The 115,343-nt window shown below is 67.3% G+C and carries 109 protein-coding genes (1 of these 109 only partly in view); 81 read left to right on the plus strand and 28 right to left on the minus strand.

Features of this window, described 5'->3' with window-relative positions:
- On the minus strand, positions 1–227 hold the 5' portion of the coding sequence (locus tag ABIB54_RS06575) for an RsmD family RNA methyltransferase (RefSeq protein ID WP_354574720.1). It extends 343 nt beyond the left edge of the window; 227 of the gene's 570 nt are visible here — the first part of the coding sequence; it begins with the start codon at positions 225–227; its stop codon lies off the left edge, out of view.
- Between the two features lie 59 nt (positions 228–286).
- On the opposite strand from ABIB54_RS06575, the gene ABIB54_RS06580 reads away from it, so the two are divergent.
- The 3 genes from ABIB54_RS06580 (at position 287) to coaD (ending at position 4,176) form a co-directional block, all read left to right on the plus strand.
- Entirely contained in the window at positions 287–1,408 is a 1,122-nt protein-coding gene (locus ABIB54_RS06580; protein ID WP_354574721.1) for a magnesium and cobalt transport protein CorA, read from the plus strand.
- A 38-nt stretch (positions 1,409–1,446) separates the two neighbouring features.
- Positions 1,447–3,630, plus strand: a complete 2,184-nt coding sequence (locus ABIB54_RS06585; protein WP_354574722.1) for an ATP-dependent DNA helicase RecG — start codon at positions 1,447–1,449, stop codon at positions 3,628–3,630.
- 63 nt (positions 3,631–3,693) lie between these two features.
- Positions 3,694–4,176, plus strand: coding sequence for a pantetheine-phosphate adenylyltransferase (gene coaD / locus ABIB54_RS06590; RefSeq protein WP_354574723.1), 483 nt, complete (start codon positions 3,694–3,696; stop codon positions 4,174–4,176).
- An 88-nt stretch (positions 4,177–4,264) separates the two neighbouring features.
- Here the strand turns inward: coaD and ABIB54_RS06595 are convergent, their stop codons facing one another.
- The gene (locus ABIB54_RS06595) at positions 4,265–4,540 is read right to left on the minus strand and encodes a hypothetical protein (RefSeq protein ID WP_354574724.1); all 276 of its coding nucleotides are present in this window, start codon (positions 4,538–4,540) and stop codon (positions 4,265–4,267) included.
- Between the two features lie 397 nt (positions 4,541–4,937).
- Between ABIB54_RS06595 and ABIB54_RS06600 the strand changes: the two genes are divergently transcribed.
- From ABIB54_RS06600 to cofC, 4 genes are read left to right on the plus strand one after another with little or no spacing between them, the layout of a single operon-like run.
- Complete coding sequence (locus ABIB54_RS06600) at positions 4,938–5,309, plus strand: PLDc N-terminal domain-containing protein (RefSeq protein WP_354574725.1); 372 nt, start codon at positions 4,938–4,940, stop codon at positions 5,307–5,309.
- Between the two features lie 56 nt (positions 5,310–5,365).
- The gene (locus ABIB54_RS06605; RefSeq protein WP_354574726.1) at positions 5,366–6,367 is read left to right on the plus strand and encodes a TIGR03557 family F420-dependent LLM class oxidoreductase; all 1,002 of its coding nucleotides are present in this window, start codon (positions 5,366–5,368) and stop codon (positions 6,365–6,367) included.
- Positions 6,367–7,119: a coenzyme F420-0:L-glutamate ligase gene (locus tag ABIB54_RS06610; protein ID WP_354574727.1), complete on the plus strand. Its 753-nt coding sequence runs from the start codon at positions 6,367–6,369 to the stop codon at positions 7,117–7,119. The genes ABIB54_RS06605 and ABIB54_RS06610 overlap by 1 nt, the downstream gene beginning before the upstream one ends.
- Complete coding sequence (gene cofC, locus ABIB54_RS06615; protein WP_354574728.1) at positions 7,112–7,813, plus strand: 2-phospho-L-lactate guanylyltransferase; 702 nt, start codon at positions 7,112–7,114, stop codon at positions 7,811–7,813. Before ABIB54_RS06610 ends, cofC begins: the two co-directional genes overlap by 8 nt.
- A 9-nt stretch (positions 7,814–7,822) precedes the next feature.
- Here cofC and cofD read toward each other — a convergent pair whose 3' ends face one another.
- Entirely contained in the window at positions 7,823–8,800 is a 978-nt protein-coding gene (gene cofD, locus ABIB54_RS06620; protein WP_354574729.1) for a 2-phospho-L-lactate transferase, read from the minus strand.
- Between the two features lie 194 nt (positions 8,801–8,994).
- Between cofD and ABIB54_RS06625 the strand changes: the two genes are divergently transcribed.
- From ABIB54_RS06625 to ABIB54_RS06640, 4 genes are all read left to right on the plus strand, one after another.
- Positions 8,995–9,969 (plus strand): AAA family ATPase, encoded by a 975-nt coding sequence (locus tag ABIB54_RS06625; protein ID WP_354575051.1) that lies wholly within the window; start codon positions 8,995–8,997, stop codon positions 9,967–9,969.
- Positions 9,970–10,055: 86 nt separating this feature from the next.
- Entirely contained in the window at positions 10,056–11,402 is a 1,347-nt protein-coding gene (locus ABIB54_RS06630; protein WP_354574730.1) for a DUF58 domain-containing protein, read from the plus strand.
- Complete coding sequence (locus ABIB54_RS06635; RefSeq protein ID WP_354574731.1) at positions 11,389–13,725, plus strand: transglutaminase TgpA family protein; 2,337 nt, start codon at positions 11,389–11,391, stop codon at positions 13,723–13,725. Before ABIB54_RS06630 ends, ABIB54_RS06635 begins: the two co-directional genes overlap by 14 nt.
- Before the next feature lie 212 nt (positions 13,726–13,937).
- Positions 13,938–15,437: an APC family permease gene (locus tag ABIB54_RS06640; protein WP_354574732.1), complete on the plus strand. Its 1,500-nt coding sequence runs from the start codon at positions 13,938–13,940 to the stop codon at positions 15,435–15,437.
- Between the two features lie 116 nt (positions 15,438–15,553).
- Here ABIB54_RS06640 and ABIB54_RS06645 read toward each other — a convergent pair whose 3' ends face one another.
- On the minus strand, positions 15,554–16,879 hold the full coding sequence (locus tag ABIB54_RS06645; protein ID WP_354574733.1) for an aminotransferase class I/II-fold pyridoxal phosphate-dependent enzyme: 1,326 nt from the start codon (positions 16,877–16,879) through the stop codon (positions 15,554–15,556).
- Positions 16,880–17,023: 144 nt separating this feature from the next.
- Between ABIB54_RS06645 and ABIB54_RS06650 the strand changes: the two genes are divergently transcribed.
- The 14 genes from ABIB54_RS06650 to mutM all read left to right on the plus strand — a co-directional run bounded on the left by ABIB54_RS06650 (position 17,024) and on the right by mutM (position 30,300).
- Complete coding sequence (locus tag ABIB54_RS06650; RefSeq protein ID WP_354574734.1) at positions 17,024–17,872, plus strand: nitrilase-related carbon-nitrogen hydrolase; 849 nt, start codon at positions 17,024–17,026, stop codon at positions 17,870–17,872.
- A 10-nt stretch (positions 17,873–17,882) separates the two neighbouring features.
- Positions 17,883–19,322: a dihydropyrimidinase gene (gene hydA, locus ABIB54_RS06655; RefSeq protein WP_354574735.1), complete on the plus strand. Its 1,440-nt coding sequence runs from the start codon at positions 17,883–17,885 to the stop codon at positions 19,320–19,322.
- 133 nt (positions 19,323–19,455) lie between these two features.
- Positions 19,456–20,472, plus strand: coding sequence for a TIGR03842 family LLM class F420-dependent oxidoreductase (locus ABIB54_RS06660; protein ID WP_354574736.1), 1,017 nt, complete (start codon positions 19,456–19,458; stop codon positions 20,470–20,472).
- On the plus strand, positions 20,469–21,338 hold the full coding sequence (locus ABIB54_RS06665) for an ABC transporter permease (RefSeq protein ID WP_354574737.1): 870 nt from the start codon (positions 20,469–20,471) through the stop codon (positions 21,336–21,338). The genes ABIB54_RS06660 and ABIB54_RS06665 overlap by 4 nt, the downstream gene beginning before the upstream one ends.
- Positions 21,335–22,141 (plus strand): ABC transporter ATP-binding protein, encoded by an 807-nt coding sequence (locus tag ABIB54_RS06670; RefSeq protein ID WP_354574738.1) that lies wholly within the window; start codon positions 21,335–21,337, stop codon positions 22,139–22,141. The genes ABIB54_RS06665 and ABIB54_RS06670 overlap by 4 nt, the downstream gene beginning before the upstream one ends.
- Complete coding sequence (locus tag ABIB54_RS06675; RefSeq protein WP_354574739.1) at positions 22,138–22,908, plus strand: ABC transporter permease; 771 nt, start codon at positions 22,138–22,140, stop codon at positions 22,906–22,908. The genes ABIB54_RS06670 and ABIB54_RS06675 overlap by 4 nt, the downstream gene beginning before the upstream one ends.
- A gap of 65 nt (positions 22,909–22,973) precedes the next feature.
- The gene (locus ABIB54_RS06680; RefSeq protein WP_354574740.1) at positions 22,974–24,119 is read left to right on the plus strand and encodes an ABC transporter substrate-binding protein; all 1,146 of its coding nucleotides are present in this window, start codon (positions 22,974–22,976) and stop codon (positions 24,117–24,119) included.
- Between the two features lie 64 nt (positions 24,120–24,183).
- Entirely contained in the window at positions 24,184–25,548 is a 1,365-nt protein-coding gene (locus ABIB54_RS06685; RefSeq protein ID WP_354574741.1) for an aspartate aminotransferase family protein, read from the plus strand.
- Positions 25,549–25,608: 60 nt separating this feature from the next.
- On the plus strand, positions 25,609–26,790 hold the full coding sequence (locus ABIB54_RS06690) for a lycopene cyclase family protein (protein WP_354574742.1): 1,182 nt from the start codon (positions 25,609–25,611) through the stop codon (positions 26,788–26,790).
- Positions 26,787–27,743 carry a Brp/Blh family beta-carotene 15,15'-dioxygenase gene (locus tag ABIB54_RS06695; RefSeq protein ID WP_354574743.1) on the plus strand — a complete coding sequence of 319 codons (957 nt, stop codon included), beginning with the start codon at positions 26,787–26,789 and terminating at the stop codon, positions 27,741–27,743. Before ABIB54_RS06690 ends, ABIB54_RS06695 begins: the two co-directional genes overlap by 4 nt.
- Positions 27,744–27,752: 9 nt before the next feature.
- Complete coding sequence (locus tag ABIB54_RS06700; RefSeq protein ID WP_502917088.1) at positions 27,753–28,331, plus strand: YceD family protein; 579 nt, start codon at positions 27,753–27,755, stop codon at positions 28,329–28,331.
- 15 nt (positions 28,332–28,346) lie between these two features.
- Positions 28,347–28,550, plus strand: coding sequence for a 50S ribosomal protein L32 (gene rpmF / locus ABIB54_RS06705; RefSeq protein WP_185201195.1), 204 nt, complete (start codon positions 28,347–28,349; stop codon positions 28,548–28,550).
- A 35-nt stretch (positions 28,551–28,585) separates the two neighbouring features.
- Positions 28,586–29,293, plus strand: a complete 708-nt coding sequence (gene rnc / locus ABIB54_RS06710) for a ribonuclease III (protein ID WP_354574744.1) — start codon at positions 28,586–28,588, stop codon at positions 29,291–29,293.
- Positions 29,294–29,295: 2 nt separating this feature from the next.
- Positions 29,296–30,300, plus strand: a complete 1,005-nt coding sequence (gene mutM / locus ABIB54_RS06715; RefSeq protein ID WP_354574745.1) for a bifunctional DNA-formamidopyrimidine glycosylase/DNA-(apurinic or apyrimidinic site) lyase — start codon at positions 29,296–29,298, stop codon at positions 30,298–30,300.
- A 111-nt stretch (positions 30,301–30,411) separates the two neighbouring features.
- Here mutM and ABIB54_RS06720 read toward each other — a convergent pair whose 3' ends face one another.
- Both ABIB54_RS06720 and ABIB54_RS06725 read right to left on the minus strand, forming a co-directional pair.
- Positions 30,412–31,764, minus strand: a complete 1,353-nt coding sequence (locus tag ABIB54_RS06720; protein ID WP_354574746.1) for an ATP-binding protein — start codon at positions 31,762–31,764, stop codon at positions 30,412–30,414.
- The gene (locus ABIB54_RS06725) at positions 31,761–32,435 is read right to left on the minus strand and encodes a response regulator (RefSeq protein ID WP_354574747.1); all 675 of its coding nucleotides are present in this window, start codon (positions 32,433–32,435) and stop codon (positions 31,761–31,763) included. Before ABIB54_RS06725 ends, ABIB54_RS06720 begins: the two co-directional genes overlap by 4 nt.
- Positions 32,436–32,581: 146 nt before the next feature.
- Between ABIB54_RS06725 and ABIB54_RS06730 the strand changes: the two genes are divergently transcribed.
- Complete coding sequence (locus tag ABIB54_RS06730; protein ID WP_354574748.1) at positions 32,582–33,118, plus strand: hypothetical protein; 537 nt, start codon at positions 32,582–32,584, stop codon at positions 33,116–33,118.
- A gap of 3 nt (positions 33,119–33,121) precedes the next feature.
- On the opposite strand, the gene ABIB54_RS06735 is transcribed toward ABIB54_RS06730, so the two are convergent.
- The 5 genes from ABIB54_RS06735 to ABIB54_RS06755 all read right to left on the minus strand — a co-directional run bounded on the left by ABIB54_RS06735 (position 33,122) and on the right by ABIB54_RS06755 (position 37,757).
- Positions 33,122–34,204, minus strand: coding sequence for a GNAT family N-acetyltransferase (locus ABIB54_RS06735; RefSeq protein WP_354574749.1), 1,083 nt, complete (start codon positions 34,202–34,204; stop codon positions 33,122–33,124).
- 90 nt (positions 34,205–34,294) lie between these two features.
- Positions 34,295–34,915, minus strand: a complete 621-nt coding sequence (locus tag ABIB54_RS06740) for a response regulator (protein ID WP_354574750.1) — start codon at positions 34,913–34,915, stop codon at positions 34,295–34,297.
- Positions 34,912–36,015: a sensor histidine kinase gene (locus ABIB54_RS06745; RefSeq protein ID WP_354574751.1), complete on the minus strand. Its 1,104-nt coding sequence runs from the start codon at positions 36,013–36,015 to the stop codon at positions 34,912–34,914. Before ABIB54_RS06745 ends, ABIB54_RS06740 begins: the two co-directional genes overlap by 4 nt.
- 57 nt (positions 36,016–36,072) lie before the next feature.
- Entirely contained in the window at positions 36,073–36,816 is a 744-nt protein-coding gene (locus ABIB54_RS06750) for an ABC transporter permease (RefSeq protein ID WP_354574752.1), read from the minus strand.
- Positions 36,817–36,818: 2 nt separating this feature from the next.
- Positions 36,819–37,757: an ABC transporter ATP-binding protein gene (locus tag ABIB54_RS06755; protein ID WP_354574753.1), complete on the minus strand. Its 939-nt coding sequence runs from the start codon at positions 37,755–37,757 to the stop codon at positions 36,819–36,821.
- Between the two features lie 459 nt (positions 37,758–38,216).
- On the opposite strand from ABIB54_RS06755, the gene smc reads away from it, so the two are divergent.
- The 3 genes from smc to lipA all read left to right on the plus strand — a co-directional run bounded on the left by smc (position 38,217) and on the right by lipA (position 43,798).
- The gene (smc, locus tag ABIB54_RS06760) at positions 38,217–41,849 is read left to right on the plus strand and encodes a chromosome segregation protein SMC (RefSeq protein ID WP_354574754.1); all 3,633 of its coding nucleotides are present in this window, start codon (positions 38,217–38,219) and stop codon (positions 41,847–41,849) included.
- Positions 41,850–42,167: 318 nt separating this feature from the next.
- Positions 42,168–42,815 (plus strand): lipoyl(octanoyl) transferase LipB, encoded by a 648-nt coding sequence (lipB, locus tag ABIB54_RS06765; RefSeq protein WP_354574755.1) that lies wholly within the window; start codon positions 42,168–42,170, stop codon positions 42,813–42,815.
- Positions 42,812–43,798 (plus strand): lipoyl synthase, encoded by a 987-nt coding sequence (gene lipA / locus ABIB54_RS06770; RefSeq protein ID WP_354574756.1) that lies wholly within the window; start codon positions 42,812–42,814, stop codon positions 43,796–43,798. The genes lipB and lipA overlap by 4 nt, the downstream gene beginning before the upstream one ends.
- 8 nt (positions 43,799–43,806) lie before the next feature.
- Here the strand turns inward: lipA and ABIB54_RS06775 are convergent, their stop codons facing one another.
- Together ABIB54_RS06775 and ABIB54_RS06780 are read right to left on the minus strand one after the other, a co-directional pair.
- Positions 43,807–44,367, minus strand: coding sequence for a histidine phosphatase family protein (locus tag ABIB54_RS06775; protein WP_354574757.1), 561 nt, complete (start codon positions 44,365–44,367; stop codon positions 43,807–43,809).
- A 4-nt stretch (positions 44,368–44,371) separates the two neighbouring features.
- Positions 44,372–45,382, minus strand: a complete 1,011-nt coding sequence (locus ABIB54_RS06780; RefSeq protein WP_354574758.1) for a ketopantoate reductase family protein — start codon at positions 45,380–45,382, stop codon at positions 44,372–44,374.
- 103 nt (positions 45,383–45,485) lie between these two features.
- Between ABIB54_RS06780 and ftsY the strand changes: the two genes are divergently transcribed.
- From ftsY to ABIB54_RS06795, 3 genes are read left to right on the plus strand one after another with little or no spacing between them, the layout of a single operon-like run.
- Entirely contained in the window at positions 45,486–46,358 is an 873-nt protein-coding gene (ftsY, locus tag ABIB54_RS06785) for a signal recognition particle-docking protein FtsY (protein ID WP_185201180.1), read from the plus strand.
- The gene (locus tag ABIB54_RS06790) at positions 46,355–46,678 is read left to right on the plus strand and encodes a hypothetical protein (protein ID WP_354574759.1); all 324 of its coding nucleotides are present in this window, start codon (positions 46,355–46,357) and stop codon (positions 46,676–46,678) included. Before ftsY ends, ABIB54_RS06790 begins: the two co-directional genes overlap by 4 nt.
- A 10-nt stretch (positions 46,679–46,688) precedes the next feature.
- On the plus strand, positions 46,689–46,997 hold the full coding sequence (locus ABIB54_RS06795) for a cold shock domain-containing protein (protein WP_354574760.1): 309 nt from the start codon (positions 46,689–46,691) through the stop codon (positions 46,995–46,997).
- Positions 46,998–47,149: 152 nt separating this feature from the next.
- Here ABIB54_RS06795 and ABIB54_RS06800 read toward each other — a convergent pair whose 3' ends face one another.
- The 3 genes from ABIB54_RS06800 to ABIB54_RS06810 form a co-directional block, all read right to left on the minus strand.
- Entirely contained in the window at positions 47,150–47,662 is a 513-nt protein-coding gene (locus ABIB54_RS06800) for a gamma carbonic anhydrase family protein (protein WP_354574761.1), read from the minus strand.
- Between the two features lie 199 nt (positions 47,663–47,861).
- Positions 47,862–48,854, minus strand: a complete 993-nt coding sequence (locus ABIB54_RS06805) for an aldo/keto reductase (RefSeq protein ID WP_354574762.1) — start codon at positions 48,852–48,854, stop codon at positions 47,862–47,864.
- A gap of 145 nt (positions 48,855–48,999) precedes the next feature.
- Positions 49,000–49,881, minus strand: a complete 882-nt coding sequence (locus ABIB54_RS06810; protein ID WP_354574763.1) for an LLM class flavin-dependent oxidoreductase — start codon at positions 49,879–49,881, stop codon at positions 49,000–49,002.
- 685 nt (positions 49,882–50,566) lie between these two features.
- Between ABIB54_RS06810 and ffh the strand changes: the two genes are divergently transcribed.
- Positions 50,567–52,165: a signal recognition particle protein gene (gene ffh / locus ABIB54_RS06815; RefSeq protein ID WP_354574764.1), complete on the plus strand. Its 1,599-nt coding sequence runs from the start codon at positions 50,567–50,569 to the stop codon at positions 52,163–52,165.
- Between the two features lie 184 nt (positions 52,166–52,349).
- Here the strand turns inward: ffh and ABIB54_RS06820 are convergent, their stop codons facing one another.
- Positions 52,350–53,030 carry an SGNH/GDSL hydrolase family protein gene (locus tag ABIB54_RS06820; protein WP_354574765.1) on the minus strand — a complete coding sequence of 227 codons (681 nt, stop codon included), beginning with the start codon at positions 53,028–53,030 and terminating at the stop codon, positions 52,350–52,352.
- Between the two features lie 62 nt (positions 53,031–53,092).
- Between ABIB54_RS06820 and ABIB54_RS06825 the strand changes: the two genes are divergently transcribed.
- The 8 genes from ABIB54_RS06825 to ABIB54_RS06860 all read left to right on the plus strand — a co-directional run bounded on the left by ABIB54_RS06825 (position 53,093) and on the right by ABIB54_RS06860 (position 59,244).
- Positions 53,093–53,896: an LLM class F420-dependent oxidoreductase gene (locus ABIB54_RS06825; RefSeq protein ID WP_354574766.1), complete on the plus strand. Its 804-nt coding sequence runs from the start codon at positions 53,093–53,095 to the stop codon at positions 53,894–53,896.
- Between the two features lie 35 nt (positions 53,897–53,931).
- The gene (locus tag ABIB54_RS06830) at positions 53,932–55,290 is read left to right on the plus strand and encodes an amidase (protein ID WP_354574767.1); all 1,359 of its coding nucleotides are present in this window, start codon (positions 53,932–53,934) and stop codon (positions 55,288–55,290) included.
- Between the two features lie 130 nt (positions 55,291–55,420).
- Complete coding sequence (locus ABIB54_RS06835) at positions 55,421–56,365, plus strand: DMT family transporter (RefSeq protein WP_354574768.1); 945 nt, start codon at positions 55,421–55,423, stop codon at positions 56,363–56,365.
- A gap of 152 nt (positions 56,366–56,517) precedes the next feature.
- A complete protein-coding gene (gene rpsP / locus ABIB54_RS06840) occupies positions 56,518–57,048 on the plus strand; it encodes a 30S ribosomal protein S16 (RefSeq protein WP_354574769.1) in 531 nt (176 codons plus the stop codon).
- Positions 57,049–57,051: 3 nt separating this feature from the next.
- Complete coding sequence (locus ABIB54_RS06845) at positions 57,052–57,288, plus strand: RNA-binding protein (protein WP_185201169.1); 237 nt, start codon at positions 57,052–57,054, stop codon at positions 57,286–57,288.
- The gene (gene rimM / locus ABIB54_RS06850) at positions 57,281–57,919 is read left to right on the plus strand and encodes a ribosome maturation factor RimM (protein ID WP_502917106.1); all 639 of its coding nucleotides are present in this window, start codon (positions 57,281–57,283) and stop codon (positions 57,917–57,919) included. Before ABIB54_RS06845 ends, rimM begins: the two co-directional genes overlap by 8 nt.
- Before the next feature lie 15 nt (positions 57,920–57,934).
- On the plus strand, positions 57,935–58,672 hold the full coding sequence (gene trmD, locus ABIB54_RS06855) for a tRNA (guanosine(37)-N1)-methyltransferase TrmD (RefSeq protein ID WP_354574771.1): 738 nt from the start codon (positions 57,935–57,937) through the stop codon (positions 58,670–58,672).
- Positions 58,669–59,244 carry a GNAT family N-acetyltransferase gene (locus ABIB54_RS06860; RefSeq protein WP_354574772.1) on the plus strand — a complete coding sequence of 192 codons (576 nt, stop codon included), beginning with the start codon at positions 58,669–58,671 and terminating at the stop codon, positions 59,242–59,244. Before trmD ends, ABIB54_RS06860 begins: the two co-directional genes overlap by 4 nt.
- 58 nt (positions 59,245–59,302) lie before the next feature.
- On the opposite strand, the gene map is transcribed toward ABIB54_RS06860, so the two are convergent.
- Positions 59,303–60,067 carry a type I methionyl aminopeptidase gene (gene map, locus ABIB54_RS06865; protein ID WP_354574773.1) on the minus strand — a complete coding sequence of 255 codons (765 nt, stop codon included), beginning with the start codon at positions 60,065–60,067 and terminating at the stop codon, positions 59,303–59,305.
- 67 nt (positions 60,068–60,134) lie between these two features.
- Between map and ABIB54_RS06870 the strand changes: the two genes are divergently transcribed.
- From ABIB54_RS06870 to dprA, 10 genes are all read left to right on the plus strand, one after another.
- Positions 60,135–60,701 (plus strand): hypothetical protein, encoded by a 567-nt coding sequence (locus ABIB54_RS06870; protein WP_354574774.1) that lies wholly within the window; start codon positions 60,135–60,137, stop codon positions 60,699–60,701.
- Positions 60,702–60,823: 122 nt separating this feature from the next.
- Positions 60,824–61,174, plus strand: a complete 351-nt coding sequence (gene rplS, locus ABIB54_RS06875; RefSeq protein WP_185201164.1) for a 50S ribosomal protein L19 — start codon at positions 60,824–60,826, stop codon at positions 61,172–61,174.
- Between the two features lie 69 nt (positions 61,175–61,243).
- Positions 61,244–61,996, plus strand: a complete 753-nt coding sequence (gene lepB, locus ABIB54_RS06880; RefSeq protein ID WP_354574775.1) for a signal peptidase I — start codon at positions 61,244–61,246, stop codon at positions 61,994–61,996.
- A gap of 108 nt (positions 61,997–62,104) precedes the next feature.
- Complete coding sequence (gene lepB / locus ABIB54_RS06885) at positions 62,105–62,863, plus strand: signal peptidase I (protein ID WP_354574776.1); 759 nt, start codon at positions 62,105–62,107, stop codon at positions 62,861–62,863.
- On the plus strand, positions 62,864–63,523 hold the full coding sequence (gene rnhB, locus ABIB54_RS06890) for a ribonuclease HII (RefSeq protein ID WP_354574777.1): 660 nt from the start codon (positions 62,864–62,866) through the stop codon (positions 63,521–63,523).
- Positions 63,524–63,540: 17 nt separating this feature from the next.
- Positions 63,541–63,864 carry a DUF2469 family protein gene (locus ABIB54_RS06895; protein ID WP_097061390.1) on the plus strand — a complete coding sequence of 108 codons (324 nt, stop codon included), beginning with the start codon at positions 63,541–63,543 and terminating at the stop codon, positions 63,862–63,864.
- A 55-nt stretch (positions 63,865–63,919) separates the two neighbouring features.
- Positions 63,920–65,947 carry a prolyl oligopeptidase family serine peptidase gene (locus ABIB54_RS06900; protein ID WP_354574778.1) on the plus strand — a complete coding sequence of 676 codons (2,028 nt, stop codon included), beginning with the start codon at positions 63,920–63,922 and terminating at the stop codon, positions 65,945–65,947.
- A 211-nt stretch (positions 65,948–66,158) separates the two neighbouring features.
- Positions 66,159–66,515, plus strand: a complete 357-nt coding sequence (locus tag ABIB54_RS06905) for a YraN family protein (RefSeq protein WP_354574779.1) — start codon at positions 66,159–66,161, stop codon at positions 66,513–66,515.
- Positions 66,515–68,044: a YifB family Mg chelatase-like AAA ATPase gene (locus ABIB54_RS06910; protein WP_354574780.1), complete on the plus strand. Its 1,530-nt coding sequence runs from the start codon at positions 66,515–66,517 to the stop codon at positions 68,042–68,044. Before ABIB54_RS06905 ends, ABIB54_RS06910 begins: the two co-directional genes overlap by 1 nt.
- Positions 68,041–69,306, plus strand: a complete 1,266-nt coding sequence (dprA, locus tag ABIB54_RS06915; protein WP_354574781.1) for a DNA-processing protein DprA — start codon at positions 68,041–68,043, stop codon at positions 69,304–69,306. The genes ABIB54_RS06910 and dprA overlap by 4 nt, the downstream gene beginning before the upstream one ends.
- Before the next feature lie 49 nt (positions 69,307–69,355).
- Here dprA and ABIB54_RS06920 read toward each other — a convergent pair whose 3' ends face one another.
- Entirely contained in the window at positions 69,356–69,595 is a 240-nt protein-coding gene (locus tag ABIB54_RS06920) for a hypothetical protein (protein ID WP_354574782.1), read from the minus strand.
- A gap of 161 nt (positions 69,596–69,756) precedes the next feature.
- Here ABIB54_RS06920 and ABIB54_RS06925 point away from each other — a divergent pair, with 161 nt between their 5' ends.
- Both ABIB54_RS06925 and ABIB54_RS06930 read left to right on the plus strand, forming a co-directional pair.
- Positions 69,757–70,716 carry a metallophosphoesterase gene (locus tag ABIB54_RS06925; protein WP_354574783.1) on the plus strand — a complete coding sequence of 320 codons (960 nt, stop codon included), beginning with the start codon at positions 69,757–69,759 and terminating at the stop codon, positions 70,714–70,716.
- Positions 70,717–70,844: 128 nt separating this feature from the next.
- Entirely contained in the window at positions 70,845–71,807 is a 963-nt protein-coding gene (locus ABIB54_RS06930; RefSeq protein ID WP_502917092.1) for a tyrosine recombinase XerC, read from the plus strand.
- A gap of 88 nt (positions 71,808–71,895) precedes the next feature.
- Here ABIB54_RS06930 and ABIB54_RS06935 read toward each other — a convergent pair whose 3' ends face one another.
- Both ABIB54_RS06935 and ABIB54_RS06940 read right to left on the minus strand, forming a co-directional pair.
- Positions 71,896–72,252, minus strand: a complete 357-nt coding sequence (locus tag ABIB54_RS06935) for a hypothetical protein (protein WP_354574784.1) — start codon at positions 72,250–72,252, stop codon at positions 71,896–71,898.
- Between the two features lie 29 nt (positions 72,253–72,281).
- Positions 72,282–72,779 (minus strand): M23 family metallopeptidase, encoded by a 498-nt coding sequence (locus ABIB54_RS06940; RefSeq protein WP_354574785.1) that lies wholly within the window; start codon positions 72,777–72,779, stop codon positions 72,282–72,284.
- 376 nt (positions 72,780–73,155) lie between these two features.
- Here ABIB54_RS06940 and rpsB point away from each other — a divergent pair, with 376 nt between their 5' ends.
- From rpsB to ABIB54_RS06990, 10 genes are all read left to right on the plus strand, one after another.
- Positions 73,156–74,271 (plus strand): 30S ribosomal protein S2, encoded by a 1,116-nt coding sequence (rpsB, locus tag ABIB54_RS06945; RefSeq protein ID WP_354574786.1) that lies wholly within the window; start codon positions 73,156–73,158, stop codon positions 74,269–74,271.
- 11 nt (positions 74,272–74,282) lie between these two features.
- On the plus strand, positions 74,283–75,110 hold the full coding sequence (gene tsf, locus ABIB54_RS06950) for a translation elongation factor Ts (RefSeq protein WP_354574787.1): 828 nt from the start codon (positions 74,283–74,285) through the stop codon (positions 75,108–75,110).
- Between the two features lie 821 nt (positions 75,111–75,931).
- Positions 75,932–76,645, plus strand: coding sequence for a UMP kinase (gene pyrH, locus ABIB54_RS06955; RefSeq protein ID WP_354574788.1), 714 nt, complete (start codon positions 75,932–75,934; stop codon positions 76,643–76,645).
- Between the two features lie 68 nt (positions 76,646–76,713).
- A complete protein-coding gene (frr, locus tag ABIB54_RS06960; protein ID WP_354574789.1) occupies positions 76,714–77,268 on the plus strand; it encodes a ribosome recycling factor in 555 nt (184 codons plus the stop codon).
- On the plus strand, positions 77,269–78,249 hold the full coding sequence (locus ABIB54_RS06965; RefSeq protein ID WP_354574790.1) for a phosphatidate cytidylyltransferase: 981 nt from the start codon (positions 77,269–77,271) through the stop codon (positions 78,247–78,249).
- A gap of 35 nt (positions 78,250–78,284) precedes the next feature.
- On the plus strand, positions 78,285–78,836 hold the full coding sequence (locus ABIB54_RS06970) for a DivIVA domain-containing protein (RefSeq protein WP_354574791.1): 552 nt from the start codon (positions 78,285–78,287) through the stop codon (positions 78,834–78,836).
- Between the two features lie 121 nt (positions 78,837–78,957).
- Positions 78,958–79,515: an aggregation-promoting factor C-terminal-like domain-containing protein gene (locus tag ABIB54_RS06975; protein ID WP_354574792.1), complete on the plus strand. Its 558-nt coding sequence runs from the start codon at positions 78,958–78,960 to the stop codon at positions 79,513–79,515.
- Between the two features lie 41 nt (positions 79,516–79,556).
- Positions 79,557–81,341, plus strand: coding sequence for a cation:proton antiporter (locus tag ABIB54_RS06980; RefSeq protein WP_354574793.1), 1,785 nt, complete (start codon positions 79,557–79,559; stop codon positions 81,339–81,341).
- A 38-nt stretch (positions 81,342–81,379) separates the two neighbouring features.
- Positions 81,380–81,679, plus strand: coding sequence for an Rv1322 family protein (locus ABIB54_RS06985; RefSeq protein WP_354574794.1), 300 nt, complete (start codon positions 81,380–81,382; stop codon positions 81,677–81,679).
- Positions 81,676–82,401 carry an alpha/beta hydrolase gene (locus tag ABIB54_RS06990; RefSeq protein ID WP_354574795.1) on the plus strand — a complete coding sequence of 242 codons (726 nt, stop codon included), beginning with the start codon at positions 81,676–81,678 and terminating at the stop codon, positions 82,399–82,401. Before ABIB54_RS06985 ends, ABIB54_RS06990 begins: the two co-directional genes overlap by 4 nt.
- Before the next feature lie 17 nt (positions 82,402–82,418).
- On the opposite strand, the gene ABIB54_RS06995 is transcribed toward ABIB54_RS06990, so the two are convergent.
- Positions 82,419–83,471 carry an AI-2E family transporter gene (locus ABIB54_RS06995; protein WP_354574796.1) on the minus strand — a complete coding sequence of 351 codons (1,053 nt, stop codon included), beginning with the start codon at positions 83,469–83,471 and terminating at the stop codon, positions 82,419–82,421.
- Between the two features lie 41 nt (positions 83,472–83,512).
- Entirely contained in the window at positions 83,513–85,465 is a 1,953-nt protein-coding gene (locus tag ABIB54_RS07000) for a DivIVA domain-containing protein (protein WP_354574797.1), read from the minus strand.
- 333 nt (positions 85,466–85,798) lie between these two features.
- Between ABIB54_RS07000 and ABIB54_RS07005 the strand changes: the two genes are divergently transcribed.
- The gene (locus ABIB54_RS07005) at positions 85,799–87,559 is read left to right on the plus strand and encodes a DUF8094 domain-containing protein (protein WP_354574798.1); all 1,761 of its coding nucleotides are present in this window, start codon (positions 85,799–85,801) and stop codon (positions 87,557–87,559) included.
- Entirely contained in the window at positions 87,556–88,476 is a 921-nt protein-coding gene (locus ABIB54_RS07010; RefSeq protein WP_354574799.1) for a co-chaperone YbbN, read from the plus strand. Before ABIB54_RS07005 ends, ABIB54_RS07010 begins: the two co-directional genes overlap by 4 nt.
- Before the next feature lie 162 nt (positions 88,477–88,638).
- On the opposite strand, the gene glgB is transcribed toward ABIB54_RS07010, so the two are convergent.
- Both glgB and ABIB54_RS07020 read right to left on the minus strand, forming a co-directional pair.
- The gene (gene glgB, locus ABIB54_RS07015) at positions 88,639–90,951 is read right to left on the minus strand and encodes a 1,4-alpha-glucan branching protein GlgB (RefSeq protein ID WP_354574800.1); all 2,313 of its coding nucleotides are present in this window, start codon (positions 90,949–90,951) and stop codon (positions 88,639–88,641) included.
- Positions 90,952–92,928 (minus strand): alpha-1,4-glucan--maltose-1-phosphate maltosyltransferase, encoded by a 1,977-nt coding sequence (locus tag ABIB54_RS07020; protein ID WP_354575054.1) that lies wholly within the window; start codon positions 92,926–92,928, stop codon positions 90,952–90,954.
- Between the two features lie 151 nt (positions 92,929–93,079).
- Here ABIB54_RS07020 and glgP point away from each other — a divergent pair, with 151 nt between their 5' ends.
- From glgP to ABIB54_RS07050, 6 genes are all read left to right on the plus strand, one after another.
- The gene (glgP, locus tag ABIB54_RS07025) at positions 93,080–95,638 is read left to right on the plus strand and encodes an alpha-glucan family phosphorylase (RefSeq protein ID WP_354574801.1); all 2,559 of its coding nucleotides are present in this window, start codon (positions 93,080–93,082) and stop codon (positions 95,636–95,638) included.
- A gap of 524 nt (positions 95,639–96,162) precedes the next feature.
- On the plus strand, positions 96,163–96,729 hold the full coding sequence (locus ABIB54_RS07030; RefSeq protein ID WP_354574802.1) for an alternate-type signal peptide domain-containing protein: 567 nt from the start codon (positions 96,163–96,165) through the stop codon (positions 96,727–96,729).
- 106 nt (positions 96,730–96,835) lie between these two features.
- Positions 96,836–97,450, plus strand: coding sequence for a hypothetical protein (locus ABIB54_RS07035; RefSeq protein ID WP_354574803.1), 615 nt, complete (start codon positions 96,836–96,838; stop codon positions 97,448–97,450).
- Positions 97,447–98,757, plus strand: coding sequence for an RICIN domain-containing protein (locus tag ABIB54_RS07040; protein ID WP_354574804.1), 1,311 nt, complete (start codon positions 97,447–97,449; stop codon positions 98,755–98,757). The genes ABIB54_RS07035 and ABIB54_RS07040 overlap by 4 nt, the downstream gene beginning before the upstream one ends.
- On the plus strand, positions 98,757–99,455 hold the full coding sequence (locus ABIB54_RS07045; RefSeq protein WP_354574805.1) for an LAVTG motif-containing sortase-dependent surface protein: 699 nt from the start codon (positions 98,757–98,759) through the stop codon (positions 99,453–99,455). The genes ABIB54_RS07040 and ABIB54_RS07045 overlap by 1 nt, the downstream gene beginning before the upstream one ends.
- Entirely contained in the window at positions 99,448–100,104 is a 657-nt protein-coding gene (locus tag ABIB54_RS07050; RefSeq protein WP_354574806.1) for a signal peptidase I, read from the plus strand. The genes ABIB54_RS07045 and ABIB54_RS07050 overlap by 8 nt, the downstream gene beginning before the upstream one ends.
- 1 nt (position 100,105) lies before the next feature.
- Here ABIB54_RS07050 and ybaK read toward each other — a convergent pair whose 3' ends face one another.
- Positions 100,106–100,579 (minus strand): Cys-tRNA(Pro) deacylase, encoded by a 474-nt coding sequence (ybaK, locus tag ABIB54_RS07055; RefSeq protein ID WP_354574807.1) that lies wholly within the window; start codon positions 100,577–100,579, stop codon positions 100,106–100,108.
- Complete coding sequence (glgX, locus tag ABIB54_RS07060; protein WP_354574808.1) at positions 100,576–102,666, minus strand: glycogen debranching protein GlgX; 2,091 nt, start codon at positions 102,664–102,666, stop codon at positions 100,576–100,578. Before glgX ends, ybaK begins: the two co-directional genes overlap by 4 nt.
- Before the next feature lie 67 nt (positions 102,667–102,733).
- Between glgX and ABIB54_RS07065 the strand changes: the two genes are divergently transcribed.
- From ABIB54_RS07065 to gatA, 7 genes are all read left to right on the plus strand, one after another.
- Positions 102,734–103,918 carry a cysteine desulfurase family protein gene (locus ABIB54_RS07065; protein WP_354574809.1) on the plus strand — a complete coding sequence of 395 codons (1,185 nt, stop codon included), beginning with the start codon at positions 102,734–102,736 and terminating at the stop codon, positions 103,916–103,918.
- The gene (locus tag ABIB54_RS07070) at positions 103,911–104,453 is read left to right on the plus strand and encodes a hypothetical protein (RefSeq protein WP_354574810.1); all 543 of its coding nucleotides are present in this window, start codon (positions 103,911–103,913) and stop codon (positions 104,451–104,453) included. The genes ABIB54_RS07065 and ABIB54_RS07070 overlap by 8 nt, the downstream gene beginning before the upstream one ends.
- 139 nt (positions 104,454–104,592) lie before the next feature.
- Positions 104,593–105,702, plus strand: a complete 1,110-nt coding sequence (gene mnmA / locus ABIB54_RS07075) for a tRNA 2-thiouridine(34) synthase MnmA (protein ID WP_354574811.1) — start codon at positions 104,593–104,595, stop codon at positions 105,700–105,702.
- 209 nt (positions 105,703–105,911) lie between these two features.
- Positions 105,912–108,191, plus strand: a complete 2,280-nt coding sequence (gene ligA, locus ABIB54_RS07080) for an NAD-dependent DNA ligase LigA (RefSeq protein WP_502917095.1) — start codon at positions 105,912–105,914, stop codon at positions 108,189–108,191.
- A 149-nt stretch (positions 108,192–108,340) separates the two neighbouring features.
- Positions 108,341–109,798, plus strand: coding sequence for an alpha/beta hydrolase (locus ABIB54_RS07085; protein ID WP_354574812.1), 1,458 nt, complete (start codon positions 108,341–108,343; stop codon positions 109,796–109,798).
- Positions 109,799–109,887: 89 nt separating this feature from the next.
- Positions 109,888–110,211, plus strand: a complete 324-nt coding sequence (gene gatC / locus ABIB54_RS07090; protein WP_354574813.1) for an Asp-tRNA(Asn)/Glu-tRNA(Gln) amidotransferase subunit GatC — start codon at positions 109,888–109,890, stop codon at positions 110,209–110,211.
- A complete protein-coding gene (gene gatA, locus ABIB54_RS07095) occupies positions 110,211–111,740 on the plus strand; it encodes an Asp-tRNA(Asn)/Glu-tRNA(Gln) amidotransferase subunit GatA (RefSeq protein WP_354574814.1) in 1,530 nt (509 codons plus the stop codon). The genes gatC and gatA overlap by 1 nt, the downstream gene beginning before the upstream one ends.
- Positions 111,741–111,767: 27 nt before the next feature.
- On the opposite strand, the gene ABIB54_RS07100 is transcribed toward gatA, so the two are convergent.
- Complete coding sequence (locus ABIB54_RS07100; RefSeq protein ID WP_354574815.1) at positions 111,768–112,394, minus strand: CGNR zinc finger domain-containing protein; 627 nt, start codon at positions 112,392–112,394, stop codon at positions 111,768–111,770.
- A 38-nt stretch (positions 112,395–112,432) separates the two neighbouring features.
- Between ABIB54_RS07100 and ABIB54_RS07105 the strand changes: the two genes are divergently transcribed.
- The 3 genes from ABIB54_RS07105 to ABIB54_RS07115 are packed head-to-tail and all read left to right on the plus strand — an operon-like array spanning position 112,433 to position 115,290.
- Positions 112,433–113,467, plus strand: a complete 1,035-nt coding sequence (locus ABIB54_RS07105) for an EamA family transporter (protein ID WP_354574816.1) — start codon at positions 112,433–112,435, stop codon at positions 113,465–113,467.
- Positions 113,460–114,959: an Asp-tRNA(Asn)/Glu-tRNA(Gln) amidotransferase subunit GatB gene (gatB, locus tag ABIB54_RS07110; RefSeq protein ID WP_354574817.1), complete on the plus strand. Its 1,500-nt coding sequence runs from the start codon at positions 113,460–113,462 to the stop codon at positions 114,957–114,959. Before ABIB54_RS07105 ends, gatB begins: the two co-directional genes overlap by 8 nt.
- Before the next feature lie 43 nt (positions 114,960–115,002).
- On the plus strand, positions 115,003–115,290 hold the full coding sequence (locus ABIB54_RS07115) for a putative quinol monooxygenase (protein ID WP_354574818.1): 288 nt from the start codon (positions 115,003–115,005) through the stop codon (positions 115,288–115,290).
- Positions 115,291–115,343 lie beyond the last annotated feature (53 nt).

Here is a 115,343-nt window from a genome sequence, read left to right on the forward strand (position 1 = left end):
CCGCCGCGTTCGACCAGTCGCACGAAGGCGGCGCCCCGGCTCGCGGCTTCGAGTCCGAGCGCGCCGGATCCGGCGTAGAGATCGAGCACCCGGGCGCCGTCGATCACGCCCCGGGATTCGAGCGCGGAGAAGATCGCCTCCCGTACCCGGTCGCTGGTGGGGCGGGTGCCGCTCCCGGGCGTCTTCAGCGCTATGGATCCGGCGAATCCGGAGATTATTCGAGTCATCGAAACCGACCCTATCGGGCTACATGAATTGTTCACTCGACGGGACTACCGTTTTGAGCATGGCCCCCGATTTCCGCAAGCCCTTTCGCGCTCTGTCGCTGCGACCGCGCACGCCAGAGATTCCCGCGCGAGTGGAGCCCCCGGAGCCCGGGCAGGTGCGCTCGAGCCTCATCAACAACGCGATCTACGAGAACGGACACCGCGTAGAGACTCCCGCATCGCTCAGCGACACCTACGACGCGCTCGACGCGCGTCCCGGTGCCATGGCCTGGATCGGGCTGTACCGCCCCACCACCGAGGAGCTCACGTCACTCGCCGGCCAATTCGGCCTCCACGAACTCGCCGTTGAGGATGCGATCGTCGCCCACCAGCGACCCAAGATCGAGCGCTACGGATCCACCCTCTTCGTCGTGCTGCGGGCCGCGCGCTACCTCGATGCGAAGGAGGAGGTGGAGTTCGGTGAACTGCACGTCTTCATGGGCAGCAACTTCGTCATCACGGTGCGACACAGCGAATCCCCCGACCTCTCCCTCGTTCGCGGTCGGCTGGAGAGTACGCCTGACCTGCTCGCGCGCGGAACGGAAGCCGTGCTCTATGCCATCCTCGACGCCGTCGTCGACGGCTATGTGCCGGTGGTCGCGGGTCTCGCCAACGACATCGACGAGATCGAGACCCAGGTGTTCGGGGGAGACCCGGGCGTCTCCCGCCGGATCTACGAGTTGACCCGCGAGGTGATCGACTTCCAGCGCGCCTCGGTGCCGCTGGTCGGCATGCTCGACCAGATCTCCAACGGTTTCGACAAGTACGGCATCGGGGAAGACCTGCAGCAGTACCTGCGGGATGTCGCCGACCATGTCGCGCACGCGACCGAGCGAGTGGACGAATTCCGCATCCTGCTTCGCGACATCCTCACCGTCAACGCGACCCTCGTGGCCCAGCGGCAGAACGAGGAGATGCAGGAGACCACCGAAGCGAACAACCGGCAGACGGAGGAGACCCGCAAGATCTCCGCCTGGGCGGCCATCCTCTTCGCGCCGTCGATCATCAGCGGCATCTACGGGATGAACTTCCGGGTGATGCCGGAACTGCACTGGTTGTTCGGGTACCCCTTCGCCATCGGACTGATGCTCGTCGTCGGCATCGGGCTGTATGTGATCTTCCGCAAACTGCGCTGGCTGTAACGCGAGGAAGTGCCGGAGGGGGCGGCTACCCTCGAGAGGTGGACTCCCCGCTCGACGCCAAGCTCAGCACAGCCCTCGGCGGGCGCACCGCGGCAGCCCTCGAGAAGGGTCTCGGCCTCGCCACCGTCGGCGACCTGCTCACGCACTATCCCCGTCGCTACGCGCTGCGCGGGGAACTGACCGCACTCGCGCAGCTCTCCGTGGACGAGAACGTCACGATCGTCGCCGAGGTGCTCGCCGTGCAGGAGCGCACGATGCGGGCCCGCAAGGGGTCGATCCTCGAGGTGACGATCAGCGATGGCAGCGACATCCTCTCCCTCACCTTCTTCAACCAGGCCTGGCGCAAGGCCGATCTGAAGCCGGGGGTGGGCGGTATCTTCGCGGGCAAGGTGGGCGACTATCGCGGCACCATCCAGCTGGCCCACCCCGACTATGAACTGTTCGAGACTGATGACACGGGGGGCGACTCCGAGGCCGCAGCGGAGCGCGCCCGCAGGTGGGCCGAGCAGCCGGTGCCGATCTACGCGGCGACGGCGGCGGTGGCCTCCTGGCAGCTCGGCAAGGCGATCGGGGTGCTGCTCGATACGCTTCCGCCGCTCGATGATCCCGTGCCGGGAGCGGTACGCGGCGATCGCGGACTGATGGCCTATTCGCGGGCCCTCGAGCTCATCCATCGGCCGGAGAAGGACATCGAGTGGCGTGCGGCACAGAAGTCCCTGCGCTTTCAGGAGGCCCTCGTGCTGCAGGCCGCACTGCTCGAGCAGCGGGCGCTGGTGAAGCTGCAGTCCGCGACCCCGCGCGTGCCGAAGCCGGGTGGGTTGCTCGAGCGCTTCGATGCGCAACTGCCGTTCGTGCTCACCGGCGACCAGACGACCGTCGGGACCGAGATCGCGGGCGATATCGCGGCATCCGCTCCCATGAATCGCCTGGTGCAGGGCGAGGTGGGTTCGGGAAAGACGCTTGTGGCACTGCGCGCGATGCTCGCGGTGGCCGACAGCGGCGGACAGTCCGCCCTGCTCGCGCCGACCGAGGTGCTGGCCGGCCAGCACCTGCGCTCCATCGTGAAGACTCTCGGCCCCGACCTCGCCGCGACCCTGCGGCCCACCCTGATCACCGGACAGCTCCCGGTGGCGGATCGGCGCAAGGCCACCCTCGCCACCGTCAGCGGGCAGGCGCAGATCGTGGTCGGCACGCACGCTCTGCTGAGCGAGAGCGTCGGCTTCTACGACCTCGGACTCGTCGTCGTCGACGAGCAGCACCGGTTCGGCGTCGAACAGCGCGAGGCGCTGCGGCGCAAGGGCACGGTGCCACCGCACGTGCTCGTGCTCACCGCGACGCCAATCCCGCGCACGGTGGCGATGACCGTCTTCGGAGACCTGGATGTCTCGACGATCGCCGAGCTGCCCAGTGGTCGGGTGCCGATCCAGAGTTTCGTCGTGCCGCTCGCCGACAAACCGGGCTGGGTCAACCGCGTCTGGGAACGCCTCGCCGAGGAACTGGCCAAGGGACGCCAGGGGTTCGTGGTGTGTCCGGCGATCGACAGCACTCTCGTCGAGAGTCCGCTGGTCGAGGATTCCGTTGCCGTCGGCCCGGCGCCCGCGGCCACCGAGATCGCCAATGTCACCGATACCCTCGCCCGGGTGCGGGCGAATCCGCTGTTTGAGGGAAGGCGCATCGAAGGGCTCCACGGTCGCCTCCCGAGCGAGGAGAAGGATGCCCTGATGCGCGCCTTCGCTGCCGGGGATATCGACGTGCTCGTCGCCACCACCGTCATCGAGGTGGGCGTGGACGTGCCCAACGCCTCCACGATGATCATCCTCGATGCCGATCGCTTCGGCGTATCGCAGCTTCACCAGTTGCGGGGCCGGGTCGGGCGCGGGGGAGTCCCCGGGCTCTGCCTCATGGTGACCGGCGCGGAGGAGGAGACGCTGGCGCGGGAACGGGTCGAGGTCGTGGCATCCACTCTCGATGGTTTCGAACTCGCGCAGAAGGACCTCGAGCTTCGACAGGAGGGCGATGTATTGGGCAGCACCCAGTCGGGCGGTCGATCGTCCCTGCGACTGCTGCGGGTCGCGAAAGACGGAGTGCTCATCACGGAGGCTCGGGCTATCGCCCAGGCGGTGCTCGCGGAGGATCCATCGCTGAGCGGGCATCCGGCGCTGCGCCTGGCTCTCGAGCGTCGTCTCGACGAGGCGAGCCGCGATTTTCTGGCGAAGAACTGAGCGGCACCGTCACACACCCCTGGAGTTCATCGACCCGTAACACCGGTGCCGTAGGCTCGCCATATGAGCAGGATCGCCGTCGTCCCTGGTTCCTTCGATCCGGTGACTCTCGGTCACCTGGACGTGATCGAACGGGCGGCGAAGATCTTCGACCGGATTCACGTACTCGTCGTGCACAATCCGGCGAAGACCGCCCTTCTTCCCGTGGCCCAGCGAGTAGCCCTCATCGAGAGAGCGATCCTCGACGCCGGTTTCGATGGCGACATCATCGTGACCTCGTGGAGCGTCGGCCTGCTCGTTGACTACTGCACGGAGGTCGGTGCGAGCGTGATCGTGAAGGGCATCCGTTCGCAGGTCGATGTGGCCTACGAGACGCCGATGGCGATCGTCAACCGCAATCTCGCGGGCGTCGAGACGATCTTCATGCTGCCGGACCCCGCGCACGCTCACGTTTCGAGCTCTCTCGTGCGCCAGGTTGCTGGCCTCGGTGGGGATGTCGCACCCTATGTGCCGAAGGCCGTCGCGGACTTCCTGCAGAACGGCTGAGTCGGACGCGGGACGACGCCGCGGGCGACTCCGCGGCATCCCGAGGATCGGGACGCGGCGAGGTCGACCCCGCGGCGCCGGCGGCGCATCAGCGCGGCGGCAGGTTAAGGCCCTGCCACCGCAGCGCAAGCCGTTCTCGTTCGAGCCTGGCGAGATACTGCTCGGCATGGCGGGCACGCCTCTCGCGGGATTCGAGTTCGAGCGGTCGGCGACCCCAGGTGATCAGGGCGAGCCCCAGGCGGAGCGCGGCACGATCGATGAGGCTCACCCGGCGCACGTGCCGCGGCGCGGCGAGCTGGGGCGAGGGGGGCGGATGGACGGATGGGCCGGAGCGACCGGGCGCGGTCGACACAGCGGTTTTCATGATGGTGGTACCTCACTGCTGGAATGCCGCGTGGGGCGGCGAGATCGATGGGGGAAGGCCGAAGAGTTCGCACGCTGCACGAGACGCGAGCGTGCGGAACCTCGAGGGTCGGGCTTCGAAGACGTCATCACCGACTGCATCGGTGGTGACTCCGGCTCTCAGGAGGCGAGGGTGCCGATCAGGCGGTGATGGTGCCGACGAAGCCGGCGGTAATGCGATTGCGGGTCATTCCCGAAACATCTGTAAAAATCACGCTGGCTCCTTTCGTCAATGGCGCTGGGCCAACCTACCGGCATCGCAGCGGATCATGCAAGCACTTTTTTCGGACGCCACCCTTGGCGTGTCGGGGACGCGACGGGGTCTCGCCTTTTTGGTCCCTGATCCCTAAGCTCTGCTCATGTACATCATCCCCGCCCTTGACCTGCTGGTGATGGTCTTCGCGCTCGTCGACATCATCCGGGCGGACCGATGGAGCATCCGGCACCTCGACAAGTCGATCTGGATCATCATCGTCATCCTGCTGCCTGTGATCGGCGCGGTGCTCTGGTTCGTCCTCGGGCGGGACTACGGACAGGCGGTCGACCGGGGGAGCTTCGGCGACCCTCGGCGGCGGGAGGCGGTGGTGCAGCCCGAGAGCTCCACCGAGCGCGAGCTCGCCGCCCTCGAACGGGAGATCGCCCAGCACGAGCAGGATGACCGCATCCGCCGTCTCGAGGCGAAACTGCGGGAACGGCAGGGTGAGAGCACACCGGAGAATTCCGAGAGCTGAGAGCGATCCGGGGCCGACGCGCTCCGGAGCACTGCGGTGTCCGAGACAATAGAGTCATGCCCAGTTCACCCCCGCACGTCGGCTACGCCGCCATGCTCGAACAGTTCCACCCCACCGAGGTGCTGGGGCTCGCCGCCCACGCCGAGCAGAGTGGATTCCGCGGTGTGATGGCTGCCGATCGTTTCCAGCCCTGGGTGCCGCGCCAGGGGCAGGCCAGTTTCGTCTGGAATGTGCTCGGCGCGCTGGGCCAGGCGACCTCAGGCGACCTCGGGACCGGAATGACGGTGCCGACGTTCCGGTGGCATCCCGCCATGGTGGCCCAGGCCAGTGCGACGCTCGCCGCCATGTATCCGGGACGACACTGGCTCGGCATCGGTTCGGGCGAAGCCATCGACGAGCACGTCACCGGGGCGTATTGGCCGGAGACCGCCGAGCGGATCAACCGCATGTTCGAGGCGATCGAGATCATCAAGAAGCTGTTCGTCGCCTCGCTCGCCGGGCGCGACACCAAGCACAGCGGCCCACACTTCTCGCTGGAGTCCACCCGACTGTGGACGATGCCGGAGGTGGCCCCCGAGATTCTGGTGGCCACGTCCGGTCCCGTCACCGCGAAACGCGCCGGTCGCACGGTAGACGGCATCATCATCGACGGGGCTCCGGTGGACAAGATCGCCGGACTGTTCGCGAGGTTCGACGAGGGAGCGCGCGAATCCGGGCGCGCCGGCGGCACGAAGGTGCTTCGGCTTCATCTCAGCTGGGCGTCGACCCACGAGGCGGCGATGGCGAACGCCATGACCGAGTGGCCGAACGGCGGGATGCGATTCCCGCGATCCGACATCCGCTCGCCCTTCGAATTCGAGCAGCTCGCCCGGTTGGTTCGCCCGGAGGACTTCGAGGGGCGGATGCTCGTGTCGGAGGATCCGGACGCGCATCGGGCCACCATCCAGTCGTACCTGGACCTCGGTTTCGACCGCATCTATCTCCACAACGTCGGGCGCAACCAGCGCGAATGGATCGACGTCTTCGCGCGCGACGTGCTGCCGAAACTGGTGCGCTGATGCTCACGGTCTGGGCGATCGAGGGGATCCCGGAGATCGGGGCGGGGGACGACCTCGCGGCGATCATCGGGGGTCTCGCCGGCACGCTCGAGGAGGGCGACATCCTCGCCGTGACCTCGAAGATCGTGTCGAAAGCGGAGGGTCGCTTCGTGCGCGCGGCCGACCGTGAACAGGCGATCACCGATGAGACGGTGCGCGTTGTGGCGACTCGGAGCCATCCCGGCGGCGTCACGCGCATCGTCGAGAACCGCCTCGGCATCGTCGCCGCGGCGGCGGGCGTCGACGCCTCGAACACGCCGGAGGGCACCGTTCTGCTGCTGCCCGTCGACCCGGATGCCTCGGCCCATCGCCTGCGTGTCGCTCTCGAGAGCCGCTTCGCTGTGCGCCTCGGGGTGATCATCACCGACACGCTCGGCCGCGCCTGGCGCGAAGGCCAGACCGATGTGGCCATCGGCGCGAGCGGTGTTCGGGTGCTCGACGACCTCCGCGGCACGGTCGACGCTCAGGGGCGACGGCTCGATGTGACGCTGCCGGCTACCGGGGATGAGATCGCTTCCGCTGCCGACCTCGTCAAGCGCAAGAGCGGCGGCTTGCCGGTCGCGGTGGTCAGAGGGCTCTTTCACCTGCTGGCGGAGGATGCCGAAGGGGCGCGCTCCCTGGTGCGTCCGGCCGCGAACGACATGTTCCGGCTCGGTACCGACGAGGCGTGGAGCCAGGGTTTCGAAGCCGGAAGGGCGACGACGGGTGAATAGCGCGCCGGGACCGGCGGGTGGACGTCGCCCGACGACCACGGGCATCCGCAAATCCGGGTCGGCCGGATCAGCCGGTCGGCCGACCACCGAGTGGGTCGTCGTCGTGCCGGTGAAGGGCACGAGCCAGGCCAAGTCCCGATTCGGGCCCGGCGATCATTCGGCGCTCGCCCTGGCCATGGCCGCCGATACCGTCGCGGCGGCGATGGACGCGGACGGTGTGGCAGGGGTGCTCGTCGTCACCACCGTCGAGGCGTCGGCTGTGTTCGACGATCTCGGGGCCTTCGTGATCGTGCAGGAGCCCGACGGGCTCGCCTCCGCCATCGACCTCGGGATATCGATCGCGACGGAGATGACCGAACCGGGCCGGGGGATCGCGGTGCTTCTCGGAGACCTGCCCGCCCTCACCCCGGCCGAACTGTCAGCGGCTCTCACGGCTGCCCGTGCCCATCCGCTCGCGACGGTGCAGGATGCCGCCGGCGAGGGGACGGCGCTCATCACGGCCGTCTACGGTGCCACCCATGCTCCGGCCTTCGGGCCAGGATCGAGCGCGGCGCACCGCGCGCTGGGATATATGCCGCTCGAGGTATCTTCCTCATCCGGGTTGCGGAACGACGTAGATTCCGCCGCAGCCCTCGCGCTGCTCGAGGGTCGACTTGGCGCTCGCACCGCCGGCGTGCTCGGCTCGAACCTCTAGAGCGGACGGTCAGCGCGGGGCCGCGGCCAGGGCATCGGCGGCGACCTGCGCGCTCGAGTCGAGGTCGCGCATCCAGAGCGGTACCGCGGTCGTGGCGATGCCGGATGCGGAGAGCGCTGCTGCCGACGCGGCGTCCGTCTCGTCGACGAGCCACGCGTCGAGGAGCCCCCCGGAGTCGCGCGCTCCGTAATGCAGCGCGACCGCCTCCGCGGAGGTCTGCACCCCGATCGCGGTGAGGCAGGCATCCGCCATTCCCCGCACGACGGAGCCGGCGATGATTGGCGACACACCGACGATGGGGGCGGATGTCTCGACCAGCGCGGCACGGATGCCCGGGATGCCCAGGATGGTGCCGATCGACACGACCGGGTTCGACGGGGCGACGAGGATGACATCGGCGTGTGCGATCGCCTTGAGCACACCGGGGGCGGGGGTCGCGGTGCCCACGTCCTGTTGCTCGAACCGGCGCGCGGTCAGCGACGCGCGGTGACGCGTCCACCACTCCTGGAAGTGCATCGTGCCGTCGTCGGTCACCACCTGGGTTTCGACCTCGTCGTCCGTCACCGGAAGAAGGGTGACCCCCAGGTTCCAGCGGGTGGTGATGCGCGCCGTCGCCTCGCTGAGGGGCAGGCCGGTGCGCAGGTAGTGGGTCCTCGTGATGTGGGTGCCGAGGTCCAGATCGCCGAGGGTGAACCACGGCCATCCGATCCCGTACGCGGTGAGCTCGGCGCTCACGCGCTCGGTCTCACCGATGCGGCCCCACCCGCGCACCTCGTCGTTCGCGCCCGCAAGGGTATACATAATGGAGTCGAGGTCGGGGGCGATGCGCAAGCTGTTGAGCCACATGTCGTCGCCGGTGTTGACGACGGCGGTGACCTCTGCGGTCGTTCCCCCCGATCCGTCGGGAAGGGTCTCGCGCAGGTGGTGACGCAGGCCGCGAAGAAAGCGGGCGCCGCCGACGCCTCCGGAGAGTACGGTAATTTTCACGGTGTCAACGCTAGCCCGACCGGACGAGCCGAAGCGCCTGCGCGCCAGGTCGATGGTGCCTGAGTATTCGCTAGACAATTGACTGAGTGTCAGCACGGGTCTGGCAGACTCGCGAAAGATATGGCGAAGAGTGGGCGGGACCAGCGAAGCACATGACGACCAACGACGTGAGCAGCAACAGCACCGACAGCACGATGCGGCTGGACGACTTCTCGCGCAACTCGACCGAGATCATCCGCAGCATCGAAACGGTCATCGATGGCAAGCGCGATGCCGTGCAGACGGCCCTCACCGTGCTGCTCGCCGAGGGGCACCTGCTGATCGAGGATGTGCCCGGAGTCGGTAAGACGATGCTGGCGCGAGCTCTCGCGAAATCCGTCGACTGCACGGTCAACCGCATCCAGTTCACCCCCGACCTGCTCCCCTCGGACATCACCGGTGTGTCGATCTACAACCAGGTCGAGCGGGAGTTCGAGTTCAAGCCCGGGCCGATCTTCGCCAACATCGTCATCGGTGACGAGATCAACCGCGCGAGCCCGAAGACCCAGAGTGCACTGCTGGAGAGCATGGAAGAGGGCCAGGTGACCGTGGACGGATCCACCAGCATCCTCGCCTCACCGTTCACCGTGATCGCCACCCAGAACCCCGTGGAGATGGAGGGGACCTACCCGCTCCCCGAGGCACAGCGCGACCGCTTCATGGCGCGCATCTCCATGGGCTACCCGGATGAGGCGGCCGAGCTCAAGATGCTGCGAACCCGGGAGTCCGCGAGCCCGCTCGGCGACCTCCAGCCCGTCGTCTCCACAGTGCAGTTGATCGCCATGATCGCGACGGTGCGCAACGTCTTCGTCTCGACGGCCGTGGAGCAGTACGCGGTGAGCATCGCGCAGGCGACACGGCACGACCGCGACCTCCGGCTCGGCGCGAGCCCCCGGGCGACACTTCAGCTGGTGCGGGCGGCCAAGGCGCGCGCGGCCCTCGATGGACGGGAATTCGTGCTTCCGGATGACATCGATGCCCTCGCCGTCGCGGTGATGGGTCATCGGCTCATTCCGACGAATCGAGTCTCCGGCAACGGAAATCCCTTCGCCACGGGAGCTGTCGCCGACATCATCTCGCGCATCGTCGCCGCCACTCCGGTGCCCCTCGGTGCCGTTGGCCCGGCCTGACCAGCCCCATGCCGGGTCGCAGCAACAGCCCAAGTGCGGGGGCGAGGTCGGTTCCCGCGTCGAGAGCTGCCGCACGAGCCCTCACCATGATCGGCGCCTCGCGCGGACCTGCGGTGGCCCGACGCATCGCCCGCCTCACCCGTCGCGGCTGGGTGCTGCTGGTGTGCGGCGGGCTCGCCATCCCCGCCTCCTACTGGGCGGGTCGTCGCGAACTCCTGTACCTGGGCTGCTTCCTCGCGCTGCTTCCCCTTCTCGCGCTCGCCTTCGTGCGCTTCCGACGCATGCGGCTCTCGGTGCGTCGCTCCTTCTCTCCCGCTGTGGTGAGCGCCGGGCACCCCACCATGGCGGATCTGAGGGTCGGCAACCAGTCCGCCTCCGCCTCGACTGAGGCGAACTGGCGTGACTCCTGGCCGTGGTCGCCCTATGCGACCGAGCCGGCGCGACTGCCGGCCCTTCTGCCAAGCGGCCCCCGGTTCGCCGGGCGCGGATCCAGCGTGTTGTTCCGCTACGAAGTCACCCCGCCCAGCCGCGGGGTGTTCGAGCTCGGTCCGATGCTGGTGGACTTCGCGGACCCCTTCGGCCTTGCCGACGGAGCCCTCGTGGCGGGGGCAGCTGAAACTCTCACGGTGACTCCGGCTCTCGTGCCGCTCGCGGACGGGGTCGTCTCCATCTCGGCCGATGAGGGCCCCACCCGGATGCTGCAGCGGCGCGCGCTCGGTGGTGAGGACGACCTGATGACCCGCGAATACCGACGCGGCGACGCCCTGCGGCGCGTGCACTGGCGTGCCTCTGCGCACTCCGGGCAGCTGATGGTGCGCCAGGAGGAACAGCGCAGCCATGCCGAGGCGCGCATCCTGCTCGACACGAGGCTCACGCACTATCGCGACACCGAGCGCGTGGAGGACACCGACACACCGCGTAGCGACGCCTTCGAGTGGGCGGTGACCTTCACGGCCTCGCTCGGGGTGCATCTCGCGCGCACCGGGTTTCTCGTGCAGGTGATCGAGACTGCCCCGGCGCAACTGGCCTCCCCGGAGCACACGGACGAATTCCTGGAGAGTCTCGCGTCGGTCTCGCTGAGTAACGAAGCCCCCGAGGAGCTCTCGCTACTGCGTGGAGTGCAACGACCGGATCGCTCACAGGGCTCCGTATTCGCCATCGTGTCGGATATCGACTCGGCGACGGTCGAGCGGCTCGCGGCTCAGCGCCATGCCTTCGATCTCGCCGTCGCCTTCCTCGTCGCGCCCCGGCAGCTCGCCCTCGAGCGCACCCTCACCGAGGCCGGGTGGCTGTGCGTGACCGTGCAGCCCGACGACTCGATCGAGAGCGCCTGGTTGGCGCTCGGCGCGCACCAGGACGCGCCCGCCCGCTCCGATCGCGACCCGAACAGCTCGATTCTCTTCGAACGGGAGGCCCGCGATGAGCGGCCCTGACCTGGCCACTCGCCCCGCGCGCAGTGCACCTCCCGGGCCACCCCGACCCACCGCGGCACAGTCGACGGCGACCGCGGTCGCGCGATCCGCGGAGCTGCGCACGAGTGGCGCGCTCCTGCTCGCACTGCTGGTGACCCTCGCGGGACTGCACGTGATTCTCGACGGGGTCGCCTGGTGGTTCGAACTCGCGCTTCTCTGCATGGTGCTGCTCGCCAGCGCGGCACTCGTGCGGCGCCTGGTGCCGGCGGCATCCACCGTCGCCGGCGCGACCGACTTTCGCCGCATACTCCCCCCGGTGGTATCCGCCGTCGTGATGCTGCTCGCCGTCACCGCGGTCTTCGTGCCCTCCACGGCGATCCTGGGTATCGTCCCGACCGGCGCGTCGTGGACGGCGTTCCAGCAGCTCATCGAGGCAGGCAACTTCTCGATCGCCCGGCAGTCCCTGCCGGCGACGGCGGTCACCTCCATCATGTTCCTGCTCTGTCTCGGCGTCGGTGCCCTCACCATCCTCGCCGACGTGCTGGCGAACACCCTCCGCGCGCCCGCACTCGCGGGGGCCCCGCTGCTCGTGCTCCTCGCGGTGCCGAGCGCCGTCTCCATCGACATCACCGATCCGATCGTCTTCGTGCTCGCGGCGCTCGCCTACCTCCTGCTGCTTCGAGCCTCCGCCGGGCGACGGCAGACCGCGCTCACCATCGGACTCGCGGCGACAGTGGTGGTCGCCTCGCTCGTGGCGCCGCTGCTGCTGCCGGAGTTGAGCCCGGCGCAGAACACCAATGGCACCGGCTTCAGCTCCGGGGTCAATCCGGTGCTCTCGCTCGGACAGAACCTGCGGCAGGACGTCGAGCGCACGGTCCTCGGCTACTCCACCGAATCGGGTAACGCGCAGTACCTGCGACTGGTCAGCCTGCAGGACTTCAGCGGCTCCGACTGGGCACCGGATGCGTTCCGCCAGCGCTCCGCGAACACGACGGATGCGATCGGCGCCCCGCCCGGACTCTCGCCCGATGTCTCCACCACCGAGGACCAGGTGTTCGTGGACGTTGGCAGTCTCACCAGCCCGTGGTTGCCGCTGCCCTACCCCACCTCGAGCATCGGCGGACTCGACGGAAAGTGGTTCTGGGACTCCGACGGGCTCGCGGTGAAAAGCCCCAATCGCGACTCCGCCTACGAGAACTATCGCGCGACCAGCCTCGTCATCGCGCCCACGCCGGCCCAGCTCGCGAGCGCCGGAACTACCGTGCCCGCCGGCTTCGAGCGGTTCCTCGCCCTCCCTTCCGGCATGCCGAAGGTCATCGCGGATACCGCGAACGAGGTGGCCGGTGGGGCCACAAGCAACTACGAGAAGGCACTGCTCCTGCAGGGGTTCTTCCGTGACGGAGACTTCCAGTACTCCGAGACCGCGCCGGTCGACCAGGGCTACGACGGCACCGGGATGACCGTGATCGCGGCGTTCCTCAAGGCGAAGGAGGGGTATTGCATCCACTTCGCCTCGGCGATGGCGGTGATGGCCCGCAGCCTCGGCATCCCGTCCCGCATCGCCGTCGGCTTCCTCCCCGGTGCCGAACTCCCCGAGCGGCAGAACGGCCGCACGGCCTTCACGGTCACCACTCACGACCTCCACGCCTGGCCGGAACTCTACTTCGAGGGCATCGGCTGGACCCGGTTCGAGCCGACCGTCGGTCGGGGTGAAGTGCCCGCGTATGCGGACACCGCGTCACCGGATGTCCCGACACCGGTGAACACGGCTACTCCGGCGCCCTCGGCGAGCGCAACAGCCCGCCCGTCCTCTTCGGCCGCACCCCTCGCTCCGGAGCAGACCGCGCAGGCGAGCCCCGCGGCGGCCCGGGCCGCCGCGGTGGGCACCTGGTTGTGGCTGGTGCTTGCCCTCGTGGTCGTCCTGGCCCTGGGACTGGTGCCCGCCGCGCTCCGCGCGATGGTGCGTCGACGCCGCCTCCGGGGCCTCGCCGCGGGCAGTGCGACCGCGCTGACGGCCTGGCACGAGATGTTCGACACGGCCGCCGACCTCGGTATCGACATCCCCGAAACGGCGACCCCGCGCGACGCGGCCGAACTGTTCGCCCTGTCCATCGGCGGTGCATCCCGCGACCCCATCGACCGGGTGAGGGCCGCCGTGGAGAGCGAGAGCTACGGACAGGCGAGGAGCACGGTGCTCACCGCCTCAGCGTCACTGGCGGGCGACCTGCGGAGGGTCATCGGCGATCTCCGGTCCTCCGCCGACCGCGGGCGTCGCCTTCGTGCCACGCTGGTGCCGGCATCCGCCTGGGATCGGATTCGCCGAGCCGCTCGCATCGGGGACTGACCGGGCGCCGCGGCCCTCACGGTCGCCCGTCCTGACTCTCGACCAGCGTCTCGGTTCACTGTCGAACGGTGATTCGCCGAGCGGGAGGGGAGAATCGCCGCGTCGGACGGTCGATGGCGAGGCAGCCGTCCCGCTAGATTGTGTCTCACGCTGTGAGGATGCTGCGATCACTGCCGATCGTGGTGCTTCACAAAGAAGGCTGGAAGGTAACAATGCCCGCTGATTCTTCCCCCACCTCCGAGAGATCCGACAGCGAGCATCTCGCTGTTCTCGGCTACGAGGACACGTTCGACCGATCGATGACCCTGTGGGCCAATTTCGCCCTCGGCTTCACCTATCTCTCCCCGCTCGTCGGGGTGTATTCGCTCTTCGCACTCGCCGTCTCCACGGGCGGACCGCCCTCGATCTTCTGGTTGCTGATCGTGGGTGGCGGGCAGATGCTCGTGGCTCTCGTCTTCGGCGAGGTCGTGTCCCAGTACCCCATCCACGGGGGGATCTACCCTTGGACCCGTCGCCTCTGGGGGCGCCGATACGCGTGGATGGCGGCCTGGGTCTACATCTGGGCCATGATCGTCACCATCACCGCCGTCGCCGAATTCGGCAGCGGATTCCTGGCGAGCCTCCTCGGTCTTCCGGTGACCAAAGCGGTCACCCTCGGTCTCACGGTCGTCTTCCTGATCGTGGCGCTCGGCCTCAACTTCACCGGCACGAAGACGCTCGGACGTGTCGCCCGAATCGGGCTCGCGGCCGAGCTCATCGGGGTGATCGCGGTCGGACTGTACCTGCTGATCTTCCAGCGCCACCAGGAATTCAGCGTGTTCTTCAACTCCATGGGCGTAGAAGGCAAGGGCTCCTACGGGGTCGCATTCCTCGGTGCTGCGCTCGCCGGACTGTTTCTCTTCTACGGTTTCGAAGCCTGCGGCGACGTCGCAGAGGAGGTCGCTGACCCGGCCCGTCGCATCCCGCGCGCCATGATCCTCACCATCCTGGTCGGCGGGGTGTCGTCGCTCTTCGCGTTCGGAGGCTACGTGATGGCCGCCCCCGACCTGCAGTCGATCGTGGATGGCAAGGATGCCGACCCGATCCCCGCGATCCTCCAGGCCTCCCTCGGAGACGTCGGCGCGAAGATCTTCCTCCTGGTCGCTCTCACCGCGTTCCTCTCCTGCGTTCTGAGCCTCCAGGCGGCGGCCAGCCGGCTGCTCTTCTCGTTCGCGCGGGATGGGATGATCCCCGGTCACCGGTGGCTCGCAAAGGTCTCGCCGCGAAGCAAGGTGCCCACCAACGCCCTGATCGTGGCGTGCAGCATCCCGGTCATCCTCTGCCTGATCATCTTCGTTGGGCCCGACGGCCTGCTGACGCAGATCACCTCGTTCGCCGTCCTCGGCATCTACGTGGCGTTCCAGGCGGTCGTGCTCGCGTCCCTGCGCCAGCGGATCAAGGGATGGCGCCCGGCGGGACCCTTCAGCCTGGGGCGCGCGGGCTTCGTGATCAACATCGCGGCTCTCGCCTACGGAGTCTTCGCCATGGTGCTGCTCGCCGTTCCCGGACGCTCCGGAGTGTTCCTCAATGACTGGATCGTGCTCATCGGCCTGGTGATCGTGATGGGTGTCGGGCTGCTGTACCTGTTCATCGCCAGGCCAGACCGCAAGTCCGACGCGCCGGAGGGTGATGCGATCCGCGTCGCGGAACTCCTGCGGTCCAAGGGACGCTAGCTGCGAGGCTTCGCGCCCGGCCGCCGCGGGATCCGAGATCCCGCGGCGGCCTCAGGGTCGTCTGAGGTCAGCGCCGTGTTCTCGCGGCCCGAACCTAGCGACCGACGTCGCCGCCCTCAGGCGCGCGCGGCCGTGGCGAGCTGCTCGGCGATCGTGTCGAAGTCTCGACTCACGAGCCCGGCGGTGACCCGCACGAAATGACCGCCGGCGCTCGCCTCGAAGGGCGTCCCGGCCGCGACGCGGATGCCGGCCGCCGCCAGTTGCACGATGGCGGAGCGCTCATCCGCAACCTCGAGCCAGGTGTTGATGCCATCCGAGGGGGCAAGCGTCACGCCGTGACCGGCGAGCGCCTCCGAGAGGCGCCTCTGCCGGGAGCGGTAGATGCGCCGGGCGTCGTTGACCTCCGAGATCGAGGTCGAGTCGGTGAGCAGGTCATGCAGGATCGTCTGCAGCATGCGCGAAGTCCATCCCGGACCGAGGATGCGTCGGGCCACGAGCCGGTCGATGATCTCGGTCGGCCCGCCGATGGCCGCGATGCGCAGGTCGGGACCGTGCGACTTGGAGAAGCTGCGAATGTGCAGCACCTGCCCCGGCAGCCAGCTACCGAGGCTCACATCGCGCGAGACCGCGATCTCGCCGGAATGGTCGTCCTCGATCACGATGGCATCGCTCGCGTGCCGGCTGAGACGGATGACGCGCGCAAGCTCCTCCGCCCGCGCCTTCGTGAGCGAGCGGCCGGTGGGGTTCTGCGCGCGGGGCTGCAGCAGGATCGCGGTCGGTCGCAGCGTCAGCGCCTCCGCGAGCAGGTCGGGACGCATGCCGTCTTCGTCGAGGCGCACCGGCACGCGCACCGCCCCGAAGTGGTCGAGGAGGTCGAACATCGGGGGGAACCCGGGATCTTCGACCACTACCCGGTCGCCGAACCGGATGACGGTCTCCATGGCGCGGGACAGCGCATCGAGAGCGCCGTCGACCACGGTGATCGCCTGCACCTCGTAGGGCCAGCTCGATCTCAACACGGTCTCGAGTTCCGGGATCACGGGCTGATCGAGATAGCTCGCCGTGCCCGCGCGTTCCGCCACCCGCGAGAGCGCCGGACCGAGCGCGGGAAGCAGCTGCGGGTCGGGCGTGCCGCTCGACAGATCGAGGCGCGTCGCCTCGAGTTGACCGGCGAGGCCCTGGAATCGAGGGGGGAGCCACTTGCGCGGGGCGGCCATCACGAAGCTTCCGCTTCGCCCCCGAGACACGATGAGTCCGACTCCCGAGAGCGCCTGCCAGGCATGGCTCACCGTCGCCGGACTCACTCCGAGGTCGAGCGCGAGCTCCCTCACGGTGGGAAGGCGGTCGCCCGGCGCGAGATCACCCGAGGTGATCATGCGCGCGACCGTCGCCGCGATCCCATGCGGTGTCGCCTCTTCGACGGCGGTGGCGATGGGCTTCACATCCGGCCTCCGCTGTCAATGATTGATCTGGATTCGAATCGGCCCTATGTTTACGCCAACGTCATAGACAGAAACATAAGGGAAATGTTTACGGCGCACAATAACAAAAACCGTGAGATATACAGCTCGGCGAAAGAGGCCCCATTGACTGTCGTACGCGCAGCGATCACCCAGACCACATGGACCGGCGACAAGGAGTCCATGATCGCCAAACACGAGCAGTTCGCTCGTGATGCGACTGCGGACGGCGCCCAGGTCATCTGCTTCCAGGAGCTGTTCTACGGGCCATACTTCGGCATCACCGAAGATGCCAAGTACTACGCCTACGCCGAGCCGGCCGACGGCCCGATCGTGCAGCGGTTCGCCGCCCTCGCGAAGGAACTGAACCTCGTGATGGTGCTTCCGATCTACGAGGAGGACATGCCCGGCGTCTACTACAACACCGCGGTGGTGGTGGATGCCGACGGAACGATCCTCGGCAAGTACCGCAAGCACCACATCCCCCACCTCGACAAGTTCTGGGAGAAGTTCTACTTCCGCCCCGGCAACCTCGGCTACCCGGTGTTCAACACGGCGGTCGGTCCGATTGGCGTCTACATCTGTTACGATCGCCACTTCCCCGAGGGATGGCGCGAGCTCGGCCTCAATGGAGCGCAGATCGTGTTCAACCCCAACGCCACCAAGCCGGGCCTGTCGAACCGCCTCTGGGAGATCGAGCAGCCCGCCGCCGCGGGAGCGAACGGGTACTTCGTCGCCGCGCCCAACCGGGTGGGACGCGAGGACAACGAATACGGGGATCTCGCGGTCACCTTCTACGGCAACAGCCAGTTCGTCGACCCCCAGGGCAACATCATCGGCGGCTACGGCAGCGGAGAGCACGAGGAGATCGTGATCCGCGACCTCGACATGGACATGATCCGGCAGGTGCGCGACAACTGGCAGTTCTACCGTGACCGCCGTCCGGAGTCCTACACGAGCATCCCGAAGCCGTAGGGGAGTCGCCGTGAAGACCCTCATCACCAACGGCACGGTCGTCAACTCGACCGGCACCGCGCTCGCCGACGTGCTGATCGACGGCGAGACGATCGCAGCGGTACTGGCGCCCGGATCCCAGCTGCTGGGTTTCGATGTCGCCGCCAACGTGGACACGGTGATCGATGCCGCCGGCAAATACGTGATCCCCGGCGGCATCGATGCTCACACGCACATGGAGATGCCCTTCGGCGGCACCAGTGCGAGCGACACCTTCGAGACCGGCACCCGGGCTGCGGCCTGGGGCGGCACGACCTCCATCGTGGATTTCGTCGTTCAATACGCCGGCGAGAACATCATCGACCAGTACAACCTCTGGCAGGCCAAGGCGGCCGGACAGTGCGCGATCGACTACGGCTTCCACCAGATCCTCAGCGACGTGCAGGACTCCTCGCTCGTGGCGATGGACGAGCTGCTCGCCGAGGGAGTCTCGAGCTTCAAGCTCTTCATGGCCTACAAGGGCGTCTTCCTCTCGGACGATGGACAGATCACCAAGGCCATGCAGAAAGCCGCCACCAACGGCTCGATGATCATGATGCACGCGGAGAACGGCAGCGTGATCGACCTGCTCGTGCAGCAGGCCGTCGCGGCCGGAAACACTTCGCCCTACTTCCACGGCACCACCCGCCCGTGGCAGGCAGAGGAAGAGGCCACGCACCGCGCCATCATGCTCGCCAACCTCACCGGAGCACCGCTGTACGTGGTGCATGTGAGTGCGAAGCAGGCCGTGGAGCAGATCGCCACGGCCCGCGATCGCGGCCAGAACGTGTTCGGCGAGACCTGCCCGCAGTACCTGTACCTCTCGCTCGAGGAGCAGCTCGGCGCGTCGAGCGAAGAGTGGGGCAGCTTCGAGGGGGCGAAGTGGGTCTGTTCCACCCCGCTGCGGTCACGCGAGGAGGGTCACCAGCACCACATGTGGCAATCCCTGCGCACCAACGACATCCAGATGGTCTCCACCGACCACTGCCCCTTCTGCATGAAGGGGCAAAAGGACATGGGCCTGAACGACTTCTCGAAGATCCCGAACGGCATCGGCTCGGTTGAACACCGCATGGACCTGCTCTACCAGGGTGTCGTCGACAAGCAGATCTCGCTCGAGCGCTGGGTCGAAGTGACCTCGACGACGCCGGCCCGCATGTTCGGCATGTACGGCAGGAAGGGCGTCATCCAGCCGGGCGCGGACGGGGATGTCGTGATCTACGACCCGAACGGCCACACCTCGATCGGCATCGCAGAGGGGCGATCGCACCACATGAACATGGATTACAGCGCCTGGGAGGGCTTCGAGATCGACGGTCACGTCGACACCGTGATCTCCCGCGGGAAGGTGATCGTGGACGACAACCAGTACCTCGGCACGAAGGGCGACGGCAAGTATGTCAAGCGCGGTCTCTCGCAGTACCTGATCTGACCCGTTGCTGGTCGAGTAGCGAGCGCCAGCGAGCGTGTCGAGACCGGGTAAGAGGTCTCGACACGGCCGCAGGCGGCCTACTCGACCAGCAGAGGCGGCCCACTCGACCAGCGGCATTGACAGAAAGAGCCACATGGAATTCGGAGCAGTACTCCAGACCAACCCCCCGGCCTCGCGCACGGTATATCTCGCCAAGCTCGCCGAGCAGCACGGGTTCGACTACGCCTGGACCTTCGACTCCCACCTGCTCTGGCAGGAGCCCTACGTGATCTACAGCCAGATCCTCGCGGAGACGCACCGGATCAAGGTCGGCCCGATGGTCACCAACCCGGCCACGCGCGACTGGACCGTCACGGCATCCATCTACGCCACCCTCAACGAGATGTATGGAAACCGCACCATCTGCGGCATCGGTCGCGGGGACTCCGCGGTGCGCGTGACCAACGGCGCGCCGACCACCCTCAAGACCCTGCGGGAATCGATCCACGTCATCCGCGAACTCGCGAACTCCCGCTCGGTGGAATACAACGGCGCTCAACTGCGGTTCCCCTGGAGCGTCGGCAGCGAACTCGAGGTCTGGGTCGCGGCCTACGGCCCGCTCGCCCTCAAGCTGACCGGCGAGGTCGGCGACGGGTTCATCCTGCAGATGGCGGACCTGGATGTCGCGGAGTGGATGATCGCGACGGTGCGGGCCGCCGCAGAGAACGTGGGCCGCGATCCACTGTCGATCAAGTTCTGCGTTGCCGCGCCGATGTACATCGGCGAGGACTGGGATCACATGCGCAACCAGAACCGGTGGTTCGGCGGCATGGTGGGCAACCACGTGGCCGATATCGTGGCGAAGTACGGCGAGGGCTCTGCGGTGCCGAAGGCTCTCACCGACTACATCAAGGGCCGCGAGGGCTACGACTACAACGAGCACGGCCGGGCGGGCAACTCGCACGCCGAGTTCGTGCCCGACGAGATCGTCGACCGGTTCTGCCTGCTGGGCAGTGCCGACCAGCACATCGAGAAACTCAAGGCGCTCAGGGAGCTCGGGGTCGACCAGTTCGCCGGGTACCTGCAGCACGACAACAAAGAGGAAACCCTCCGGGTCTACGGCGAGACCGTGATCCCCGCACTGCGCGACCAGATCACGGCGAAGGTATGACCCGCACCCGCGGCATCCTGCTCGGCGTGGTGGGTGTCGTGCTGCTCGGCGTGCTGTGGGAGGCCTACAAGGCCCTCGGTCCGGCAAACGGGTTCGTGATCAACGGACTCACCGTCCTGCCGCGCACGAATGACCTCGCGATGCCACACCTCGTGACCATGTTCACTCGCCTGTTCGAGCCGGTCACTTCGGCACCCGGCTCGCCCGCACTCTGGAGCGCCGTGGTGCAGGCGGCCGGCTTCAGCCTCGGCATCGCCGCGGTCGGTTGGATCATCGGGGTGGTCGTCGGCATGCTTCTCGCTGTGCTCATGCAGCGCTTCCGCACCGCAGAGTCCGCGTTGCTTCCCTGGGTGGTGCTGAGCCAGACCGTTCCCCTGATCGCGCTCGCGCCCCTCGTCGCGGGAATCGGCGCACAGCTGAGGTTCGGCGAGGCCCGCTGGCAGGACTGGATGTCCGTGGCACTGATCGCCTCGTACCTCGCCTTCTTCCCCGTGTCAGTGGGTGCGCTCCGCGGCCTCGAATCGCCGGACAGGGCGCACGTGGAACTGATGCGCACCTATGCGGTCGGATGGTGGAAGACGCTCATCACATTGCGGATCCCCGCGAGCATCCCCTATCTGCTCCCGGCCCTGCGGCTCGCCGCCGCCAATGCGGTGATCGGCACCGTTGTCGCGGAGGTCTCGATCGGCCTCCGCGGCGGGGTCGGACGAATGATGATCGAATACGCGTCGGCTTCGAGCGGCGACCCGGGCAAGCCCTGGGCACCGATCTTCGGTGCGGTGGTGATCGGTCTGATCGCCGCGGGTCTCGTGGCCGCCATTGGGCTCGGTCTTCGTAAATATCGTCAGGGAGAGGTCCCAGCATGAGCAACGCAGTCACGGTGAACGCGGCGTCCAAGATCTTTCCGCTCGCTCGCGGCAAATCGGTCGTCGCCCTCGAGGAGATCGACCTCGCGGTGGCACCCGGGGAGTTCGTCTCTCTCATCGGACCGAGCGGATGCGGCAAATCGACGCTGCTTCGCCTGATCGCCGACCTCGACCAGCCGACGAGCGGCAGCATCGAGGTCTTCGGCAAGACGGCGCGGCAGGCTCGCATCGACCAGGACTACGGCATCGCCTTCCAGCAGGCCGGACTCCTGCCGTGGCGATCCGTCACGGGCAATATCGAGCTGCCCCTCGAGCTGCACGGGGTCGGCAAGACCGCGAGACGGGCACGGGCCGCCGAACTGCTCGCTCTCGTCGGGCTGTCCGACTTCGCTGATCGCTACCCGGACCAGCTCTCCGGCGGAATGCAGCAGCGCGTCGCCATCGCCCGCTCGCTGGCCGAGAGTCCAGAGCTGCTGCTCATGGATGAGCCTTTCGGTGCCCTCGATGAGATGACCCGCGAGCGGATGCAGGACGAGCTCGTGCGCCTGTGCGCCGAGACCGGCGCCGCGGTGGTGTTCGTGACGCACTCGATCCCCGAGGCGGTGTTCCTCTCCGACCGCGTCGTGGTGATATCTCCCCGGCCCGGCCGCATCCGCGAGATCGTGCCGGTCGGGCTCGGCAGCGCGGGCAATCGCGAGGAGGGCTTGCGCGAGGCTTCCGGATTCTTCGCCGCGGTGAGTGCGGTGCGCGAGGCGCTGCACGGCGCGCCCACCGCCGAGGTCCGCGGAGGAGAAACGCGATGAGGGAGACCACCGCGGGGCGCGCTCGGATGATCATGGCACCGGTCATCCTCGGAGTCGTCGTGATCGTGCTCTGGCAGCTTGTCGTCGTCGGATTCGCGATAAAGCCCTACGTCTTGCCGAGCCCTTTGTCGATCTGGGACCAGTTCACACGCGCGTTCGGAACGATCTGGTCTGGCACAAAGGTCACCGGTTTCAATGCTCTGGTCGGTCTGTTGCTCGGTGCAGTGCTCGGCATACTCTTCGCTGTCTTCTCCGCACTCCTTCGAGTGTTCGATGAACTGTCGCTTCCCGTGGTTCTCGCTCTCGCAGTCGTGCCGATCGTTGCCCTCGCCCCGGTGCTGTACACCATGTTCGGAGCCGGAGAAGAGACCGCCCGCCAGTTGGTCGCGGCGCTCGCCGTCTTCATCCCGGTGTATGTCAACACTCTGCGAGGGCTCCGCCAGGTGAGACCGGTGCACCGCGATCTGATGCGCGCCTACGCCGCGAGCGCATGGCAGGCGACTCGCACGGTAACGCTACCTGGCGCGACACCGTTCCTCTTCACCGGATTGCGGATCGCCTCGTCCCTTGCCGTAATCTCCGCACTCATTGCGGAGTACTTCGGCGGCCCGGTTGACGGACTGGGCCGATCGATCACCTCGGCAGCCTCGTACAGTAACTATCCCCTCGCCTATGCCTTCGTGCTCGGCTCTATCGTGCTCGGACTCGTGTTCTATCTGCTCACCCTCGCCCTCGAGAAGTTCGCAACCCGGCATTCTCCCCCCTGATGTTCGGCGGCCTCGGCCGCCAGCTCAATCACCACCCCACAGTGACCCCCAAGGAGGAAGTAACAGTGAAGCACAGCAGAAGGATTATTCTCGGAGTCATCAGCGTCGCAGCAGCGAGCACATTGGCCTTGAGCGGATGCAGCAGCACCCCCAAGGCCGCAAGCAAAGCCGGCGAGCTCACTCCGGTCACGTTGCAACTGCAGTGGGTGGCCGACGCGCAGTTCGCCGGGTACTACGCCGCCCTGGCCCAGGGCTATTACAAAGACGAGGGCCTCGATGTGACGATCAAGGAGTCGGGCACCGACACAGTGCCCATCAAGACAGTCGCTGCAGGGGAGGCCGACTACGCGATCTCCTGGGTTCCGAAGGTGCTCGGCTCGATCGAGCAGGGTGTCAACGTCACCGATGTCGCCCAGATCTTCGAGCGCAGCGGCACGACGCAGATCTCCTTCAAGGACAAGGGCATCACGAAGCCGGCCGACCTCAAGGGCAAGAAGGTGGGCAGCTGGGGCTACGGCAACGAGTGGGAACTCTTCGCCGGCATGCAGAAAGCCGGCATCAACACGGCCTCGGGCATCAGCCTCGTGCAACAGGCCTTCGACATGAAGGGGTTTCTCGCCGGTGACATCGACGCGGCCCAGGCGATGACCTACAACGAGTACGCCCAGGTGCTCGAGACAGTCAATCCCGCCACCGGAAAGCTCTACACGCCCGACGATCTCAATGTGATCAACTGGAACGACGCCGGTACGGCGATGCTGCAGGACGCGATCTGGGCGGATGCCGGCAAGCTGGCCGACGACAAGGCGTACCAGTCCGAGACCGTCAAGTTCATCAAGGCCTCGATCAAGGGCTGGATCTATGCCCGCGACAACGCACAGAAAGCGGCGGACATCGTGACGGCCGCGGGATCCACCCTCGGCACCAGCCACCAGCTCTGGATGACCAACGAAGTCAACAAGCTGATCTGGCCGTCGAAGGACGGCGGAATCGGCACCATCGACACGAAGTCGTGGGACACCACCGTGAAGATCGCCAAGGGCACCAAGAACGACACCGGCTCGACGATCATCACGGCCACACCGCCGAAGACCGCCTACTCCAACACCTACGTGAAGAAGGCGCTTGCGGAGCTGAAGACCGAGGGCGTCGACACGACCGGAAGCAGCTTCACCCCACTCACCGTCACTCTCAAAGAGGGCGGCAAGTAGTATCTGATCCACCGGGTGCGGGGGCCGTTTCCGCGGCTCCCGCACCACCGAAAGAAGGCACCGAATGACCACTCTCGACCCCACCATCCCCGACGCGGGCACCTTCGATCCGTCCGACGGCGCCGTCGCCTACGACCTCGACCGCTCGCACGTCTTCCATTCCTGGTCTGCACAGGGTGCGCTGAAGCCCTTTGTGATGGCCGGGGGACTCGCGTCCACCATCTGGGACTACGACGGCAACCACTACCTCGACTTCTCGAGCCAGCTCGTGAACATGAACATCGGCCACCAGCACCCCAGGGTGATCGATGCCATCAAGGCGCAGGCCGATCTCCTCACGATGGTCGCGCCGGCACACGCGAATCTCGCCAGAGGGCAGGCCGCCAAGCGCATCCTCGCCAAGGCGGGTCGCCCCTTCGGCAAGGTCTTCTTCACCAACGGCGGTGCGGATGCCAATGAGAATGCCATGCGCATGGCGCGGCTGGTCACCGGGCGAGACAAGATCCTCTCCCAATACCGCTCCTATCACGGCAACACCGGAGCGGCCGTCGTCGCCACCGGCGACTGGCGCCGCGTGCCCAACGAGTTCGCCAGAGGGCACGTGCACTTCTTCGGGCCGTTCCTCTACCGCTCGGAGTTCTGGGCCGGTTCGCCAGAGGAGGAATGCGCCCGCGCGCTGCACCACCTCGAGCGGGTCATCCAGTCGGAGGGCCAGGCGTCGATCGCCGCGATCCTCATCGAGGGGGTTCCCGGTACCGCTGGCGTGCTCGTGCCGCCGCCCGGATACCTGGCGGGCGTGCGCGATCTCGCCGACAAGTACGGCATCCTCCTGATCATGGACGAGGTGATGTCCGGATTCGGGCGCACGGGAGAATGGTTCGCCTGGCAGGGATTCGCGGCCGAAGAAGGGGACTGGACCCCCGATCTCATCACCTTCGCCAAGGGAGTCAACTCCGGCTACGTGCCGGCCGGCGGAGTGGTCATGTCCGAATCGATCGCCAACGCCTTCGAGACCCAGGTCTTCCCCGGAGGGCTCACCTATTCCGGGCATCCGCTCGCCATGGCGTCTATCGTCGCGGCGCTCGATGTCATGGAGGACGAGGGCATCGTCGACAACGCCCGTGTCATCGGCACCGACCACCTCGCACCCGGCCTCGCGGAGCTGAAGGCGAAGCATCCGATGATCGGGGAGGTGCGGGGACTCGGCGTGTTCTGGGCGCTCGACCTCGTCGACGACCCGGAGACCCGAGACCCGGTCTCCGGCGCGGTCATCGCGCAGGTGAAGACCGAGTTGATGTCGCGGGGACTGTTCCCCTTCTCGGCCGACAACCGCATCCACGTGGTGCCGCCGTGCGTGGTCACCCCGGACGAGGTCGCCCAAGCCCTGGTGATCTACGACGAGGCCTTCACGGCGGTGGAGTCGGACTGATAGCTGTGGGAACACCGAGAGTGGCGGAAGGGGCGGGTTAGATAGCTTAGTTTCTTAACTATGACGAGTCTCGCCGCGGGAGCCGACGCCGACCTGGTGATTCTCGGGGCCGGTTGCGCGGGACTCTCCCTTGCTGCGCGACTCGCCCGCTCTCAGCATCGCCTCTCGGTGCACATCATCGAGCCGCGCACGGAGTACGAGGACGACCGCAGCTGGTGCTTCTGGCGACCGGAACGGCACGACCTGTCCGACCTGGTCTCCCACAGCTGGGACGGCTGGAGGTTCTCCGGGGCTACCGGCCCGGCCGTGCACCACCGCGTCGAGGGCTTGCGCTACCAGTACGTGCGTGGCAGCGATTTCTACACGCGCGCAAGAGAGCGGATCGACGCCTCCTCCGACATCACTCTGCATTCGGGGGTGCACGCGACCGGGCTCGTCTCTCTCGGGGAGGGGCCCGGCGCGATCGTCCGGGTGGAGACGGATCGCGGCAGCATCCGCGCCCGGCACGTGGTCGACACGCGTCCGCGGGTGATGCCGGCGCGGCTCTACCAGAGCTTCGCCGGTGTCGAGATCGAGAGCGAGCATCGGCTGCCCTTCGATCCCGCGGAGGTCGGACTGATGGATGCGATGGCCACCGACGCGGGCGGCATGCACTTTCGCTACACCCTGCCACTCGGCCGCACCCGAGCCCTCGTGGAGTGGACTCGCTTCAGCGCGACACCCGTGCCGTCGGGCATCCTGTCGGCGGAGCTGGATGCCGAGCTCGCGCGTCTCGGGCTGGCCAGCGCTCGCGTGATCCGACGGGAGGGCGGCGTGCTTCCGATGGGAACGCCCGGCGATCTGCCCGATGCGCCGGCCGGCGTCGTGGTCGCCGGCAACTCGGGTGGGGCGTTGCGGGCGGCATCCGGCTACGGGTTTTTGCGCATCCAGAAATGGGCACAGGCGTGCGCGTACCGGATGCAGCGCGGGGAGCCGCCCGTTGGGCATCCGTCCGAACCGTGGCTGAGGCGTTCGATGGATCGCATCTTCCTCCAGGCCGTGCGCGCCGACCTCGAACGCACCCCGGACTACTTCCTCGCCCTCGCCCGCGGGGTGCCGCCCGCCGGACTCGTGCGGTTCTTGAGCGACGCCGCCCTCCTGCCCGACTACGCCAGGCTCATCGCGAGCCTGCCTACAGTGCCGTTCCTGCGGCAGCTGGCCCCGACGGCGGTTCCTCCGGTGCGGGACCTGGTGCGCGCGTGAGCGGCGTGGCGCCGGCGGTCTCGAGGCGGCCGTCGCTGGAGACTGCGCTGTTCTCGGTGCTCGCCATCGTGGCGGTGATCGTCATCGCATCACGGATGCCCGCCCCGCCGCTTGCGGTGCAGGCCGCGGTGCTCGGTGTGCTCGTCGCCACGCTCGGACTTCCCCACGGCGCCCTCGATCCGCTCATCGCCCGCCGGGCCGGGCTCTGGCGTACGCCGCTCGGGCTTGCCGGTTTCAACCTCGGTTACTTCGCGATCGTGCTGCTGGTGGTGGGCGTCTGGCTGCTCGCGCCCGCCGTGAGCCTCGTCGGATTCCTCGTGGTGTCGGGCATCCACTTCGGTGCCGATTGGAATGCCGGACGCAGTGTCGTGCTGCGCTCCCTCACCGGTATCGGCCTGCTCACCCTGCCGGCCTTCGCCCACCACGACGAGGTAGCGGGGATCTATCGCACCCTCGCGGGTTCCGGAGGGGTGGTCGTGGCCGATGTGCAGGCCGCCCTCGGCCCGGTGGCCGTCACCGCGATGCTGCTCGGGGCGGCACTGGCCGTGCGTCGGCGACCCACCGAGTCGCTCGAGATCCTGCTCGCCGCAGCCCTGGCGCTCGTTGCGCCACCCCTCGTGTTCTTCGCCCTGTACTTCTGCGCGCTGCACAGCGCACGGCACCTCCGCCACGGGTTCGCCGAGGAGCGCGGCGGTGGGCGACTGACGGTGCTCATCACGGTGGTCTATACCGTCGTGCCGATCGTGGCGGTCGGCATCCTGACGGTGGTATTCGCACCACAGCTCGCCCCGGGCGGGCCGCTTGCGGAGGGCTGGATCCTCCGGCTCGTCTTCATCGGGCTCGCCGCCCTCACTGTGCCGCACATGCTGGTGATCGCCGTGGGGGAGTGGCGGGGCCGACGGTTCGCGCAGAGCACAGCGAAGCATCACGGCTCGAGGCGGCCGCTCGCGTAAACTCGACTGGTGCCTCACGTGATCAAGACCCCCTATACCGTCGACGTCTACGACCTCATGCACCGCCCCGGCGAGATGCGCGAGCGATCGATCGACATCGTCGTGCCCGAAGGTTTCGGCAACGCGATGATCGGCGTGAAAGAGGGCAGCGAGCTCACCGTCGAGCTTCGGATGGAGTCCCTTCACGACGGCATCCTCGTGAGCGCCGACATCGAAGGCACGGCCGCGGGGGAGTGCGGTCGGTGCCTGATTGACATCGAACAGGCCGTCCAGGTCGAAATTCAGGAGCTTTTCGCGTATTCTTCAGACGAAGCTTTTGAATACGAGGTTCACGAGGACACCATCGATCTCGAACCCGTAGTCAGGGATGCGGTGGTGTTGTCACTCCCGTTCCAGCCGGTCTGTCAAGAAGATTGCCTCGGCCTGTGCCCGCAGTGTGGGGTACGGCTCCTCGACAACCCGGGCCACAAACACGAGAACGCCATCGATCCACGGTGGGCGGCTCTCGAGAACCTGGCCGGTTTCGACGGAAGTACAGACTCCACCACCACCACGAATGTGACCGACGCTGCCAGCAGCGCGGAGTAGAGAAAAGAGAAACTCATGGCCGTACCGAAGCGCAAGATGTCCCGCGCCAGCACCCGCGCGCGCCGCGCCCAGTGGAAGGCGACCCCGCCCACCCTGGTGAAGACCGTCGAGGGCGGCAAGGTCACCTACAGCCTGCCGCACCGCGCGAAGGTCGTGGAGGACTCCACCGGAGCCCCCCTGTACATGGAGTACAAGGGCCGTAAGGTCGCGGACGTTTAGTCCCGGTTATCGTCACCGATCCATTGGTCATTCCGATGCCGGGGACTGAAGCGAGTCGAGGCGAACTCGAGACGTTTCTCGCGGTCGACGTGAGCTCGGAGCTACTCGAACTCGCGTTGACCCATCGGTCCTATGCCTACGAGAATGGTGGCCTCGCGCACAACGAGCGCCTCGAGTTTCTCGGCGACTCGATTTTGGGCCAGGCCGTCACCGTGATGCTCTACCGGGACAATCCCTCCCTCGACGAGGGAGAGCTCGCCAAACGGCGAAGCAGTCTGGTGAGTTCCGTCGCGCTCGCCGAGGTGGCCCGTGCCATCGGTCTCGGCCGCCACATCCGGCTCGGACGCGGCGAAGAACTCACCGGCGGTCGTGACAAGTCGTCCATTCTCGCCGATACCGTCGAAGCCGTGATCGGCGCGACGTACCTCGATGCCGGCGGAGAGGCCGCCACCGAACTCGTGCTGCGCCTCGTCGCCCCGCTGATGCTCGATCCCGATCGCTTCGGTGCCGCGATGGACCCGAAGACGAGCCTCCAGGAGCTCTCCGCCCGAACGGGCCGTGGACTGCCGCACTATGCCGTGACGGACACCGGACCCGACCACTCCAAGCGCTTCCACGCCACGGTGTCGCTCGAGGGTGCGGACATCGCCAAGGGCGACGGCACGAGCAAGAAGCAGGCAGAGATGGCGGCTGCCCTCGAGGCCTGGACCATCCTTTCCGCATCCATTCCCGCGCAGCGCTGAGGGTGCCGGAACTCCCCGAGGTCGAGGTGGTGCGGGCCGGTCTGGAACCGGCTGTCACCGCTGCGACCATCGACGCGGTCACCGTCTTCGAGGAACGGTCGTTGCGCCGCCACGACGGTCCGAGTGAGGATTTCGTCGAGAGGCTCGTGGGGCGCAGCATCCTCGCCGCCGTCCGTCGCGGCAAGTTCCTCTGGCTGCCTCTGTCTGCCCCGACGCCCAAAACGCAGGAGATTCGCCACGAAATGGGCAGATCGGCGGCAGTAGGCGCCATCGGTGGCACATCTCCTGCGTTTTCGGAACCGGCGGAGGCCCTCGTGGTGCATCTCGGCATGAGCGGCCAGGTGCTGCTTCGCGATGTCGGTCGGGCGGATGACGCGCTCCTGCGCATCCGGTTGGACATCTCCTCCGCCCACGACGGACCCCTGCGTGTGGACTTCGTCGACCAACGCATCTTCGGATCCATGGCGATCGACGGACTGCTGCCCACCCCCGACGGCCATGCCGCGGGATTCGGCTCGGATGCGGCTCTCATCCCCGGCCAGGTGGCGCATATCGCGAGGGATCCGCTGGATCCGGCCTTCAGCGACCGGCGCTTCTTCGATGCGCTGGCAGCGCGTCGCACCGGCATCAAAAGGGCACTGCTCGACCAGGGCCTCATCAGCGGCATCGGCAACATCTACGCGGATGAGGCCCTGTGGGCGGCCCGCATCCACTACGACCAGCCCACGGCGACGCTCTCCCGAGCGCGGGCTCGCACGCTGCTCGCGGAGGTGCGGCTGGTGCTCCGACGCGCGCTCGCGGAGGGCGGCACGAGCTTCGACGCACAATACGTGAACGTGAACGGGGCATCCGGCTACTTCTCTCACTCGCTCAACGCCTACGGTCAGCAGGGCAAGGGCTGCCCACGGTGCGGCCGGTCGATCGTCCGCGAGTCGTTCATGAACCGCGGCTCGCACTTCTGCCCGTTCTGCCAGAAGATCCGCCCGGCCTCCACTACTGCGGCATAACTCCTGCAACTCCTGCCTGCGACCGGGTCGGCCCCCGCGAATCCGGCCGCCAACGGGTGGCGTCCGGCAGAGTGCAGGAGTTATGCCGGAAGGGGCAGGGGTGCGGAGGGCTCAGGCCGCGGGCAGCGAGACGGCGAAGACCGCGCCGCCGCCGGGCGCATTGCCCGCCGCGATGCTCCCGCCGAGACGTGCGACCAGCCGGGCGGCGATCGACAGGCCGAGCCCGGTGCCGACGGCTCGGATGTCGCGGTACCGCGCCTGCAGGGCCCCGCGTTCGAAGGCAACGGCCAGGTCCTCCGGTGAGAGGCCCGGCCCCCCATCACGGACCTCGATGACCACTCCCGTGCCGAAGGCGCGCGCGGCGATGGACACCGTCGATCCCGCGGGGGAGACACGCAGGGCATTCTCCACCAGCCCGTCGATCAGCTGGCGCACCCGTTGGGCATCGGTCTCCATGGCGAGCCCGGGCGCACCCGGTATCGCCTTGACGGTGACGTCGAGAGTTGCGGCCCGTCCGCGCCAGGCGTCGGCGGTCTGCTCGAGAATGAGCGCGACATCCACTCGCTGGCGGATGACCGCGAAATCGTCGGCCTCGAGTCGGGCCAGCTCGAGCAGGTCGGCGACGAAACGGTCCAGTCGCTCGGTCTCGGTGACCAGAGTGGCACCGACGCCGGCGATGTCGCCCTCGCGGATGAGTCCGTCCACCATCGCCTCTCCATAGCCGCGCACGGCGGTGAGGGGAGTGCGCAGTTCATGTGAGATCGAGAGGAGGAACTCGCGCTGGCGGCCCTCGCTCGTGCTGAGAGCTCGATCGAGGGTCGCGAGCGCTTCGGCGACCGCCGCTACTTCGGTGGGCTGGTGCGCCTCCATGACGAGACCGCGTTCGCCGGCCGCCATCCGTCTCGCCGTCTCGACGGTCGCGACGAGCGGACGGGTGAGCCAGCGCGCGAGGAGAGTGCCGGCGACGATCGCCACCAGAACCCCGATCGCCAGAGCAAGGAAGACCCGCCGCACGGTTCCGGCCGTGGCGGTCTCGAGATTGCCGAGCGAACGGACCAACACGATCGCGCTCCCGGAAGCCGTCGGGCGGCCCTCCACGAGCATGGTCTTGCCCTTGCGGCCCTCCGTCTGTGAGACCGGGTCGCCCGCGAGAAGGGTCGTCACATCGGCGGCCGACACGAAGGCAGCACCCGGCCCGGACACCCGCCCGTCCGGGCCGACGACAGCGACCCGGGTGTCGCCGAGCGCGAGGCGCACCCGCTCCCGGAGAGACGCGAGATTGGTGGCGGCGGGCAGCTGGCTCAAGAGCAGTGCCTGCGCGGCGAGCTGAGCGCGGCCTTCGGCGATCGTCGACTGGCGCACCAACTGCGCCGAGACCAGACCGGTGATGAGCACGGCGAGCACGGCGACACTGACCGTGACGAGCGTGATCCGACCGCGGAGCGAATGGAACCAGGCGTTCACTCCGCCACCGAATAACCCACCCCACGCGAGGTGCGGATGGGGCTGTCGGCCCCGAGCTTCGCCCGCAGCTGGGCGATGTGCACGTCGACGGTACGTCCGAGCCCGTAGTCCGCGTGGCCCCACACGCTCGACAGCAACTGCTCCCGGGTGAAGACCTGCCCCGGCGAGCTCATCAGCTTGGCGAGCAGGTCGAATTCGGTGCTGGTGAGTTCGACCGGGCGACCGGATGCCTCCACCCGGCGGCGCGCCGCATCCAGAGTCACCGCGCCGGCGGCCATCGGGGCGGCAAGGGGTGTTCCCGCGTGGCGACGCAGGATGGTGCGGATGCGCGCCACGAGTTCACGCGGGGAGAAGGGCTTGGTGAGGTAGTCGTCGGCGCCGAGCTCGAGCCCGAGGATGCGATCGACCTCGTCATCGCGGGCCGTGACGAAGATGACGGGCGTCCAGTCATCCGCGGCGCGCATCCGTCGGCAGATCTCGATGCCGTCGAGGCCCGGCAGTCCGACGTCGAGCACGACGGCGACGGGGTGCAGCCGACGGATGCTGGCGAGACCGGCGATCCCGTCACCCTCGACATGCACGCCGAATCCCGCTTCTCCGAGGTAGAGCCGTTGAAGGTCGGCGATCGCGCGCTCGTCTTCGACGACCACGATGAGACCCTTCGACTCCATGGCACCATTCTGGTGGCACCGAGGATGCCCGGCCGCGCATTCGCGCCGGTCTTACGTTGCCCGAACATTCGCCGAACCCCCGCCAGACACCGGGCGAGCATCATGGATCAGGGCCGCAGAACGGCGGCCCCCACGGGAGGACAGTCATGAAGAACACGAAGACCGCCGCACGCTGGGCCAGGGGTGTCGCTGTCAGCGCCGGGCTCGCCCTCGCGCTCGGCACCGGCGGGCTCGCCGCGAATGCGGCAACGGCCCCGACGCCAGTCAGCACCAGCGCGGCGAGCTGCTCCTTCGGCGAGCATCTCATCTCGGCCTGGAGGGCCGTTCCGAGCGAGTTGCGCAGCGACCTGAAGGCGGCACGGGCGCTGAAGCCCGGCGCCGACCGTCGCGACGCACTGAAGAAGATCAGGGCCAAGGCCATCGACGGCGGGTACGGCGCCGCCGTCGAAGCCCGGGCCGAGTGGCGGAAGGATCACCGCGGCGACAAACTCCGCCCGTTGCCGGCGACCCTGAAGGCCGATCTCAAGACTCTTCACGCGACCCCGAAGCAGGCAAAGGGCGCCGAGAGGCAGAAGATCGCCGACACCGCCGTCGCCGGGGGCTACGGAGCCACCATCGAATCCTTTGCCAAGGCGGTGCAATCCAGTCCGGCGTGGAAGGACTGCACCCCGTCGGGCAGCTGACCGTCACGGGCCAGGGAGCACCTTCTTCCAGGCGCCCTCGTAGCCCATCGGGATAAAGCCGACGGCTTCGTTCACATCGAGCATGTGACGGTTCTCCTCGGCATTGAAGGTGATGATCGACGGATGCCCGGGGGCCGCCGCCTGCAGGTGGCGGATGTTCGCCGCCTTCAGCAGCATCCCGAGCCGATGTCCGCGGTGTTCCCTCAGCACGATCGTGTCGTTCTGCGACACCGCACGATCGACCTCGGCGGGCGCCCCGAGTTCGGTGAGGCCCACCAGCCGCCCGCTCGGCACGTGCTCGACCACGGAGACGAGGAATGTCTTCGGGCCGGCTTCGGCGCGATCCTCGTAGTCGATCGGGCGCTGGCGGGTCCAGACATCCTCCGGCTCCTCGAGGCCCGCGGATGGCGCATCCGTGCTCATGCGCGTGAAGAGCAGCGCCATGTCGTTGAGCCAGCGCTCCGGCGTGCGACCTGTCCACTGGTGAATGCGGTAGTCGGCGCCCGCCCTCTGCTGCGACCTTTCGACGAGCGCGTCGATGGCGGCGGCCGGCACGGGAAGAGCAAGCCGGCTGGCGCGCTCGACCTGCTCGAGCCGGAAGCCGCGGCCGAGAAGCATCCTCACCTCGCTGTTGTCGGCGGGCACGGATCCGAAGCCGGTGGGCGACGCGAGCCGGTCTCCCTCGGCCGCCTTCGACACGGTGTACACCACCAGCCGGCTGCGGCGCTCGGCGGCGGCGATCTCCTCCAGGCGATCGCTGAGGGCGGTGCCGATGCCCCGATGCCGGAACTGCGGATGCACCTGCACCGAGATCCACGCCATGTCACCCTCCGCCGAGGGCCGGGTCTCGAAGATCGCGCGCGCGACGATGCGTCCGTCCACCCGCGCCGCGAAGAGCTGCTTCGGCTCATACTCCTGGTCGAGCCAGACGGGCAGCAGCTCCGCCGGCGTCACGGCGAGCTCTTCGGTGCCGAAACCGTCGACCTCGCAGGCATTGCGCACCTCGGCGGTCGCGACGAAGTCGAGGGCGTCCGGATGCTCGAGATGAGGCGGGATGACGACCCGCTCGATCGTGAAGTCGGTCACGGTGGTGGCCCCTCTACTGCCGTCAGGGGTGGGACAGCCGACCAGAGTACCTCCGGGCTGGGTGCCGCGACCTCGATCGATACCGAAGCGTTAGGAGAGCAGCCAGCCGTTGTCGGCGGCGATCCGCACGGCCTCGCTTCCGTTACGCGCCCCGGTTTTGCCGATGGCCGAGGAGAGGTGGTTGCGAACGGTGCCCTCCGAGAGGTGCAACTGCTTCGCGACATCCCCGATGCTCCCCTCGGATCGCAGCGCGAGCAGCACGTCCGTCTCTCGCGCGCTGAGCGGGGATCCGCCGGAGATGAGCGACTCGGTGGCCAGGGTGGGATCCACCACCCTCAACCCGGCGTGCACGCGGCGCACGGCATCCGCGAGCTGGTGCGAGGGGGTGTCCTTCACGACGAAACCGGATGCTCCGGACTCGAGCGCGCGCCGGAGGTAGCCCGGCCGACCGAAGGTCGTGACGATGAGCGATCTGCAGTCGAGGCCGGAGTCCCGCAGCTGCCGGGCGACCGCGAGACCGTCGAGGCCCGGCATCTCCACATCGAGCATGGCGACGGATGCCCCGGTGCCGGTCACCAGCTCGAGGACCTCGTCGCCGCGACCCGTCTGCCCGACGACCTCGAGGTCCGGTTCCAGTGACAGCAGGGAAGCAAGGGCGCCACGCACCAGGGCCTGGTCGTCGGCGATCACGATGCGGATCGCCTCACTCACGCGGCACCGCGCACCACGAGTTCGAATCCACCCTGGCGGCTCTGCCCCACCAGCAGTTCTGCCGCCGCAGCGGCGCTGCGCTCGCGGAGGCCGCGCAGGCCGTTTCCGGTGACCGGGGCATCCGTGAGCATCGCGCCCGGACCGCGCCCGTCGTCCGCCACGGTGAGGGAGCGGTGGTCGATGGTCACCCAGCATGCCGTCGCCCCCGAATGGCGGATCACGTTGGTGACCCCCTCGCGCAAGACCCAGGCGAACACTCCCTGCTGCCGGGGGTCGATCGCCGGCACCGACTCCGGCAGGTGGGACTGGATGCCGGCGGCCGCGAGTGCAGTCTTCGCCGCGACCAGTTCCGCATCCACCGTTGTCTCCCGGTAGTTGGAGACCGCGAGGCGCAGGTCGGCCAGGGCGCTCCGGGTGAGGCGTTCGATGTCCGCGATCTCGAGCTCTGCCTTCTCCGGATCGATGGTGACCAGCCGGCGAGCCAACTCCGACTTCATCGTGACCACGGTGAGGCTGTGGCCGAGCACGTCGTGGAGGTCACGGCTGAATCGCGCGCGCTCCTCCACGACGGCCAGCCGGGCGATCTCCTCGTTGGCCCCCCGCAGTGTGACGTTGGTGCGGGAGATCAGTCCGAGCCCGATGAATGTCGCCGCGCCCACCGCGGTCACCATCGGGGCGAAGGCCAGTCCAAGGGTGAACCCCACCGAAGCCCCGATCGCCCCCTGCACCAGGATCACGAGCACCGAGAATCCGATCGCGAGCCGAAGCGGCAGGTTGATGAAGGCCACGAGCGAGACCACGAGCAGCCACATCCAGATCGCGACAGGACCGATCAGGGGAAAGAGCAGGAATGAGGCGGCCCAGTACGCGGCGACGGCGATCAGCCGGGTGCGGACGCTCTCGACCCAGAGGATCGGGCCGAGCAGCATGAACGCGGCGTAGAGCACTGCGAGAAGCAGGAGGCCGAGCACCTTCGAGACGACCGGGCCGTCGAGGATGAGCACGTCGAAGACGAGGATGACCTGCCAGATCAGGCCGGATCCGGCCCCGATGTACCAGGAGCGGGCACCGTGAGCGCGGAGTCGCTCGCGCACGGGCATCCATGGTTCCTTCACTGCAGTCTCTGTCGACACGGTGTTCACCCTATTGCGAGCGGCTCAGGCGCGGGCGGCGTCGCGGCGATAGCGCCAGGTGATGAGGGCGGCGAGTGCGACGGTCCAGGCGGCGAGGACGATGATCGGCAGCAGGGCGTTGCCCGTGCCATCCGCCCCGATCTGGCCGAGCTTGTTGAGCCAGTACGAGGGAACCGTCTGCGCGATCGAGATCACCCAGGTGGGCATCACCTCGAGCGGGATCCACAGCCCGCCGAGGATCGCCATGCCGAGGAACACCACGGTGAAGAGGGGCTGGGCGAAGGAGGGGCGGGCGAACTGGCCGAGCGCCACGGCGATGAGGGCGAAGGGAATGACACCGATCCAGATGCCCAGGATCGCGGTGAACCAGTGCAGGGCATCCATCCGCGCTCCGAGCACAATGATCGACACCGCGCAGAGGGCGATGATCGTGCCGAGCGCCACGAGCAGGGCAGCGGCGACCTTCGACACGAGGTAGCCGACCCCGGAGAGCGGCGTGATGCGCAATTGGCGGTTCCAGCCGATCGAACGCTCCGTGGTGATGGCGAAGGCCTGCGAGAGGGCGGCGAGCATTCCGCCGTAGGAGGCCATCTGCACTGTCGTGACGATGAGCCAGGGGAGGCCGGAGCGCTGCTCCTGCTGCCCTCCCGAACCGTAGAGCGAGCCGAAGATGAGCAGCATCACCAGCGGGATCACGAAGGTGAAGGCGAGTGAGCGCACATTGCGCAGCTGGCGGAGGGACTCGAGGAGGATGTAGCGAAACGGCATGGTCAGACTGCTTTCACGAGGAGCGGCTCTGCGCTGGACGGGGGAGTGGTGGAGGTGAGAGCGAGGAACGCGTCATCCATCGTGTGGGCCGAGATCTCGATGTCGCGCGCCGTCGGCACGGCGGTGAGGAGGGCCCGGAGGGTGCGATCCGAGTCGTCCGTCCTGAGCGAGAAGCGGTCGCTCCTGCGGTCGAGGGACCGGATGCCCGGCAGCCGGGGGATCGCCGCGGCCGCGGCATCCGCGTCATCACGGTCGACTTCGAACCGGATGGTCCGGCCGGAGACCACCGACTTGACCTCGGAGGGGGTCCCATCGGCGACGATCCGGCCGGCGCCCATGATCACGATGCGGTCGGCGAAGGAGTCCGCTTCGTCGAGGTAGTGGGTGGCGAAGACGACGGTGCGTCCCTCCTCGGTGAACTGTCGCATCGACAGCCAGAAATCCCTGCGGGATTCGACGTCCATGGCGGCCGTCGGCTCATCCAGGATCAGCAGTTGGGGGTCGGAGACCACCGCGACGGCGAAGCGGGCACGCTGGAGCTGACCCCCGGAGAGCTTGCTGACGCGCCGGCCGGCGAGGTCGCGGATGCCCGCCCGCTCGAGCGCCTCCTCGACGGGGAGCGGTGCGCGGTGGGCGCTGGCGACAAGGGCGACGGTCTGTGCGACAGTGAGGTCGGGAAGCAGCGCGCCGCCCTGCAGCATGGCGCCGACGCGACCGTCGACGATGGCGGCCCGGGGGTCGCCATCGAACAGTCGGGCCGTGCCGGTGGTGGGGTGGGAGAGGCCGAGGGCGAGATCGATGGTGGTGGACTTTCCCGCGCCGTTCGGCCCGAGCAGCGCAACGACCTCCCCGCGGTCGATGCGGAGGTCGACATCCACGACGGCGTGCACGGTGCCGAAGTTCTTCGAAAGGCCGGTGAGGTGAATCGCGGGAGCTGTCATAGGCCAAGCCTCCCGGTGGGCCCGCATCTCGCGCCACGACTCCTCTCATGCTCTCGCCGTGACTTTTGTCACCGGTGGCGCCTGCCATAACTCCTGCAATCTGGTGGCGGATCGACTCCCGCTCCCGAAAGGGCAAGGAACGTCGCCGCGCGCGCCCCGGATTGCAGGAGTTATACAGGGCAGCCGACCCTGAATCACGAGGCCGAAGTCCGGCAGCAGCCCGCTGGCGCCGGTTCTCGCCTCCCGCAACCCCCCTGCATAACTCCTGCTATTGGTCTCGCCGTGACCGTGACGCCCGTCGTCGTCAGGGCTGAGCCGAGTGCCACATCCGATCTGCAGGAGTTATGCGAGGGGAGGGAGCGGCCGGTCTGGTGCAGGGCACCGGTGGCGCCTGCCGGGCATGCCCTCCGCTCTCCGGTACCGTTGACCAGAAGTCGTCGAACGGAGAAGGGCAGGCCGGTGTATCTCAAGAGCCTGACTCTCAAAGGCTTCAAGTCCTTCGCCCAACCGACCACCTTCGCCTTCGAGCAGGGGGTGACCTGCGTCGTCGGGCCGAACGGCTCTGGCAAATCCAACGTCGTCGATGCCCTCGCCTGGGTGATGGGGGAGCAGGGTGCCAAGACCCTGCGCGGCGGCAAGATGGAAGACGTGATCTTCGCCGGGACTGCGACGAAGGGTCCCCTCGGTCGTGCAGAGGTCATCCTCACCATCGACAACGCGGATGGCGCGCTGCCGATCGACTACGCCGAGGTGACGATCTCGCGCACCCTGTTCCGCAACGGCGGCAGCGAGTACGCCATCAACGGTGACACCTGCCGGCTTCTCGACGTGCAGGAGTTGCTGAGCGACTCCGGCCTCGGGCGGGAGATGCACGTGATCGTGGGCCAGGGACAGCTCGACGCCGTGCTTCACGCGAGCCCGGAAGAGCGCCGGGGGTTCATCGAGGAAGCCGCGGGCATCCTCAAGCATCGTCGCCGCAAAGAGAAGACGATCCGCAAACTCGACGCCATGCAGGCGAATCTCACCCGGTTGTCGGATCTGGCCGGGGAGATCCGTCGCCAGTTGAAGCCGCTCGGGCACCAGGCCGAGATCGCCAAGGAAGCCCAGTCGATCGCGTCGATCGTGCGGGATGCGCGGGCCAGACTGCTGGCTGACGAGGTCGTCACCCTGCGCGCCGCCATCACGGCGTCGACCCGAAGCGAGAGCGAGCGCAAGACCGAGCGCATCGTGCTGCAGGAGCAGCTCGATCAGGCGAAGCTGCGCGAGCACCGCATCGAACAGTCGCAGGAGGGGGATGCGGTGGACGTCGCTCGTCGCACCGCCTTCGGGCTCGAATCGGTGCAGGAGCGGCTGCGCAACCTGTATTCCCTCGCCAACCAACGCCTCTCCCTGCTCGGCCAACAGGCGGACGGACCGGACGCGGCGCCGGGCGTCACCCGCCAGATGGTTGCCGACGCGGAAGACGAGGTCGAGCGCATCGCGGCGACGATCGTTGATGCCGAAGCGGCCTGGCAGGAGACTCGGGCGGCCACGACCGCGGCGAGAGCGAACCTCGACGGGCTCGACGAGCAGATCGCCTACCAGTCCTCCCTCGTCTCCCGCCACGACCTCGAAATCTCCAAGCTCACCGGGCAGAAGGACAGCGCCGCCTCTCGCCTCGCCGCGGTGCGCGGGGAGGTGCTTCGTCAGCAGAACGCGCTCGACGCGGCGCGCGAGCGTCGCGAGACCGCCCAGATCGCCTTCGTCGCGCTCGAGGCCGAAGCGGTGTTGACCGATACCGGTGAGACGGATCTCGACGCCGCCTACCAGAGCGCCCAGGCCGAGGTCGTGGACGCGGAGGCCGAGATCGACCGCTTGCGCGAAGCCCTGCATGGAAACGAGAGGGAGCGCGATGCCCTTGCCGCCCGTGTCAGTGCCCTGTCATCGGCGATGGACCAGAAGGACGGATCGAGCGCGCTCGTCGCAGCGCGGCTCGACGGCATCCAGGGGCTCGTCGCCGAGCACGTGCAGGTGCAGCCCGGATTCGAGGCCGCGATCGCCGCGGCCCTCGGCTCGCTCACCGATGCCGTGCTCGCCACATCGCACCGGGAAGGGGTGGCGGCACTCCGGCAGTCGGCGCAGAGCGATTTCGGCAGAGTGGAGATCGTTGTTGCCGAGAGTGGCTCTGCTCGAGCTATTGCGATGAACAAGGACTACGTTGTGACGGCCTTGAGCGTCATCACCGCACCCCCCGGCATCGGCGAGCTGCTCCACGATGTGCTCATTGCCGACGACCTCGAGTCCGCAGAGCGAGCCGTGAACCACCTTCCCGATGGCTTCAGCACGGTGATTACCAAGGCGGGAGACGTTCTCAGCCCGCAGGTACTCAAGGGCGGATCGGGCGCCAAGCGTTCCCGCCTCGAACTCGTGGCCGACCGGGATGCCGCGAAACACCGCCTCGACGAGGTCACCTCGCTCATCGACCGGGCGCGGTTCGCCCTCGCAGAGCAGCGCGGACGCCTCGAGGTCGCCAAGGAACAGTCGACTCGCGCCCTCGCGGCACTTCGCCAGTTCGATTCTCAGCTTGCGGCCCAAACCGAGAAGCTCAACCGCGTGCGAGTGCAGTTGGAGGCCGCCGCCGCCGAGGCCGAGCGGCTGGAGCGCGGGCTCGCCCTCGCCACGGACTCCGTGACGGATGCCGCCGCCGCCGCCGAACGCGCCGCCCAGGAGCTCGGGACTTTCGTCTCCCGCCCGCGCCCCATCCTCGACGTGGCCGCCCGCGAGGGCGTGCTCGCCGACCTGGATGAGGCGCGCGAGCGCGAGGTGGAGGCGCGGCTGCAGGTGGAGACCGCGCGGGAACGCGCGCGGGCCGAGCAACTGCGCGCCGTGCAGCTGAAGCGTCAGTTGGAGTCCGAGCGCGAGGCGGCCGACGAAGCCGCTCGTCGCGCGGTGATCCGTCGGCGGCAGGTCGCCTCCGCCCAGACAGTGATCGATGCCCTTCCGGCGGTGCTGGATGCCGTGGACCGGTCGGTTTCCGAGGCTCGGGTGCAGCTCGCCTCGCGGGAGTCCGAGCGCGCGGCCCAGAACGAGGAGCTTGCAGAATTGCGCCGGGGAGAGAACGCCCTGCGTGAAAGACTCACCTCGATCAGTGAGGGCGTGCATGCGCTCGAGATGCAGGTGTACGAGAAGAAGCTCCACCTCTCGACGCTGCTGGAGCGCGCCGGAGAAGAGCTCGGTCTGGTCGAGGACGTGCTCGTGGCCGAGTACGGCCCCGAGCAGCCGGTGCCGGTCGATGGTGGTCCCGCCACGCTGCCTCCTTCGTCGGGCGCCACTCGACTGGCGGATGCCTCCGATGGCCTTGGCGAGACCTCGCGGGCGGACGGCATCGATGGTCGCGGGGGGAGCGCCAGCGAACGTATCGAGACCTCGCCGGCGGACGGCATCCCGTTCGTGCGTGCCGAGCAGGAGGCGCGCCTCGCCACAGCCGAGCGAAAGCTCGCGCAGCTCGGTCGGGTCAACCCGCTCGCCCTCGAGGAATTCGCCGCCCTCGAGCAGCGGCATAAGTTCCTCACCGAGCAGCTCACCGACCTCACCTCGACCCGCACTGACCTGCTCACGATCATCGGCGAGATCGACGAGAAGATGGAGGACATCTTCTCGAGCGCGTTCGAAGACACCCGAGAGGCCTTCAACACGGTGTTCCCGATCCTGTTCCCCGGTGGCACCGGGAGCATCTTCCTCACCGATCCCGACAGCATGTTGACAACGGGTATCGAGGTCACCGTGCGGCCAGCCGGGAAGAAGATCGAACGGCTGTCCCTGCTCAGCGGTGGGGAGCGATCCCTTGCTGCCGTCGCTCTGCTGATCGCCATCTTCAAGGCCCGCCCGAGCCCGTTCTACATCATGGACGAAGTCGAGGCGGCGCTCGATGACGCCAACCTCGGCCGCCTACTGCAGATCTTCGAAGACCTGCGCCAGACGTCGCAGCTCATCGTCATCACCCACCAGAAACGCACGATGGAGATTGCGGATGCGCTCTACGGCGTGAGCATGCGTGCCGACGGCATCAGCGCGGTGGTCGGCCAGCGGGTGAAAGCGGAGCAGGCAAGCTAGCCCCCTGCGGCCCTGCGGGGTCCGCGTCGAGTTGCACTCTTTTGTGGGTGCAACGCCCGGGCAGGTCGCAAAAGAGTGCAACTCGATGATTCTTCGCCCGCGCCAGTCGCGCCCGGCACAGCCCCTGGCGCCGGTCGAGCCGGGCGAAGTCGCTTCGAGCAGTCGCCTCCAGCGGCAGCTCCTCAGCAGAGCAGCCCCCTAGTGCAGCCAGCGGCCGCACCCCGCAGTACCCCCTCGGCACGACGCCGACGAGCGCAACCCGAACGCCGATTCGCAGGGATTGTTGGACTGCGTCCATTAAATGCCTACACTTGCCCCATGGCCGATATCGTCGTCGCCGGACTCGCACCGGATCTCCTGCCCTACCCCGAGGCGCTCGCGTTGCAGCGCAGCATCCACTCCGCCGTTGTGGAGGGAACCCGGCCCGACACCGTGCTGCTGCTGGAGCATCCTTCGGTCTATACCGCCGGAACCCGCACCGAGGCCAGCGAACGCCCGGATGACGGCTCCCCGGTCATCGACGTCGATCGCGGCGGCAAGATCACCTGGCACGGACCCGGCCAGCTCGTGGGATACCCCATCCTGCGCCTGCACGACCCGGTCGACGTCGTCGCCTACGTGCGCCGGCTCGAAGAACTGCTCATCGACGTGATCGCCCACTTCGGCGTCGCCGGCGTGAGAGTCGCCGGGCGATCGGGGGTCTGGATCATCGACGCCGCGCGCGAGGAGAAGATCGCGGCCATCGGCATCCGCGTCGCCGGCGGTGTCACTATGCACGGTTTCGCGCTCAACTGCAGCAACTCCCTCGACGCCTACGCGCACATCGTCGCCTGCGGCATCCGGGATGCGGGCGTCACCACGATCAGCCGCGAACTCGGCCGCGAGGTCACCCCCGAAGACGCGGCGCGGGTGGTCGCCGAACGCTTCGATGCTCTCGTCGTCGAGGCCGTGGCGGTGTCCGCATGACCGCGGCGCCAGAGGGCCGACGGATGCTCCGCCTCGAGATCCGCAACACCGAGACCCCGATTGAGCGGAAGCCCCCGTGGATCAAGACGGTTGCGCGCCAGGGGCCGGAGTATCTCGAGCTGCAGAAGCTCGTGAAAGACGAGGGCTTGCACACGGTGTGCCAGGAGGCCGGATGCCCCAACATCTACGAGTGCTGGGAAGACCGCGAGGCCACCTTCCTCATCGGCGGATCCCAGTGCACCCGCCGTTGTGACTTCTGCCAGATCGACACCGGTAAGCCGGCGGACTACGACACTGACGAACCGCGTCGCGTCGCGGATTCGGTGCTCAGCATGCGGCTCCGCTACGCCACCGTGACCGGCGTCGCCCGGGACGACCTGCCCGACGAGGGCGCCTGGTTGCACGCGGAGACCGTGCGCCGCATCCATGAGGTGAACCCCGGAACGGGAGTCGAGATCCTCGCCACCGACTTCTCCGGCAACCCGGACCTGCTCGCCGAGGTGTTCTCCTCGCGCCCGGAGGTCTTCGCCCACAATGTCGAGACGGTGCCGCGGCTGTTCAAGCGCATCCGTCCCGCGTTCCGCTACGAACGCTCGCTCGGTGTCATCACGAGCGCGCGCGAGGCCGGGCTCATCACCAAATCCAACCTGATCCTCGGCATGGGGGAGGAGCGTGCGGAGATCAGCCAGGCGTTGCGGGACCTCCACGACGCGGGGACCGACATCATCACCGTCACCCAGTACCTGCGACCGACGGCCCGACACCTGCCGGTGGCGCGCTACCTTCCGCCGCAGGAGTTCATCGAGATCAAGGAGGAGGCCGAAGAGATCGGGTTCCTCGGGGTGCTCGCGGGCCCGCTCGTGCGGTCCTCCTATCGCGCCGGGCGGTTGTGGGCGCAGTCGATGAAGCGCAAGGGACTCGAACTGCCCGAGGAGCTCGCGCACCTCGCGGACACCGAGCTCGGATTCGCTCAGGCGGTCTGAGCGACGACTCAGGTGGTGACGAGTGCCTCGTCGTTGACGGTGTGCACGCGCCATCCCTCGCCCATGCGCTCGAAGGTGGCGGTCGCCCCGTTTTCAATGCCGGGGAGTTGCTGGCCGGCGAGGGCGCCCAGCGTGTAGCGGATGATCGTGCCGTGGCAGACGATGACGACATTCGCGTCGCCGTAGTCGTCGGCGATGTGATCTAGGGCAGCGATGCCCCGCGCCACGACAGAGTCGAGACTCTCCAGCCCGGGATAGTGGTGATCCGGCCACTTGGCCTCGATGTCTTCTGCGGTCGCCCCTTCGCCGTCACCATAGTGGCGCTCGACGAGCTCGTGGTAGCTCGGCCCCAGTGTGATTCCGAGACCGTCGGCGATGATCTGGGCCGTCTCGCGGGCGCGCCTGAGCGGGGAGCTCACCACGGCATCCCAGCGCGTGCCGGAGAGCACCTCGACGGCCTGCCGAGCCTGCTCCCGACCGGTGTCGTTGAGGGGGATGTCGGAGGAGCCCTGGAGCCGCAGCTCGCGGTTCCACTCGGTCTGGCCATGGCGGATGAAGGCGAAAGTCACCCCTCTAGTCTGCCCTGCCCGACGATGGGGTTCGGTTCGGTCCTGGAGTCCGGAGGCTGGAGACGAGCTCATCGAAGGACGGCGTCGCGCCAGAATGGTCGCCGAGAGCAGCCCTCAGCTCCGAGACGCGGGATGACAGCCAGCCGGCCGTGTCCCTGGCATGGGCGCCGAACCAGAGCTCGCCGCGCTGGTCGCGCAGCACCCGGTGCCAGTGGGCGAGATCCACCTGGGTCGGGAGATGCTGGTAGATCAGCCGGAGGTCCGCGGCGATGTCGCTATTGCCCCGATCATGCAGCACGGTGAACGCCTCCCGGGTGGCCGCCACCATGAGCCGGAGGGTGTCATCGTCGTGGGAGAGTCGCACCGGGTCGCCTCCGGCGCGGTGGAGCGCGCAGTCGATCGGCACCATGAAGGCGTCTCTTGCGCGCATCCATTGGGCGAAATCCGTGCTGATCACCGTCGGGAATCCCGCGATGCTGAACTCCGTCTGGATGTTGCGGACGCGCGTGGTCATCGCACCGTCAGGTTCGCTCAGCACCGTCTTCTGCCGATCGATCTGGGCGAAGCGGGTGATCGAGCCCTCCCGAACACCGCTGACCGAGGGAAACCCGAACAGCGCTCTCGCGCCGAGGGCTTCGACGAGCTGGGGCTGGTGAGGAGCGAGGTCACCGAGAAAGAGCACATCCGAGCCGTCGGTCATGCTGCGGAGCAGGGGGAGAGTGCTGAGCAACTGTGACGGCCGGACCGCCACCACGACCAGTTCGAAGGTCTCGGTGACCGGGATCTCGTCGATGGCCCTGATGTCGAAGACGCTGCTCGTCTCCACCAGCGGCTCATCGACGGCCAGGCCGTCGGCGCGCAGCTCGGACAGACGAGCGCCTCGGTCGAGCAGCGTCACATCGCGTCCGACGCCGAGCAGCCGGGCCGCATACGCGCTGCCGATGACGCCCGCACCACAGACCAGGACTCGCAACAGCGATCTCCCTTCGGCGCAGAACGGTGTGCCCGTGCTCACCCAACCACATCCCGAGCGTCGTCACCGACGCCGGGCGTTGCCGAGCGGCGCGTGTCGATCCGGATGCGCCGGTGCCGTTGTGGCCGGTCGGTAACATAGGCCTATGGCTTCTCCCTGGTCCCTCTCGGGCGCTCTCAAGGGCATGTTCGCTCGCAAGACCATCGACGACGAGACCTGGGACGACCTCGAAGACGCCCTGATCACCGCCGATTTCGGGCCGGATCTCACCGAGGCGATCATCGAGGAGCTTCGCGCGAGCGTAAAGCGCTTCAACACCACCGACCCGGTCGACCTCAAGCGGATGCTGCGCGAGACCCTCGAGGAGCGGCTCGCCCGCCTCAATCCCACTCTCACCCTCAGCGCCCGTCCGGCGGTGGTTCTCGTCGTCGGTGTCAATGGCGTCGGCAAGACCACCACTATCGGCAAGTTCGCGAAGTTCCTCGGCGGCTACGGCCGAAGTGTCATCGTTGGCGCGGCCGACACCTTCCGGGCTGCGGCCGTCGAGCAGCTGGCGACCTGGGCGGAGCGCGGCGGGGCCGCCATCCAGCGTCCGCAGCAGCAGGGCCAGGATCCGGCATCCGTCGCCTTCCAGACCGTGGAGCGGGCGCAACGCGAGGGCATCGACATCGTGCTGATCGACACGGCCGGCCGCCTGCAGACCAAGAGTGGCCTGATGGACGAGCTCGCGAAGATCCGCCGGGTGATCGAGAAGCAGACCGAGATAGCGGAGGTGTTGCTCGTTCTCGATGCCACCACCGGACAGAACGGGCTCGCCCAGGCCGAGGCATTCATCGAGCATGCCGGGGTGACCGGACTCGTGCTCACCAAGCTCGACGGTTCGGCGAAGGGGGGCTTCGTGCTCTCGGTGCAGGAGAAGACCGGCATTCCGATCAAGCTGGTCGGGCAGGGTGAGGGCATCGGCGACCTGACCGGATTCACCCCGCACGTGTTCGTGCAGAATCTCATCGGGTCGTGAGCATGTCCCGGATCGAGACTCCGTCGGAGCGTGCCTACAGCCGGGTGGCGCTCGTCTCGCTCACCCTCGCCGTCGTCGGGGTCGGACTGGCCATCTGGGGTTTCGTCAGCGGAATCGATGCGACGCTCAACGGGGCGGGAGCCATCAGCACGAGCATCGTGATCTTCTATGTGGGATCTGCGGTGCTCTTCGTGGCCCTCGTGCTCGCGATCATCGGGCTCGTGCGGTCGGAGGCGAAGATGGTGCCTACCGTTGCGCTGGCGGTCTGCCTGATCCCCATCGCTGCGATCATCGTGATCGCGCTGGCGGATCGGCGCTAGGTTCCGTCTCGTGTCAAGCCTCGGAACCGTCGCACAGTGGTCGGACGAAGACGGCTGGGGCGTGATCGCCTCGGGTGAAACCCCGGGCGGGTGTTGGACGCATTTCTCCGCTCTCGAAATGCCGGGGTATCGCAGTCTCGACGTCGGCGAGCTCGTCGATTTCCACTGGGAAGCCAGCGATCAAGACGGATTTTCCTACCGCGCGGTGAGGGTGCAGCCCCGTCGCCCTCGTACCGGCGAGACTCCGACCATCATCCCGGAGTCTGCAGCTGCCCCCTATCGCAGCTCTCTCAGGATCACGCCGACCCAGTGTGAGTAGCAGCTCCTGCCGGCAGCACCCCTGCGCACCCCATGCGCATAACTCCTGCAATCTGGGCCCGGTGGCGTCTACGCCCCCGCGTTTTCGGGCATGCCGAGCTGCCGCCAGAAAATCTGCAGGAGTTATGCCGGAGAGTGCGGAGCGCGCGGCGATCAGAGCGCGGCGTGCTTTCGGCTGAGCTCGACATAGTGCGCGGCGTTCGCGACGACCCCGGCGAATTCCTCATCCGTGAGTTCGCGGCGCACCTTGGCGGGAACCCCGGCGACGAGCGATCGGGGCGGGATGATGCTGCCCTCGAGCACCACGGCACCCGCGGCTACGAGAGAGCCGGCACCGATCACGGCGCCGTTGAGCACCGTGGCGCTCATGCCGATCAGGCAATCGTCTTCGACGGTGCAGCCGTGAAGCACCGCGGAATGACCGACGCTCACGCGCTCACCGACCGTGGTCGGCTTGCCTCCGTCGCAGTGCACCGCGACGTTGTCCTGCAGGTTGCTTCCCGCCCCGATCGTGATCGAGTCGGAGTCGGCGCGGAGCACCGCTCCGTAGAACACACTCGAGTCCGCTGCGAGGGTGACCCGCCCGATGAGCGTCGCGTTCGGGGCGACCCAGGCGGAGGCATCGACTTCGGGAGTGTGGCCGTCGAAAGGCAGGACGAGTGTCATCCGTTAAGGCTAGCGCGGCGCGCGCAGCACCCCTCCCGGAATCGTCCCCGCCCCTCATCGGACACCCGCACTCGAAACCACTTTCCCAAAACGCAGGAGATTCGCCTCGAAAAGGCCCCCATGGCCGCGCGGACCGCCGTTTGGTGGCGAATCTCCTGCATTTTCGGTCGGTCGGGGCGGGGCGGCGCGGGGCGGGGCCTCAGGCGAAGAGCGCGCCCACCTGCTCGGCGAGGGCCTCGTCGAAGTCCATCGACGCGGCATCCGTCACCGCGTCCCACTGCTCCGTACGCCGCGGGGAGATGATCGTGGCGGTGACCAGCGGATGTCGCCGCAGCCAGGCCAGCGCGAGGGCCGGGATGCTCACCTCGCGTTCGCGCGCGAGCGGCGAGAGCTCGGACACGCGGGCCAGGTTCGCCAGCGTGAAGGCCGTGGCGTACATCGCCGGGGCGAGGGCGAGTCGGCTGCCGGGGGCGGGATCGGGAAGTTCCTCCGGGTCCTCGGTGAGATAGCGAGACGAGAGGATGCCGCCGGCAAGCGGCGAGTGCGCCAGGAATCCGAGACCCTCTTCGGCGAGAAGTGGCAGCAGGTCCCGCTCCACGCCGCGGGAGACGAGACTGAGCTCGGACTGCACCCAGGCCGGGCGGGGCAGCCCGGCGCGATCGGCGGCGAGCAGCCAGGCTTCGACCTCGCGCACCGAACCGGTGGAGCATCCCCAGGCTCGGATCTGCTCGGTGTCGATCGCGGCGGCGAACGCGGTGATCGTCTCCTCGAGTGGCGTGCGCTCGTCGAAGCCGTGGGCGAGGTACAGGTCGACGGAGCCGAGGCGCGATCGGCTCAGGGCGAGCTGCCGCTCGATGTGGTCGCCCGCGAGCGAGATGGTCTCCTGGCCGCGCTCCACCACGTTGCCGACCTTCGTCGAGACGAGCACATCGGCCCGTTCGCGTTCCTCCCGCCAACGACCGATCACTCGCTCGCTCTCGCCGCCCGCGAAGGAATTGGCCGTATCGAGCACCCGGATCCCGACCTCGTAGGCCTCGTCGAGCCGCTCGAGCGCCTCATCCGTCTTCATGCCGAGTCCGATGCGGGAGGGCGCGGATCCGATGCCCCCGATCGCGGCGCCGCCGAAGAAGAACTCGCTGACCTCGATGCCGGTGGAGCCGAGCGGAACGGTGCGGAGTGCGGAGTCGGGCATGCAAGGAGCCTAGGTGGCTCGGGCGTGGGGGGACTGGCGCTCCCGTCTGCTCGACGGGGTCCGCGTGTCGGTCTCCGCCTGCAGACAGCTCTGCCGAAGATCTCGCGCGGGCGAGCCGGTGTCGGTGACGGTGAGAGGACAGGGCTCAGCGCAGCGCGGGCAACCGAGACGCGACCGCTTCGAGCACGTCCTCGGATCCGGCGTAGATGCCGTCACGCCGCGGCCAGTGCGCGATGACATCCGTGAACCCGAGCGAAGCTGCCCGCCCGACGAGGTCGTCGAAGGCGCCGGTGCTCGACAGCGCGAAGGTGCCCCCGGAGTCGATGGAGAGGTAGCGGTCGATGGATGCCGCGTCCCGTCCCGCGCGCTCGGCGGCGTCATCGAGCCGACCGGTCAGCGTCGCGACGGACTGCCACCACTCCTCGCCGGTGACACCATCCCTGCCCGTGCTCACCCAGCCCTGACCGAAGCGCGCCACGAGGTCGAGACCCTTGGGACCGTTGGCCGCGATCACGAATGGCACCCGCGGCAGTTGAGCGGGCACCCCCACCATGCGCGCCTCGTGGGTCGTGAACCATTCGCCGGCGAACGAGATCGCACCCTCGTGCTCGAAGCGCAGAAGTCCGTCGAGCTGTTCGACGAATTCGGCGAAACGAGCGTGGCGCTCGCGAGGCGAGAGGGGAGGCTGGCCGAGCACGAAGGCGTCGAAGCCGGTGCCACCCGAGCCGATGCCGAGCAGAAAACGACCGCCGGAGATGTCGTCGACCGTGGCGACATCCTTCGCGAAGGTGACGGGATGCCGGAAGTTCGGCGACGACACGAAGGTGCCGAGGCGGATGCGTGAGGTCACGGTCGCGGCGGCGGTGAGAGTGGGGATCGTCGCGCCCCAGGGCTCGTCGGCCAGGCTGCGCCAGGAGAGGTGGTCATAGGTCCAGGCGTGGTCGAAGCCGAGCTCCTCCGCGCGGGCCCACTGATTCTTCGCCTGGGCCCAGGGCTGCTGGGGCAGGATCGTGATTCCGAATCGCATGCTGTGAGCCTAGGGCCGAGCATCCGGTCGGGGTGGCGTGGGGTGGGGTGGGGTGCGGTGCGCTGCGCTCGGCTGCGCTGCGGGTCCGCCGTACCGGGGTCTGGCGGGGTGGGGTCGGCCGCCGGCCGGCAGCCGGGGCCGGCGAGCTGCAGCCGTGGAGTATTCGACTCGGGGGTTGTTGCGACCGGGGAGGCTGTTTACCCGCGTTTGGTCCCGACTCGATTGAGTGTGCCGGTGGCGGAGTATTCGACTCGGGGGTTGTTGCGACCGGGGAGGCTGTTTACCCGCGTTTGGTCCCGACTCGATTGAGTGTGCCGGTGGCGGAGTATTCGACTCGGGGGTTGTTGCGACCGGGGAGGCTGTTGACCCGCGTTTGGTCCCGACTCGATTGAGTGTGCTGTTATGTCGCAGAACTGTCACCGAAGTCCTGCGACATAACACTCGATTTTCGGCAGTCGAGCGGCACTCGAGCGGGCACCGAAGGGGCCACCGCCACGGCAGTCGACCGGCACTCGAGCGGGCAGTCGAAGCGGCACTCAAGCGGCACTCGAGCGGCCACCGAAGCGGCTCCGGATGGCATCGAACCGCGCGGCGGATTTGCATCGAACCGGCTGCGGACCGGCAGCATTCGAGTCGCATCCGCCCGACGCGATGCCTCAGGATCCCGGGTTAAACTGGTGGCATCATGGCCACCTTCGGAAATCTCACTGACCGCCTCGCGGATACCTTCAAGAACCTGCGCGGCAAGGGCAAACTGAGTGCCGCGGATGTCGATGGCACGGTGCGCGAGATCCGTCGCGCCCTGCTCGATGCCGACGTCGCCCTCGATGTCGTCAAGGACTTCACCGGGCGGGTGCGCGAGCGCGCCCTCGGCGACGAGGTCTCGAAGGCACTCAACCCTGCCCAGCAGGTGGTGCAGATCGTCAACGACGAACTCATCACGATCCTCGGTGGTGAGGCGCGCCGCATCCAGTTCGCCAAGACCGCGCCGACCGTGATCATGCTCGCCGGCCTCCAGGGCGCCGGCAAGACGACCCTCGCCGGCAAGCTCGCCAAGTGGCTCGCCGGACAGAACCACACCCCGCTGCTCGTCGCCGCCGACCTGCAGAGGCCGAACGCCGTCACCCAGCTCAAGGTCGTCGCGGAGCAGACCGGAGTCGCGGTCTACGCACCGGAACCCGGCAACGTCGGTGCCGAGGATGCCGCGCCGAGGTCGTTCTTCGGCGGCGCGGCCAACCCGGTCAAGGTCGCCAAAGACGGCGTGAAGTTCGCCCGCGACAAGCAGTACGACATCGTCATCGTCGACACGGCCGGCCGTCTCGGTGTCGATGCCGACCTGATGAAGCAGGCCTCCGATATCCGCCGCGCCATCGACCCCGACGAGGTCTTCTTCGTCATCGACGCGATGATCGGCCAGGATGCCGTCGCCACCGCGAAGGCCTTCCAGGAGGGAGTCGACTTCACCGCCGTCGTGCTCACCAAGCTGGACGGCGACGCGCGCGGTGGGGCCGCGCTCTCCGTGGCATCCGTCACCGGGCGTCCGATCATTTTCGCCTCGACGGGCGAGTCGCTCGATGACTTCGAGCCCTTCTATCCGGATCGGATGGCGAGCCGCATCCTGGACCTCGGTGACATCCTCACCCTGATCGAGACCGCGCAGAAGACCTTCGACGAGGAGGAGTCTCGCAAGGTCGCCGAGAAGTTCATGACCGACAGCTTCACGCTGGAGGACTTCTTGCAGCAGATGCAGCAGCTCAAGAACATGGGCTCGATCAAGAACATGCTCGGGATGCTTCCGGGCGCGAAGGGCATGCGCCAGCAGCTCGACAACTTCGACGAGTCGGAGATCACGCGCACCGAGGCCATCATCCAGTCGATGACCATCGGCGAGCGTCGCCAGCCCAAGGTGCTCAACGGGTCGCGCCGCGTGCGCATCGCCCGTGGATCCGGCACCACGGTCACCGAGGTCAACGCCCTCGTCAACCGGTTCGAGCAGGCCGCAAAGATGATGAAGACCGTCGCTAAGGGCGGGATGCCGCAGGTGCCGGGCATGGGTCCGATCCCCGGTGCGAAGTTCGGCGCGGCCAAGAAGGTACAGGCGAAGAAGGGCTCCAAATCGGGAAACCCCGCCAAGCGGGCCGCAGAGAACGCCGCTCTCGCGTCGGGGGCGAAGCCGTCGACCGGAGCTGCCGGATCCGGCTTCGGGCTCGGCGGGACTGCCGCAAAGCCCGGGCCCTCAGAGGAAGAACTCGCGAGCCTACAGAAGCTGCTCGGTCGCGGCTGACGTCCGGCGCCGGACTCCCGCGTGGAACTCCCGCGTGGAACTCCCGCGTGGATCTCCCGTCTGGAACTCGAGCGTGGAACTCCCGCGTGGGAATCCGGGCGTCCACGGACAACTCGGGCCGGCACGCCGGACCGGAATGTCCGCGACGGCCCGGGAAGGGCGCGACGCCGCCGACAGGGGGCGCCTAGATCGACAGCTTCGCGCTGCGGATCGCCCCCGCGATCACCGTCGCGAGTTGCTGCTGTCCGCGCAGGGTCGGGTGGATGTCGTCCGACTGCAGCCAGGACCGGTGGCCGGCCAGGGGTTGGCCGATGTCGAGGTACGTGCCTTTCACCCCCAGGATCGCCGTGCGCACCTGCTCGTTGATGTCATCCATCTGCTGGGGGGCGACGGTGTCGTTCCACACCGTGCTGATGCCGACGATGGTCGTCGCCGGCAGTTTCGCCCGCAGGCTCGAGACCACCGACTCCGTCTCGGTGTTCAGTTGCTCGTTGTCGGTGCCGAGGTCGTTGCTGCTTCCGGAGATGAGGATGAGGGCCGGATGCAGGGCCACCGCCTCGGCGACCAGCCCGGAGAAGTCCGCACCGCAGTCATTGTCGTCGCCGGCTGCGACGAAACCGGCTCCATCGCAGGCGAGGTTCGTCAGGTCCCAGCCGTTGGTTGCGGCGAGCATGGCCGGCCACGCCTGCGTCGCGGGCAGACCGTGACCCTTCATGATCGAATCGCCGATGGCCACGACCACCGGTCGCGTCGCAGCTGAACTCGAATTGGTGTCGGTGGTGAGCGCAGCATTCGAGCATCCGGAAAGCAGGAGCATCGCGCCGGCGACCAGAAGGGTGGAGGCGCAGGCTCGAATGCGGTTCACGAACACCAAGTGAACGCGGTCTTCCTATGAGGATGCCGCACGGATCGTCATAGGCTTGAGGCATGACTGATGCCCCAAACCGTCCCGTCCGACTCGGCGTGCAGATCGCGCCCCAGCATGCGAGCTACGAGAAGATTCGCGAGACCGCCGCCGAACTCGAGGAGCTCGGCGCCGACATCCTCTTCAACTGGGACCACTTCTATCCCCTCTCCGGCGAACCGGACGGCTTGCACTTCGAGTCCTGGACCATGCTCGCCGCGCTCGCCGAGCAGACCTCCCGAGTGGAGCTCGGCGCCCTGGTCAACTGCAACAGCTACCGCAACGCCAACCTTCAGGCCGACATGGCGCGCACCATCGACCACATCAGTGCGAAGGGCACCGGCACCGGCCGCTTCATCTTCGGCACGGGTTCCGGATGGTTCGAACGCGACTACGACGAGTACGGCTACGAATTCGGCACCGTCGGCCAGCGTCTCGACGCCCTCGCAGCCAACCTCCCGATCATCGAGGAGCGCTGGGGCAAGCTCAACCCTCCTCCCACCCGTCACATCCCCGTGCTCATCGGCGGTGGGGGCGAGAAGAAGACCCTGCGCATCGTGGCGCAGCACGCTGACATCTGGCATTCCTTCAGCGACCCTGAGACCCTGCAGCGCAAGCTCGGGATCCTCGCCGAGCACGGAGAGGCTGTCGGTCGCGACGTCTCCCAGATCGAGATCTCCACCGAACTGCGCGGGCGCACCCCCGACGAAGCGGACGCCCTGCACGCCCTCGGCACCACGCTCTTCACGATCGGTCTCAGCGGTCCGGATTACGACCTCGCCCCGGTGCGCGACTGGCTCTCCTGGCGCGACAGCAAGAACGCCTGACGGTTACGCACTGAGGAGGGTCCTAGGCTGAGGCCATGACCCTCCTCACCGCCGTGGAGTCGGCCGCCGCAGTGCGGTCCGGCACCCTCACCGCCGTCGATGCGACCCGCGCCGCGCTCGCCCGGATCGAAGCGGGAGTGCGGCTCGGGGCCTTCCAGGTGGTGCGTGCCGAGAGGGCGCTCGCCGAGGCCGCGGGGGTGGATGCCCGAGCCGACCTGTCGACTCTTGCTCTGGCCGGCGTGCCCATCGCCATCAAGGACAACATCCCGGTGGCGGGGGAGCCGATGCGCGACGGTTCCGCCGCCACGAGCGCGACTCCGCAGTCCGCCGACCACGAGATCGTCGCCCGCCTGCGTGCGGCCGGAGCCGTCATCGTCGGCATCACGCGGGTTCCCGAGCTCTGTGTCTTCGGCACGACGGACTCGGTCTACGGTGTGACGCGAAACCCCTGGAACCCGGAGCGCACCCCGGGAGGCTCGTCCGGGGGATCGGCCGCCGCCGTGGCATCCGGTCAGGTTCCCGTCGCGCATGGCAACGACGGCATGGGGTCGGTGCGCATCCCGGCCGCCAATTGCGGTCTCTTCGGTATCAAGCCGGGCAGTGGGCTCGTGCCCCAGGACATCGGTGTGGATGCCTGGCTCGGCATGAGCGAGAACGGTCCCCTCGCGACGACCGTGGCCGATGCCGCGCTGCTGCTCTCGGTCATGGCCGGCCGCCCGGAGCTGGCCTCGCCGGTCGAACCGTCGAGGCCGCTGCGCATCGCGATCGCGGCGGGGGAGCCCTCACCTCTGGTGTCCCTCGACCCGGAGTGGCGCCGAGGACTGGCGGAGACGGCGGCAGCACTCCGGGCGGCCGGTCATCTCGTCACCGAAGTCAGGTTTCCCTATGACCCGAATCCGCTGCCGCTGCTCGCCCGCTGGTTCGCGGGGACGGCGACGGATGCCGAGACTCTGGACGGCGCACGGCTGGAGCGGCGCGTGAGGGTGCACGCCAGGCTCGGCAGGATCGCACGCCGGGCCGGGCTGCTGAAGAACGCGCCCGTCGATCGACTGCGCGCCCGGGTTCACGGTTTCTTCGCCGACTACGACCTTCTGCTCACCCCCACACTCGCGCAGCCCGGGCCGGTCGCCGGCAACTGGCACGAACGCGGCTGGTGGGCCAACATGGTCTCGAACATCCGGTACGCGCCGTACCCGTCCACCTGGAACCTCCTCGGGTGGCCTGCGGCGAGCATCCCCGCGGGCTGGCACGCCACGGCGAAGGTTCCTCTCGCGGTGCAGATCGTCGCGGAGCCGCAGCCCGATGGGGCCGGAGAGGCACTCATCCTCTCCCTCGCCACCCAGCTCGAACGCCTCCGCCCGTGGCCGCGGGTCGCACCGGGCTTCGGAGAATAGCGCCACCGCCGGGCGGTTTCAGCCGCCGATCGACTTCTGTCGGGGGCGTTTTCGGCCACGATTGCGCGGATTCCGGACATCGAACTCCCGGTCGTTCCGGGGCGACGGTAGCTGTGTATAACCTGAGCAGATGACCACCATCCCCACCCCCGGCGTGAAGCCGGGAGCCCCTCAGCTTTCAGCACCCCGGCTCAGTACCTCGGTGCTGATCGCCATCGTCGTGACCCTGCTCGCCTGGTCGAGCGCGTTCATCGTGATCCGCGGGGTCGCTCCGCACTTCGCCGGCGGATCGCTCGCCTTCGCACGACTGCTGGTGGGCACGGTGGTCTTGTCGCTGCTGCTGATCGGCCACCGCTGGGTGCGACCGACGGTGCGGGAGTGGGTGCTGATCGTCGTCTTCGGGCTGTCCTGGTTCGCCGCCTACAACGTCGCCCTCAACATCTCCGAGCAGTCGCTTGACGCCGGAACCACGGCGATGATCGTGGGCATCGGACCGGTGCTCATCGCGTTGGGAGCCGGGGTGTTCCTCGGCGACGGCATCCCGCGCTGGCTGGCGATCGGAGCCGGTATCGCCTTCCTCGGTGTCGTTCTCATCGGCATCTCCAGTGGGATCACCCGCATCGGCGACGGGGCGGGCGTGATCTGGGCCATCGTCGCGGCGGTCACCTACGCGATCGGGGTGATCTGCCAGAAGCCGGTCTTGCGCAGGCTGCCGAACCGCCAGGTCACCTTCCTCGGCTGCGCGGTGGGAGCCGTTGCGTGTCTGCCCTTCACCGGCGGTCTCATCCACGACCTCTCGCGGGCACCGGTGACGAGCATCCTCGGGGCCGTCTACCTCGGCGTCGTGCCGACGGCGATCGCCTTCAGCACCTGGGCCTACGCCCTGTCGAAGATGTCGGCCGGGCCGCTCGCGGTCACCACCTATATCGTTCCGACGCTCGTAGTGGTCGAGGCGCTGCTGTTCTTCCGGGAGGTTCCGGCCCCCCTCGCGATCGTCGGTGGCGTCGTCTGCCTGGTGGGTGTCGCCGTCTCGCGCAGGCGTTCGCGAGCGCCGCGCACCACGATTGGTTCCTGAATCCCCAAAAACCTGCAAGAATGATCAGTCGAGACATGTGCCGTTCGACCCTCTAATCAGGCGGCAGCGTCTCCCATCAGAGCTTTTCTGCCGAGTGTGCACCCCACGCTCACGGCAAGCAGTTCGCCCTCATAAATCATCTCTGGAGAATTGTGGCTGTAAAAATCCGTTTGAAGCGCATGGGCAAGATCCGCGCTCCTTACTACCGAATCGTTGTTGCCGACTCACACACCAAGCGTGATGGTCGTGTCATCGAGGAGATCGGCAAGTACCACCCCACCGAGGAGCCCTCGTTCATCGAGGTCGACTCGGAGCGCGCGCAGTACTGGCTCGGAGTCGGCGCGCAGCCGACCGAGCAGGTCGCCGCCATCCTCAAGCTCACGGGCGACTGGGGAATCTTCAAGGGCGACAAGAACGCCGTCAGCACCGTGAAGACCAAGGAATCGAAGGTCGACTTCGTCGCCGACGAGAAGAAGAAGCCCGTCCTGAAGCCGAAGGCCGAGGCGCCCGCGCCCAAGGTCGAGGCTCCTGCCGAGGCGCCTGACGACGAGATCGCCCCCGCGGTCGAGGGCCTGAACGACGCCGACGCCGCGAAGGTCGAGGCCGTCTCCGACGCCGCCGAAGCCAAGGCCGACGACGCGACCGAGGCTGACGCCGAGGCTGCCAGCGCCGACAAGGCGTAGGCAATGCTCGCAGCCGCCCTCGAACATCTCGTCAAGGGAATTGTCGACAACCCCGACGAGGTTCAGGTCGTAGCAAAGAACTCACCGCGTGGCGAGGTTCTCGAGGTGCGAGTGCACCCCGAGGACCTCGGTCGCGTAATCGGTCGCGCCGGTCGCACCGCGAAGGCGCTCCGCACCCTCGTTTCGGCCATCGCCGACGGTCGTAAGGTGCGCGTCGACGTGGTGGACACCGATTTCTAACAACCCGCAACCCAGCACACAGCCCGCACCGGCCCCATCAGGGTCCGACCAGTTGCGGGTCGGTCGACTCACCAAGGCCCACGGCCTCAAGGGAGCGATCAAGGTCGAGTTGTACACGGATGCCCCGGAACGACGTTTCGTTCCGGGCGCCGTGTTCACCCTCCAGGTGCCGACCTCATCCCCGTGGCACGGGAAGACGCTCGAGCTCATCGAACTCAAGTGGTACAACCTGCAGCCGGTGGCGTTCTTCAAGGATGTCTCCGACCGGTCCGCCGCGGAGGCCCTGATCAAGGCGATCCTCTGGATCGACCACGACCTCGCCGCCGCCTCCGACGAGGAGGATGCCTGGTACGACCACCAGCTCGTCGGGCTCGCGGTCATGCGGGACGGCATCCGTGTCGGCACCGTCAGCCAGGTGGATCACCTGCCCTCGCAGGACCTCATTCACGTGACGACCGAGACCGGCGAGGTTCTGGTTCCTTTCGTGAAGGCCATCGTGCCTACCGTCGACATCGCCGCTGGCACCCTCACGGTGACACCGCCGGACGGGCTGTTCGAGGAGCTTCCCGACGACGACGAGGCTCCCGACAACGCACCCGACACGGCACCCGACGCGGAGTCGACGGACTAACTGAGGGGCCTCGCGATGCGTATCGACATCGTCACCATCTTCCCGGAGTTCTTCTCCGTGCTCGATGTGTCCCTGCTCGGAAAGGCCCGCCAGACCGGCCTGATCGAGCTCGGCATCCACGATCTTCGAGACTTCACTTTCGACCGTCACCGCACCGTGGACGACACCCCCTACGGCGGCGGGGCCGGAATGGTGATGAAGCCGGAGCCCTGGGGCGAAGCGCTCGACAGCATCCTCTATGCCGGCGAGGCACAGAGGGCGGATGCCCCGGTCGTGATCTTCCCCTCGCCGGCGGGGGAGCTCTTCACCCAGAAGCTGGCCAACGAGCTCGCGACAGAGCCCCGGCTGGTCTTCGGCTGCGGACGCTACGAGGGCATCGACCAGCGCGTCGTCGACTACGCCGCGACCCGTGCCCGGGTGCGTCTCGTGAGCCTCGGCGACTACGTGCTCAACGGGGGAGAGGTCGCGACGATGGCGATGATCGAGGCGATCGGCCGGCTGATCCCCGGTGTCGTCGGCAACCCGGAGAGTCTCGTCGAGGAGTCGCACTCCGACGGCCTGCTCGAGTACCCCAGCTACACCAAACCGGGCGTCTGGCGTGGATTCGAGGTGCCTCCCGTGCTTCTCAGCGGCAATCATGGGGCGATCGCGACGTGGCGGCACGAGCAGCAGCTCGAGCGCACACGCACGGTTCGACCCGATCTGCTCGCACCGGGTCCCCTCGCGCCGGGAGAGAGTGCTCCGGGATCATGAGCGAGGGAATCGACGCTGTCGCGTGGCCCGTTCGCACCGAGCGTCTTCAGATCCGACCCGCCGTGGAGGCAGACGGCCCCGCGACCTGGCTGTACCGCGGGCAGGACTCAGTGTCCCGCTGGATCACCAGTGCCCAGCCCGAAAGCGAGCACTATCTCGCGGACTTCGTCGAGCCAGGGCGGCTGGCCAAGACCCTGGTGATCGAGCTCGACGGCAGGGTGATCGGCGACCTGATGCTGGCGATCGGGGACGCCTGGGCGCAGGCCGAGGTGCGGGAACAGGCCCGCGCGGTGCAAGCCGAGCTCGGCTGGAGCCTCGATCCCGCATTCACCGGCAAGGGCTACGCCACCGAGGCCGTCGCGGAAGTGATCAGGATCTGCTTCGAGGAGCTCCACCTGCGTCGGGTGATCGCGGACTGCTTCGCGGACAACGAGCCGTCCTGGCGCCTGATGGAGCGCGTCGGCATGCGTCGCGAGTCGCACGACGTGCGCGGATCCCTGCATCGCTCCGGCGAATGGCTCGATGGCCTCGCCTACGCGCTGCTCGCCGACGAGTGGCGCAGCGCGCGGTAGCGACCGCGCCGCGACGACCGGCCAGTCTCTCCGTGTCGATCCGACGCCGGGATGCCCGTCAGCGCGCCGTCAATACCACCGGCCCGGCATCGGTGACGGCGATCGTGTGCTCGCTGTGGGCGGCGCGCGAGCCGTCGAGGCTGCGCAGGGTCCAGCCATCCGGATCGGTGAAGATGCGGTCGGTGCCCTCCATCAGCCACGGCTCGATGGCGAAGACCAACCCAGCCCGCAGGGGCAGCCCGCGACCGGGGCGACCGTCGTTCGCGATGTGCGGGTCCCCGTGCATCGTGCGACCGACGCCGTGGCCGCCGAAGTCCACATTCACCGAGTAGCCCGCTGCGCGGCTCACCTCGCCGATCGCAGCGGAGATGTCGCCGATGCGCGCGCCAACCTGCGCGGCGGCGATGCCCGCGGCGAGCGCGCGTTCCGTCGTCTCGATCAGGGCGACATCCGAGGGTCTCGGGGTGCCGATGATGATGGTGACGGCCGAGTCGGCCACCCATCCGTCGACGGAGGCCGCGAAGTCGAGGCTGAGCACGTCGCCATCTTTCAGTGCGTAGTCATGGGGCAGCCCGTGCAGGGCCGCGTCGTTCACCGAGGTGCAGAGCACTTTGCCGAAGGGCATCGCCCCGAACGACGGGTGGTAGTCCACGTAGCAGCTCGTCGCGCCGGCCCGGCGGATGAGCTGAGCGGCGAGCGAGTCCAGCGCGAGCAGGTTGACCCCCACTCTCGCGGCCGCGACGAGTTCGGTGAGTGTCGCGGCGACGAAGCGGCCGGCGGCGCGCATCTCGTCGATTTCCGCGGGTGTCCTGAGCTCGATCATCCATCTCCCCTTGACTGTGTCGCCTCGTGGGCGGTCGGTCTCTTCTGTCGAGCGTAAACTTTCGTCCATGTGGTATCGCCGGGTTTTGTTCAATACCCAGTTCGCCGCAACCATCGTGCTGCCACTGTGGCTGCTCATCGGACGGGTGTTCTTCGGCGTCATCCTCGGCTGGCACTACGCTATCGGCCTGTTCCTCGCCCCGCTGCTCTTCATCTTCCTCGCGGTGGTCACCACCATCACCTGGGCGCGCAAGAGCGCCCGTCGATCGGGCGCTGTTTCCCAGACGGATGCCGTGCTGCTGTCGGGCTGGTACTTCGCCGTGCTCTGCTACGGCTTCTTCGTGGTGGACTCCGTGCACAGTTACGAGCCGGGCACCTCGATCGCGACTCACGTCTTCGGGCAGGGCTTTCGCGATGCTTCCTTCACGATCGCGGACATCGCCGGCGGCGTGATCATCATCATCGCGTTCACGACGCTCTGGGTCGTGCTCATCGAGTACCTGGTCGAGACCCGCCAGGAGGCGGTCACCCGTCTCACGGGACTCGACTACGAGGAGCTGAGGCGGCGGCGCGAAGCGGACAGCACCGCGCCCACTCGTCCGAGTGGCTTAGTTCCGGGCGATGTGGCAGAATAGCGATTTGTGCCTACCGCACGACTCTGCCACAGGGGAGTCGTCATCGATATCGGCACCCTCTCCTTCTGAGTAACACCCTAATCACGTGATCGACCTGTGGCGGTTGCAGAGAGCGAATCACCATGCATATCCTCGACGCCGTCGACGCGGCCTCCCTGCGATCGGACATCCCGGCCTTCCGCGCCGGTGACAACGTGAAGGTCCACGTGAACATCGTGGAAGGCACCCGCTCCCGCATCCAGGTCTTCCAGGGCGTCGTCATCGGCCGCTCCGGCGAAGGCGTGCGCGAGACCTTCTGCGTCCGCAAGGTCAGCTTCCAGGTGGGCGTCGAGCGCACCTTCCCGGTGCACTCCCCGGTGATCGACCACATCGAGGTCGTCACGCGCGGAGACGTGCGTCGCGCCAAGCTCTACTACCTCCGCAACCTCCGCGGCAAGAAGGCGAAGATCAAGGAAAAGCGCGACGCCCACTAGGCGGGCCCTTCCACACCAGGTTTTTCCGAGCTCCCCATCACCTAACATGATGGGGAGCTCGGGGGTTTAATGACTGACAGAGATCCAGCCACACCCGCCGACGACGAGGCGGAAAGCCGACGTCGTCGGTCGCACGGGGTGAAGTTCTTCCTGCGTGATCTCGTGCTGGTCGTGGTCGCTGCCGTCATCATCTCGGTCGGCATCAAAGCCTTCCTGGTGCGCTCTTTCTACATCCCCTCAGCGTCGATGCAGAACACCCTCCAGATCGACGACCGGATCCTCGTGAACGAACTGGTGCCGCGCATGGTTCCTCTGCAGCACGGCGACGTCGTGGTCTTCACCGATCCCGGCGGATGGCTCGGATCCCCGCCCGTCGTTCAGCGGAACTCTCTCGCGGCGGGTATCGACTGGGTGCTCTCCGCGGTCGGGCTGAGCGCTTCGGACAGCAACGATCACCTGGTCAAGCGGGTGATCGGACTGCCCGGCGACACGGTGGTCTGCTGCAATGCCTTCGGACAGATGTCGGTGAACGGCATCCCCCTCGACGAGCCGTACCTCACACTCGAAAACACCTCCAACAGGGTGACCCCGGGGGACTTCTCCGTCACGGTCCCGAAGGACTCCCTATGGGTGATGGGCGACAATCGCTACAACTCCTCGGACTCGGCGTACCACTACCTCAAGGGCGATGCCGGAAAGGGCTTCGTACCGACCGACAGGGTGGTGGGCCGGGCCTTCGTGATCAGTTGGCCGACGAGTCGTTGGACCTGGCTCGACAACTATCCGATGGTCTTCGGCGGGGTGGACGGGGCCGGCACGTGACGATCGATGCCAGCCTTCCGCTCGGCACCGGGCGGGTGGACGCGCCGTTCCACTGACGTTTTGGATGGGCTCCCCAGCACCTAAAATGGTGGAGAGCTCAGGGGTTTAATGACAGACATCGATCCAGCCACATCCACAGAGGATGTGGCCGAAACTCGGCGCCGCAAGTCGCGCGGGGTGAAACTCTTCATCCGCGACATCGTGTTGATCGTGGTTGCCGCGATCGTGATCTCGGTCGGGATCAAAGCATTCCTGATCAGGTCGTTCTACATTCCGTCCGGCTCGATGGAGAACACCCTGCAGGTGGATGACCGCATCATCGTGAACGAACTGGTGCCGCGGATGGTGCCGCTGCAACACGGTGATGTCGTGGTGTTCAAGGATCCGGGCGGGTGGTTGCCCCCAAGCCCCGTCATTCAGCAGAACGGACTGGTCGCCGCGGTCGACTGGGTGCTGTCGGTCGTGGGACTCAGCGCTCCGGACAGCAACGATCACCTGGTGAAGCGGGTCATCGGCCTGCCTGGCGACACGGTCGCCTGCTGCAACGCCTTCGGCCAGATGACGGTGAACGGCATCCCGCTCGTCGAGACCTACCTGAAGCTCCCGGATGGCGTGACCAAGGTCGCCGCCAACGACTTCTCGGTCACGGTGCCGAAGAATTCGCTCTGGGTGATGGGCGACAACCGCTACAACTCGGAGGATTCGCGCGCGCACGCCACGACTCCGAGCAAGGGCTTCGTGCCGATGGACGATGTCGTCGGTCGCGCCTTCCTGATCAGCTGGCCGTCCAGTCACTGGACCTGGCTCGACGACTACCCGAATGTCTTCGGCGGAGTCTCCGCGGCCAACCCCGGAACCTCCAAATAGGTGGTAGTCGCCTCTCCCACCCTGGATTTCGAGTCGCAGCTGCACGGGGACGGCGCGCGCTTCGTGATCGGCTGCGACGAGGTCGGCCGCGGGGCGATCGCCGGACCGGTCGCCGTGGGGCTCTGTGTCGTGGATGTCTCGGTCGGCGCGATGCCGGAGGGCCTGCGTGACTCGAAGCTGCTGAGTGAGAAGCGGAGGGAGGTGCTCGCGCCTCTCGCTGCATCCTGGGCCCTGTTCAGCGCGGTCGGACTCGCGTCGGCCCGCGAGGTCGACGAGGTCGGCATCATCGCGGCGCTCGGACTCGCGGGCAAACGGGCGCTCGTGTCGCTGCACGAGGCGGGGGCGCGCGTGCGAGACTCCGTGATTCTGCTCGACGGAAGTCACGACTGGCTGACGCCGGCGTTGCAGAGTCCGTTGCGGCTCACCACTCGCGTGAAGGCGGACCGGGACTGTGCGTCGGTGGCGGCCGCATCCGTCGTGGCCAAGGTGCACCGTGACCGGCTGATGATCGACGCCCACGGAACGACCCCGGGCTACGGCTGGGCGTCGAACAAGGGCTATGGCAGCGCCGACCATTTTGCGGCGATCGCCGAACTCGGAGCAACAGACTTCCATCGCCGCAGCTGGTTGCACGCGGGCGAATCGGCCCCGGCCGACTGAACTAGAATCGACCCAGCATGGACGAAGACGAGTTCGAAGACTACGACCGCGAGGTCGAGCTTGCGCTGTACCGCGAGTACCGGGATGTCGTGTCCCAGTTCCGTTACGTGGTCGAGACGGAGCGTCGCTTCTACCTCGCCAATGAGGTCGAACTCGTTCGCCAGGACACCGAGCACGACTTCTACTTCGAGCTGACCATGAACGATGTCTGGGTGTGGGATGTCTACCGCTCCGACCGTTTCGTGAAGTCCGTGCGGGTGCTCACCTTCAAGGATGTCAACGTGGAGGAGCTCTCGGCCAAGGAGCTCGAACTTCCCAAGGAACTCGCACTCGACGAGTAGTGCTGGTCGAGTAGGGCGCTCAGCGCCCGTGTCAAGACCCACCTAGGCTGGTCCGATGACCGATGAGAACCTCTGGCTGGAAGACATCCACGGCGAGGCGCCCCTGAACTGGGCCGCCGACCAGTCGGAGGCCACGCTCTCCCGCTTCGCGTCCCCCGGCTTCGACGAGCTCTCGGCCAGCCTGCTCGACGTGATCGATTCCGACGACCGCATCCCGATCGTGAGTCGGCGTGGCGGCCACTACTACAACTTCTGGCGCGACCGCGGGCATCCGCGTGGTCTCTGGCGGCGCACGACCCTCGAGAGCTATCGCTCGGCCGACACCGAGTGGGAGCTCCTGCTCGACGTGGATGAACTCGGCCGACGCGAGGGCACCGAATGGGTGTTCGCGGGGGCGAAGCTGCTGCCCCACGACTACACGCGGGCGCTCATCGCGCTCTCACCGGACGGCGGCGACGCGGTGACCGTGCGTGAATTCGACCTGCCGAGCGGCAGCTTCGCGCCGGACGGTTTCCTCGTGCCGACGGCGAAGAGCACGTATTCCTGGATCGATCGCGACACCCTCTACGTCGGAACCGATTTCGGACCGGGAAGCATGACCGACTCGAGTTATCCGCGCACAGTCCGGCGCCTGCGTCGCGGGCAGCCGCTTTCGGAGGCGACGCTCGTTCACGAGGTCTCGGCCGCTGACCTCAGCGTGTCGGGCATCCATCACCACACTCCGGGGTTCGAGCGGGATCTCATCGTCGAGAACTTCGATTTCTACCGCAGTCGCACCTTCCTCGTGGTCGACGGAGAGCTCGTGCCGCTGGAGGTTCCGGATGACGCGGACCTCTCCCTGCGCCGCGAATGGCTGCTCGTGCATCCGCGCTCCGACTGGACGCTCGGGGGCGTTGTGCACCCCACCGGGGCGCTCCTCGCCATCAGGCTCGACGCGTTCCTGGCCGGCGAACGCGACTTCGACGTGCTGTTCGTGCCCGATGAGCACACGGCACTCGAGGACTGGGACTTCACCGACACCCGCCTCATCCTGACCCTGCTCGTGGACGTCGCATCCACGCTCGTCGTGCTCGACCCGGCTCGCGGATGGGCGCGCTCGCCGATCGTCGGGCTGCCCGCCCTCAGCACGGTGCGCGTCATCGACACGGATCCGGACGAGTCTGACGAGTTCTGGGTGCACGCGACGGGGTTCACCTCGCCCTCCGCCGTGCTGCGGGGCGTGCTCGGGTCGGTCGAGCCGGAGGTGATCCGTTCCTCTCCGGCGTTCTTCGACACGGCCGGGATCGACGTGCAGCAGCACTGGGCGGTGTCGGAGGACGGCACGCGGGTGCCGTATTTCCAGGTCGCGCCCCGGGACCTGGTGCTCGACGGATCCCACCCGACCCTCCTCTCCGGCTACGGGGGCTTCCAGGCCTCGCGGCTGCCCGAATACAGCGGAATCGTCGGCCGGGCGTGGCTCGAGCGAGGCGGAGTCTTCGTGCTCGCGAACATCCGCGGCGGGGGAGAGTTCGGTCCCGGCTGGCACACGGCGGCGCTCAAGGCGAACCGACCGCGCGCTTACGAGGATTTCGCCGCGATCGCGCGGGACCTCGTCGCCCGCGGGGTCACCACCGCCGAGCGCCTCGGCTGCGAGGGCCGCAGCAATGGCGGCCTGCTGGTCGGCAACATGTTGACAACGTATCCGGAACTCTTCGGCGCTGTCGTCTGCGGGGTGCCGCTTCTCGACATGAAGCGCTACACGCACCTCTCCGCCGGTGCGTCCTGGATCGCCGAATACGGGGATCCGGATGTCGCGGAGGAGTGGGAGTACATCCACACCTTCTCGCCGTACCAGCTGCTTCGCGCCGATGCCGCCTACCCGCCGGTGCTGTTCTACGCCGCGACGAGTGACGATCGGGTGGGCCCGGTGCAGGCGCGCAAGATGGCGGCCCGCATGCAGGCGATGGGAATCGACGACGTGCTGTACTACGAGAACTCCGACGGCGGCCACGGCGGCGCGGTCGACAACGCGCACACGGCACGGCTGCAGGCGCTCATCTACGAGTTCCTCTGGCGAACCCTGGCACCGCCGTCGGTCGAATAGGGCGCGCCGGTCGAATAGGGCGCCTCGGTCGAATGGGGCGCCGCGGTCGATTGGGCGGTCGATCGAGTGGGGCGCGTCCAGCGCCCCTATCGAGACCCGCGTGTGGTGACCCCTCCTAAACACCCGTCTGCCGCTATCGCCAGTCCACCGATGGCCGAGCGGTGGGGCGCCGGGTCATCCGCCCGAGGCATCCTCTCCCCAGGAGGTGGCCATGGCTGCGAAAGACGTGTTGGGCAGGCGGGGGGAAGACCTCGCCGCTGCCTTCCTCACCGATGCCGGCTACCTCGTCGTCGATCGCAACTGGCGCTGCAGCCAGGGTGAGATCGACATCGTCGCGGTGGACGGGGCCGAGACGGTGTTCGTCGAGGTGAAGACACGCTCGAGCGTGGCGTTCGGGCATCCGTTCGAGGCCATCACCGTCCAGAAGCTCGCGAGGCTGCGGCGCCTCTCCGCCGCCTGGTGCGCAGTGCATCCCGGCGATCACCGGAACATTCGAATCGACGCCATCTCCGTGATCGCGCCCGTCATGGGGCCTCCGCAGATCGACCACCTGGAGCGGGTGTTCTGATGGCGATCGCGCATACGACCGCGGTGGCGCTCCTCGGTCTCACTGGCACGCTCGTGGATGTCGAGGCCGACATCTCGAGCAACCTCCCCTCCTTCGTGCTCATCGGCCTCCCCGATGCTGCCCTCAACGAAGCGAGAGATCGGGTTCGCGCCGCCGCGACGAATTCCGGATGCCCGCTGCCGAACCGCAAACTCACTGTCAATCTCTCGCCGGCCGCCCTTCCCAAACACGGATCGGGGTTCGACCTCGCGATCGCAATGGCGGTGCTCGCTGCGGCGGAGATGATCTCGCCCGACTCGGTCTCCCGGGTCGTGCACCTCGGTGAGCTTGGCCTCGACGGTCGGCTGCGACCGATCGCGGGCATCCTCCCGGCGGTTCTCGCCGCCTCCCGCGCGGGAGCAGCAATCGTCATGGTGCCCGCAGGCAACGCGGGGGAGGCGGGACTCGTGCCCGGGATCCGGGTCGTGCCCGTCGCTTCCCTGCGGGACGCCGCGATCTGGCACGGCGGCGCACTCGAGCCGGTCGAGGTCGAGGCGATCGAAGCGCCCCGCATCGACGAGCCGGTGGACGACGGTCTCGACCTCTCCGACATCGTCGGCAACGAGGATGCGATCGAGGCTCTCACCGTTGCGGCCGCGGGAGGGCACCACCTCTTCCTTCTCGGGCCTCCCGGCGCCGGAAAGACCATGCTCGCCGCCCGGCTCCCCGGGCTCCTTCCCGATCTCGGGGCCGAGGACGCGCTGGAGGTGAGCTCGATCCGCTCACTGGCGGGGCTTCCCGTGGGCGCGAGCCTTGCGCTGAGGCCACCGCTGGAATCCCCTCACCACACCGCCACGGCAGCGTCGCTGGTCGGGGGTGGAAGTGGTGTGATCCGTCCCGGGGCGGCAGCGCGCGCGTCACACGGAGTGCTGTTCCTCGACGAGGCTCCCGAGTTCCAACCGGCGGCACTCGACGCGCTGCGCCAACCGCTCGAGGCCGGCGTGGTCAGCATCCACCGGGCCAATGCGGTCGCACATTTTCCCGCCCGATTCCAACTCGTCATGGCGGCGAATCCGTGTCCGTGCGGACAGTACGGCGCCACCGACTCCGACTGTGTGTGCACTCCCCATGTGCGCCGCCGGTACCTCGCACGACTGTCGGGACCTCTGATGGATCGCATCGATATCCAGCTGCGTGTCAGCAGGGTCACGGCGGTGCGTCTCCGGCTCGGTGACGAAAACCCGAGCGCCTCCACGGCGGCAGCCCGCCGACGGGTGACGGATGCCCGGGCGGCCGCTGCCGAACGTCTCGCGGGCACACCATGGCGCCTCAACTCGCAGGTGCCCGGGGCGTGGTTGCGCAGCAGGGAACGGCGCCTCGGACCGGCGACGACCGCGTCGATCGACCGGGCTCTCGAACGAGGGGGTCTCACCATGCGTGGTTACGACCGGGTGCTCCGGCTCGGATGGTCGGTCGCCGACCTCGCCGAAGCGACCATCCCCACCGCCGACCACATCGGTCGTGCGCTCTATCTGAGGAGGGCACTGTGAAGCAGGCCATCGCGAGCACGGCCATCGAGAGAGGAACCACCATGAGCATGTTCGGACTGGACGGCGCCGAGATCACGGGCCTCGTGCGCATCCTCTGCCCAGATCCCGATCGCGGCACGGTGTGGGAGCTGTTCGCTCGCGCCAGCTGGACGGGCATCGCCGAACCCGGCGATCGCGCGGCCGGTGAACTCGTGGCCGCTCTCGGGCCGGACGGAGCGCTGGCGGCATTGGTCGAGGCGTGGCCTGTGGCCCGCATCACGGATGCCGCCTCCGCCGCCGGATCGGACCTCTCGGCCGCAGACATCGAATCCGCCCTCGCCCGCTGGAGCCCCCGGCTCAAGTCAGGGGTGGCACTCGTGGCTCTCCGGCAGGCCGTTCGTTTCGCGGTACAGCTCCTCGTGCCGGGTGACCCCTCCTGGCCGACCGGGGTCGACGACCTCGGTTCCCATGCCCCGATCGCCCTCTGGCTGCGGGGCAACGCGTCGGCGCTGGCCGCAGCGGAGCACTCGATCGCTCTCGTCGGAGCGCGTGCCGCGACCGGCTACGGCGAGCACATCACGATGGAGGCATCCGCGGGGCTCGTGGATCGCGGTTTTGCGATCATCTCCGGTGCCGCCTACGGCATCGACGGGATGGCACACCGTGCCGCGCTCGCGAGCTCTGGCCAGACCGTGGCGATCCTCGCCGGCGGTGTGGACCGGTTCTATCCCAGCGGCCACGACGCGTTGCTCGCCCGCATCGTCGAGGCCGGCGCCGTCATCTCCGAGTTGCCGTGCGGTTCTCCGCCGACGAAGTGGCGCTTCCTGCAACGCAACAGGTTGATCGCTGCGGCGAGCCAGGCGACCATAGTGCTCGAGGCGGGCTGGCGCTCGGGTTCGCTCAACACCGCCGGACACGCCGCGTCACTCGGTCGGCCCATCGGAGCGGTGCCCGGCCCGGTTACCTCGGCGGCATCCGCGGGCTGCCATCGGCTCATCCGGGACTATCTGGCGACCCTCGTGACATCCGCCGCCGAGATGGCCGAGCTGGTGCCCGGAGCGGAAGCGCAGGAAATCCCCGTCTCGGCGGACAGTCGTCCGGTCGCGAGCTCCCTGCGTGTTCGCCTCAGCGACGCACTCAGCGCTCGCGCGCCACGATCGGTGGACGACCTCGCTGCTCGGTCGGGCCTGTCCGTGGCAGAGGTGCAGGCCGAACTCGGATCAATGCAGATTGACGGCGAGGCCGCGGAGCGGGAACGGGGGTGGATCGCTCGCCATCCGTGACGGCGGCGCAATCGGTGCCTCACCGCGCATCGGTGGCCGAATCGGAGTTTCAGCGCCCGGGGGGACGACCGGCCGGCGGCGTGCTCTGCCTGTCCCTCCGAGACTGGTCTCTCCGATAGCGACGGACTGACGTGACCGCGCTCACGATCGCCAACGCGATGGCGAGAAGTCCGAGGAGCGCCCTTCCCGGCACAAGGAGGAGGATCGAAACACCCACTGCGATGAGGATCACGGGCGCAGTAAGGAGCACAGGGTTGAATCGGTCTGTGTCGGCGGTCGGTTCGGTCATGGGCCAATCATGTCGTGCAATCGACGAGATGGCGCTCCTCCCTCGATCCCCGCAGCCCCGTTCGGCCCCACGCCGGGGGATCGACGCCGGCGGATCGACGCCGGCGGATCGACACCAACGACCCGCCACCGACCTGCGGGCCGCCACTCTAGGGTGGAGTGGTGATCCAGTTCGGACAGTACGCCGCACCCACGCACGTGATCGCTCACCTCAGCGATACCCATTTCCTCGGCGCCGATGAACGGGGCGGCGCGCGAGCGCTCTACGGGAAGATCGACACCCATCGCAACCTGCGGCGGGCGTTGGAGCAGTTGGAGCGATCAGGGACCACTCCCGCGGCCATCGTCTTCACCGGTGATCTCACCGACCTGGCCGAAGAGGATGCCTACCGAGAACTTCGCCAGATCGTCGAGCCGGCGGCGGCGCGGATGGGCTCAACTGTCGTTTGGGTGATGGGAAATCACGACGAGCGGCAGCGGTTCGCCAAAGACCTCTACGACGAGCGCCCGACAGGGGATGCCACCCCACGACCGCAGAACCGCGTCCACGACATCGACGGGCTGCGCATCATCGCGTTCGACAGCACGGTGCCGGGATTCCACCATGGGGACATCACCGTCGAACAGCGTGAATGGCTCGCCAGCGAGCTTTCGACCGTCGCTCCCCACGGCACTCTTCTCGCCCTCCATCACCCACCGATCCCGACGCCGATCGACCTCATGGCGCTGCTCGAACTGCGGGGCCAACCGGCGCTGGCCGAGGTGATCCGAGGCACGGATGTGCGCGGTATCCTCGCCGGCCACCTCCACTACGCCACGCACAGCACCTTCGCCGGAATCCCCGTCTCGGTCGCCGCAGCAACCTGTTACACGATGGACTTGAGCGCGCCGGCGCACGCCCTGTCGGGCATCGATGGAGGACAGTCGTTCAACCTGCTTCAGGTCTATGACGAGCAGATCGTGCACTCGGTGGTTCCGATCGGCGAACACGCTCAGGTGAGTGGCTTCAGTTCCGGATTCGTGGAGAGGATGGCTGCCCTCAGCCCGGACCGACGTCTCGACATCTTCTCGAACAAGTCCTCCACCGTGTCGATCGCGGATGTGGAGGAGGGGCGCGCCTGAGCCCGCCGCACTCCTTCAGCGATCCCGCGGCGGTGATCGACATCCGCGGCTGTGCCTGCGGCGATGCGTGTGACGGAAGGACGCACTCAAGCCGCGCGCGAGCGGGTCATCCGCCGGAAATCATCGCCGTGCAGCACGCGCGAGCGGGTCATCCGCCGGAAATCATCGCCGTGCAGCACGATGGAGACGTGCAACTGCAACGCGCTGTCGACGACTTCACGGTGTACCTCGCCGCCGAGCGGGGCTTCAGCGCGCACACCGTGCGGTCCTATCGCTCGGATCTCGGCCAGCTCAGAGCCTTCGCTCACGCTCGTGGGGTCGAGGAGGCAGATCAGGTCTCCCTCGAGCTGCTGCGGGACTGGCTCTGGCAGGGTTCCCAGGCCGGCCTGGCGCGGTCAACTCTCGCTCGACGGTCGGCGGCGGTACGCGGACTCACCTCGTGGCTTGCGAAGACCGACCGCGTGACCGGCGACACAGCATCCCGGCTCAAGTCCCCTCGCTCCGACCATCACCTTCCCCGCGTTCTCACCGGTGCGCAGATGGAAGGGATCCTTCGGACCCTCGAAGAGCGCGCCGCGACCGACGATCCGGAGGCCGTACGCGACCTCGCCGTGATCGAACTCCTCTATGCATCGGCACTTCGGGTGAGCGAGGTCACCGGTCTCAATATCTCCCGTGTCGACTTCGAGCGACTGACGGTGCGGGTCACCGGCAAGGGATCCAAGGAACGTGTGGTGCCGTTCGGGGTTCCCGCCAAGCGGGCGATCGAGCGGTATCTCGCCGTCGCCCGCCCCGTTCTGGCGGCGGGCACGACGGAGGCTCTCTTCCTCTCCGGACGGGGAGCGCGCCTCGGCACCCGAGCCGTCTACTCCCTCGTGTCGACGCTGCTGTCCACCATCCCGGGCACCGGACCGTCCGGTCCGCACGCCCTACGGCACACGGCTGCCACCCACCTGCTCGACGGGGGCGCCGACCTCCGCGCGGTGCAGGAGATGCTGGGCCACGCAAGCCTCGGCACGACCCAGATCTATACTCACGTCTCGGCGGAGCGGCTCAAGGAGAGCTATCGATCGGCGCATCCGCGCGCGTGATATCGGTGGTCTCCGGCCGCCGGCCGCCGGCGTACGCGGACGACGACCGACACGTTGCGGAGCGAACCCGTCGCCTGGCGACACCGAGTCAGCTGTCGACGACCCCCACGAAGACGCCGCCGATCTCGTCGAATTCCTGGCGGGCGAGTCCGGCCGCCGGCTCGGGCAGGTCCCAGATGTCGTGGTCTGAGCAGCTGAGGTAGGTGAACTGCGGCCACCATTTCTTGGGGCGCGCTGATTCTGTGCGACCACAGATGTCGCAGGTCAGCTGTACCCAGACCGGTCGGCGCCCCGTGCGATTCGCCCGGGACTGCAGCAGCCACGCCGGCGGATCCGATTCGAGCGCCGCGAGATCCTCTTCCGAGATCCAGCCGGGGATGTCATGGCGTTGTGCCATCTCGAGCGGGATATCGAGGCGCTGGGCGGCATCGCGTCGGCTGATCATTGTTCCAACGATAGTCATCGTGTGGGGCGTCACGGCGGCCGGTCCAGTGCTCGCGTCGGCAGCAACACCGATCGCGGAATGCCTCCGAGGTAGTTGAGTGGCGAGACATACTCCCCGTAGCGACGGACGCCGAAGTGCAGGCACGCTGAACTGCAATGACCGGAGAGCAGGTGCCCGACGATCTGCCCGCGAAGAATCGCTGTGCCCGCCGGCAGCGCGGATTCCACGGGTTCGTAGCTGGAGACCACCCCATCCGCATGCCGGATCGAGAGGACGGGTCGATCGACGACCACGCCGGCGAAGTACACGACGCCCTCATCCGGCGCCCTCACCGCGGACCCCTCCGTCGCGGCGATGTCGATTCCCCGGTGACCGGCGGCGTAGGGGGTTGCTGGTGCGATGAAGGGCTTCACGATCGGATGAGGCGCAGCAACCGGCCAGGCCCAGTTGGTGGTCGCCCCCGCCGCGGCATGCGCCACTGCCGGCACGGGGGAGACCGATGCCGACAGCAGAACACTCAGGATCACCAGGCGACTAAGCCTGGTCGGCCGGGCGGCCGCGAACGGGGACAACACCCGAACAGCATCCCCGAGGAGAGCGCGCGCGGCACGCGGCATCCCTCAATCTGGAAGGGGAACGGCGAGCCAGCGCGTGGGGGAGGAGGGGAGCGGATGAACTGCGCCCGGTGATACACTTTCCGAAGCATCCCGCTCTGGCGGGGTGACTACGCGTGCCCACTGCATCTTCGGATGCGGCACTCCTCCACCAGTCTCCACCCGCACAAGCGGGTCGGGCGGACGTGTGCCGGGCACCAGGATTGGCCGCCGACCGGCGGTCATAACGAACTGAAATAGCGTCATGCCGTGCCCGGAAGGGCGTGTGACGCAGATAAGGAGACGGCTCATGGCCGTTGTAACCATCCGCCAGCTGCTCGACAGCGGCGTGCACTTCGGACACCAGACCCGCCGCTGGAACCCGAAGATGAAGCGATTCATCCTGACCGAGCGTTCGGGCAGCCACATCATCGACCTGCAGCAGTCGCTGCAGTACATCGACAAGACCTATGACTACGTCAAGGAGACGGTCGCCCACGGCGGCACCATCCTCTTCGTCGGCACCAAGAAGCAGGCCCAGGGATCGATCGCGGAGCAGGCGCAGCGCGTCGGCCAGCCCTTCGTGAACCAGCGCTGGCTCGGTGGACTCCTCACCAACTTCCAGACGGTTTCCAAGCGTCTCGCCCGCATGAAGGAACTCGAGGAGATCGACTTCGACGACACCACGCGCGGCTACACCAAGAAGGAGCTGCTCATCCAGCGTCGCGAGCTCGTGAAGCTGCAGCGCTCGCTCGGCGGTATCCGCAACCTCACGAAGACCCCGTCCGCGATCTGGATCGTCGACACCAAGAAGGAGCACCTCGCGATCGACGAGGCGCACAAGCTCGGTATCCCGGTCATCGCGATCCTCGACACCAACTGCGACCCCGACGAGGTCCAGTACCCCATCCCGGGTAATGACGACGCGATCCGTTCCGTCGGACTACTCACCCGCATCATTGCGGATGCCGCGGCCGAGGGCCTCATCCAGCGCCACCAGAAGGCGGAAGAGGGCACGGGTAACGTCTCCGCCGTCGAGCCGCTCGCCGAGTGGGAAGCGGAACTCCTCGGAGCATCCGAGACCCCGTCCACCGAGGCCGAGAAGATCGAGGCCGTCGATGGTCTCGTCACCTCGACCGAGTCGAACACCGCGGCTGTCGCCGAGGTCATCGCCTCCGAGGTTCCGGTCGAAGAGAACGACGCGGATGCCGTCGTCGCCGAGCACGAGGCCGCCGCTGACGCGACCATCGTCCCCGAGCACCACGTCGTGTCCGACGAGGAGGCCGAGGCGAAGATCGAGGCCGAGGCCACCGACGCCGAGAAGGCTCACCCCGCCGACGACAAGACCTCGGATGACAAGAAGGCCGACAAGAAGCCGGCCGCATCGAAGCCTGCTGCAGCAAAGCCTGCTGCCGCCAAGAAGTAAGGGAAGCCGACATGGCAGATTTCAGCCTTGAAGACCTCAAGACCCTGCGCGAGCGCCTCGGCACCGGCATGGTCGAAACCAAGAACGCCCTCGTCGAAGCCGGCGGTGACCTCGACAAGGCCACCGAGCTGCTGCGTCTGAAGGGTGCCAAGGGCAATGCCAAGCGCGCCGACCGCTCCACCAGCGAGGGACTCGTCGCCGCGAAGGAGAACGGCGCGACCACGACGCTCATCGAGCTGTCGTGCGAGACCGACTTCGTCGCGAAGGGTGCGAAGTTCGTGACCCTGGGCAACACTGTTCTCGACGCGATCGTCGCGGCCGGGGCATCCACTCCCGAAGAGGGCCTCGCTGCCTCCGTCGGCTCGGAGACCGTTGCCGACCTGATCAGCAACGAAGCGGCCATCCTCGGCGAGAAGATCGTTCTCCGCCGTGTCGCCGTCATCTCGGGCGAGAAGTTCGCCGTGTACCTGCACAAGACCAACAAGGACCTGCCTCCGCAGGTCGGCGTCGTCGTCGGATACTCGGGTGACGATGCGGAGACCGCCCGCAGCATCGCGCAGCACATCTCGTTCGCCGACCCGCTGTACCTGAGCCGCGACGAGGTTCCGGCCGAGCAGGTCGAGTCCGAGCGTCGCATCGTCGAGGAGATCAGCCGCGGCGAGGGCAAGCCTGAGGCCGCCCTTCCGAAGATCATCGAGGGTCGCGTGAACGGCTTCTTCAAGCAGGTTGTGCTCCCCGAGCAGGACTACGCGCGCGACAACAAGCAGTCCGTCGCCACCGTGCTGAAGGATGCCGGACTCACCGTGACCGGGTTCGCCCGCTTCAAGGTCGGCGCCTAACCCTCCTGCAACACCTCCAAGGAGCCCGGATCGCGTATGCGGTCCGGGCTCCTTCGTGTGCGCCCCGGACGCGCGCTCGCGCGCACGCCAGGGTGGATGACGCGTGCTCATTGCCGCGTCCTGTCGGTTCGAGTCGGGGGTTGTTGCGACTTCGGGGTGGGTGAGCCCGCATGTTCTCCCGAGTGGATGCGTCGGGGTGTGGGGGTCTGAGTCCTGTCGGTTCGAGTCGGGGGTTGTTGCGACTTGGGGGTGGGTGAGCCCGCATGTACTCCCGAGTGGATGCGTCGGGGTGTGGGGATCCGCGACCCGTCGGTTCGAGTCGGGGGTTGTTGCGACTTCGGGGTGGGTGAGCCCGCCTGTACTCCCGAGTGGATGCGTCGGGGTGTGGGGATCTGCGTCCTGTCGGTTCGAGTCGGGGGTTGTTGCGACTTCGGGGTGGGTGAGCCCGAATGTACTCCCGAGTGGATGCGTCGGGGTGTGGGGATCTGCGTCCTGTCGGTTCGAGTCGGGAGTTGTTGCGACTTCGGGGTGTGTGAGCCCGCATCTACTCCCGACTCGATATCGATGGAGCATTGTCGCGGAAGAGCGAGGGAGGCCGCACCGGGGAAGTGCCCGAGCGGGGCATGCCTGGCGCGGGAGGCCACCCGCCGCGCCCCACCCGCACCCGGCGCCACACCCGCCGCCCCCGCACCCCACCCACCCCGGCACCCCACCCACCCACCCACCCACCCACCCCGGCACCCCACCACACCCACAACTCCACGCGCCCGCCCGCCCGGCCATCCGGTAGCCTGAACAGGGCCACAAATGAAGGAGCAGGCATGACAGACGCGCGCAAGAGACGGGTTCTGCTGAAGCTCTCCGGAGAATCCTTCGGCGGAGGCTCCCTCGGTGTTAATCCCGATGTGGTGAGTTCGCTTGCGAAGGAGATCGCGGCGGCGGCGACGGATGTCGAGGTCGCCATCGTCGTCGGAGGCGGCAACTTCTTCCGGGGTGCAGAACTCAGCCAGCGCGGCATGGACCGTGGGCGGGCCGACTACATGGGCATGCTCGGCACCGTGATGAACGCGCTCGCCCTTCAGGACTTCCTCGAGCAGGCCGGGGCGGCCACCCGCGTGCAGTCCGCCATCTCGATGACCCAGGTCGCCGAGCCGTATATCCCTCGTCGAGCCGAACGTCACCTCGAGAAGGGTCGGGTCGTCATCTTCGGCGCCGGCGCGGGTCTGCCGTACTTCTCCACCGACACCGTCGCGGCCCAGCGGGCTCTCGAGATCAGCGCGGATGTGGTGCTCCTGGCCAAGAACGGCGTCGACGGCGTGTACGACTCAGATCCTCGCACCAACAGCGACGCGAAGAAGCTGGAGCACGTCACCTACCAGGAGGCCCTCGTCAAGGGCCTCAAGGTCGTCGACTCGACGGCGTTCAGCCTCTGCATGGACAACAAGATGCCCATGGTCGTCTTCGGTATGGAACCGCACGGCAACGTGACCGCCGCCATCCGCGGCGACCGTCTCGGCACCCTCGTGTCCAACTAGCTGGTCTCGCGCAAACGCGTCTCCAACTAAACTCAAACAAGTCCGATCCCCCTCGAAGGAGACCTCTCGTGATTTTCGATGTGCTGGCAGAAGCCAAAGACAAGATGCACAAGTCCGTCGAAGCCGCGAAAGACGACTTCAGCAACGTGCGCACCGGCCGCGCCAACCCGGCTCTGTTCCAGAAGATCCTCGTGGACTACTACGGCACCCCGACACCCCTCGGACAGCTCGCGGGGATGAACAACCCCGAAGCCCGCACCCTCGTGATCACGCCCTACGACAAGGGTGCCCTCAAGGAGATCGAACGCGCGATCGCCACCGCGCCGAACCTCGGAGCGAACGTCGGTAACGACGGCACGATCATCCGCGCGACGCTGCCGGAGCTCACCGAGGAACGTCGCCGCGAGTTCGTGAAGATCGTGCGGGCCAAGGGCGAGGATTCCAAGGTCTCGATCCGCAACATCCGTCGCAAGGCGAAAGACGATCTCGATGCTCTCAAGTCCGAGGTCGGCGACGACGAAGTTGCCCGGGGTGAGAAGGAGCTCGAGTCGGTGACGAAGACGCACATCGACGCCATCGAGGATGCCCTGAAGAAGAAGGAAGCCGAGCTGCTCGAGGTTTGAATGACTGAACCAGGCGAGGGAGAAACGGCGAAGAAGAGTCGCGGTCGAGCCAAGCGCGACGAGATCGAGGCGCGCGCTCACGTGCTCGAAGAAGAGTTCAAGGCGCAGGTCGCGGCCACCCGCGCGCAGATCGATGCCACCACGGTGAAGATCGAGGCGCGCACCGGTCGAAACCTGCCGCTCGCCATCCTCATCGGGGTGGGCCTCGGCGTGTTGCTCATCGGCAGCCTCATCTTCATCAAGGCGCTGTTCATGATCTTCACAGGCGCCCTCATCGCGTTCACGACCTTCGAGCTCGCGAGCGCTCTGCGGTTCGCCGGACGTGACGTGCCGCGCTGGCCCAGCGTCGTCGCGGGGCTCGCCTCGGTGCCGGCTGCGTTCTACCTCGGCGACCAGGGCCGTTGGCTTGTCATCCTCGGCGGCATCGTCTTCGTGGCCGTCTGGCGGCTGGCCGAGAGTCTCGGCAGCAACCACAAAGCCAACGCGCAGGAGCTGTGGAAGGATGTCGCGGCCGGCACCTTCATCCAGGTCTATGTGCCATTCCTCGGCAGCTTCGCCGTGCTTCTCGCCGCGCAAAAGGGCGGAGAGTGGTGGGCCCTCGCCTTCCTTCTCGTCGTGATCTCCGTGGACATCGGGGCCTACGCCTCCGGCCTGCTGTTCGGGAAACATGCCATGGCACCGCGAATCAGCCCGAAGAAGACCTGGGAGGGCTTCGCCGGATCGGTGCTCACCGCTCTCGTCGCCGGCGTGATCGTCTCACTGTTCATGCTTCAGGAGCAGTGGTGGTTCGGCCTCATCTTTGGGGCGGTGATGGTGTTCACCGGCACCATCGGTGACCTCACCGAGTCGCTCATCAAGCGCGACCTCGGCATCAAGGACATCAGCACCTGGCTGCCAGGGCACGGGGGCTTCCTCGACCGGCTCGACTCGATCCTGCCGAGCGCGGCCGCGGCCTACGTACTGTTCGTGATCTTCAGCTGACCGCTTTCGCCTGACGCGTAAGGCACAATGGTCGCGTGAGTACAACGTTCCCCCGCATCCGCAAGTCCCGCCGCGGCTACAGCGTCGACCAGGTCGAGGACTTCCTCGAGGAGGCGCGTCGCGCGTACTCCGCCGACTCGACCGAGCCAACGGTGGTCAACGCCACCGACATCCGCCGCATGGCCTTCTCGCTCGAGAAGGGCGGCTACTCGCCTTCCCACGTGGATGCGGCGCTCGAGCGACTCGAGGATGCCTTCGCCAGCCGAGAGCGGGAGCGGGCCATCCAGGAGCGCGGGGACGAAGCCTGGTACACCGAGGCCCGCAGCATCGCGCGGGAGATCCTCGATCGCCTCGCCCGACCCGCCGGCCACCGCTTCGACCGGGTGGGATTCCTCGCCAACGGCTACCACCGGGCCGATGTCGATGCCTTCGCCACCCGCCTCACCAACTACTTCCAGGATGGTCGTCCGATGAGCATCGACGAGGTGCGCACCGTGGCGTTCCGCCCGAAGAAGGGCGGCTATCGCGAAGCGCAGGTTGACCTGCTTCTGGATGCGGTCATCAACGTGATGCTGGCGGTCCGCTGACCGCGGATGGGCTTTTTGCCGTCTCGTCGGCTAAACTCTTTCTTCTATGGGTAGGCGATCGCAGGATTCCTCGCCCCAGGCCGCATCACGTCGAGCCGGGGTCGCTGCTCAGGGGCACCAATTGCGCACACGCCGCCTGCTCCCGATCTTCAGCTTCCTCGCCGCGGCCGGCCTGATTCTGGCGCTGACCATCGCGCCCGACCAGGTGCAGAATTCCTTCGCTGTGACCCAGTCGACCAAGGGTCCGGTTCAGACCTTGGAGATCGCGGACGTCACGCGAATCACCGTCGTTCGCGACACCTACAAGGTGACCGCGAAGAAGAAAGAGCCGGTCATCGTCGTGCGGGCCGCGGGCGCACCGGCCGTGGGAACGCCGGATCCGGGATCGGCCCAGGCCATCGGCCACGACATGGTTCTCGCTCGCGGCTGGGGTGAAGACCAGTTCGCCTGCCTCGTCTCGCTGTTCAACCGTGAGTCGCACTGGAACGTGTACGCGGCCAACCCGAGCGGTGCCTACGGCATCCCCCAGGCGCTCCCGGGCTCGAAGATGGCCTCCGCGGGCGCCGACTGGGCCACCAACCCCGCCACCCAGATCTCCTGGGGGCTCGGGTACATCGCGGCTCGCTACGGCACGCCCTGTGGCGCGTGGGGACACAGCCAGTCAACCGGCTGGTACTGACCCGCTCTGAACGCGCCCATCGCCGCCGATAACATGGCCTGATGGACTCCCCGCAATTCGCCCAGTACGCCGTGCTGGGGGTCATCGGCATAGTCACGATCGTCGCCGTCGCGGCCTTCTCGAAGAAGCTCGGGGTCGCCGCGCCCCTCATCCTGGTGGTGCTCGGCATCGGTGGAAGCTACCTTCCGGGCTTCCCCGCCGACTTCGCGCTTCCCCCGCAGATCATCCTCGTCGGCCTGTTGCCGCCGCTGCTGTATTCCGCGGCGATCAACGTGCCCCTCGTCGACTTCCGACGCAACCTGAACACGATCTCCGCGCTATCGGTCCTGCTCGTGGTGGCATCCGCGTTCATCACCGGTTCGCTGCTCTACCTGATCTTCCCCGACCTCAACTTCGCCGCCGCCGTCGCGCTCGGCGCCGTCATCAGCCCGACGGATGCCGTCGCCGCCACCTCGCTCGGAAAGCGACTCGGGCTTCCTCCTCGGCTGATCACGATCCTCGAGGGCGAAAGCCTGGTCAACGACGCGACAGCGCTCGTGCTGCTGCGGTCGGCCGTCGCGGCCGCCTCGGCGATCGTCGCCGGGGTCACGACGGTCAACATCGGGGGAGTGGTCGCCGACTTCGGCTACGCGGTGGTCGTGGCCATCGTCGTTGGCCTCGTGATCGGTTTCGTCACGGTGTTCCTGCGGTCGAAGCTGCGGGACCCGGTGCTCGACACCGCGATCTCCTTCGCGGTGCCGTTCATCGCGTTCATCCCGGCCGAGGAGCTTGGCGCATCGGGAGTGCTTGCCGTCGTGGTCGCGGGCTTGTATGCCGGACACAGCAGCGCGCGCCACTTCACCCCGCAGGCACGCATCAGCGAGCGACTCAATTGGCGCACGGCACAGTTCGTCGTGGAGAACGGGGTCTTCCTCCTCATGGGGCTGCAGATCCGCCGGATCGTGGAGTCGGTGGATCCGAAGCTGTTCCCCGCGATCGACTCGTTCTACGTCGGACTGCTGATGACCGCGGTGATCATCGTCATCCGATTCCTCTTCGTGGGTCCATTGCTGCTGTGGCAGCAGCGTCACACCGAGCACAAAGAGCGCAGAAACCGCCGCTTCGCCCAGGCCATCGAACGGGTGAGGGGCCGAGCCAGCCAGGATGCCCGGCTCGAGCGCAGCCGACAGCGCGCCACCCGGGTCTACAACCGTCGGGCGACAGATCTCACGCGGTTGCGCGAAGAGGGCTTCGGGTGGAGGAGCGGAGTCATTCTGTCCTGGTCCGGGATGCGCGGGGTCGTCACGCTCGCAGCGGCACAGTCGCTGCCCGCTGACGGCAGTTTCCCCTACCGGGAGCAGCTCATCCTCGTGGCCTTCACCGTGGCGATCACGACGCTGCTGTTGCAGGGTGGCACCCTTCCGTGGCTCATCCGCGCCAGCGGTATCCGCGGCACGGACCGGGCCGCAGACCGTCGGGAATTGGCAACCCTCCTGGACGCGATGAGCGATGCCGGCGTAGCTGTGCTGGAGAGCCCGCGACTCGAGCTGCCGGGCGACGAGGTCGTGGCTCCGGAGGTCATCGAGCGGGTTCGTCACGACACCCTGCTCGGCGCAGAATCGGCGTGGGAACGCGCCGAGCACGGAGCGGGCGCCGACGCGCTCGTGAATTCTCCGCACCAGCAGTATCGGACGCTGCGACGCGAAGTGCTTCAGGCCGAGCGGGAGGCGCTCCTCGACGCGCGCAGCGCCGGAACCTATGCCTCGCGCGTCCTCTCCCGCGCACAGGCGATGCTCGATCTCGAAGAGACCAGGCTCGAGCAGATCGACAATCCCAGCGGCTCATAGGGGCGACCGCAGCCGTCGGCACTGGTTAGGGTTGACGTATGCCCCGCTCGAACCGCCCCCGTGGACCGCGCGCCGGGGCAGGGGGCGACGAGGAGTACGACATCTCGCGGGCACTCTTCGGCAGCCTGCGCACCGAATCCCGTCGCGACGGCCTCTGGAATGTGCAATCGATCTCCGCCGCATCGGCGAGCAAGAGCTACACCTGCCCGGGCTGCGGACTCGAAATCGCCCCCGGCACGGCCCACCTCGTCGCCTGGCGGGCGGATGGGCTGATGGGCGAGGCCGAGGACCTGGCGGCCCGCCGACACTGGCACTCGCACTGTTGGAAGATCAAGTGACGGCCGTCGAGATCCGCGGCGGGGTGGAGCTGCCCGCCCGGCGCGAAGAGGTGGAGCTTCACACCGCCGATGGCCTCACTCTGGTCGGCGAACTCTCGCTGCCCCTCGACCGTGACCCGGTCGCGACGATCGTCGCCCTGCATCCGCTGCCCACCGCCGGGGGGTTCATGGACTCGCACATCATCCGCAAGATGGCCGGACGATTGCCCGCCCTCGCGGACCTCGCCGTTCTGCGGTTCAATTTTCGCGGCGTCTCCTCACCCCGAGGCACGTCGGGGGGATCCTTCGGCGAAGGCATCGACGAACGGCACGACCTCCAGGCCGCCATGGACCTCGTCGCGGCGCGCGGACTGCCCCACCCGTGGCTCCTCGGATGGTCGTTCGGCACCGAGGTGGTGCTGAAATACGGGCTGGAGCATCCCGTCGAGGGAGCGATCCTGCTCTCCCCACCGCTGCACCGGGCGACGGATGCCGAAATCGCCGCCTGGGCCGGGAGCGGCAAGCGACTGGTCGCGCTCATCCCCGAATTCGACGACTACCTTCGCCCGGCCGAGGCGGCCGCCCGATTCGCGATAGTGCCCGAGATCGACCTCGTGGCGGTCGAGGGGGGCAAACACCTCTGGGTGGGGGAGTCTCAGACCCGCCGGGTGCTCACCGAGGTGGTCCAGCGGCTCAACCCGGCCGCGCTTCCCCTCCCCGAGGTGTGGCACCCGACGGTCTGAGACCAGCCCGGAGTCGGTCAGAGCTCGTTCTGCCGGGGCACGACCACCTGGTCGAAGATGAGAAGCACCGAGGCGGCCACAGGGATGGCGATGAGCGCACCGAGAATGCCGAGCAGCGCGCCTCCGGCCAGGGCGGCGATGACCACTATCGCTCCCGGCACCTTCACCGCACGGTTCATCACCCGCGGGTTGATCACGTATGCCTCGATCTGCATGTAGATCACGTAGTAGATGCCCACCCAGAGCGCCGGACCGGGTCCCGCGAGAAGCAGGGTGCTCAGGGTGATCAGGATGCTGCCCGACAGCGTTCCGACGAGCGGCACGAGGGCGAACAGGAACGCGATGAAGGCGAACAGTGCCGGATACTTCGCTCCGAAGAGCTGCCCGATCGACAGAAAGAGGAAGCTGGCGACCCCGTTAGCGAGGGCGATGGTGCCCTGGCCCACGACGTACCGGCCGACCGATGCGCTGATCTGCTCCGCGAGGTCGGAGAAGCGGGCACGTTTGGAGGCGGGAACGAGTCGGTACAGCCCGCGCTTCATGTTGGACAGCGAGGCGACGAAGTACAGGGTGAGGATCAGGATGATGACGAAGCCGGTCGCCCCGCTCGCGATCCCGACGCCGACCGATAGCAGGCCGCCGCCGATGGTCGACACGTTGCTGCGCAACCAGTTGCCGGACTGCGTGATCAGGTCGTTCAGGTTGATCCAGTCGGGGAGGCTCTTCTGGGTGTCCCTGATCCAGGTCGCCCTCGTCACGGTGGCGATGAAGTCGGGAAGGCTCGAGATGAGGTTGTTCACCTGGTCGACGATCACCGGAACGACCGCGAAGATGAGCCCGACGAAGACGGCGAGAATACCGATGAGCACCGTGAGAATGGCCACCGAGCGGGGAAACCTGTGACGCTCGAGCCACGAGACGGCCGGGTCGATGCCGAGGGCGAGGAACAGTGCCGCCCCGATGTAGGTGAGAATCGTCGACAGGGACGCCACCGCGCCACCGATGCCGACGGCGACGAGCACTCCGAGCCCGCCGAGCAGGCCGAGACGGAAGGCGTTTTGGATCTTCACTGCGACTCCCGTGAGTAGACGAAGGGTTGCCCGATCAGAGGCTACTTATCGCTCGCAACCTTCTCTGCCTGAGACAGTACAGTCCGAAGGCTCTCGAAGTAACCCGCCACGGACTCGCGCTCGATGCGGATCTGCGACATCCGCTCTTCAGCATCCTTGACGAGATCTGCGGTTCGCTTCTCGGCATCCTTCACCATCGCCTTCGCGCGAGCCTCGGCGTTGGAGATGATCTCGGCCGCCTCGTTGCCCGAGCGGTCGCGGAGCTCGCGGGCTTCGGCCTTGGCGTCCACATCGATCGCGTCCGCTTCCGCGCGCTTCTCACCGGTGATCCGGATGGCGTCGGCCAGCTGGGCATTCGCCTCGTCGAGGTATTTCTGGGTCTGGGCGACCGCCTCCTGGTGCTTCGCCAGGAACTCCTTCTCGGCCTCGTCCCGCCGGGCCTTCAGCTCCACGTCGAGGTCGGTGCGTGCCTGCTCGGAGTCGAGGGCGAGACGGTTGCGCGCCTCGGCGGTGTCGTGGATGAGCGAGGCACGGGTCTGCTCGACCTCGCGGGTGACATCCGCGCGCAACTGCTCAACTTCCCGGGCGACATTGGTGCGTTGCTCTTCGACGTCGTGCTCCAGCTCGGCCCGCGCTGCGGCGAGTTCCGCCTCGAGCTTCGCGCGTGCCTCTGTGGTCTCCTGCTCGAGTTCGGCGCGGGCGCGCTTGACCTCGAGGGCGAGCTTGGCCTTGGCCGCCTTCGCGTCCTGCGTGATGGTGGCCGCGGCAGCGGCGCGATCCTGCTGCACCTTCGCCTGGGCTGCGGCACTCTCCTGCTCGAGGGCTGAGCGAGCGGCGGCGGTCTCCTGCTCGAGCGCATCCCGCGTCGAGGCGGTGTCGAGGGCGAGAGCATCGCGGGCTGCGGTGGTCTCCTGCTCGAGGGCTGCGCGAGCGGCGGCGGTCTCCTGCTCGAGCGCGACCCGATCAGCCTCCGTCTGCTGTTCCAGCGCCGTGCGCGCCGCCTCGGTCTCCTGTTCGAGGGCGATGCGGGCGGCGGTGGTCTCCTGCTCCAGGGCGGTCCGTGTCTCGGCGGTACGCCGGGCGAGGGCATTGTGAGCATCAGCCATCTCGCTCTCGAGCACGTTGCGCTTCTCGGTGCTGTCGAGTTCGAAGGCGGTTCGCGCCTCGTCGATCTCGCGGGCCAGCTCGGCGCGCTGTGTCTCCGTCGAACGCTCCAGTTCGATGCGTGCCGCCTGGGTGTCCCGATCGAGATCGGTGCGCTGCTGTTCGGTGTCGCGCGCGAGGTCGCCCCACTGCTTCTCGGCTTCGCTGGTGAACTCGGTGCGACCGAGCTCCGTCTCCCGCGCGAGGGCGGCGGCGGCATCCCGTGCCTCGCTCATCTCCCGCGTGGCGACGGCCTTGAGTTCTGCCGCCTCCCGCTCTGCCTCGGCACGAACGGCGGCGGATTCACGCTTGGCGGTCGCGCGGGCCTCGGCGGCCTCGGTGGCGACGGCACCGCGGATGGCGGCGGCGTCCCGCAGGGCGTCCTGCGTTATCGTCTCGGCTTCGGCGCGAGTGCGCTCCAGCAGCTCGGAGGCTTCGGAATTCGCCGAATCGAGGATGCGGCCGACCGTGGCGTGCGCATCGGCCAGGCTCTTGTCGGCGCTCTCCATCGCGTCGGTGCGCAGCTTGGTGACCTCGGCCTGCACACCGCTGCGCAACTTCTCGGCATCGATGTCGGCCTGGCTGATGAGCCTCGTCGACTGTTCCTCGGCGACGCGAAGCGTGTTCTCGAGTTTGGTGCCGAGCCCGCTGTAGGTGGGACTGCCGGTCTCTTCGATCTCGGCCTGGAGGTCATCGACCGTCGCGTGAAGTCGTTTGAGCTCCTTGGCCGCCTCGGCCTTGTCGCTGTTGGCCTTGATCAGCTCACGCCGGAGATCCTGGATCGCACTGTCCACCTCGTCGCGGTTGTACCCGCGCATCGCCGTGGTGAAGGTCTCGTCGTCAGTGGCCACGCTGTCTCCTCGTGAGTGATTTTGCCCGGGCGCGAACAGAGTCGTGGCCGGAACCATCCGAGTTTAGCGTGAGAGAGCGGCGGCGCCCCGGCCCGTTTTGGGGGCCAGAACGCCCTGTTTACGGGGGTCTGGTGGCTATGGTGAGGCGGTTCTCAGGGTCGCTAGGCTATTCTGGAACGTCTTTGCCTGTTGCCACACGGACTTTTCAGTCAGTCCTACGGGCCTCTTGGCGTCACCCGATGCCGCCCTTCGCCGCTTGCGCGCTGGAGGCGGCGGTGTCGCGGGAGATGCCGACCGCCGGTCGCCCACGGCAACACGAGAGGAGTAACCAACGTGCGTTTCATCGCCGCGATCATCAGTTTCGTGATCGCATTCGGGCTCATCGCCTACGGTATCGCCCAGCGCACCGTGCTCGCCGAAGCCGACAGCATCACCGCCTCGGAGACCTTCACCACGAAGGCCCCCGTCACCATCGTCAACTCCTCGACGCTCAAGTCCCTTCCGGGCCGCCAGGAGATCCATATCAGCGGCGCGAAGAAGATCTTCGCTGCCTACGGTCGCACCGACGACGTGCTGGCCTGGGTCGGTGATGCGAGTTACAACCGGGTCGGTTTCAACAGCGCCAAGTCGACGCTCACCTCTCGCCTCGTCGAAGGCAAGACCTCCCAGGTGCCCAACCCACAGGGCTCCGACCTCTGGCTCGACCAGTTCAGCGAGACCGACAGCCTCGACTTCACGGTGAACGTTCCCGACAACATCTCGGTGATCATCGTGTCCGATGGCACGAACGCGGCTCCCAGCACCCTCTCCATCCGGTGGCCTCTCGACAACCGCACCCCGTGGTCCGGACCCCTGATCGTCGGCGGGATCGTGCTGCTGATCATCGGTCTCGCTCTCTACCTCTGGGGGCTCGCGCACCTGCGGCGTTCCCGCGGACCCCGCCGGAAGACTCCCAAGATGCCCAAGGTCCCTCGCCAGCGCAGCTACCGGCCGCGCAGACCGAAGGCCCTCGCGCCCACCGGTTCCCGCCGAGCCAACCGCAGGCGGATGATCGCGATCGTGCCAGTGCTGCTGGTCGGTGGCCTCGCCCTCAGCGGATGCACGGCCGATTCCTGGCCCGCCTTCGGGCCGAGCGCCGCGTCTGCCACGCCGACCCCGTCCGCCACGGCCGCTGCCGCCGATGTCTCGCCTCCCGCCGTGACGGTTCCCCAGTTGAGGGTGATCCTCTCTCGGATCTCGGCCGTCGCCGCCAAGGCGGATGCCGATAAGGACGTCGAACTCGCCAAGACCCGGTTCGATGGTGCGGCGCTCGACCTGCGCGCCGCGAACTACGCCATCCGAAAGGTGGATGACACTCAGGCCGCCCTCGCCGCCATCCCGGCCGGTAGTGCCACCGTGATCCTGCCTCAGCTGCAGGATGCCGGCAAATGGCCGCGGGTCGTCTTCACTGTCGTGCAGAACCCCACGGACAAGAAGGTGCCACCGTTGGGACTGATGCTCGAACAGAAGACACCCCGATCCGACTACAAGGTCGAGTACGCGACCGCCCTCGAGGCCGGAGTGGTACTGCCGAAGCTCGCGGCGAAGGAGGTCGGTGCACCCCGCCTCGATCCCGATGTCAAGCTGCTCGAGCTCGCACCGTCCAAGATCGCACTCGCCTACGGCGACATCCTCGAGAAGGGACCGACCAGCGAGTCCGCAAAATACTTCGATACCTCCAACGACAAGCTCATCGGGCTGATCGGTCTGGAATACCGCAAGTCGCTCCAGGCGGCATTGCCTGCCACAGCGAAGATGGAATTCGCCAATAGCGTCGGTCCCTACGACAGCATCTCGCTCGGCAGCAACGATTCGGGCGCCATCGTGGCGGTCAATCTCAACGAGACCGTGACGGTGACTCCGGTCGAAGCCGGTACGGCGGTGAATCCGGAGGGGCAGGTGAAGTCGCTCTCCGGCGTCACCGGGTCCACCAAGGGCACTGTCGCGGTCTACAGCGACCAACTCCTGTTCTACGTCCCCAGTTCGACGAGCAAGGAAAAGATCTCCCTGCTCGGTTTCGCGACCGGTCTCACCTCGGCCAAGGAGCTCCCGTGACCTCGATTCCCCCCGCAAGCCGTGCCAACCTGCGCGGCGCAGTAGACCTCTCCTCCCTGGTTCGTCCGCCGGCGCCCCCAGCGGGGTCCGCTCCCGGGCCGGCGGCCTCTGTGCCTTCCCTCGTGGTCGAATCCTCCGATGCGTCCTTCACTGCCATCCTCGACCTCTCGCAGACCGTTCCGGTGGTCGTCGAGCTGTACGTCGGTGAGCCATCGGCCACTCTCATCAGCGCCGTCACCGCGTACGCTGGTCGACTCGTGCTCGCGACAGTGGATGCCTCGGCCAATCCTCAGCTGACGCAGGCCTTCCACGCCGCGGCGGCACCCACCGTCGCCGCGGTGGTCGGCGGACGCCCGATCGCGCTCTATGAGGGCGAACTGCCGGAGGCGGATGTCAAGCAGGTGCTCGACCAGTTGCTGACGCTCGCCGCCCAACAGAACGTCACCGGCACTGTCGAGCCCCCGGAGCCGGGCGCGGAGCCCGCAGAGCCGGTCGAGGAACCGTTGCCGCCCCACCACCAGGAGGCGTACGACGCGATCGCCGCGGGAGACTTCGACACGGCCATCCGCGAATACAGGACGGCCATCGCCCAGGACCCGCGTGATCAGCTCGCCGTTGCCGGGCTTGCGCAGGTGTCGCTGCTCTCCCGCCTCGGCACCGCATCGGCGTCCGAAATCCGGGCTGCGGCCGCTGCGGCTCCGACGGACCTCGATGCCCAGCTCGCCGTCGCCGATCTCGACACCTCCGGTGGGCACCTCGAAGACGCGTTCGGACGTCTCCTCGAACTCTTCCCCACCCTCGACCAGCCGGGCAAGGACCGCGTCCGCACCCGCCTCCTCGACTTCTTCGAGATCGCCGGAGGGGATGACCCTCGTGTGGTCTCCGCTCGCCGTCGCCTGACGGGCCTTCTGTACTGAGCGCGCCTTCTGCTGGTCGAGTAGGGCGCCCGCGCCTTTTTCTGGTCGAGTAGGGCGCCCGCGCCTTCTGCTGGTCGAGTAGGGCGCCCGCGCCCGTGTCGAGACCGGTCGCAGGTGGGTCTCGACACGCTCGCTGGCGCTCGCTACTCGACCGTCACGGGACTACCTCCGCAGCTTGAGCCAGAGCCCGGCCAGCGGCGGCAGCGTGAGCTCCGCGGAGGCCGGACGACCCGCCCAGGGCGTGTCGGTGGCCTCGACCGCGCCGAAGTTGCCGACTCCGGAGCCGCCGTACTCCGAGGCATCCGTGTTGAGGATCTCGTCCCAGATGCCCGCGAACGGGAGCCCCACGCGATAGGGCCCGACGGTGTTGCCGCCGAAGTTCATCAGAACCGCGATGGGGTTGCCGTGGTTGTCCCAGCGCAGGAACGACACCGCGTTGTGCTCGGCGTCACCCGCGTCGATCCATTCGAACCCGCCCGGGTCGTTGTCGCGAGACCACAGTGACGGCTGGTCGCGGTAGACCCGGTTCATCTGGCTGACCAGGGTGAGCAGTCCGCGGTGGATCGGCTGGTCGAGGATCCACCAGTCGAGCCCGCGCTCTTCGCTCCACTCCGAGGGCTGCCCGAATTCGGATCCCATGAACAACAACTGCTTGCCCGGATGCGACCACATGAACGCGAGATAGGCGCGCAGGTTCGCGAGCTTCTGCCACTGGTCGCCGGGCATCTTGTGCAGCAGTGACCCCTTGCCGTGCACGACCTCGTCGTGGCTGATCGGCAGCAGGAAGCTCTCGGTGAAGGCGTAGACCATGCTGAACGTGATCTCGTTGTGGTGGTACGAGCGGTACATGGGGTCTTCCTCCATGTACGAGAGGCTGTCGTGCATCCAGCCCATGTTCCACTTCAGGCCGAAGCCGAGGCCGGAACCGCCCGTGGGCTTCGTGACTCCCGGCCAGGCCGTCGACTCCTCGGCGATCATCACGATGCCGGGATTGCGCTTGTAGGCCGTGGCGTTCACCTCCTGAAGGAAGCTGATCGCCTCGAGATTCTCCCGCCCACCGTTGACATTCGGCAGCCAGTCATCCGCTTCGCGGGAGTAGTCGAGGTAGAGCATCGACGCGACGGCGTCGACCCGGAGGCCATCGATGTGGAAGTCCTCGAGCCAGTAGGTGGCGTTGGCGACGAGGAAGTTGCGCACCTGTGAGTCGCCAAAGTTAAACACCAGGGTGCCCCAGTCGCGCTGTTCGCCGCGCCGGGGGTCGGAGTGCTCGTAGAGCGGCTGGCCGTCGAAGTTGGCCAGGGCCCATTCGTCCTTGGGGAAATGTGCCGGAACCCAGTCCATGATCACGCCGATGTCGGCCTGGTGGAGGCGGTCGATCAGGTAGCGGAGGTCGTCCGGATGCCCGAACCGGCTGGTCGGCGCGAAATAGCCCGTCACCTGGTAGCCCCACGAGCCGCCGAAGGGATGCTCCGCCAGCGGCATGAACTCGACGTGGGTGAACGCGGTCTCCTGCAGGTACGGGATCAGCTCGTCCGCCAGCGCGCGATAGTCCAGGCCGGGGCGCCACGATCCGACGTGGAGTTCGTAGACGCTCATCGGGGAATTGTGCGGATCGCGCTCGGCCCGCCGACGCATCCACTCGGAGTCGCCCCATTCGTAGAGTGTCTGGCCCACCTTCGAGGCGGTCGCCGGGGGCACCTCGGTATAGCGGGCCATCGGGTCCGCGCGCTGCACCCAGCGGCCGTCGGCGGTGAGGAGCTCGAACTTGTAGGAGGTGCCGGGGGCGAGCCCGGGCACGAAGAGCTCCCAGACGCCGTTGTCGTCGAGGCGACGCATGGCGTGGCCGAGGCCGTACCAGCCGTTGAAGTCGCCGAGCACGCGAGCGGCCTTGGCGTGCGGAGCCCAGACCGAGAAGCTCGTGCCCGACACATCCTCGTGCGGCCGGAAGTGTGCGCCGAACACCTGCCAGAGCTGCTCGTGGCGGCCCTGGCCCCAGAGGTAGAGGTCGATCTCTCCCACCGAGGAGACGAACCGGTACGGGTCATCCGTCACCCAGTCCGGTCCGTTCGAGTATGTCGTCTCGACCTGGTAGGCCTGGCCGGCGCCAGGCGCGTATCCCTGCCAAAGGCCGTCGGAGAGGTGGCTGAGTGCGACGCGGCTTCCGTCGGCACGGATCGCGGTCACCGAATCCGCGAGCGGGCGGATGACGCGGATGACGAAGCCGTCTCCGAGCGCGTGCTGGCCGAGGGTCTCGTGCGGGTGGGGGTGACGGCCCTCCACCAGCGCCGCGATGTGATCGGGGTGCAGCGTCGGGAGGGTCGGAACGACGGCGCTGGCGGCCGCCTTCGTCGATACCTTCTTGGCGGCGGGTCTCTTCGCGGCCGCTTTGCGCTCCGCGGGGGCCTTCACCGCTTTGTCCGCCAGCACTTTAGCCGCGGGCGTCTTCTTGGGGGGAGTGGACGGGTCCTTCGCCATTTACTTGCCTCTCGGGAGTTCGACACGCAGGATGTGCACGGGTTCGACAAAGGCGTCGAGCCGCACGAAGTTCTGCTGGCCCCAGGTGAATTTCTGCCGGGTGATGAGATCGGTCACCTCGAACGGCTCGTCCGGATCGACACCGAACCGGGTGGGATCGAGGTAGACGGTGGTCTCCCGGGCCGAATGCGGATCCAGGTTGGCGACGACGATGATGGCATCCCCCCGGCCGGAGCGGGTGAACGATCCGTCGAGGTACTTGCTGTAGACGAGGATTGACTCGTCGTCGCTCCAGTGGATGTCCAGATTGCGCAGTTGGCGCAGGGCCGGATGCTCCGCCCGGATCTTGTTCAACTGGGTGAGGTACGGCGCGAGGGACTTGCCCGCGGCCTCCGCGGCTCCGAAGTCCCTGGCCTTGTACTGGTACTTCTCGTTATCGATGTTCTCTTCTGAGCCGGGCCGGGCCACGTTCTCGAACAACTCGTACCCGGCGTACACGCCCCAGCTCGGCGATGCCGTCGCGGCGAGTGCCGCGCGGATCTTGTAGGCCGGCGGCCCCCCGAACTGCAGGAACTCGGTGAGGATGTCGGGGGTGTTGACGAAGAGGTTCGGGCGGAAGTATGCCGAGTGCTCATGGGAGATCTCGGTGAAGAACTCCTCGAGCTCGACCTTGGTGTTGCGCCAGGTGAAGTAGGAATAGGACTGCTGGAATCCGGCCTGTCCGAGCGAATACATCATGGCGGGCCGGGTGAATGCCTCGGCGAGGAAGACCACGTCGGGGAATTCCGAGTTCACCTGGTGCAGCATCCATTCCCAGAACTGCAGTGGTTTGGTGTGCGGGTTGTCCACCCGGAAGATGTTCACCCCGAGCCCGATCCAGTACTTGACGATGCGCAACACCTCGGTGCGGATGCCGATGGGATCGTTGTCGAAGTTGATCGGGTAGATGTCCTGGTACTTCTTCGGAGGATTCTCCGCATACGCGATCGACCCGTCCGGCAGGGTGGTGAACCACTCGGGGTGTTCGGCGACCCAGGGGTGGTCGGGCGAACACTGCAAGGCGAGGTCGAGGGCCACTTCGAGGCCGTTCTTCTTCGCCGTGTCGACGAAGGCCTCGAAGTCCTCCACGGTGCCGAGGTCGGGATGGATGGCGTCATGCCCGCCGTCGATCGACCCGATGGCCCAGGGGGATCCGGGATCCTGCGGGCCCGGGTTCAGCGTGTTGTTCGGTCCCTTGCGAAAACTCACACCGATCGGGTGGATCGGAGGAAGGTAGATCACGTCGAAGCCCATGCCCGCGACGTTGGGAAGACGGCGCGCGGCGGTGCGGAATGTGCCGCTCGTCCAGCTGCCGTCCTTGCCCTGTCTCGCCCCCTCCGAGCGCGGGAAGAACTCGTACCAGCTGCCGGCACCGGCGCGGGTGCGTTCGACCCGCACCTCGAGCGGAAGGCTGAGCGTGGTGAGGCTTGCGAGTGGCTTCTTCTCGATCTCGGCCGTGACCCGGGGATCGAGCGCCACCTCGAATCGTGCGGCAGGCGACAGGCTCTTGGTGCCCATCACCTTTGCCGCATCCTTCAGGATCTTGTTGGTGGGATCTGCCTTCACCGCGCGGGCGAGAAGGCCGGTGCCCATCAGGAGCATGAGTTTGACGTCGATGCCCGCCGGAATCTTGATCTCGGCGTTATGGAGCCAGGTCGCCCAGTCGTCGTTCCAGGCCTGAACGCTGTAGACCCAGGTGCCCTGCACATCGAGGAGGACTTCGACCTCCCAGCGGTCGAAGCCGACACCGACCTCGTGCATCCGGTGCTTCGACTGCACGCCCTCGGGCGTGGAGAGGAGTAGGTCGACACCCAGGATGTCGTGTCCCTCCTTGAACACGGTGGCCTGGAATGGCACCACCTCGCCCACGAAGGCTTTCGCTGGCCAGTTATTGTCGGGCTGCTGGGGAGCGAGCTCCCGAATCGGGATGCGGCCCATCTTTGGTTCGTAGACATTGGTCACTCTTCGACCGTACCGGCTCTGCAAAAGAATCTCTCCCCCCTTGACTCCTGTGCCGCTCCCCGCGTTTTTGTGGAAACGGTTGCAGCCCCGTCTCCAAACCTTAACTTTCTGCCCCTAGGGTGTAACGGTGAAGGCTATCCGTCGTTTTACCGTCCGCACCGTTCTCCCCGAGGTTCTTGCACCGCTGGAGGAGCTCGCTACGAATCTCCGCTGGTCCTGGCACCTCCCGACCCGGCGCCTGTTCGAAGACATCTCGCCCGAACTGTGGGAGTCGAGCGCGCACGACCCCATCGGTCTCCTCGGCGAGATCGAGCCGGCTCGCCTGCAGGAGCTCGCCGCCGACCAGGACTTCGTCGACCGGGCCGCGAACCTTGCTCAAGACCTGCACACCTACCTCACCGAGCCGCGCTGGTACCAGCAGACGGTGACGGATGCCGCCCCCAAGGCGATCGGTTACTTCTCGCCCGAGTTCGGCATCGCCGCTGCCCTTCCTCAGTACTCCGGCGGTCTCGGCATCCTCGCCGGCGACCACCTCAAGAGCGCTTCCGACCTCGGAGTGCCGATCATCGGTGTCGGACTGTTCTACCGCTCCGGCTACTTCGCCCAGTCCATCTCCCCGGACGGCTGGCAGCAGGAGTCCTACCCCGTGCTCGACCCCGACGGGCTGCCGCTCTCGGTCTTGCGTCATCCGGATGGCACCGCGGCCCAGGTCGCCCTCGCTCTCCCCGGCGGGCGTGCGCTCTACGCGCGCATCTGGCAGGTCGCCGTCGGGCGTATCCGCCTGCTGCTGCTCGACACCGACATCCCGGAGAACGAGGATGCATTGCGCTCGGTCACCGACCGCCTCTACGGTGGCGGCGGCGAGCATCGCCTGCTGCAGGAACTGCTGCTCGGCATCGGTGGCGTGCGCGCCATCAAGCTGCTCACCGAGTTGACGGATGCGGATGCCCCCGAGCTGTTCCACACCAATGAGGGCCACGCCGGATTCCTCGGCCTGGAGCGCATCAGCGACCTGATCGGTGAGGGCCTGTCCTTCGACGAGGCCCTGCAGGTCGTGCGCGCGGGCACCGTGTTCACGACCCACACGCCGGTGCCGGCCGGCATCGACCGGTTCGACTCCTCGCTGGTGCAGCAGTACTTCTCCACCGATCTGCTCCCCGGTGTCGAGGTAGACGATGTGCTCGCCCTCGGCTCCGAGAACTACGAGGGTGGTGCGGGCAACACCTTCAACATGGCGGTGATGGGACTTCGTCTCGGGCAGCGTGCCAACGGCGTCTCGCAGTTGCACGGTGAGGTGAGTCGCGGAATGTTCGGGGCGCTGTGGCCCGGCTTCGACGCCGACGATGTGCCGATCACCTCGGTGACGAACGGCGTGCACGCGCCCAGCTGGACCGACCCCTCGCTCGTGGCGCTCGCCGCCGACCGTCTCGGCACCTCCGACACGACGACTGCCGACTGGGCCTCCGAAGCGGTGAGCGACGCGGACCTGTGGAATGTACGCAACGGCATGCGCCAGCAACTGGTGACCGATGCCCGCTCCCGTGTCTCCGACGCCTGGGGAGAGCAGAACCCCGGCATCGGTGATCCGTCCTGGTTCTCGCAGCTTTTGGATCCCGATGTGCTGACGATCGGGTTCGCGCGTCGCGTACCCACCTACAAGCGACTCACGCTGATGCTCCACGACCCGGAACGCCTGCGTTCCATCCTGCTCTCCAAGGAACACCCGGTGCAGATCGTGATCGCGGGCAAGTCGCATCCCGCCGATGACGAGGGAAAGCGCCTCATCCAGAAGCTGGTGGAGTTCTCCCAGGAGCCGGAGATCCGCAAGCGCATGGTCTTCCTTCCCAACTACGACATCGCGATGGCCCAGTTGCTGTACCCCGGCACGGATGTCTGGCTGAACAACCCCCTTCGCCCGCTCGAAGCCTGCGGCACCTCCGGCATGAAGGCGGCGCTCAACGGCTCGCTCAACCTGTCCATCCTGGATGGCTGGTGGGCCGAGTTCTACGACGAGGAGAACGGCTGGGCCATCCCCAGCGCCGACTCTGCGGGAGATTCCGCCGAGCGCGACAAGCTCGAGGCCGACTCTATGTACGACCTGATCGAGCACCAGATCGCCCCACGGTTCTATGACCGTGGTGCCGACGGTGTGCCGACGCGATGGGTGGAGTCGATCCGCCACACCCTGTCGACACTGTCGTTCGAGCTTTCGGCGGACCGCATGGTGCGCGAGTACGTGCAGCGGCTCTACGTGCCATCCGCCGTCGCCCACCGCACGATCTCGGCCGAGAACTACGCCCCGGCCCGCGCCCTCGCCGCATGGAAGTCGAAGGTCACGGCGGCCTGGCCCCACGTGTCGGTCGCCCACGTGGAATCCGGGGGAGTGGACGCCGTACCGCAGGTCGGCGACGAGCTGCACGTGCGCGCCCACGTCAACCTGGCCGGACTGACGCCCGCGGACGTGTCGGTGGAGGTCGTCTACGGGCGCGCCCGGGAAAACGACCGCCTGGAGAACCCGCACAGTGTGGAGCTCACGCCCTCGCCCACCGTGGGTGATCCGGCTCAATTCGCCGGCACTGTCACGCTCTCGCGGGCAGGCAGCTTCGGTTACAACGTGCGTGTGGTTCCGCGCAATCCGCTACTGGCGAGCCCGGCCGAACTCGGGTTGATCGCTGTGGCTTCGTAAAAGTCACGTAACAGGGCCCCCGGCGATCCGCCGGGGGCCCTTTTTGCGTGCCGGCCCGGTCGCGCCGAAGAGTTTCGCCGAGCGCCCTGCAGGCGCAGGGATTGCCGTTGTCCCCTGGGCGCTCAGATTTGTACCCCGAAACCGCGGGACACCGTCGATGACGACCTCCCCGATTCGATGGATTCCATGGTTTTGTGAGGTTATTCCGACGGATTCAGTGGCCTCAAGCTCATTTCACCATTTTTCACATGCAAATTCCGGTATATCGCTTGTGCCCTACTCTGGGGGTACATGGAGGATAGACAACTTGGTCTGTCCTACGTAGTGTTCTTTATGGGGAAGGTGCCCGACGGAAACCGCAAGGCGAAACCGACGGGCAGGACAGCCGGTCAGCCTCATCGATCCGGCCCACAGACTCGGAGCGTCGTGCCGATCACGATGTTTCTGCCGCGCTGCGGCACAGAACAACCGGCGAGCTTCGGCGCGCCCCACCCGACATCTACGGTGTCGCGAAAGGAATGACAATGAACAAGCTCCTCAAAGGTGCAATCGCCGGCGCAGCTGGTGTCGCCCTCCTCCTTGGCGGTGCAGGCACCTTCGCCCTGTGGAACTCGAGCGCGACGGTCACCGGCGGAAACATCGTCGCGGGCAACCTGCTCGTCGCCGACTCCGGTACCGCCGGCACCTGGACCGCGAACGGAACCACGATCACCCTCGCAACCTTCAAGGCCGTCCCCGGTGACGTGCTCAAGTTCACCAAGACCGTGAACGTCACCGCATCGGGCAACAACCTGGTCGCGACCCTCGGACTCGGAACGGCTTCGATCACGGGAGCCACCACTGCAGCAGCCGACACCGCTCTCGCCGGCTACCTCACCGCGAACACCGTTCTCGGTGCTACCGGCTCGGCCATCACCGGAGCCGGCCCGACCTACACGGTCACCCCCGGAACCGCTGGTATCGCGTCCTCCCCGGTCACCGTCACGGCGACCATCACCTTCCCGAAGTCCACCACCGCCGGCGCCGAGAACGACGCCAAGCTCGGCTCGGTGAACCTCAACAACCTGACGGTCACTCTCACCCAGAACTAGTCAGACCCGCGCAGGTGCCCACCACCCGAAGGTGGACGCCTGCGCGAGTGGCCTCGGCCGTATTCACTCCTCACATTCACAACATTCGGAAAGGGCGGTGCCACTGATGACTACTCTCACCGGCACCGCCTCTTCCCGTGGGGGACGACATGTCGCCCGCCGCAGCATCCGCACCCTGTTCTCGGTGCGCTCGATGGTCACGACGACCTTCGCCCTCATCCTCGCCATCGGCCTCGCCGGTGTCGCCACCGGTGGCACCTACGCCCAGTGGAACAAGTCGCAGGCCACGGCATCCAACGGGGCGATCTCCGCCGGATCTGCCGACCTCACGGTTTCGACAGCCCTTGCGATGCCCACGACGGCGATGTACCCGGGCGCGGTGCTCTACGGTTCGGCCGTACTGACTAACACGGGAACGATCCCTCTCACCCTCCGCACCAGCGGCCTCGCCGTGCCGACCTCCACCCCCTTCACGCAGGCACTCAGCTTCGGATTCGCCACCGCATCGACCGCGGCGAACTGCAGCGCGGGAACCGTGACATCCGCCTGGGTCTACAGCACCTTCGCTGCCCCCTCGGTTGCTACCATCGGAACAGCACTCCCCGTCGGCCAGTCGTCGGTTCTCTGTGTCTCCGTGAAGTTCTCGGGTTCGCCGGCCAACTCCACTCAGGGGCAGAGCGCACTGAACTTCACTGCCACCATCGACGGGATCCAGAATTGAGTACGCCAGGCTCTTCACGTCGCGCGGCGCGCATCCGGGTTCCCCGGGGTGCGATCATTGCGGGGCTCACGGCATTCCTCGTTCTTGCCAGCACCGGCATCGCGGCAGCCGTGTGGACCTCTGCGTCATCGTCGCTCGGCGGCACCGTTTCGGCCGGCACCCTGTCTGTCACCATCGCGCCGACTGATGTCGCCAACCTCAGCGCGATCTATTCGCCCTCGGTGCTCTCCCATACCGCCGCCATGCCCGTCACCAACTCCGGTACCGTGCCGGCGGACTACACCGTCGAGGTGAAGGCTGCCGCGAACGGACTTTCGAACGCGACCACGCTCACCGGCTGGCTCGTCACGACCGCGTCGCAGTGCACCGCGACCTCCGCCGCGGGAGCCCAGTCGGGCAGCGCGGTGCTCTCCACCGGGCTCTCGACGACAGATTCCGTTGCCGTCGGCGCCGTCGACATCTTCTGTGTGCGAACCACGATCCCCGCGACCTATGCCACGACGATGGGACCCGCGTCGATTCCGACCGTGACTCTCTCCTACTCCCAGGGTTCGTGGAACGGAAGTTCTTCCGCTACGGCGACCCAGACGGTAGCCGACACCGTCGCGCCGACCAGGCCGGGACGACCCGCCGCGTCCGCGACTTCCGCGGCGAAGACGACCCTCACCTGGGCGGCCTCGACCGACAACGCGGCCGTCACGAGCTACGACGTCTACCGGGATGGCACGCTCCTGGGCTCTGTCGCGGCACCGACCGTCTCTTTCACCGACACGGGACTCACCGGCGGCACGAGGTATTCGTACACGGTGAAGGCCCGGGATGCGGCGGATAACGTCTCGGCGGCATCCTCCTCCCGGAGTGTGACCACGACGGCCTTCGACACCTCGGTCAACTACCAGGTCAAGTTCACCTCGGCAAACCTCTGCGTCGACGGGGGAGTCTCCCCCGGGGCTAACGGCAACAATCTCGTGACGCTGGCCTGTCAGACCGGTCGAAGCCAGACCTGGCAGTTTGTGAACGTCTCCGGCGCGGACTACAAGATCTTCTCCACCGCGACTCCGAATCTCGTCTGGGATATCAGCGGAGCGAGCACGACCGATGGCTCGTCGGCAATCACCTGGAACTGGTCCGGCAACAACAACCAACTCTGGACCATCACCTCCGAGGGCAACGGAAAGGTGCACTTCACCAGCGTCAACAGCGGAAAGTGCCTGGCCCTCAAGAGCAACACCGCCGGCACCCAGGTACAGCAGTACACCTGCGATGGCACCGCGACCCAGACCTTCACGCTGACGCAGGTGCCGTGATGCGCTCGCGAATCGCAGCCGTCGCGGCGATGGTCGCCGTCGCATCCGCCCTCGTGCTCGGGGGAACGGTTGCCCCAGCATCCGCTGCCGTGGACAGCGTGCTGGTGAGTCGTGACGGCATCACCTTCGCCCCGACCCTCGACGGCGGGCTCTTCGACGGGGCCGGGATGCTCATTCCGGGGCAGTCAGTGAGTCGCTCGCTCTACATCCGCAATCCCTCCGGCGCGGCCTCCGCGCTGCGGGTGAGTATCCGAAACCTCGTGTCGACGTCGACGGTGTTCGCCGAGGGAGTGAGTCTCAGCTCGCTCGATTCGGTGCCCGGCTCGACTCCGGTATCCCAGCCTCTTGCGGCCCTCTCGCCGTGTGACGTGGTGAGCAGCGCAGTGTCCATCGCCGCGGGAGACACCGTGAAGCTCACGCTGACCTTCACCATGGCCGATCTCACCGCCGGCGTTGCTCAATCGGACCGGGCATCCCTCGACCTGATGGTCGCAATGCGGGATGCCGCGGCGGGCGCCTTCTCCGGATCGGCTTGCCGCGACGACGGCACCCTGCTCGCCAACACCGGCAGCTTTCGCACTGTCGCCTTCACGGGTGGCTCCCTGCCCGTGCCTCTGATCGCGGGTGGCGGTCTGCTGCTCGGAGTGGGAATGTTCCTGATTGTGGCCCGTCGTCGGCGACAATCAGAGGATGACTGACCACTCGAACCCCGACGGTGAATCCGCCGCGGGCGATCCGCCGCGGCGACCCCGCTCGGGCCCGCGTCGTGCCGACAGGGAGAAGGGCCTCGGCCATTACCTCGGCCTCGCGCTGAGCGGTGCCGTCCTCATCCTCGTGCTGGCGCTCGCGGCCCTGGTCGTCGTCATCCCGAAGCTGGCCGGGGGCATCCCGCTCACCGTCCTCACCAGCTCGATGATTCCGGGCTTTCCCCCGGGAACTCTGATCGTCGACGTGCCGGTGAAGACCGACGAGTTGAGAATCGGGGATGTCGCGACCTACCAGATCGTCTCGGGCAAGCCCGGCGTCATCACCCATCGCATCATCGCCATCCACAACGATTCGAACGGCACCCGCACCTTCCAGTTCAAGGGCGACAACAACGACCAGCCCGATCCGGGGGAGATCCTCGCCGACCAGGTGAGGGGGCGGGTCTGGTATTCGCTTCCCTACTTCGGCTATGTCAATAATGCTGTCAACGGGGAGAACAGAACCTGGATCGTACCGGTAGTCGCCGGGCTGCTCTTCGCCTATGCGGCCTATACGGTGGCGACGGCGATCGCCTCGGCGCGTCGGCAGAAGCGCCGGCGAGCCCGCCGCACGGCATCCTCGCCGCCCAGCGTGCCGTGACTCAGTCGCGGGCGATCGGCGCGAGTCGAGCTGCCGTCGCCCGCACCAGGTCCTGCGGTGCGAGCTCGAGGTCGAATCCGCGGCGACCACCGGAGACGAAAATGGTGTCGAACAGCTCCGCGGTCTCGTCGAGCACTGTGCGCACAGCGGTCTTCTGACCGATCGGACTGATGCCGCCGACTACGTAGCCGGTGCGCCTCTCGGCCAGTGCGGGATCCGCCATTGCCGCCTTCTTGCCCCCGAGCGCGCTGGCGAGGGCCTTGAGATCGAGTCTGCCGGAGACCGGCACGATCGCAACGGCGAGGCTGCCATCGACATCCGCGAGCAGCGTCTTGAAGACCCGTTCCGGCTCGATTCCGAGCACGGCCGCCGCCTCGAGTCCAAAAGAGGTGTTGGCGGAATCGTGCGCGTATTCGTGCTCTATGAACGCGATCCCGAGAGCCGAAAGCGCCGAGGTCGCGGGGGTCGCGGTCACGACGAGTGAGCGAGGAACAACTGCATCGACGCGGGGGCCAGTGTCAACTCCGAGCCGGGGGCGTGGGTCTCGGCCTCAGCGTCGTCATCCGCACTGTTCCAGAGCAGCTCATAGGATTCCACGCCCTCGTGCAGGGGCAGGCAGACGGTCTCCGGAGCCTCCAGTCCGTGCACGATGAGCAGGATGCGGTTGAACTCCTCGAATTCGGGAGTGGATGCCGCCAGGTACTGCAGGGTGCGTTCCTTGGGCGAATCCCAGTCCTCGATCGACATCGAGAGTCCCTCTTTGTTGAACCAGTCCATCTGGGTGGCCGATGGCACGGTCTCCCCGAAGATTCCGAAGCGGATCGGGCGCAGCGCCGGGTTGGCCCGGCGCAGCCGCAGCAGCTTCTGGGAGACCAGCAGCAGCTCGTCCTGCCAGTCCTCGCGCTCCCAGGGCAGCCATGTCAGCTCGCTGTCATGACAGTAGGCGTTGTTGTTCCCCCGTTGGCTGCGTCCGAATTCGTCGCCGGCCGTGATCATCGGCAGGCCAGCCGAGAGCAGCAGGGTGCCGAGCAGGTTGCGGATCGCCTTCTCGCGCGCCGAGAGGATCGTCGCGTCGTGGGTCGGGCCCTCCACCCCGTAGTTGAAGGAGTGGTTGTTGTCCGTGCCGTCACGGTTGTTCTCGCCGTTGCCCAGATTGTGCTTCTGGTTGTAGGCGGTGAGGTCCGCGAGGGTGAAACCGTCGTGCGCGGTGACGAAGTTGACGGAGGCGAGAGGGCCCCGCTCCTGGGAGAAGACTCCCTTCGAGCCGGAGAGCTTCGACGCGAGCTGGCCGATCCCGATCGGGGCAACCCCCTCGGCCCGTGCCGCTCCGATGTCGGTCAGCCAGAAGTTGCGGGTGCGGTCACGGTAGTCGTCGTTCCACTCCGACCACGGTTCGGGGAAGTTGCCGACCTGCCAGCCGCCCATCCCCACGTCCCAGGGTTCCGCGATCATCTTCACGCCCCGGAGCCCCGGATCGGTGACGATGGCCTCGATGAGCGGATGATGCGGATCGAACTCCACCCGTTCGTCACGACCGAGGGTTGCGGCGAGGTCGAACCGGAAGCCGTCGATCTGCACTTCGTTGGCCCAGTACCGCAACGAATCGAGCACGAGCCGCTGGGCGGCGGGGTGCGCGAAGTTCACGGTGTTGCCGCATCCGGTCACGTCGATGTAGTTGCCCCTGGCGTCCTGCCGATAGTAGGACGCATTGTCGAGGCCACGAAGGGACGTGGTCGGCCCCTCCTTGCCTTCCTCGGCGGTGTGGTTGTAGACCACGTCGAGCACGACCTCGAGGCCGGCTTCGTGAAGCAGTTTCACCATGCCCTTGAACTCCCGCAACACCGCGCCGGTACCGCCGAACTGCGCCTCGCGCGAGGCGTACTGTGCGTGGGGAGTGAAGAAGTTGAGGGTGTTGTAGCCCCAGTAGTTGCTGAGGCCCTGCTTGATGAGTCGCTGTTCGCTCACGAACTGGTGCACGGGCAGCAATTGGATCGTCGTGACGCCGAGGTCCTTGAGATAGCTGATGGCCGTGTCGTGGGCAAGCCCGGCATAGGTGCCACGGAGCTCCTCCGGCACGGCTGGGTTGAGCTTCGAAATCCCCCGCGCATGCGCTTCGTACAGCACGGTGTGGTCGAGGGGCACGCGGGGTTTGGTCGTGCCGTTCCAGTCGAAGTCGTCGTCTTGCACGTACGAGCGCCAGTCCCCGGAGGCCGTGCGGGCCAGGCCGCGGGCGTAGGGGTCGATGAGATGCAACGCGGGATCGAAGCGGTGGGTCGCTCCGGTCGGGCCGGTTGCCCGCAGTGAATATCGGGTGCCGGCCACCAGGTTGGGCGAGGTGCCGCACCAGACGTCGCCGTCATCCTTCTGCAACTGGATGCTCTCGGCGACCCAGTTGGGGTCCTTGTTTCCGAAGATGCAGAGCTCGATGGCGGTGGCACTGGCCGACCAGACCCGCAGCACGCCACCGGTGGAGGTCGCCCGGACACCGAGGTCTCGAAGCGGATCTGAGAGGGGTGCAACCGTCGAAATCGGCGCTTCGACGGTCGGATCGGTCACAGGCATGCGTTCTAGAGTAGAGACTCCGTGAGTCGTGCAGGTTACGGCGTGTGCGCAACTGGAGGTGTCGTCCGTGCCCGTGTATCTCGACCATGCCGCAACCACCCCGATGCTTCCCGAGGCGATCGCCGCGTACACCGAGGCTCTCGGCATCGTCGGCAACCCATCGTCCATCCACTCCCAGGGCCAGAATGCGAAGCGGATGCTGGAGGAGGCCCGCGAGCGCGTCGCGGAATCCCTGGGCTGTGACCCGATCGAGGTCGTCTTCACCTCCGGCGGAACGGAGGCGGTGAACCTCGCCGTTAAGGGGCTGTACTGGGCGCGGAACGCGAGCGGCACCCGTGCGAGGATCCTCGTGCCGCGCGGCGAGCACCACGCCACCATCGACACTGTCGAATGGCTGGAGCGTTACGAGGGCGCGATCATCGACTGGGTGCCGATCGACGAACTGGGCCGCGTGCGGGTGGACGTCCTCGCCGAGCTCCTCGAGCAACACGACGACGTCGCCCTGGTGACCCTGCTCTGGGCCAACAACGAGGTGGGCACCGTGCAGCCGATCGCCGAGATCACCGCGCTCGCCGCTCGTCACGGTGTGCCGGTGCATTGCGACGCGATCTCCGCCTACCGTCACGTGCCCATCGACTTCGCCGCCACCGGTCTCGCGGCACTGTCGGTCTCGGCGCACAAGATCGGTGGCCCGCTCGGCATGGGAGCCCTCGTTCTCGACCGTTCCGCCGTCGTCGTGCCGCTCATCCACGGGGGAGGGCAGCAGCGCGACGTGCGGTCGGGCACCCAGGACGTGCCGGCCGCGATCTCATTCGGGGTCGCGGCGCAGCATCCGGTCGCATCGTTCGCGCCGCTCCGGGACCGCCTGGTCGCCGGAGTCCGGGCGGCCGTGCCGTCGGCCGTGCTGCGTGGCGACCCAGATCCCGCTGCGCGCCTCGACAACAACGCCCACTTCACCTTTCCCGGCTGCGAAGGTGATTCCCTGCTGTTTCTCCTGGATGCCGCCGGAGTGTCGGTGAGCACCGGGTCGGCCTGCCGCGCCGGAATCCCGGAGGCATCCCACGTGCTGCTCGGACTGGGGCTCACCGAGGCGGATGCCCGCGGCGCACTGCGCATCACCGTCGGGCACACCACGACAGAGGCCGACGTCGACGCGTTCCTGCAGGCACTGCCCGGGGCCGTCGCGCGCGCGATGCGAGCGGGCCTCAATGACCGGGATGTCGCGACGCGGGTCGACAGTGTCGATGCCTAGGCGCGCATCCGCGGCAGTCGCTGCCGGATTCCTTGTTGTGATGCTCGCGATGACCGGCTGCACCGCATCTCCGGCACCCACGCCGAGCCCGACCGAGAGTGTTCCGGCAGATCCGGCTCTCACATCGGTGTTCCCCGCCGACTTCACCGGCGCGACAGCCCAGGCGGAGACCGTGCGTCTCGCGGATGCCATCGTGGCACTGTTGCCCGCGTCGATCGTCGTGCACGTGGACAACACCGACCAGCTCGTACCGGCGACGGCATCCTCCCGGTCGTACTACGGAGTGCTGCGGATCATCTCGCTCGTTGCCTCCAACGATCCGGTCGCCATCTCGAAGGCGATGGTGCAGAAGATCGAAGCCTCGGGATGGACCGAGCGACAGTCATCCGATGATGCGACGGGAGTGCACCTCGTGACGCTCTCGAGCAATCGCAAGCCGAACATCTCGTGGCTGCTGCAGCTGAGTGGAGACCCAAGAGTCTCCGGGCAGTCGGTGATCCAACTGCAACTGGCGAGCCCGGACCTGCCCGGCTAAAGCCCCCCGCCCGATCCTGCATAACTCCTGCAACCTGCTGGGCCGGCTTCGGCGGCCTCCGGGTTTCGGCCACCACCTGCTCGGTCGCCGGCAATTTGCCGGAGTTATGACGAGGGGACCCGCGCCTACACTGGAAGTCATGAAGGTATTGGCGGCGATGAGTGGCGGAGTGGATTCCGCCGTTGCGGCCGCGCGCGCCGTCGACGCCGGTCACGAGGTGGTCGGCGTGCACCTGGCTCTCAGCCGCATGCCCGGCACGCTGCGCACGGGGGCCCGCGGATGCTGCACCATCGAGGACTCGATGGATGCCCAGCGGGCGGCCAACATCATCGGCATCCCCTATTACGTGTGGGACTTCTCTGAGCGTTTCGCTCTCGATGTCGTGGACGACTTCGTCGCCGAATACTCGGCCGGGCGCACGCCCAACCCGTGCATGCGGTGCAACGAGCGCATCAAGTTCGCGGCCCTGCTCGAGAAGGCCCTCGACCTGGGTTTCGATGCGGTCGCCACGGGGCACTACGCCACGATCCTCACCGACGACGACGGCAATCGCGAACTGCATCGGGCCGCTGCCTGGGCGAAGGACCAGTCCTACGTGCTCGGGGTGCTCACGGCGGAGCAGCTCGCGCACAGCATGTTCCCGCTCGGCGCGACCCCCTCGAAGGCGGAAGTCCGCGCGGAGGCCGCCGAGCGCGGTTTCAGCGTTGCGACGAAGCCCGACAGTCATGACATCTGCTTCATCCCCGACGGCGACACCCGCGGCTGGCTCGCGGATCGGGTGGGAGCCGAAGCAGGAGTCATCCTGGAGCGGGATGGTTCCGTCGTCGGCAGCCACGAGGGGGCGGCGGCCTTCACCGTCGGTCAGCGCAAGGGCCTGCACCTCGGAGTCCCGTCGCCGGATGGTCGTCCTCGGTTCGTGCTCGAGGTGAGGCCGTCGAGCAACACCGTTGTCGTGGGTCCGAAGGAGGCTCTCGATCTCGCCGAGGTGGCCGGATCCAAGTTCAGCTGGGCGGGGCTCGCACCCGCCGACCCGTTCACGGAGTTCGCCTGCCACGTGCAGATCCGCGCTCACGCCGACCCGGTGCCCGCGGTTGCCGTGCTTCGGGATGGCGAGATCATCATCCGCCCGGATGTTCCCCTCAACGGTGTCGCGCCCGGTCAGACCGCCGTGCTCTACCTCGGCACCCGCGTCCTGGGGCAGTGCACCATCGACCGGACGGTCTCCGCGGTTCCCCTGCCCGCACGCTGATCCCCCTTTTTTGCCTTTCATCATTCAGGAAGGTGTGGGGCTGACGGGTCAGGAGTGACTGGAGGGTTCCCACCAGGGGTCTCCCGCATCATCCGCCCCACACTTTCCTGAATGATGATGCGCAGCACTCGGGGGACGGATGCCGCGGGCTCGGGCAGGCGGCGGCACCGGGAGTGCGGGAGGTCGGCGGTCGAACCTAAGCTGAAGCGGTGGCGAACCTGGAGAAAGAGACCGCGGAAGACCTCACCCTCGAACAGGCCGGGGAGGAGGCCGGAGAGCTGACGACGCGCGTGCTGGAGCTGCGCGACGCCTACTACGAGCGCGACGAAGTCCTCGTGGCCGACGAGGACTACGACCGGATGCTGCATCGGCTCGAGGAGCTGGAGCGACTCTTCCCCGAGCTGCAGAGCCAGGACTCTCCGACCCAGACCGTCGGGGGTCGCGCCGATTCGACGCTCTTCGCCCCGGTGCGGCACGCCGAGCGGATGCTGAGCCTCGACAACGTGTTCTCTCTCGAGGAATTCGCCGAGTGGGCCGCGAAGGTCGAGCGCAACGCCGGCCGGCACATCGACTATCTGTGCGAGCTCAAGATCGACGGGCTCGCCATCAACCTCCGCTACGAAAACGGCGTGCTCGTGACGGCGGCGACGCGCGGCGACGGAGTGGTCGGCGAAGACGTGACCGAGAACATCGCGTTCGTGAAGGTGATACCGACGAAGCTCACCGGCACCGGGCATCCGCCGGTGGTCGAGGTGCGCGGCGAGGTCTTCTTCGAGTCCGAGATCTTCGATCAGCTCAACGCCGATCAGGTCGCCGCGGGGGAGCGGGTGTTCGCGAACGCGCGAAACGCGGCATCCGGCAGTCTTCGCCAGGTCGCAGAGAACAAGACCGCCGTGCAGCTCGAGCGGATGCAGAAGCGGCTCGGTCGGCTGAGCATGCTCGTGCACGGCATCGGTGCGTGGGCGAATCCGCCCGTTGACTCCCAATCGGCCACCTACGGCCTGCTCGCGGAGTGGGGTCTGCCGACCAGCACGCACTTCCGGGTGGTGAAGTCCGCGTCGGATGCTGCGGAGTTCATCGAGTTTTTCGGTGAACACCGCGGCAGCGTCGAGCACGAGATCGACGGCATCGTGATCAAAGTCGATGAACTCGAGCTTCACGAGGAGCTCGGTGCGACGAGCCGGGCTCCCCGATGGGCGATCGCGTACAAATATCCGCCGGAGCAGGTCAATACCAAGCTCCTGGACATCGTGGTGAGCGTCGGGCGCACCGGCCGGGTCACCCCCTTCGCCGTCATGGAGAAGGTGCGGGTGGCGGGCAGCGAGGTGCGCCAGGCCACCCTCCACAACCAGGATGTCGTCAAGGCCAAGGGGGTGCTCATCGGTGACACCGTGGTGCTGCGCAAGGCCGGCGATGTGATTCCCGAAGTGCTCGGCCCGGTCGTCGAACTTCGAGACGGTACCGAGCGGGAATTCGTGATGCCGACGAACTGCCCGGAGTGCGGAACCCTGCTCGCACCGGCGAAGGAGGGAGACGTCGACCTCCGGTGCCCCAACGCCCGCAGTTGCCCCGCCCAGGTTCGCGGTCGCGTCGAGCATGTCGGCAGCCGGGGTGCGCTCGATATCGAAGGCCTCGGGGAGGTGGGTGCCTCCGCTTTGACCCAGCCCGATGTGCCCGTCGATCCGCCGCTGGTCACCGAGGCCGGTCTGTTCTCCCTCACGCTCCGCGACATCTTTCCGATCACCGTGCGTGTGCGGGACCACGAGACCGGGCTCGTCAAACTCGATCCCGACGGATCGGAGCGCACCGAGACGCCCTATCGCAAGAGACGCAAGAAAACCGGGAGAGGGGCCGACCCCGCTTTCGATTCCGGTGCGAACGATTTCGCCGGCGACGAGGAATACGTGCCATCGTCGGCCGCCGAGAAGTTGCTGTCCGAGTTGGAACTCGCGAAGACCAAGGACCTGTGGCGCATCCTCGTGGCGCTGAGCATCCGCCATGTCGGACCGGTGGCCGCTCGTGCACTTGCCGCCTATTTCGGTTCCATCGCGGCGATCCGGGCGGCGAGCCGCGAGGAGCTCGCGGCGGTGGACGGAGTGGGCGGCATCATCGCCGACTCCCTGATCGACTGGTTCTCCATCGATTGGCATGTCGAGATCATCGACCGGTGGGCGGATGCCGGCGTGCGGTTGAGCATTCCCGGTCACGCCGGCCCTGGCGCGGCGATCGCCGCCGGAGGCCCACTCTCCGGCATCACCGTCGTCGCGACCGGGAGCCTGGAGGGGTTCACGCGGGAGGGGGCTCTCGAAGCGATCATCGCGGCCGGTGGCAAGGCCGCGTCGAGCGTCTCGAAGAAGACGGACTTCGTTGCAGCGGGCCCAGGAGCAGGCTCGAAATTGACAAAAGCTGAGGAACTCGGTCTTCGCATCATCGATGCGGCACAGTTCGCCCTACTCCTCGAATCGGGCCCAGACGCGCTTAACAGCTGATTCTCGAGCTAGTCTCGCGTGTAAACACCGCGTGACTATCTGGTGCCGCCCAGTAAAAACCTAGGTCAGAGGCATATTCGACCCTACTATTGGGGGTAGAAACAGATTCCCGTTGCTCACGGTGTTCCCCCGAATGCCGGATTCAACGATTGGATACATACCTTTTGCTGTTTGACGTCGCAGCAGTCCTCTCGCCCTCCGGCGCGCTCGGTGGGGTGGCAGAGGCGTTCGGCGTACACGAAATCAGCCGCCAGATCTCGGCGATCGTGGAGTCGGTCGATCCGTCGACGCAGGATCAATCGCTGTTCGGAGGGCTCTTCGCCCCGGTCGGCTCTGGCGCGGGCATGCTCTCCTACGGCAGCCCGCAGCCTTCGGATGTGACGCAAGCGGGCGTATCGTCGACGCCCGTCGATCCGACGCTTCTTCCCCGCAGCAGTGGAAGTGAGACCCTCGACCGACTGACGGTGCTGTCCGGTTCCGATGTCGCGGCCTTCGTCTCCCGCAACCCCTCGGCGGTGCAGAGACTGCTGGTGAGTCCGCCGCGAGCCAGTTCGATTGCGGCCTGGTGGGGATCCCTGCCGAGCTCGGGACAGAGAACCCTCTCGACGAAAGCGCCCGAGGTGGTCGGCAATCTGGACGGCTTGCCTTTCGCGGTGCGCGACCGGGCCAACCGCCTCACCCTCAGCCGATCCGTCGCCCAGCTCGAATCATCGATCGCCTCTGGGGCGGGGCGTGCGAAGCTCGTCGAGAAGCGCCACCACCTCGACATCCTGGAGCAGGTGAAGAAGACCCTGCAGCGCACGACCGGCGAACCGAAACGACAGCTTCTCACCCTCGATACGACTGGCGAGGTGCGAGCAGCCGTGGTGGTTGGAGACCTCAGCACCGCGGACTACGTGAGCTATCTCGTGCCCGGCATGTTCTTCACCGTGCAGGGGCAGATGTACGACTGGACCGTGATCGCGCAAGACCTGCAGGCGCAGCAGTCCGGGTGGTTGAAGACGCTGTCGACCACCAACCCGGCGCTCGCCGGCAAGACCGCAGCCACGGTGGCCTGGATCGGTTACCAGACACCGGGGGTGCTCGACATCGCCTCGCTCGATCGAGCGCAGAGCGGCGCCAGCTTTCTCGGCCACGCCATCCAGGGACTCCACGCGGCACGAGCGGACAGCCCACCGTTTGTCAGCCTGGTGACACACTCTTACGGATCCACCGCCGCGATGATGGAACTCGCGCAGGGCGGCATGTCCGTCGATGCGCTCGCCATCATCGGGTCCCCCGGGTCTGCCGCTCAGTCGGCGTCGGCCCTGGCGGTGACCAAGGGCAACGTCTTCGTCGGCGAAGCGGCCTGGGACCCGATCGTGAACACCGCCTTCTACGGCAGCGACCCCGGCGCGCCCAGCTTCGGCGCGAAAAAGATGGATGTCGCGGCCGAGACCGATCCGATAACGCACAAGCCTCTCGCCGCCGCGGTTGGCCACCTCGGGTACTTCGACAGCGGCACCACGGCGATGCGTAACCTTGCGCTGATCGGGCTCGACCAGAGCGCGCTGGTCTCCTCCGGCTCGCCGGAGGATGCGAGCCGCACGCTCGCCGATAGTCGCTGAGCGGCGCCCGACAACCGGATCGGATCGGCGCTCACGCGCGTGCGAATAGAATCGGGTGTCCCCCCAAGCGATCCAACGCACGGAGTTCCATGTCTGAAAATCCTGCTGAGCCCGACGGCCGTATCACCACCGATCAGGTCGCTCACCTCGCAAACCTCGCCCGCATCGCGCTCACACCCGCCGAGATCGAGAAGCTCACCGGCGAACTGGGAGTGATCATCGACTCCATCGCGAAGGTTTCCGAGGTGGCAACGGCGGACGTTCCGGCCACGAGTCATCCGATTCCACTCACCAATGTGTTCCGCCCCGACGTGATCGGCGACACGCTTTCGCAGGAGGAAGCGCTCAGCGGCGCTCCGGAGCATGACGGAAGCCGATTCAAAGTCTCTGCAATCCTGGGGGAGGAGCAGTAATGTCCCATGTCGACGGCACCGCCGATCTCACCCGCCTCAGCGCGGCCTCGCTCAGCGAACTCCTCCAGGCGCGCGAGGTCTCGAGCGTCGAGGTGACCAGGGCGCACCTCGATCGCATCGCCGCGGTCGATGGCGATGTGCACGCCTTCCTCCATGTCTCGAAGGACGCTATCGACACCGCGGAGGGTGTCGATGTGCTGCGCCGCAGCGGTGACCGGCTTCCGCCGCTCGCCGGTATCCCGATCGCCATCAAGGACGTGCTCTGTACCCTGGACATGCCCTCTACCGCGGGAAGCAAGATACTCGAGGGCTGGATCCCTCCCTACGACGCCACCGTGGTGCGCAAGCTTCGCGAGGCCTTCCTCGTACCGCTCGGCAAGACGAACATGGACGAATTCGCCATGGGATCCTCCACCGAGTTCTCGGCGTACGGCGTGACCCATAATCCCTGGGACCTGGATCGCATTCCCGGCGGATCGGGCGGAGGAAGCGCGGCAGCGGTAGCGGCATTCGAAGCACCGCTCGCACTCGGCTCTGACACGGGTGGCTCGATTCGCCAACCGGCAGCGGTAACGGGATCCGTCGGGGTCAAGCCCACCTATGGCGGGGTGAGCCGGTATGGCGCGATCGCGCTCGCGAGCTCGCTCGACCAGGTGGGCCCCGTCTCCCGTACGGTTCTCGACGCCGCGTTGTTGCACGACGTGATCGGTGGTCACGATCCACGAGATTCCACCTCCCTGCGGGACGAATGGCCGAGTTTTGCCGCGGCGGCGAAGGCCGGACAACTCAAGCGCAACCTCAACGGTGTGCGTGTCGGTGTGGTGAAGGAGCTCGATGCACCCGGCTTCCAGGCCGGGGTCAGCCAGCGCTTCCACGAGACTCTCGATCTGCTCGCCTCCAACGGAGCAGAGATCGTCGAGCTGAGCGCACCGAACTTCGAGTACGCCGTCGCCGCCTACTACCTCATCCTGCCGGCGGAGGCATCCAGCAACCTCGCGAAGTTCGACTCTGTGCGATTCGGACTCCGAGTGAACCCTGTGGGGGGAGGGACGGTCGAGGATGTGATGGCCGCGACCCGTGAGGCCGGTTTCGGTCCGGAGGTCAAGCGTCGCATCATCCTCGGCACCTACGCGCTCAGTGCGGGCTATTACGACGCCTACTACGGCAGCGCGCAGAAGGTGCGCACGCTCATCCAGCGCGACTTCGCCGCTGCCTTCGAGAAGGCGGACATCCTGATCAGCCCGGCAGCGCCGACCACCGCGTTCAGGATCGGCGAAAAGATCGACGATCCGCTTGCCATGTATCTCAACGACGTGACGACGATCCCGGCGAACCTCGCGGGCATTCCGGGTATGGGTCTCCCGATGGGGCTTGCTCCGGAGGATGGATTGCCCACCGGCCTCCAGCTCATGGCACCGGCACGCGCCGATGCCCGGCTCTACGAGCACGGTGCCGTCATCGAGGCCCTGCTCGAAGACAGCTGGGGTCGCACGCTGATCAGCCAGGCACCGGAGCTGGCCACGCGCTAGCTGTGCCCGGCGGCAGCACCCGCGGGGTCAGGGCTTATCGGCTCGATATCCCAGCGAAACGGCGCCGCCGGTGCCTTCGTTGGCGATCTGATCGCCCGCCGGCAGCACGTCGGCGGCGCGCTCGCGGAAGGCGACCATGTTCATCCGGTTGCCGCAGCGCACGCTGCAGTACCGTTTCGACCCGTTGCGGGAGAGGTCGACGAGCACCCCGGAGCAGTCCGGTGCGTCGCAGGTGCGGAGCCGGTCCATGGCGTCCATGCGGATGACATCGGCAAGGGCGAGCGCCACCTCGACGCGCATCCGCTCGGCCAGGGGCGCGTCAGGCGCCGTCGCGTGCCAGTGCCACCCGGAGTCGTCGTGCCGGGTGAGCTGGGGGAGGGCGTCCGCTTCCGCCAGCATCGCGTTCACCTCGGTGACGGCCCCGTCTCGCCCGAGGTGCCAGATCTTGCGCAATCGCTCCCGCGTGAGCGCGACCTGCGCACGCTCCGCCTCGTCGTGATCGATGCGACCGGAGTACCGGAAACGGGCGAGAATCGCGTCGAGATCATCGATCGTGGTGAGCTCGTCCGACCCGCTGCGGGAGGCAAGCGGATGAGTGTTCGCCAAGGCGACGGCAAATTCGAGTGTCTCCACGGTGTCAGGGGCAAAAAGCAATTTGACTCCTTACTTTTGACCAGACTACCGTCAGCAGAATGAAGCCTTCGTCCACCTCGCTCGGACTGGTCATCGCCGTGATCGCCGCTGCGACCTTCGGCATGTCGGGCGCCTTCATCAAGCCCCTTCTGGAGGCGGGTTGGAGTCCCGCGGCCGCGGTGACGGCGAGGGCGCTCATCGGCGGACTCGTGCTCGCGCCGCTCGCCCTGCTCTCGCTCCGAGGCAGGTGGTCATCGCTCTGGCGCGCTCGGTGGCGCATCGTGGCGATGGGGCTCATCGGCGTGGCCGGCACCCAGCTGGTCTATTTCGCCGCCCTGCAACGGATTCCCGTGAACACCGCGATACTCATCGAATACATGGCGCCACTGCTGCTGGTCGGCTTCGTCTGGGTGACCAGTCGGCGGATGCCCTCCGCCGTCGTGCTCATCGGCTCGGTCGTGGCCGTGGCGGGCCTCGTTCTCGTGGTCTCGCCGCGTGGGGGAGGCGGTTTCGACCTCGTGGGCCTTGGCTTCGCGACGCTGGCGACGGTCGGGTGCGCGATCTATTACGTGGTCGCGGCGCGGCCGAGCGACGGTCTTCCGCCGGTGGCGCTCGCGGCGGGTGGACTCGTGCTCGGCGGGCTCGTCCTCGGCCTCGCGGGCCTCACCGGTCTCGTTCCCTTCACGGCGACGTTCACGACCGTGCGTCTGCTCGGCACGATGGTGAGCTGGTGGGTGCCTCTGCTCGTCGTCGGCGTCTTCGCCACGGCCGTCGCCTACGCCAGCAGCATCACTGCGACCGAGATGCTCGGCTCCAGACTGGCATCCTTCGCCGGCCTGCTCGAGGTCATCGCGGCGGCGCTCTACGCGTGGATACTGCTGGGGGAAGACCTCACGGTGCTGCAGCTGATCGGGGGAGCGCTCATCCTGGCCGGCATCGCCTTCGTCCGCGCCGAGAAGCGGGGTGCAGCGACGATGCTCGAAGCGGGCGCGAACACCGAGCCGATCGCCGTGCCGATCGCCGTGCCGATCGCCGTGCCGTCGCCATCCGAAGATCCTCCGCTCGCCACGCCCGTAGAATCGTCTGGTGGCTAAAGCTGAACTGATGGACTACGACCGTGCGATCGAGCTCTTCGAGCCGGTGCTCGGCTTCGAGGTGCACGTCGAACTGAACACGAAGACCAAGATGTTCAGCGACGCGCCAAACTTCTTCGGTGGCGAGCCGAACACGAATGTCACGCCCGTGGACCTCGGACTTCCGGGCAGCCTTCCGGTGGTCAACGAGCAAGCGGTGAAGTACTCGATCAGCCTCGGGCTGGCCCTGGGCTGCAGCATCCGCCCCTCCAGCCGCTTTGCGCGCAAGAACTACTTCTACCCCGACCTGGCGAAGAACTACCAGATCAGCCAGTTCGACGAGCCCATCGCCTTCGATGGAAGCGTCGAGGTTGAGCTCGAGGATGGCCGTACCTTCCAGATTCCCATCGAGCGCGCGCACATGGAAGAGGATGCAGGCAAGCTCACCCACGTCGGTGGCGCCACCGGGCGCATCCAGGGTGCGGAGTACTCGCTCGTCGACTACAACCGCGCCGGCGTGCCCCTGGTCGAGATCGTCACCAACATCATCTACGGCGCAGAACGGGATGCCCCGGAGCTCGCCAAGGCCTACGTCTCGACCATCCGCGACATCGTGCGGTCCCTGGGCATCAGCGACGCGAAGATGGAGCGCGGCAACCTGCGTTGCGATGCGAACATCTCGCTGTCCCCGCGCGGATCCGGCACGCTCGGCACTCGCACCGAAACGAAGAATGTCAACTCCCTGCGAAGCGTCGAGCGCGCCATCCGCTATGAGATCCAGCGCCAGGCGGCGATCCTCGCCGACGGTGGCACGATCATCCAGGAGACCCGGCATTGGCACGAGGACACCGGTGTGACCTCGGCCGGCCGGCCCAAGAGCGACGCCGACGATTACCGCTACTTTCCCGAGCCCGACCTTCTTCCCGTCGAGCCGTCGCTCGAGCTGATCGAGGAACTGCGTGCCGCGTTGCCCGAGGCACCGGCGGTCCGTCGTCGTCGGCTCAAGGAGGCCTGGGGCTTCACCGACCTGGAGTTCCAGGATGTCGCGAACTCCGGTCTGCTCGTCGAGATCGAGGAGACCACGGCCGCCGGTGCTTCCGCAGCGCAGGCCCGCAAGTGGTGGACCGGCGAAATCGCCCGGCTGGCGAACGCCGCGGACGTGGACGCGTCGTCCCTCGTCTCGTCACTGCATGTCAGCGAGCTGATCGCCCTCATCGAAAACGGCGAACTCACCGACCGGCTGGCGCGCCAGGTGCTCGAAGGAGTCATCGCGGGCGAGGGTTCCCCTGCCGCTGTCGTTGAATCGCGGGGCCTCAAGGTCGTGTCGGATGACGGTGCCCTCATCGCTGCGATCGACGAGGCTCTCGCGGCCCAACCCGACGTGCTCGAGAAGATCCGCGACGGCAAGGTGCAGGCTGCCGGCGCGGTGATCGGTGCGGTGATGAAGGCGATGAAGGGCACAGCGGATGCCGCCCGCGTGCGCGAACTCGTGCTGGAGCGCGCGCAGCAGTAGCGGTCGATACCGCAGCCGACCCGAACAGACTGGAGCCCCTGAAATGACCGTCACCGCAACACTCGAACTCTCGATCGCCCCCGAGTCGGCTGATGTCGCGCACTCCGTGATCCACGAGGTGCTCGCTGCGACGCGGGCGTTTGCCGGCAACCAGGGCGTCGAAGTGCTCGTCGACGTGGCGAACCCGCTGCACATCGTGGTGCTCGAGCGGTGGGAGTCCCTCGAGGCCGATGCCGCCTACCGCGCCTGGCGCGCGGGCGATGGGGTATCGAACCTGGGCACTGTGCTCGCAGGGCCGCCGGTGCTCACGGTCTTGACGACCTCCGAGTGACTGATCGGTCATCCTGCGACGTGCCTCAGGACTGATCCCCTGAGAGTCCCTTC

This window comes from Frigoribacterium sp. UYMn621, assembly GCF_040549525.1.
In the GTDB taxonomy this organism is placed as follows: Bacteria; Actinomycetota; Actinomycetes; order Actinomycetales; family Microbacteriaceae; genus Lacisediminihabitans.

Excerpts from the sequence above, each read along its gene's own strand:
- ABIB54_RS06580 (WP_354574721.1), top strand. The coding sequence starts at position 287 with ATGGCCCCCGATTTCCGCAAGCCCTTTCGCGCTCTGTCGCTGCGACCG.
- coaD (WP_354574723.1), top strand. The coding sequence starts at position 3,694 with ATGAGCAGGATCGCCGTCGTCCCTGGTTCCTTCGATCCGGTGACTCTC.
- ABIB54_RS06595 (WP_354574724.1), bottom strand. The coding sequence starts at position 4,540 with ATGAAAACCGCTGTGTCGACCGCGCCCGGTCGCTCCGGCCCATCCGTC.
- ABIB54_RS06600 (WP_354574725.1), top strand. The coding sequence starts at position 4,938 with ATGTACATCATCCCCGCCCTTGACCTGCTGGTGATGGTCTTCGCGCTC.
- ABIB54_RS06605 (WP_354574726.1), top strand. The coding sequence starts at position 5,366 with ATGCCCAGTTCACCCCCGCACGTCGGCTACGCCGCCATGCTCGAACAG.
- ABIB54_RS06610 (WP_354574727.1), top strand. The coding sequence starts at position 6,367 with ATGCTCACGGTCTGGGCGATCGAGGGGATCCCGGAGATCGGGGCGGGG.
- ABIB54_RS06625 (WP_354575051.1), top strand. The coding sequence starts at position 8,995 with ATGCGGCTGGACGACTTCTCGCGCAACTCGACCGAGATCATCCGCAGC.
- ABIB54_RS06630 (WP_354574730.1), top strand. The coding sequence starts at position 10,056 with ATGATCGGCGCCTCGCGCGGACCTGCGGTGGCCCGACGCATCGCCCGC.
- ABIB54_RS06635 (WP_354574731.1), top strand. The coding sequence starts at position 11,389 with ATGAGCGGCCCTGACCTGGCCACTCGCCCCGCGCGCAGTGCACCTCCC.
- ABIB54_RS06640 (WP_354574732.1), top strand. The coding sequence starts at position 13,938 with ATGCCCGCTGATTCTTCCCCCACCTCCGAGAGATCCGACAGCGAGCAT.
- ABIB54_RS06660 (WP_354574736.1), top strand. The coding sequence starts at position 19,456 with ATGGAATTCGGAGCAGTACTCCAGACCAACCCCCCGGCCTCGCGCACG.
- ABIB54_RS06665 (WP_354574737.1), top strand. The coding sequence starts at position 20,469 with ATGACCCGCACCCGCGGCATCCTGCTCGGCGTGGTGGGTGTCGTGCTG.
- ABIB54_RS06670 (WP_354574738.1), top strand. The coding sequence starts at position 21,335 with ATGAGCAACGCAGTCACGGTGAACGCGGCGTCCAAGATCTTTCCGCTC.
- ABIB54_RS06675 (WP_354574739.1), top strand. The coding sequence starts at position 22,138 with ATGAGGGAGACCACCGCGGGGCGCGCTCGGATGATCATGGCACCGGTC.
- ABIB54_RS06685 (WP_354574741.1), top strand. The coding sequence starts at position 24,184 with ATGACCACTCTCGACCCCACCATCCCCGACGCGGGCACCTTCGATCCG.
- ABIB54_RS06690 (WP_354574742.1), top strand. The coding sequence starts at position 25,609 with ATGACGAGTCTCGCCGCGGGAGCCGACGCCGACCTGGTGATTCTCGGG.
- rpmF (WP_185201195.1), top strand. The coding sequence starts at position 28,347 with ATGGCCGTACCGAAGCGCAAGATGTCCCGCGCCAGCACCCGCGCGCGC.
- rnc (WP_354574744.1), top strand. The coding sequence starts at position 28,586 with ATGCCGGGGACTGAAGCGAGTCGAGGCGAACTCGAGACGTTTCTCGCG.
- ABIB54_RS06725 (WP_354574747.1), bottom strand. The coding sequence starts at position 32,435 with ATGGAGTCGAAGGGTCTCATCGTGGTCGTCGAAGACGAGCGCGCGATC.
- ABIB54_RS06730 (WP_354574748.1), top strand. The coding sequence starts at position 32,582 with ATGAAGAACACGAAGACCGCCGCACGCTGGGCCAGGGGTGTCGCTGTC.
- ABIB54_RS06745 (WP_354574751.1), bottom strand. The coding sequence starts at position 36,015 with ATGCCCGTGCGCGAGCGACTCCGCGCTCACGGTGCCCGCTCCTGGTAC.
- ABIB54_RS06750 (WP_354574752.1), bottom strand. The coding sequence starts at position 36,816 with ATGCCGTTTCGCTACATCCTCCTCGAGTCCCTCCGCCAGCTGCGCAAT.
- ABIB54_RS06755 (WP_354574753.1), bottom strand. The coding sequence starts at position 37,757 with ATGACAGCTCCCGCGATTCACCTCACCGGCCTTTCGAAGAACTTCGGC.
- lipB (WP_354574755.1), top strand. The coding sequence starts at position 42,168 with ATGGCCGATATCGTCGTCGCCGGACTCGCACCGGATCTCCTGCCCTAC.
- lipA (WP_354574756.1), top strand. The coding sequence starts at position 42,812 with ATGACCGCGGCGCCAGAGGGCCGACGGATGCTCCGCCTCGAGATCCGC.
- ftsY (WP_185201180.1), top strand. The coding sequence starts at position 45,486 with ATGGCTTCTCCCTGGTCCCTCTCGGGCGCTCTCAAGGGCATGTTCGCT.
- ABIB54_RS06800 (WP_354574761.1), bottom strand. The coding sequence starts at position 47,662 with ATGACACTCGTCCTGCCTTTCGACGGCCACACTCCCGAAGTCGATGCC.
- ABIB54_RS06805 (WP_354574762.1), bottom strand. The coding sequence starts at position 48,854 with ATGCCCGACTCCGCACTCCGCACCGTTCCGCTCGGCTCCACCGGCATC.
- ABIB54_RS06810 (WP_354574763.1), bottom strand. The coding sequence starts at position 49,881 with ATGCGATTCGGAATCACGATCCTGCCCCAGCAGCCCTGGGCCCAGGCG.
- ffh (WP_354574764.1), top strand. The coding sequence starts at position 50,567 with ATGGCCACCTTCGGAAATCTCACTGACCGCCTCGCGGATACCTTCAAG.
- ABIB54_RS06825 (WP_354574766.1), top strand. The coding sequence starts at position 53,093 with ATGACTGATGCCCCAAACCGTCCCGTCCGACTCGGCGTGCAGATCGCG.
- ABIB54_RS06830 (WP_354574767.1), top strand. The coding sequence starts at position 53,932 with ATGACCCTCCTCACCGCCGTGGAGTCGGCCGCCGCAGTGCGGTCCGGC.
- ABIB54_RS06835 (WP_354574768.1), top strand. The coding sequence starts at position 55,421 with ATGACCACCATCCCCACCCCCGGCGTGAAGCCGGGAGCCCCTCAGCTT.
- ABIB54_RS06845 (WP_185201169.1), top strand. The coding sequence starts at position 57,052 with ATGCTCGCAGCCGCCCTCGAACATCTCGTCAAGGGAATTGTCGACAAC.
- trmD (WP_354574771.1), top strand. The coding sequence starts at position 57,935 with ATGCGTATCGACATCGTCACCATCTTCCCGGAGTTCTTCTCCGTGCTC.
- ABIB54_RS06860 (WP_354574772.1), top strand. The coding sequence starts at position 58,669 with ATGAGCGAGGGAATCGACGCTGTCGCGTGGCCCGTTCGCACCGAGCGT.
- map (WP_354574773.1), bottom strand. The coding sequence starts at position 60,067 with ATGATCGAGCTCAGGACACCCGCGGAAATCGACGAGATGCGCGCCGCC.
- ABIB54_RS06870 (WP_354574774.1), top strand. The coding sequence starts at position 60,135 with ATGTGGTATCGCCGGGTTTTGTTCAATACCCAGTTCGCCGCAACCATC.
- rplS (WP_185201164.1), top strand. The coding sequence starts at position 60,824 with ATGCATATCCTCGACGCCGTCGACGCGGCCTCCCTGCGATCGGACATC.
- lepB (WP_354574775.1), top strand. The coding sequence starts at position 61,244 with ATGACTGACAGAGATCCAGCCACACCCGCCGACGACGAGGCGGAAAGC.
- lepB (WP_354574776.1), top strand. The coding sequence starts at position 62,105 with ATGACAGACATCGATCCAGCCACATCCACAGAGGATGTGGCCGAAACT.
- ABIB54_RS06895 (WP_097061390.1), top strand. The coding sequence starts at position 63,541 with ATGGACGAAGACGAGTTCGAAGACTACGACCGCGAGGTCGAGCTTGCG.
- ABIB54_RS06900 (WP_354574778.1), top strand. The coding sequence starts at position 63,920 with ATGACCGATGAGAACCTCTGGCTGGAAGACATCCACGGCGAGGCGCCC.
- ABIB54_RS06905 (WP_354574779.1), top strand. The coding sequence starts at position 66,159 with ATGGCTGCGAAAGACGTGTTGGGCAGGCGGGGGGAAGACCTCGCCGCT.
- ABIB54_RS06910 (WP_354574780.1), top strand. The coding sequence starts at position 66,515 with ATGGCGATCGCGCATACGACCGCGGTGGCGCTCCTCGGTCTCACTGGC.
- ABIB54_RS06920 (WP_354574782.1), bottom strand. The coding sequence starts at position 69,595 with ATGACCGAACCGACCGCCGACACAGACCGATTCAACCCTGTGCTCCTT.
- ABIB54_RS06935 (WP_354574784.1), bottom strand. The coding sequence starts at position 72,252 with ATGATCAGCCGACGCGATGCCGCCCAGCGCCTCGATATCCCGCTCGAG.
- rpsB (WP_354574786.1), top strand. The coding sequence starts at position 73,156 with ATGGCCGTTGTAACCATCCGCCAGCTGCTCGACAGCGGCGTGCACTTC.
- tsf (WP_354574787.1), top strand. The coding sequence starts at position 74,283 with ATGGCAGATTTCAGCCTTGAAGACCTCAAGACCCTGCGCGAGCGCCTC.
- pyrH (WP_354574788.1), top strand. The coding sequence starts at position 75,932 with ATGACAGACGCGCGCAAGAGACGGGTTCTGCTGAAGCTCTCCGGAGAA.
- ABIB54_RS06965 (WP_354574790.1), top strand. The coding sequence starts at position 77,269 with ATGACTGAACCAGGCGAGGGAGAAACGGCGAAGAAGAGTCGCGGTCGA.
- ABIB54_RS06980 (WP_354574793.1), top strand. The coding sequence starts at position 79,557 with ATGGACTCCCCGCAATTCGCCCAGTACGCCGTGCTGGGGGTCATCGGC.
- ABIB54_RS06985 (WP_354574794.1), top strand. The coding sequence starts at position 81,380 with ATGCCCCGCTCGAACCGCCCCCGTGGACCGCGCGCCGGGGCAGGGGGC.
- glgB (WP_354574800.1), bottom strand. The coding sequence starts at position 90,951 with ATGGCGAAGGACCCGTCCACTCCCCCCAAGAAGACGCCCGCGGCTAAA.
- ABIB54_RS07020 (WP_354575054.1), bottom strand. The coding sequence starts at position 92,928 with ATGGGCCGCATCCCGATTCGGGAGCTCGCTCCCCAGCAGCCCGACAAT.
- ABIB54_RS07030 (WP_354574802.1), top strand. The coding sequence starts at position 96,163 with ATGAACAAGCTCCTCAAAGGTGCAATCGCCGGCGCAGCTGGTGTCGCC.
- ABIB54_RS07035 (WP_354574803.1), top strand. The coding sequence starts at position 96,836 with ATGACTACTCTCACCGGCACCGCCTCTTCCCGTGGGGGACGACATGTC.
- ABIB54_RS07045 (WP_354574805.1), top strand. The coding sequence starts at position 98,757 with ATGCGCTCGCGAATCGCAGCCGTCGCGGCGATGGTCGCCGTCGCATCC.
- ABIB54_RS07050 (WP_354574806.1), top strand. The coding sequence starts at position 99,448 with ATGACTGACCACTCGAACCCCGACGGTGAATCCGCCGCGGGCGATCCG.
- glgX (WP_354574808.1), bottom strand. The coding sequence starts at position 102,666 with ATGCCTGTGACCGATCCGACCGTCGAAGCGCCGATTTCGACGGTTGCA.
- ABIB54_RS07070 (WP_354574810.1), top strand. The coding sequence starts at position 103,911 with ATGCCTAGGCGCGCATCCGCGGCAGTCGCTGCCGGATTCCTTGTTGTG.
- mnmA (WP_354574811.1), top strand. The coding sequence starts at position 104,593 with ATGAAGGTATTGGCGGCGATGAGTGGCGGAGTGGATTCCGCCGTTGCG.
- gatC (WP_354574813.1), top strand. The coding sequence starts at position 109,888 with ATGTCTGAAAATCCTGCTGAGCCCGACGGCCGTATCACCACCGATCAG.
- gatA (WP_354574814.1), top strand. The coding sequence starts at position 110,211 with ATGTCCCATGTCGACGGCACCGCCGATCTCACCCGCCTCAGCGCGGCC.
- ABIB54_RS07105 (WP_354574816.1), top strand. The coding sequence starts at position 112,433 with ATGAAGCCTTCGTCCACCTCGCTCGGACTGGTCATCGCCGTGATCGCC.
- ABIB54_RS07115 (WP_354574818.1), top strand. The coding sequence starts at position 115,003 with ATGACCGTCACCGCAACACTCGAACTCTCGATCGCCCCCGAGTCGGCT.